General features: G+C 67.9%; 113 protein-coding genes and 1 riboswitch (1 of these 114 cut by a window edge). Of the genes, 54 read left to right on the top strand and 59 right to left on the bottom strand.

Going from position 1 to position 111227, the window contains the following annotated elements; translation table 11 throughout:
• A protein-coding gene (pip, locus tag ACI3KU_RS01330) for a prolyl aminopeptidase (protein ID WP_404920475.1) crosses the window boundary here: on the top strand, window positions 1-448 show its final stretch. The gene continues 485 nt to the left of window position 1, outside the view; 448 of the gene's 933 nt are visible here — the last part of the coding sequence; the start codon falls outside the window, past its left edge; its stop codon occupies window positions 446-448.
• Between the two features lie 32 nt (window positions 449-480).
• Here pip and ACI3KU_RS01325 read toward each other — a convergent pair whose 3' ends face one another.
• The gene (locus ACI3KU_RS01325) at window positions 481-852 is read right to left on the bottom strand and encodes a hypothetical protein (protein ID WP_404920474.1); all 372 of its coding nucleotides are present in this window, start codon (window positions 850-852) and stop codon (window positions 481-483) included.
• 148 nt (window positions 853-1000) lie between these two features.
• Between ACI3KU_RS01325 and ACI3KU_RS01320 the strand changes: the two genes are divergently transcribed.
• From ACI3KU_RS01320 to ACI3KU_RS01295, 6 genes are all read left to right on the top strand, one after another.
• Window positions 1001-2038, top strand: coding sequence for an iron-siderophore ABC transporter substrate-binding protein (locus ACI3KU_RS01320; protein WP_404920473.1), 1038 nt, complete (start codon window positions 1001-1003; stop codon window positions 2036-2038).
• A gap of 64 nt (window positions 2039-2102) precedes the next feature.
• A complete protein-coding gene (locus ACI3KU_RS01315; RefSeq protein ID WP_404920495.1) occupies window positions 2103-3092 on the top strand; it encodes a FecCD family ABC transporter permease in 990 nt (329 codons plus the stop codon).
• Window positions 3089-4156 carry a FecCD family ABC transporter permease gene (locus tag ACI3KU_RS01310; protein ID WP_404920472.1) on the top strand — a complete coding sequence of 356 codons (1068 nt, stop codon included), beginning with the start codon at window positions 3089-3091 and terminating at the stop codon, window positions 4154-4156. The genes ACI3KU_RS01315 and ACI3KU_RS01310 overlap by 4 nt, the downstream gene beginning before the upstream one ends.
• The gene (locus tag ACI3KU_RS01305; RefSeq protein ID WP_404920471.1) at window positions 4153-4953 is read left to right on the top strand and encodes an ABC transporter ATP-binding protein; all 801 of its coding nucleotides are present in this window, start codon (window positions 4153-4155) and stop codon (window positions 4951-4953) included. Before ACI3KU_RS01310 ends, ACI3KU_RS01305 begins: the two co-directional genes overlap by 4 nt.
• A complete protein-coding gene (locus tag ACI3KU_RS01300; RefSeq protein WP_404920470.1) occupies window positions 4943-5875 on the top strand; it encodes a siderophore-interacting protein in 933 nt (310 codons plus the stop codon). The genes ACI3KU_RS01305 and ACI3KU_RS01300 overlap by 11 nt, the downstream gene beginning before the upstream one ends.
• 30 nt (window positions 5876-5905) lie before the next feature.
• Complete coding sequence (locus ACI3KU_RS01295) at window positions 5906-6097, top strand: hypothetical protein (protein ID WP_404920469.1); 192 nt, start codon at window positions 5906-5908, stop codon at window positions 6095-6097.
• 17 nt (window positions 6098-6114) lie between these two features.
• Here the strand turns inward: ACI3KU_RS01295 and ACI3KU_RS01290 are convergent, their stop codons facing one another.
• The 6 genes from ACI3KU_RS01290 to ACI3KU_RS01265 form a co-directional block, all read right to left on the bottom strand.
• Entirely contained in the window at window positions 6115-7041 is a 927-nt protein-coding gene (locus tag ACI3KU_RS01290) for a carbohydrate ABC transporter permease (RefSeq protein ID WP_404920468.1), read from the bottom strand.
• Window positions 7031-7954 (bottom strand): carbohydrate ABC transporter permease, encoded by a 924-nt coding sequence (locus ACI3KU_RS01285; RefSeq protein ID WP_404920467.1) that lies wholly within the window; start codon window positions 7952-7954, stop codon window positions 7031-7033. The genes ACI3KU_RS01290 and ACI3KU_RS01285 overlap by 11 nt, the downstream gene beginning before the upstream one ends.
• 10 nt (window positions 7955-7964) lie before the next feature.
• Entirely contained in the window at window positions 7965-9275 is a 1311-nt protein-coding gene (locus tag ACI3KU_RS01280; protein ID WP_404920466.1) for an ABC transporter substrate-binding protein, read from the bottom strand.
• A gap of 68 nt (window positions 9276-9343) precedes the next feature.
• Window positions 9344-10345 carry a Gfo/Idh/MocA family protein gene (locus tag ACI3KU_RS01275; protein ID WP_404920465.1) on the bottom strand — a complete coding sequence of 334 codons (1002 nt, stop codon included), beginning with the start codon at window positions 10343-10345 and terminating at the stop codon, window positions 9344-9346.
• Window positions 10342-11337 carry a Gfo/Idh/MocA family protein gene (locus tag ACI3KU_RS01270; RefSeq protein ID WP_404920464.1) on the bottom strand — a complete coding sequence of 332 codons (996 nt, stop codon included), beginning with the start codon at window positions 11335-11337 and terminating at the stop codon, window positions 10342-10344. Before ACI3KU_RS01270 ends, ACI3KU_RS01275 begins: the two co-directional genes overlap by 4 nt.
• Window positions 11338-11369: 32 nt before the next feature.
• Window positions 11370-12380, bottom strand: a complete 1011-nt coding sequence (locus tag ACI3KU_RS01265) for a LacI family DNA-binding transcriptional regulator (RefSeq protein ID WP_404920463.1) — start codon at window positions 12378-12380, stop codon at window positions 11370-11372.
• 71 nt (window positions 12381-12451) lie between these two features.
• Between ACI3KU_RS01265 and ACI3KU_RS01260 the strand changes: the two genes are divergently transcribed.
• Both ACI3KU_RS01260 and ACI3KU_RS01255 read left to right on the top strand, forming a co-directional pair.
• Window positions 12452-13210: a 6-phosphogluconolactonase gene (locus ACI3KU_RS01260; protein WP_404920462.1), complete on the top strand. Its 759-nt coding sequence runs from the start codon at window positions 12452-12454 to the stop codon at window positions 13208-13210.
• Entirely contained in the window at window positions 13207-14358 is a 1152-nt protein-coding gene (locus ACI3KU_RS01255; RefSeq protein WP_404920461.1) for an N-acetylglucosamine-6-phosphate deacetylase, read from the top strand. Before ACI3KU_RS01260 ends, ACI3KU_RS01255 begins: the two co-directional genes overlap by 4 nt.
• A 311-nt stretch (window positions 14359-14669) precedes the next feature.
• On the opposite strand, the gene ACI3KU_RS01250 is transcribed toward ACI3KU_RS01255, so the two are convergent.
• Together ACI3KU_RS01250 and ACI3KU_RS01245 are read right to left on the bottom strand one after the other, a co-directional pair.
• Window positions 14670-15497, bottom strand: coding sequence for a class I SAM-dependent methyltransferase (locus tag ACI3KU_RS01250; RefSeq protein WP_404920460.1), 828 nt, complete (start codon window positions 15495-15497; stop codon window positions 14670-14672).
• Between the two features lie 233 nt (window positions 15498-15730).
• Window positions 15731-17335: a DUF222 domain-containing protein gene (locus tag ACI3KU_RS01245; protein ID WP_404920459.1), complete on the bottom strand. Its 1605-nt coding sequence runs from the start codon at window positions 17333-17335 to the stop codon at window positions 15731-15733.
• Window positions 17336-17507: 172 nt separating this feature from the next.
• Between ACI3KU_RS01245 and ACI3KU_RS01240 the strand changes: the two genes are divergently transcribed.
• From ACI3KU_RS01240 to ACI3KU_RS01210, 7 genes are all read left to right on the top strand, one after another.
• Window positions 17508-18971 carry a DUF3375 domain-containing protein gene (locus tag ACI3KU_RS01240; protein WP_404920458.1) on the top strand — a complete coding sequence of 488 codons (1464 nt, stop codon included), beginning with the start codon at window positions 17508-17510 and terminating at the stop codon, window positions 18969-18971.
• Window positions 18968-19603 carry a DUF4194 domain-containing protein gene (locus ACI3KU_RS01235; protein WP_404920457.1) on the top strand — a complete coding sequence of 212 codons (636 nt, stop codon included), beginning with the start codon at window positions 18968-18970 and terminating at the stop codon, window positions 19601-19603. The genes ACI3KU_RS01240 and ACI3KU_RS01235 overlap by 4 nt, the downstream gene beginning before the upstream one ends.
• Window positions 19600-22905 (top strand): ATP-binding protein, encoded by a 3306-nt coding sequence (locus ACI3KU_RS01230; RefSeq protein ID WP_404920456.1) that lies wholly within the window; start codon window positions 19600-19602, stop codon window positions 22903-22905. Before ACI3KU_RS01235 ends, ACI3KU_RS01230 begins: the two co-directional genes overlap by 4 nt.
• Window positions 22905-24101 (top strand): Wadjet anti-phage system protein JetD domain-containing protein, encoded by a 1197-nt coding sequence (locus tag ACI3KU_RS01225; RefSeq protein WP_404920455.1) that lies wholly within the window; start codon window positions 22905-22907, stop codon window positions 24099-24101. Before ACI3KU_RS01230 ends, ACI3KU_RS01225 begins: the two co-directional genes overlap by 1 nt.
• A gap of 43 nt (window positions 24102-24144) precedes the next feature.
• Window positions 24145-26469 (top strand): phosphoribosylformylglycinamidine synthase subunit PurL, encoded by a 2325-nt coding sequence (purL, locus tag ACI3KU_RS01220; RefSeq protein ID WP_404920454.1) that lies wholly within the window; start codon window positions 24145-24147, stop codon window positions 26467-26469.
• On the top strand, window positions 26469-26636 hold the full coding sequence (locus ACI3KU_RS01215) for a hypothetical protein (RefSeq protein ID WP_404920453.1): 168 nt from the start codon (window positions 26469-26471) through the stop codon (window positions 26634-26636). The genes purL and ACI3KU_RS01215 overlap by 1 nt, the downstream gene beginning before the upstream one ends.
• Window positions 26637-26707: 71 nt before the next feature.
• On the top strand, window positions 26708-27511 hold the full coding sequence (locus tag ACI3KU_RS01210; protein WP_404920452.1) for an alpha/beta fold hydrolase: 804 nt from the start codon (window positions 26708-26710) through the stop codon (window positions 27509-27511).
• Between the two features lie 67 nt (window positions 27512-27578).
• On the opposite strand, the gene ACI3KU_RS01205 is transcribed toward ACI3KU_RS01210, so the two are convergent.
• A complete protein-coding gene (locus ACI3KU_RS01205) occupies window positions 27579-28187 on the bottom strand; it encodes an RBBP9/YdeN family alpha/beta hydrolase (RefSeq protein WP_404920494.1) in 609 nt (202 codons plus the stop codon).
• A gap of 63 nt (window positions 28188-28250) precedes the next feature.
• On the opposite strand from ACI3KU_RS01205, the gene ACI3KU_RS01200 reads away from it, so the two are divergent.
• From ACI3KU_RS01200 to ACI3KU_RS01175, 6 genes are all read left to right on the top strand, one after another.
• Entirely contained in the window at window positions 28251-28703 is a 453-nt protein-coding gene (locus ACI3KU_RS01200; protein WP_404920451.1) for an Lrp/AsnC family transcriptional regulator, read from the top strand.
• A gap of 457 nt (window positions 28704-29160) precedes the next feature.
• Window positions 29161-30258 (top strand): ROK family protein, encoded by a 1098-nt coding sequence (locus ACI3KU_RS01195; protein WP_404920450.1) that lies wholly within the window; start codon window positions 29161-29163, stop codon window positions 30256-30258.
• Between the two features lie 202 nt (window positions 30259-30460).
• Entirely contained in the window at window positions 30461-30853 is a 393-nt protein-coding gene (locus ACI3KU_RS01190) for a GntR family transcriptional regulator (protein ID WP_404920493.1), read from the top strand.
• Window positions 30850-31728 carry an ABC transporter ATP-binding protein gene (locus ACI3KU_RS01185; protein WP_404920449.1) on the top strand — a complete coding sequence of 293 codons (879 nt, stop codon included), beginning with the start codon at window positions 30850-30852 and terminating at the stop codon, window positions 31726-31728. Before ACI3KU_RS01190 ends, ACI3KU_RS01185 begins: the two co-directional genes overlap by 4 nt.
• A complete protein-coding gene (locus ACI3KU_RS01180) occupies window positions 31728-32426 on the top strand; it encodes a hypothetical protein (RefSeq protein WP_404920448.1) in 699 nt (232 codons plus the stop codon). Before ACI3KU_RS01185 ends, ACI3KU_RS01180 begins: the two co-directional genes overlap by 1 nt.
• A 60-nt stretch (window positions 32427-32486) precedes the next feature.
• Window positions 32487-33266, top strand: coding sequence for a hypothetical protein (locus tag ACI3KU_RS01175; protein WP_404920447.1), 780 nt, complete (start codon window positions 32487-32489; stop codon window positions 33264-33266).
• 60 nt (window positions 33267-33326) lie between these two features.
• Here ACI3KU_RS01175 and ACI3KU_RS01170 read toward each other — a convergent pair whose 3' ends face one another.
• Together ACI3KU_RS01170 and ACI3KU_RS01165 are read right to left on the bottom strand one after the other, a co-directional pair.
• Window positions 33327-34742 (bottom strand): dicarboxylate/amino acid:cation symporter, encoded by a 1416-nt coding sequence (locus ACI3KU_RS01170; protein WP_404920446.1) that lies wholly within the window; start codon window positions 34740-34742, stop codon window positions 33327-33329.
• Window positions 34743-34877: 135 nt separating this feature from the next.
• Window positions 34878-35531: a TetR/AcrR family transcriptional regulator gene (locus ACI3KU_RS01165; RefSeq protein ID WP_404920445.1), complete on the bottom strand. Its 654-nt coding sequence runs from the start codon at window positions 35529-35531 to the stop codon at window positions 34878-34880.
• Window positions 35532-35639: 108 nt separating this feature from the next.
• Between ACI3KU_RS01165 and ACI3KU_RS01160 the strand changes: the two genes are divergently transcribed.
• Together ACI3KU_RS01160 and ACI3KU_RS01155 are read left to right on the top strand one after the other, a co-directional pair.
• Window positions 35640-36509, top strand: a complete 870-nt coding sequence (locus ACI3KU_RS01160; RefSeq protein ID WP_404920444.1) for a DUF1266 domain-containing protein — start codon at window positions 35640-35642, stop codon at window positions 36507-36509.
• Window positions 36497-37543: a hypothetical protein gene (locus ACI3KU_RS01155; protein WP_404920443.1), complete on the top strand. Its 1047-nt coding sequence runs from the start codon at window positions 36497-36499 to the stop codon at window positions 37541-37543. The genes ACI3KU_RS01160 and ACI3KU_RS01155 overlap by 13 nt, the downstream gene beginning before the upstream one ends.
• An 11-nt stretch (window positions 37544-37554) precedes the next feature.
• On the opposite strand, the gene ACI3KU_RS01150 is transcribed toward ACI3KU_RS01155, so the two are convergent.
• The 15 genes from ACI3KU_RS01150 to ACI3KU_RS01080 form a co-directional block, all read right to left on the bottom strand.
• Entirely contained in the window at window positions 37555-38361 is an 807-nt protein-coding gene (locus tag ACI3KU_RS01150; RefSeq protein ID WP_404920442.1) for a hypothetical protein, read from the bottom strand.
• Window positions 38362-38548: 187 nt separating this feature from the next.
• Window positions 38549-38854: a 30S ribosomal protein S14 gene (gene rpsN, locus ACI3KU_RS01145; RefSeq protein ID WP_231092838.1), complete on the bottom strand. Its 306-nt coding sequence runs from the start codon at window positions 38852-38854 to the stop codon at window positions 38549-38551.
• A 3-nt stretch (window positions 38855-38857) separates the two neighbouring features.
• Window positions 38858-39028, bottom strand: coding sequence for a 50S ribosomal protein L33 (rpmG, locus tag ACI3KU_RS01140; RefSeq protein ID WP_005051772.1), 171 nt, complete (start codon window positions 39026-39028; stop codon window positions 38858-38860).
• Complete coding sequence (gene rpmB, locus ACI3KU_RS01135; protein WP_055987914.1) at window positions 39028-39264, bottom strand: 50S ribosomal protein L28; 237 nt, start codon at window positions 39262-39264, stop codon at window positions 39028-39030. Before rpmB ends, rpmG begins: the two co-directional genes overlap by 1 nt.
• Before the next feature lie 228 nt (window positions 39265-39492).
• The gene (locus ACI3KU_RS01130) at window positions 39493-41766 is read right to left on the bottom strand and encodes a bifunctional metallophosphatase/5'-nucleotidase (protein ID WP_404920441.1); all 2274 of its coding nucleotides are present in this window, start codon (window positions 41764-41766) and stop codon (window positions 39493-39495) included.
• A gap of 104 nt (window positions 41767-41870) precedes the next feature.
• On the bottom strand, window positions 41871-42578 hold the full coding sequence (locus ACI3KU_RS01125; protein ID WP_404920440.1) for a DNA-3-methyladenine glycosylase: 708 nt from the start codon (window positions 42576-42578) through the stop codon (window positions 41871-41873).
• Window positions 42562-42999, bottom strand: a complete 438-nt coding sequence (locus ACI3KU_RS01120; protein WP_404920439.1) for a Fur family transcriptional regulator — start codon at window positions 42997-42999, stop codon at window positions 42562-42564. The genes ACI3KU_RS01125 and ACI3KU_RS01120 overlap by 17 nt, the downstream gene beginning before the upstream one ends.
• Window positions 43000-43157: 158 nt before the next feature.
• Window positions 43158-44531, bottom strand: coding sequence for a hypothetical protein (locus ACI3KU_RS01115; RefSeq protein WP_404920438.1), 1374 nt, complete (start codon window positions 44529-44531; stop codon window positions 43158-43160).
• On the bottom strand, window positions 44521-45435 hold the full coding sequence (locus ACI3KU_RS01110) for a TIGR03943 family putative permease subunit (RefSeq protein WP_404920437.1): 915 nt from the start codon (window positions 45433-45435) through the stop codon (window positions 44521-44523). Before ACI3KU_RS01110 ends, ACI3KU_RS01115 begins: the two co-directional genes overlap by 11 nt.
• Before the next feature lie 10 nt (window positions 45436-45445).
• Window positions 45446-46495 (bottom strand): permease, encoded by a 1050-nt coding sequence (locus ACI3KU_RS01105; RefSeq protein WP_404920436.1) that lies wholly within the window; start codon window positions 46493-46495, stop codon window positions 45446-45448.
• Window positions 46496-46504: 9 nt separating this feature from the next.
• Window positions 46505-47398, bottom strand: coding sequence for a metal ABC transporter permease (locus ACI3KU_RS01100; RefSeq protein ID WP_404920435.1), 894 nt, complete (start codon window positions 47396-47398; stop codon window positions 46505-46507).
• The gene (locus ACI3KU_RS01095) at window positions 47395-48168 is read right to left on the bottom strand and encodes a metal ABC transporter ATP-binding protein (RefSeq protein WP_404920492.1); all 774 of its coding nucleotides are present in this window, start codon (window positions 48166-48168) and stop codon (window positions 47395-47397) included. Before ACI3KU_RS01095 ends, ACI3KU_RS01100 begins: the two co-directional genes overlap by 4 nt.
• A 50-nt stretch (window positions 48169-48218) precedes the next feature.
• Entirely contained in the window at window positions 48219-49265 is a 1047-nt protein-coding gene (locus ACI3KU_RS01090) for a metal ABC transporter solute-binding protein, Zn/Mn family (RefSeq protein WP_404920434.1), read from the bottom strand.
• A 136-nt stretch (window positions 49266-49401) separates the two neighbouring features.
• Window positions 49402-51135, bottom strand: a complete 1734-nt coding sequence (locus ACI3KU_RS01085) for a dihydroxy-acid dehydratase (protein ID WP_404920433.1) — start codon at window positions 51133-51135, stop codon at window positions 49402-49404.
• On the bottom strand, window positions 51132-52580 hold the full coding sequence (locus ACI3KU_RS01080) for a hypothetical protein (RefSeq protein WP_404920432.1): 1449 nt from the start codon (window positions 52578-52580) through the stop codon (window positions 51132-51134). Before ACI3KU_RS01080 ends, ACI3KU_RS01085 begins: the two co-directional genes overlap by 4 nt.
• Before the next feature lie 175 nt (window positions 52581-52755).
• Here ACI3KU_RS01080 and ACI3KU_RS01075 point away from each other — a divergent pair, with 175 nt between their 5' ends.
• The 9 genes from ACI3KU_RS01075 to ACI3KU_RS01035 are packed head-to-tail and all read left to right on the top strand — an operon-like array spanning window position 52756 to window position 61738.
• Window positions 52756-53280: a GNAT family N-acetyltransferase gene (locus ACI3KU_RS01075; protein WP_404920431.1), complete on the top strand. Its 525-nt coding sequence runs from the start codon at window positions 52756-52758 to the stop codon at window positions 53278-53280.
• Between the two features lie 39 nt (window positions 53281-53319).
• A complete protein-coding gene (locus ACI3KU_RS01070) occupies window positions 53320-54459 on the top strand; it encodes a Gfo/Idh/MocA family protein (RefSeq protein WP_404920430.1) in 1140 nt (379 codons plus the stop codon).
• A 55-nt stretch (window positions 54460-54514) separates the two neighbouring features.
• Window positions 54515-55807 (top strand): ABC transporter substrate-binding protein, encoded by a 1293-nt coding sequence (locus ACI3KU_RS01065; RefSeq protein ID WP_404920429.1) that lies wholly within the window; start codon window positions 54515-54517, stop codon window positions 55805-55807.
• A gap of 10 nt (window positions 55808-55817) precedes the next feature.
• Window positions 55818-56783, top strand: a complete 966-nt coding sequence (locus tag ACI3KU_RS01060; protein WP_404920428.1) for a carbohydrate ABC transporter permease — start codon at window positions 55818-55820, stop codon at window positions 56781-56783.
• Window positions 56776-57630 (top strand): carbohydrate ABC transporter permease, encoded by an 855-nt coding sequence (locus ACI3KU_RS01055; RefSeq protein ID WP_404920427.1) that lies wholly within the window; start codon window positions 56776-56778, stop codon window positions 57628-57630. Before ACI3KU_RS01060 ends, ACI3KU_RS01055 begins: the two co-directional genes overlap by 8 nt.
• Window positions 57631-57637: 7 nt before the next feature.
• Window positions 57638-58435, top strand: coding sequence for an IclR family transcriptional regulator (locus ACI3KU_RS01050; protein ID WP_404920426.1), 798 nt, complete (start codon window positions 57638-57640; stop codon window positions 58433-58435).
• Window positions 58432-59295, top strand: coding sequence for an SDR family NAD(P)-dependent oxidoreductase (locus ACI3KU_RS01045; protein WP_404920425.1), 864 nt, complete (start codon window positions 58432-58434; stop codon window positions 59293-59295). The genes ACI3KU_RS01050 and ACI3KU_RS01045 overlap by 4 nt, the downstream gene beginning before the upstream one ends.
• The gene (locus tag ACI3KU_RS01040; protein ID WP_404920424.1) at window positions 59292-60179 is read left to right on the top strand and encodes a hypothetical protein; all 888 of its coding nucleotides are present in this window, start codon (window positions 59292-59294) and stop codon (window positions 60177-60179) included. The genes ACI3KU_RS01045 and ACI3KU_RS01040 overlap by 4 nt, the downstream gene beginning before the upstream one ends.
• Window positions 60176-61738, top strand: a complete 1563-nt coding sequence (locus ACI3KU_RS01035; protein WP_404920423.1) for an aldehyde dehydrogenase family protein — start codon at window positions 60176-60178, stop codon at window positions 61736-61738. The genes ACI3KU_RS01040 and ACI3KU_RS01035 overlap by 4 nt, the downstream gene beginning before the upstream one ends.
• Before the next feature lie 74 nt (window positions 61739-61812).
• Here ACI3KU_RS01035 and ACI3KU_RS01030 read toward each other — a convergent pair whose 3' ends face one another.
• The 4 genes from ACI3KU_RS01030 to ACI3KU_RS01015 are packed head-to-tail and all read right to left on the bottom strand — an operon-like array spanning window position 61813 to window position 65076.
• On the bottom strand, window positions 61813-62355 hold the full coding sequence (locus ACI3KU_RS01030; RefSeq protein ID WP_404920422.1) for a hypothetical protein: 543 nt from the start codon (window positions 62353-62355) through the stop codon (window positions 61813-61815).
• The gene (locus tag ACI3KU_RS01025) at window positions 62339-63139 is read right to left on the bottom strand and encodes a prolipoprotein diacylglyceryl transferase (protein WP_404920421.1); all 801 of its coding nucleotides are present in this window, start codon (window positions 63137-63139) and stop codon (window positions 62339-62341) included. Before ACI3KU_RS01025 ends, ACI3KU_RS01030 begins: the two co-directional genes overlap by 17 nt.
• A gap of 1 nt (window position 63140) precedes the next feature.
• Entirely contained in the window at window positions 63141-63458 is a 318-nt protein-coding gene (locus tag ACI3KU_RS01020) for a hypothetical protein (RefSeq protein WP_404920420.1), read from the bottom strand.
• Between the two features lies 1 nt (window position 63459).
• Entirely contained in the window at window positions 63460-65076 is a 1617-nt protein-coding gene (locus tag ACI3KU_RS01015; protein ID WP_404920419.1) for a radical SAM protein, read from the bottom strand.
• 130 nt (window positions 65077-65206) lie between these two features.
• On the opposite strand from ACI3KU_RS01015, the gene ACI3KU_RS01010 reads away from it, so the two are divergent.
• On the top strand, window positions 65207-65812 hold the full coding sequence (locus ACI3KU_RS01010) for a GrpB family protein (protein WP_404920418.1): 606 nt from the start codon (window positions 65207-65209) through the stop codon (window positions 65810-65812).
• 149 nt (window positions 65813-65961) lie between these two features.
• The gene (locus ACI3KU_RS01005) at window positions 65962-67233 is read left to right on the top strand and encodes an ATP-binding protein (protein ID WP_404920417.1); all 1272 of its coding nucleotides are present in this window, start codon (window positions 65962-65964) and stop codon (window positions 67231-67233) included.
• 22 nt (window positions 67234-67255) lie between these two features.
• On the opposite strand, the gene ACI3KU_RS01000 is transcribed toward ACI3KU_RS01005, so the two are convergent.
• From ACI3KU_RS01000 to ACI3KU_RS00980, 5 genes are all read right to left on the bottom strand, one after another.
• Complete coding sequence (locus tag ACI3KU_RS01000) at window positions 67256-67639, bottom strand: DUF2255 family protein (RefSeq protein ID WP_404920416.1); 384 nt, start codon at window positions 67637-67639, stop codon at window positions 67256-67258.
• Window positions 67640-67775: 136 nt separating this feature from the next.
• Window positions 67776-69083: a dihydrolipoamide acetyltransferase family protein gene (locus ACI3KU_RS00995; protein WP_404920415.1), complete on the bottom strand. Its 1308-nt coding sequence runs from the start codon at window positions 69081-69083 to the stop codon at window positions 67776-67778.
• Window positions 69084-69097: 14 nt separating this feature from the next.
• Complete coding sequence (locus ACI3KU_RS00990; RefSeq protein ID WP_404920414.1) at window positions 69098-70081, bottom strand: alpha-ketoacid dehydrogenase subunit beta; 984 nt, start codon at window positions 70079-70081, stop codon at window positions 69098-69100.
• Complete coding sequence (locus ACI3KU_RS00985; RefSeq protein WP_404920491.1) at window positions 70078-71205, bottom strand: thiamine pyrophosphate-dependent dehydrogenase E1 component subunit alpha; 1128 nt, start codon at window positions 71203-71205, stop codon at window positions 70078-70080. The genes ACI3KU_RS00990 and ACI3KU_RS00985 overlap by 4 nt, the downstream gene beginning before the upstream one ends.
• 157 nt (window positions 71206-71362) lie before the next feature.
• Entirely contained in the window at window positions 71363-72454 is a 1092-nt protein-coding gene (locus tag ACI3KU_RS00980) for a histidinol-phosphate transaminase (protein ID WP_404920413.1), read from the bottom strand.
• A 70-nt stretch (window positions 72455-72524) separates the two neighbouring features.
• Here ACI3KU_RS00980 and ACI3KU_RS00975 point away from each other — a divergent pair, with 70 nt between their 5' ends.
• On the top strand, window positions 72525-72923 hold the full coding sequence (locus tag ACI3KU_RS00975) for a phage holin family protein (RefSeq protein ID WP_404920412.1): 399 nt from the start codon (window positions 72525-72527) through the stop codon (window positions 72921-72923).
• 14 nt (window positions 72924-72937) lie between these two features.
• Here the strand turns inward: ACI3KU_RS00975 and ACI3KU_RS00970 are convergent, their stop codons facing one another.
• Window positions 72938-74224: a hypothetical protein gene (locus ACI3KU_RS00970; protein ID WP_404920411.1), complete on the bottom strand. Its 1287-nt coding sequence runs from the start codon at window positions 74222-74224 to the stop codon at window positions 72938-72940.
• On the bottom strand, window positions 74221-74496 hold the full coding sequence (locus ACI3KU_RS00965; protein WP_404920410.1) for a hypothetical protein: 276 nt from the start codon (window positions 74494-74496) through the stop codon (window positions 74221-74223). Before ACI3KU_RS00965 ends, ACI3KU_RS00970 begins: the two co-directional genes overlap by 4 nt.
• Window positions 74497-74615: 119 nt before the next feature.
• Between ACI3KU_RS00965 and ACI3KU_RS00960 the strand changes: the two genes are divergently transcribed.
• From ACI3KU_RS00960 to pnuC, 4 genes are all read left to right on the top strand, one after another.
• Window positions 74616-75149: a low molecular weight protein-tyrosine-phosphatase gene (locus ACI3KU_RS00960; RefSeq protein WP_404920409.1), complete on the top strand. Its 534-nt coding sequence runs from the start codon at window positions 74616-74618 to the stop codon at window positions 75147-75149.
• Window positions 75150-75201: 52 nt separating this feature from the next.
• Complete coding sequence (gene purB, locus ACI3KU_RS00955) at window positions 75202-76581, top strand: adenylosuccinate lyase (protein WP_404920408.1); 1380 nt, start codon at window positions 75202-75204, stop codon at window positions 76579-76581.
• Entirely contained in the window at window positions 76581-77411 is an 831-nt protein-coding gene (locus ACI3KU_RS00950) for a phosphotransferase (protein WP_404920407.1), read from the top strand. The genes purB and ACI3KU_RS00950 overlap by 1 nt, the downstream gene beginning before the upstream one ends.
• A 70-nt stretch (window positions 77412-77481) precedes the next feature.
• Window positions 77482-77610, top strand: a riboswitch (FMN riboswitch).
• Window positions 77611-77684: 74 nt separating this feature from the next.
• The gene (gene pnuC, locus ACI3KU_RS00945; RefSeq protein ID WP_404920406.1) at window positions 77685-78359 is read left to right on the top strand and encodes a nicotinamide riboside transporter PnuC; all 675 of its coding nucleotides are present in this window, start codon (window positions 77685-77687) and stop codon (window positions 78357-78359) included.
• 54 nt (window positions 78360-78413) lie between these two features.
• On the opposite strand, the gene ACI3KU_RS00940 is transcribed toward pnuC, so the two are convergent.
• Entirely contained in the window at window positions 78414-78812 is a 399-nt protein-coding gene (locus ACI3KU_RS00940; protein WP_404920405.1) for an amino acid transporter, read from the bottom strand.
• Window positions 78805-79452, bottom strand: a complete 648-nt coding sequence (locus ACI3KU_RS00935) for an acyl-CoA synthetase (protein ID WP_404920404.1) — start codon at window positions 79450-79452, stop codon at window positions 78805-78807. Before ACI3KU_RS00935 ends, ACI3KU_RS00940 begins: the two co-directional genes overlap by 8 nt.
• Before the next feature lie 157 nt (window positions 79453-79609).
• Here ACI3KU_RS00935 and gnd point away from each other — a divergent pair, with 157 nt between their 5' ends.
• On the top strand, window positions 79610-80668 hold the full coding sequence (gene gnd / locus ACI3KU_RS00930) for a phosphogluconate dehydrogenase (NAD(+)-dependent, decarboxylating) (RefSeq protein WP_404920403.1): 1059 nt from the start codon (window positions 79610-79612) through the stop codon (window positions 80666-80668).
• Window positions 80669-81047: 379 nt separating this feature from the next.
• Here gnd and ACI3KU_RS00925 read toward each other — a convergent pair whose 3' ends face one another.
• Window positions 81048-81284 carry a hypothetical protein gene (locus tag ACI3KU_RS00925; protein ID WP_404920402.1) on the bottom strand — a complete coding sequence of 79 codons (237 nt, stop codon included), beginning with the start codon at window positions 81282-81284 and terminating at the stop codon, window positions 81048-81050.
• 17 nt (window positions 81285-81301) lie between these two features.
• Complete coding sequence (locus tag ACI3KU_RS00920; RefSeq protein ID WP_404920401.1) at window positions 81302-82468, bottom strand: hypothetical protein; 1167 nt, start codon at window positions 82466-82468, stop codon at window positions 81302-81304.
• Between the two features lie 80 nt (window positions 82469-82548).
• Between ACI3KU_RS00920 and ACI3KU_RS00915 the strand changes: the two genes are divergently transcribed.
• Window positions 82549-83172 (top strand): TetR/AcrR family transcriptional regulator, encoded by a 624-nt coding sequence (locus ACI3KU_RS00915; RefSeq protein WP_404920400.1) that lies wholly within the window; start codon window positions 82549-82551, stop codon window positions 83170-83172.
• On the opposite strand, the gene ACI3KU_RS00910 is transcribed toward ACI3KU_RS00915, so the two are convergent.
• The 8 genes from ACI3KU_RS00910 to ACI3KU_RS00875 all read right to left on the bottom strand — a co-directional run bounded on the left by ACI3KU_RS00910 (window position 83160) and on the right by ACI3KU_RS00875 (window position 91206).
• Complete coding sequence (locus ACI3KU_RS00910) at window positions 83160-83996, bottom strand: suppressor of fused domain protein (RefSeq protein WP_404920399.1); 837 nt, start codon at window positions 83994-83996, stop codon at window positions 83160-83162. The genes ACI3KU_RS00915 and ACI3KU_RS00910 overlap by 13 nt on opposite strands.
• Window positions 83993-84802, bottom strand: coding sequence for an acyl-CoA thioesterase (locus ACI3KU_RS00905; protein ID WP_404920398.1), 810 nt, complete (start codon window positions 84800-84802; stop codon window positions 83993-83995). Before ACI3KU_RS00905 ends, ACI3KU_RS00910 begins: the two co-directional genes overlap by 4 nt.
• A 9-nt stretch (window positions 84803-84811) precedes the next feature.
• Window positions 84812-85555, bottom strand: coding sequence for an SDR family oxidoreductase (locus ACI3KU_RS00900; RefSeq protein WP_404920397.1), 744 nt, complete (start codon window positions 85553-85555; stop codon window positions 84812-84814).
• 1 nt (window position 85556) lies between these two features.
• The gene (locus ACI3KU_RS00895; RefSeq protein ID WP_404920396.1) at window positions 85557-86735 is read right to left on the bottom strand and encodes a trans-sulfuration enzyme family protein; all 1179 of its coding nucleotides are present in this window, start codon (window positions 86733-86735) and stop codon (window positions 85557-85559) included.
• A 25-nt stretch (window positions 86736-86760) separates the two neighbouring features.
• Window positions 86761-88026 carry an MFS transporter gene (locus tag ACI3KU_RS00890; RefSeq protein WP_404920395.1) on the bottom strand — a complete coding sequence of 422 codons (1266 nt, stop codon included), beginning with the start codon at window positions 88024-88026 and terminating at the stop codon, window positions 86761-86763.
• Window positions 88023-88487 (bottom strand): winged helix-turn-helix transcriptional regulator, encoded by a 465-nt coding sequence (locus tag ACI3KU_RS00885; RefSeq protein ID WP_404920394.1) that lies wholly within the window; start codon window positions 88485-88487, stop codon window positions 88023-88025. The genes ACI3KU_RS00890 and ACI3KU_RS00885 overlap by 4 nt, the downstream gene beginning before the upstream one ends.
• A gap of 61 nt (window positions 88488-88548) precedes the next feature.
• The gene (locus tag ACI3KU_RS00880) at window positions 88549-89277 is read right to left on the bottom strand and encodes a hypothetical protein (protein WP_404920393.1); all 729 of its coding nucleotides are present in this window, start codon (window positions 89275-89277) and stop codon (window positions 88549-88551) included.
• 180 nt (window positions 89278-89457) lie between these two features.
• The gene (locus ACI3KU_RS00875) at window positions 89458-91206 is read right to left on the bottom strand and encodes an L-aspartate oxidase (RefSeq protein WP_404920392.1); all 1749 of its coding nucleotides are present in this window, start codon (window positions 91204-91206) and stop codon (window positions 89458-89460) included.
• Window positions 91207-91277: 71 nt separating this feature from the next.
• Between ACI3KU_RS00875 and ACI3KU_RS00870 the strand changes: the two genes are divergently transcribed.
• Together ACI3KU_RS00870 and ACI3KU_RS00865 are read left to right on the top strand one after the other, a co-directional pair.
• The gene (locus ACI3KU_RS00870; RefSeq protein ID WP_404920391.1) at window positions 91278-92198 is read left to right on the top strand and encodes a LysR family transcriptional regulator; all 921 of its coding nucleotides are present in this window, start codon (window positions 91278-91280) and stop codon (window positions 92196-92198) included.
• An 85-nt stretch (window positions 92199-92283) separates the two neighbouring features.
• The gene (locus tag ACI3KU_RS00865; protein ID WP_404920390.1) at window positions 92284-93231 is read left to right on the top strand and encodes a DUF4349 domain-containing protein; all 948 of its coding nucleotides are present in this window, start codon (window positions 92284-92286) and stop codon (window positions 93229-93231) included.
• Window positions 93232-93396: 165 nt separating this feature from the next.
• Here ACI3KU_RS00865 and ACI3KU_RS00860 read toward each other — a convergent pair whose 3' ends face one another.
• Window positions 93397-93633 carry a PLDc N-terminal domain-containing protein gene (locus ACI3KU_RS00860; protein WP_404920389.1) on the bottom strand — a complete coding sequence of 79 codons (237 nt, stop codon included), beginning with the start codon at window positions 93631-93633 and terminating at the stop codon, window positions 93397-93399.
• A gap of 308 nt (window positions 93634-93941) precedes the next feature.
• Here ACI3KU_RS00860 and ACI3KU_RS00855 point away from each other — a divergent pair, with 308 nt between their 5' ends.
• The 3 genes from ACI3KU_RS00855 to ACI3KU_RS00845 all read left to right on the top strand — a co-directional run bounded on the left by ACI3KU_RS00855 (window position 93942) and on the right by ACI3KU_RS00845 (window position 97181).
• Entirely contained in the window at window positions 93942-95669 is a 1728-nt protein-coding gene (locus ACI3KU_RS00855) for an acyl-CoA dehydrogenase (protein WP_404920388.1), read from the top strand.
• Window positions 95670-95709: 40 nt separating this feature from the next.
• The gene (locus ACI3KU_RS00850; protein WP_404920387.1) at window positions 95710-96411 is read left to right on the top strand and encodes an SGNH/GDSL hydrolase family protein; all 702 of its coding nucleotides are present in this window, start codon (window positions 95710-95712) and stop codon (window positions 96409-96411) included.
• A 122-nt stretch (window positions 96412-96533) separates the two neighbouring features.
• Window positions 96534-97181: a hypothetical protein gene (locus ACI3KU_RS00845; RefSeq protein ID WP_404920386.1), complete on the top strand. Its 648-nt coding sequence runs from the start codon at window positions 96534-96536 to the stop codon at window positions 97179-97181.
• Window positions 97182-97237: 56 nt separating this feature from the next.
• On the opposite strand, the gene ACI3KU_RS00840 is transcribed toward ACI3KU_RS00845, so the two are convergent.
• Window positions 97238-97765 carry an Lrp/AsnC family transcriptional regulator gene (locus tag ACI3KU_RS00840; RefSeq protein WP_404920385.1) on the bottom strand — a complete coding sequence of 176 codons (528 nt, stop codon included), beginning with the start codon at window positions 97763-97765 and terminating at the stop codon, window positions 97238-97240.
• A gap of 156 nt (window positions 97766-97921) precedes the next feature.
• Between ACI3KU_RS00840 and ACI3KU_RS00835 the strand changes: the two genes are divergently transcribed.
• The 5 genes from ACI3KU_RS00835 to ACI3KU_RS00815 are packed head-to-tail and all read left to right on the top strand — an operon-like array spanning window position 97922 to window position 103704.
• On the top strand, window positions 97922-98839 hold the full coding sequence (locus ACI3KU_RS00835) for an ABC transporter permease (RefSeq protein WP_404920384.1): 918 nt from the start codon (window positions 97922-97924) through the stop codon (window positions 98837-98839).
• A 25-nt stretch (window positions 98840-98864) separates the two neighbouring features.
• Window positions 98865-100037: an ABC transporter permease gene (locus ACI3KU_RS00830; protein WP_404920383.1), complete on the top strand. Its 1173-nt coding sequence runs from the start codon at window positions 98865-98867 to the stop codon at window positions 100035-100037.
• A 5-nt stretch (window positions 100038-100042) separates the two neighbouring features.
• Window positions 100043-101065 (top strand): ABC transporter ATP-binding protein, encoded by a 1023-nt coding sequence (locus ACI3KU_RS00825; RefSeq protein WP_404920382.1) that lies wholly within the window; start codon window positions 100043-100045, stop codon window positions 101063-101065.
• Window positions 101058-102011 (top strand): ABC transporter ATP-binding protein, encoded by a 954-nt coding sequence (locus ACI3KU_RS00820; RefSeq protein ID WP_404920381.1) that lies wholly within the window; start codon window positions 101058-101060, stop codon window positions 102009-102011. Before ACI3KU_RS00825 ends, ACI3KU_RS00820 begins: the two co-directional genes overlap by 8 nt.
• A 49-nt stretch (window positions 102012-102060) precedes the next feature.
• On the top strand, window positions 102061-103704 hold the full coding sequence (locus ACI3KU_RS00815) for a peptide ABC transporter substrate-binding protein (protein ID WP_404920380.1): 1644 nt from the start codon (window positions 102061-102063) through the stop codon (window positions 103702-103704).
• Window positions 103705-103764: 60 nt separating this feature from the next.
• Here ACI3KU_RS00815 and ACI3KU_RS00810 read toward each other — a convergent pair whose 3' ends face one another.
• The 6 genes from ACI3KU_RS00810 to ACI3KU_RS00785 are packed head-to-tail and all read right to left on the bottom strand — an operon-like array spanning window position 103765 to window position 110161.
• Window positions 103765-104391, bottom strand: coding sequence for an alkylhydroperoxidase domain protein (locus tag ACI3KU_RS00810; RefSeq protein ID WP_404920379.1), 627 nt, complete (start codon window positions 104389-104391; stop codon window positions 103765-103767).
• Window positions 104388-104975 carry a CMD domain protein gene (locus ACI3KU_RS00805; RefSeq protein WP_404920378.1) on the bottom strand — a complete coding sequence of 196 codons (588 nt, stop codon included), beginning with the start codon at window positions 104973-104975 and terminating at the stop codon, window positions 104388-104390. The genes ACI3KU_RS00810 and ACI3KU_RS00805 overlap by 4 nt, the downstream gene beginning before the upstream one ends.
• A gap of 40 nt (window positions 104976-105015) precedes the next feature.
• A complete protein-coding gene (locus ACI3KU_RS00800) occupies window positions 105016-106626 on the bottom strand; it encodes an ABC transporter ATP-binding protein (RefSeq protein WP_404920377.1) in 1611 nt (536 codons plus the stop codon).
• Window positions 106623-107489 (bottom strand): ABC transporter permease, encoded by an 867-nt coding sequence (locus ACI3KU_RS00795; protein WP_404920376.1) that lies wholly within the window; start codon window positions 107487-107489, stop codon window positions 106623-106625. The genes ACI3KU_RS00800 and ACI3KU_RS00795 overlap by 4 nt, the downstream gene beginning before the upstream one ends.
• A complete protein-coding gene (locus tag ACI3KU_RS00790) occupies window positions 107486-108466 on the bottom strand; it encodes an ABC transporter permease (protein ID WP_404920375.1) in 981 nt (326 codons plus the stop codon). The genes ACI3KU_RS00795 and ACI3KU_RS00790 overlap by 4 nt, the downstream gene beginning before the upstream one ends.
• A gap of 33 nt (window positions 108467-108499) precedes the next feature.
• Window positions 108500-110161, bottom strand: a complete 1662-nt coding sequence (locus ACI3KU_RS00785; protein WP_404920374.1) for a TIGR04028 family ABC transporter substrate-binding protein — start codon at window positions 110159-110161, stop codon at window positions 108500-108502.
• Window positions 110162-110358: 197 nt separating this feature from the next.
• Between ACI3KU_RS00785 and ACI3KU_RS00780 the strand changes: the two genes are divergently transcribed.
• Together ACI3KU_RS00780 and ACI3KU_RS00775 are read left to right on the top strand one after the other, a co-directional pair.
• The gene (locus tag ACI3KU_RS00780) at window positions 110359-110649 is read left to right on the top strand and encodes a hypothetical protein (RefSeq protein ID WP_404920373.1); all 291 of its coding nucleotides are present in this window, start codon (window positions 110359-110361) and stop codon (window positions 110647-110649) included.
• Complete coding sequence (locus tag ACI3KU_RS00775) at window positions 110615-110800, top strand: hypothetical protein (protein ID WP_404920372.1); 186 nt, start codon at window positions 110615-110617, stop codon at window positions 110798-110800. Before ACI3KU_RS00780 ends, ACI3KU_RS00775 begins: the two co-directional genes overlap by 35 nt.
• On the opposite strand, the gene ACI3KU_RS00770 is transcribed toward ACI3KU_RS00775, so the two are convergent.
• Window positions 110797-111192, bottom strand: a complete 396-nt coding sequence (locus ACI3KU_RS00770) for a hypothetical protein (RefSeq protein ID WP_404920371.1) — start codon at window positions 111190-111192, stop codon at window positions 110797-110799. The genes ACI3KU_RS00775 and ACI3KU_RS00770 overlap by 4 nt on opposite strands.
• Window positions 111193-111227 lie beyond the last annotated feature (35 nt).

Genomic DNA, 111227 nt, shown 5'->3' with positions numbered 1-111227 from the left:
CGCCTTCGCGAGCGGAGTGCCGATGGGAGGACGCGTCGTCGAACACTACGCAGCACTCCTGCGCTCACCCGACCCCGAGGTGCGAGCCGCCGCGGCGGATCGATGGGACGAGTGGGAGAGCACGCACATCTCGCTCGACCCGGCGTGGCAGTCGGGTCCGCTGCACGCGGACCCCCGCCAGCGCCAGAACTTCGCGACACTCGTCACCCACTACTGGGCGCACGACTGCTTTCTGCCGAGCGAGATCCTCTCCCGTGCGCACGAGCTCAGCGACATACCCGGCGTCCTCATTCACGGCCGCCACGACGTCAGCGGGCCCGCGATCACCCCGTGGTTGCTGCACCGCGCGTGGCCGGGCAGCCGGCTGGAGATCGTCGAGTCAGAGGGGCACGGTGGCGCCGTCGAGATGATGATGACCGCCCACGCCATCGACGACTTCGCCCGCTGACCTGCGACGAGCGCCCGCGAGAGGCAGGGCGTTCAGGACGCGGAGCAGGAGAGGGTGGAGCCGTTGTCGAGGGTGTGCACACCGGGTCCGTATTCCGCGCACGCGGACAGCAGCGGGATGGCGACCACGAACACGAGGAAGAGAATCAGGGCGATCCACAGCAGCGTGACGATCGCGCCGATCACGATGGCCAGCACGGCCGGGACATTGCGCGCACCGCGGCGCCGCGAGATCACAGTCCCGACGATGCCCATCACCAGTCCGACGGGCGCGATCACCACGCTCAGCACCAGCGCGATGATCCCGAGGATCGTGCCGGAATCGCTGGTGGTCTGCGGGGTGGAATGACCCGCGTCGCCGACGAACGGAAAGTCCGGAGACTCGGTGCCGTCCGGCAAGGTCATGAGCGCCTCCTCACCAGGTGAATCCTGCCGCCCAGTATGTCGCACGGTGACCGCCTCGCTCTCGCGGGCCCCGACCGATCCATGCTAATTTAGGCAAGCCTCACCTACATCATATGAAGGCATTCCCTCACACTGCGAAGGATTCATCGTGCGTCTGTCACGTCTACTCGGCCTCACCGCCACCGCAGCGCTGCTCACCGCGAGCCTCGCGGCCTGCTCCACCTCCGCCGCCGCGCCGTCCGATGACTCGTCGGCCGGTGATTCCGCGAGCGCGGACACGTTCCCGGTCACGATCGGGCATGTCTACGGCACCACCACGATCGAGAAGAAGCCCGAGCGCGTGGCGACCGTCGCGTGGGGCAACGCGGAAGTGCCGCTGGCGCTCGGCGTGGTTCCGGTGGGCATGGCAAAGGTCACCTGGGGTGACGACGACAAGGACGGCGTGCTGCCCTGGGTGGAGGACAAGCTCACCGAGCTCGGCGCCGAGACTCCGGTGCTGTGGGATGAGACCGACGGCATCGACTTCGAGGCCGTCGCAGACACCCAGCCCGACGTGATCCTGGCCGCCTACTCGGGTCTGACGCAGGAGGACTACGACACCCTGTCGAAGATCGCACCCGTGGTCGCGTACCCCGAGGTCGCCTGGGGCACCTCCTACCAGGACATGATCCGGCTGGATTCCAAGGCACTCGGTCTGGCCACCGAGGGCGACGCCCTCATCGCCGACCTCGAGCAGCAGGTGCAGACGTCGCTCGATGCTCACGCGGAGCTGCGCGATAAGAAGGTCCTCTTCAGCTACATCGACGCCGCTGACATGAGCCAGATCGGCTACTACACGAAGCTCGACACCCGTCCCGGCTTCCTCTCCGACCTCGGCCTTCCGGTGCCGAGCATCGTGGAGGAGACCGCAGACAGCGACCAGTTCTACCTCACCGTCAGCTCCGAGCAGGCGCAGAAGTTCGACGACATCGACCTCTTCGTGACCTACGGTGCCGCCGGATCCGACTTCGTGGCGCAGCTGCAGGCCGACCCGCTCATCGGCAAGATCCCCGCGGTGGCCGCGGGCGCGGTCGCGGTGCTGGAGAGCGACACCCCGCTCGCCGCCTCCGCGAACCCCTCGCCGCTGTCGATTCCGTGGGGCATCGACGAGTACTTCACGCTGCTCGCGGGCGCGCTGAAGAAGTAGTCACCTGCTCGTGATCTCCACGCTGACCCCACCCGCATCGGTCGCCGACGTGCTCCGGCGACCGATGCGGGTGCGTCTGCTCGCGCTCGGCGGCGGAGTCGTGCTGCTGGTGCTGCTGTGCGTGGCGTCGGTGGCCTTCGGCGCAGCCGACGTGACGCTGGACGACATCATCGGGGCACTGTCGGGCCAATCGGACACCCTCGCGCAGGCCGCGGTGGTCAAGCGCATGCCGCGGACGGTACTCGCGATCCTCGTCGGGGCGGCGCTCGCCATCTCGGGCACCGGAATGCAGGCCGTCACCCGAAACCCGGTCGCGGATCCCGGAATCCTCGGCGTCACGAGCGGCGCAGCCCTTGCTGTCGTGTGCGGCATCGCATTCGCCGGGATGACCGATCCGATCGCGTTCATCGTCCTGGCCGTCATCGGCGCCGCCCTCGCCGCGGCCTTCGTCTACACGGTGGGCTCACTCGGTCGCGGCGGTGCGACCCCGCTCAAGCTCGCGCTGGCCGGAGCCGCGACCACCGCCGCCCTCACGTCACTGGTGAGCGCCATCCTGCTTCCGCGCGTCGACATCCTGCAGGCCGTGCAGTCCTGGCAGATCGGCGGCGTGGGAGGTGCGACGTGGGATCGGATCTCGATCCTGACCCCCGTCCTCGCGGTCGGCGCCCTCATCTGCCTGGCCAGCTCCCGCGGAATGAACTCCCTCGCACTCGGCGACGATCTGGCCACCGGTCTCGGTGTGCGTGTCGCCCGCGCACGCCTCATCACAACCATCGGGGCCGTGATCCTCGCGGGTGCCGCGACCGCCATCGCCGGCCCGATCGCGTTCGTCGGTCTGGTCATCCCCCACGTCTGCCGCATGCTCGTGGGCACGGATCACCGCTGGCTCGTCCCTTTCTCCGGTCTCGCCGGCGCGTGTCTGCTTCTCGCGGGTGATGTGCTGGGGCGCGTCATCGCGCGCCCGGATGAGGTCCAGGTGGGCGTGGTCACCGCCGTGATCGGCGCACCGTTCTTCATCTGGATCGTGCGACGCCAGAAGGTGCGTGAACTGTGACCGCCGTGCAGAGCTCTCCGCGCACGTCGTCCGCGGCGACGGCCCGCGCCGCGATCATCGCGGGTCGGCGTTCCCGCTCCCGTCGGCGCACCCTCGTGATCAGCGCCCTGGCACTCGCGCTCTTCGTCGCCGTGGCCGCGAGCCTGATGATCGGGCAGACCTTCTACTCCCCCATCCAGGTCCTCCGCGTGATCCTCGGCGAGACCGTGCCGGGCGCGTCCTTCACCGTCGGCGAGCTGCGACTCCCCCGCACCGTGACCGCTGTGCTGGCCGGGACCGCCTTCGGCCTGGCCGGCGCGACGTTCCAGACGATGCTGCGCAATCCGCTCGCGTCCCCCGACATCATCGGCATCTCGTCGGGTGCGAGCGCTGCCGCGGTGATCGCCATCGTGGTGCTCGGCTTGAGCGACACCGGCGTCTCGCTGTTCGCCCTCGGCGGCGCCCTGCTGACCGCCCTGGCGATCTATCTGCTCTCCCATCGCGGCGGCTTCTCCGGCACGCGACTGATCCTCATCGGCATCGGCCTGGCGGCGATGCTGAACGCGGTGGTGTCATACGTGCTCTCCCGAGCCGCATCGTGGGACATCCAGACCGCGATGCAGTGGCTCACCGGCAGCCTCAACGGCGCCTCGTGGGAACGCGTCATCCCCCTGCTGATCGCGTGGCTCGTGCTGGCGCCGATGATGCTGGCAACGGGTCGCTCGCTGCGCATCCTGCAGCTCGGCGATGATTCCGCGGCCGGCCTCGGGGTCCGCGTGCAGCCCACGCGCATCATCCTGATCCTCGGCGCGGTAGCGCTGCTGGCCTTCGCGACTGCCGCCGTCGGTCCGGTCGCGTTCGTGGCGTTCATGGCAGGGCCGATCGCCGCCCGCCTGGTACCGGCCGGAGGTTCTCCGCTGCTGCCCAGCGCGCTGGTGGGCGCGGTCCTGGTGATCGTCGCGGACCTGATCGGCCAGTTCGCCTTCGGCACCCGCTACCCCGTGGGCGTGGTGACCGGGGTTCTCGGCGCGCCGTATCTGATCCTGCTCCTCATCCGCACCAATCGCGCCGGAGGCTCGCTATGACCGTCGCCCACTCGCTGTCCGCAGATGCGCTGACCCTCTCGTACGGGAGTCGCACGATCGTCGACGGCCTGGATCTGCAGATCGCCCCGGGACGGGTGACCTCCATCGTCGGTGCCAACGGCTGTGGGAAGTCCACGCTGCTGCGCGCGCTCTCCCGCCTGCTCTCCCCCGTCAGCGGCCAGGTGGTGCTCGACGGCTCAGCACTGCACACGCGCTCCACCCGCGAGGTGGCGCAGGTACTGGGGCTGCTGCCGCAGAGCCCCACCGCTCCGGAGGGGATCGCGGTGGCGGACCTGGTCGGTCGTGGCAGGCACCCGCACCAGCGAGCGCTGGCCCGGTGGAGCGCGCACGACTACGACGTGGTGGCCGACGCGCTGGAAGCGACGCGCACGACGGATCTCGCGGATCGGTCGGTAGACGAACTCTCCGGCGGTCAGCGTCAGCGCGTCTGGATCGCGATGGCGCTGGCGCAGGAGACCGACATCCTGCTGCTCGACGAGCCGACCACCTACCTCGATGTGGCGCACCAGGTGGAGGTGCTGGACCTGCTGACCGATCTGTCCGTGGAGCGCGGCACCACGATCGTGATGGTGCTGCACGACCTGAATCTCGCGGCGCGCTACTCGGACGAACTGGTCGCGATCCGCAACGGTCGCGTGCACGCCGCCGGCGCACCCTCCGACATCCTCACCTCCGAACTCGTCGAGGACGTGTTCGGGCTGCCCAATCAGATCACCATCGACCCCGTCTCGGGCAAGCCGATGGTCACGCCCATCGGGAGGCACCATGTCCGTTGAGACCACCACCGAGGCGACGCCGTTCGTCGTGATCCGCGCCGAGGTGCGCCGGGTTCAGCGGGTTTCGCCGAACTTCGTCCGCGTGACCTTCGGCGGCGACGCCCTGGACGACTTCGCCACCCCCGGCGCCGTCTTCGATCTGCGGATCAAACTGATCTTCCCGCCCGCGTCGGGTGTCCTTCCCGAGTTCGATGGACGCGACGGCTGGTACCAGGGCTGGCTGGCCATCGACGAGGCCGAGCGGGGCTCCATGCGCACCTACTCGATCCGCGATCTGCGGGTGACGGATGCCGGCACGGAGATGGACATCGACTTCGTACTGCACCTCGCCCCCGGGCTCACGGGCCCCGCGTCGTCCTGGGCGAACCAGGCGTCGGAGGGCGATGAGCTGATCATCGCGGGCCCCCGCCGCGGCCACGACTGGGGTGGCATCGAGTATGCCCCCGGCGACGCCACGTCGGTGCTGCTCGCCGGCGACGAGACCGCGGCTCCGGCCATCGCGCGCGTCCTGGAGGATGCCCCCGCCGATCTGCGCGGCATCGCGTTCATCGAGGTCTCCGATGCGGCGGACGCCCTGGAGATTGCGGCGCCCGCGGGAGTGCAGGTGCGCTGGCTACCGCGCGGTGACGCCCCGCACGGAACGCTGCTGCTGCACACGGTGCTGGAGCATCTCGGTGCCGCCCCCGCCGCCGAAGTGCGTGACGTGGAGACCGAGAGCACGGTGTGGGAGACGCCCACCTTCTCGGGGCTCGGCGAGGAGCTCGACTCGACGGCGCCGCACGCGGATCGCTACTTCTGGATCGCGGGCGAGAGCGGTGTGGTCACCACCCTGCGTCGTCACCTCGTGAAGGACGTGGGCATCGATCGGACCCAGGTGGCGTTCATGGGCTACTGGCGCCGCGGCGTCGCGATGAAGGGCTGAACCCTCCTCGCGAGGGCGCAGACTGTGTGCATGGGAATGTTCACGCAGAAGCCGGAAGAGCCCACCGAGTGGGCGGGGCTCCCCTCGGAGCCGATCCGTCGCGACAACACGGATCTCGAGCCCGTGGTCGGCGACGAACTGCTGCTGGATGGGGCCGCGAGCTCCCTGAGCGTCGACCTCACCGCGTACACGGTGCAGATCGAGGCGGGCGACGCGGAGTAGCGCCGCCCGCCTCGGTCTCACTTGAGGCCGGTGGTGGCGACGCCGCGCACCAGGTATTTCTGGCCGAAGAGGAACGCCAGGAAGACCGGCAGGATCGAGATGATCGACATCGCGAACAGCGGGCCCCACGAGCTCTGCCCCTGTGAGTCGATGAAGGCCCGGAGCGCGGGCTGGACCGTATAGGCCTCCGGCGACGTCAGATAGATGACCTGGCTGAAGAAATCGTTCCAGGTCCAGATGAACGTGAAGATCGCGGTGGTCGCCAGCGCCGGCGTCATCAGCGGCAGGATGATCTGCGTGAACGTGCGGAAGTGGCCGCAGCCGTCGATGCGTGCCGCCTCATCCAACTCCTTCGGCAGGCTCCGGATGAACTGGATCATCAGGAAGATGAAGAAGCCATCCGTTGCGAAGAACTTCGGCACGATGAGCGGCAGCACCGTGTTCACCCAGCCGACCGAGTTGAACATGATGTACTGCGGCACGATGATCACCTGCAGCGGCAGCATGATCGTCAGCAGCATCAGCCCGAACATCCACTTGCTGCCACGGAAGGTGAGCCGCGCGAACGCATAGGCCGCCAGAGAGCACGACACCAGGTTTCCGATGATCGCGCCGAGGACGACGAGGGCGGAGTTCAGCAGATACCGCCCAAACGGCTGCGAGAGCGCATCCCACCCGAGGGTGTAGTTCTCCAGCGTCATGCCTTCCAGCGACAGGCCGGGCGTGAACACGTCCTCGCTCGGCCGGAAGGACGCCAGGAGCATCCAGACCAGCGGATACAGCATGAGCAGCGCAAGCAGCGCCAGCCCCACGTGCTTGAGCACCGAGCGCACCCGGCCAGCCGGGGAAGCGCTGCCACGCGAGCGGCGCGGTGCGGGACGCCCGGTGACGATCGCCTCGGTGACCGAGGAGTCAGCGGTCTTGTCGACGACGTCAGTCCTCATAGAACACCCACCATTTCGAGAGCCAGAAGTTGAGCGCGGTGACGGCCGCGATGATGATCAGCAGCAGCCACGCCATTGCTGAGGCGTACCCCATCTGGAAGCCCGGGAAGGCCTTCTGGTACAGGTACAGGGTGAAGAAGAGCGTCGCGTCGGACGGGCCCCCGGTGCCGTTGGAGACGACGAAGGCCTGGGTGAACGTCTGGAATGCCCCGATGACCTGTAGCACGAGGTTGAAGAAGATGATCGGCGAGAGCAGCGGCAGGGTGATCGAGAGGAATCGGCGTACCGGTCCGGCACCGTCCACCTGCGCCGCCTCGTAGTACATCCGCGGGATGTTGCGCAGCCCCGCGAGGAAGATCACCAGTGGCGACCCGAAGGTCCACACGTGCAGTAGGACCAGCGTGCCGAGCGCCGTATCCGGATCGGCGATCCAGCTGGCGCCTTCGAGCCCGAACATCGCCAGCACCTGGTTGACGAGGCCGTCGGCGCCGAACATCTGGCGCCACAGCACGGCGATCGCCACCGACGAGCCGAGCATCGAGGGCAGGTAGAACGCAGAGCGGTAGAAGGACATCCCCCGCATGCCGCGATCCAGCAGCATCGCGAGGCCCAGCGCCACCACCAGCTGGAACGGCACGGCCGCCACCACGTAGGTCACCGTGACGCCGAGCGCGTGCTGCAGCCGCTCGTCGGTGAGCATCTTCTCGTAGTTCTGGGTGCCGATCCAGGTGGGCGGTTGGAGCAGGTTGTACTTCGTGAAGGATAAGAAGAAGGACGCCACGACCGGCCCGAGGGTGAAGGCGAGCATGCCGATCATCCAGGGCGCGAGGAAGCCGTAAGCGGCGAGGGATTCCCGGATCCCCTTCCGCCCACGCGGGCGAGAGGGGATCCGAGTCAGGGTCGGAGCGGTCACGGTGCGCCTCTCAGCCGGCTGCGGCCAGCAGATCGGTGAGTTCCTGATGGACGTTCGCCGATGCGGTCGCCGGGTCAGCCTTGCCGAAGAGCACATCGGAGACCCCGCGCTGGATCACCTGGTCGTAGGTTCCGCCGCCCACGGCGGGCACCGGCGGCGCCGCCCCGAATGCGTCGGCGTTGTCAGTGGTGAAGGCGATGAGTCGCTGCTCCGGCTCGCTCACCTTGTCGGCGATCCCCACGCGGATCTCGGTGTTCAGCGGAAGTCCGCGCTCGGCCAGCAGCGCATCGCCCGCGGCGGGGTCGTTGAGCAGGAAGTCCACCAGCTTGGCGGCTTCGGCGGGGTGCTTCGAGGTGCTCGCGACCGAGTAGTACATCGCGCCGCGCAGGTATTCTCCGGTGGCTTTCGCGTCGGTGTCGGCGGGCAGACGCAACAGGGTCAGCGGGGAGCCGAGGGCGCCCTCGATCGTGGTGAGCAGGTTCGACCAGGCGAAGCCCATGGCGCTCTTGCCTGTGGCGATTCCCCACTGGTCGGGTGAGAGCACCATCTGCTCCGTGATCACGGATGCGGCTGGAGCGGCACCGGACGTGCTGAGATCGGAGACCAGCTGGAAGTAGCCGGTGAGGTCCCCCTTGCTGAAGCCAACCTTGCCGTCAGCGGTGAAGAGGGACTTGCCCTGCTGCGCGAGCCACGCGTTGGTCACCGGGTCTCCGATGATCGAGTCGGTTCCCACCGCGCCGACGCCGGCCTTGCTGAGCTTCTCGGCGGTGGCCAGGTAGTCATCCCAGGTCCAGGTCTTGTCGTCCGGCATCTCGATCCCCGCCGCCTCGAACAGCGCGGGGTTCGCGAGCACGGCGGGGTAGTTCGCGCCCGCCTGCAGCGCGTACAGCGTGCCGTCGACCTCGCCGGCCGCCACGCCACCCGTATCCAAGTTCGACTGGTCGATCTCCGACTGATCGCCCAGCGGCAGGAGGACACCGCGCCCTGCATACTCGGCGAGGTAGGCATCGCTCATCTGCATGACGTCGGGGGTGTTTCCTCCCGCCGTCTGCGTCGCCAGGCGGTCCCAGTAGCCGGCCCAGTCGCCGAACTCCGCTTCGACGGTGATGCCGGGGTTGGCGGCTTCGAAGGCATCGATGGCGGCCTGGGTGTTCTTCTGCCGAGCGTCAGAGCCCCACCAGGCGAAGCGGATGGTGACATCTTCGCCCGAGGCTGCACCGTCGCCGCCGGCGGGTGCACCGGCGGGCGAGCAGGCCGAGAGGGCGATGGCGCTGACGGTCGCGGCGGCGAGGGCCGCGGCGAGTCGAGTGGTGCGATTCATGGACTACCTCCGTTGGTAGCCGCGCTGCCGAGGTCGGCGGCACGGATCGGTGTGTGCAATGGGGTGGATCAGGGGAGCGTGATGGTGCGTGCGGTACGTGCGGATTCGTAGATGCCGAGCACGGCGGCCAACGCGCGGTGGCCGTCGTCCAAGCCGATCGCGGGGGCACGACCGGCGTCGCGGGCGTCGAGAAGGTCGGCGTACTGGGCGCGATGGGCCCAGTCGATGCTGGTCCATCCCTCCGGTGCGCTGTCATCGACGATCTCCTCACCGTCCGCGAATCGCATGGTGAGGCGGCCGTCGGCGATGGTGGCCGAGCCCGAGGTTCCGAAGACCGACAGTCGAACGCCACTCTCGGGGAACGCCGCGGTCGAGGCGAACACCGTGCCGACAGCACCCGAGGTGAACCCGATGGCAGCGCCGACGACGTCCTCCACCTCGATGCGCTCGTGTGCGACGCAGGATGCCGCGGCCGTGACGGTGGCGGCTTCGCCGAGGAACCAGAGGAGCAGATCGAGGGCGTGGATTCCCTGGTTCATCAGTGCGCCGCCCCCGTCCCGATCCCGGGTTCCGCGCCAATCGCCGGAGTCGTAGTAGGACTGCGGACGGAAGAACGGGGATTCCACGGTGCCGCCGGTGAGCCGGCCGAGTCGGCCGGCGTCGATGGCCTGGCGAAGCGCGACGGAGGTGTCGAGGAATCGCCGTTGGCTCACCACCCCCACCATCCGCCCGCTGTGCTTGGCCGCCTCCGTGAGGCGTGCCGCGGCGACGAGAGTGATGTCGATCGGCTTCTCGACCAGGACATCGCAACCGAGTTCGAGTGCGTGAACGGCCAGGTCAGCATGGCCGGCACTCACCGTGCAGATGCTGACGATGTCCGGAAGATGGTGCCCCTCCGCCAGGTCGTCAAGAGAGGCGGCGACCCGCGCTCCTCGCGGCTCGGCGAGCAGTGCGGCCCGGTTGACGTCGGTATCGATGACGGCGCTCACACGGGCGCCGTCGAGTGAGTCGATCAGTCGGGCGTGCACGCCGCCGATGAAACCGGCCCCGATGATGGCGATGTCGGTCATGCGGATGCCTTCCAGGAGAGTTCGATGCCACCCTGACGCGCGCTCTCCTCGGCGAGGAGGGCGATGCGGGTGACCAGGAGTGCGTCGGCGGTGGCGCGCGCCGCATCGGATGCGCCCGCCAACAGCGCGTTCAGCGCGTCCTCGGCGGGTCGTCGTCCGGACGTCAGTCCGACGGCGTGACGAGGCGCGTCCGCGGTCGTGAGTTCGAGCAGGCCGCGACCCCAATACAGTTCCGCCGTGCCCTCCGTGCCGACCACGCGCATCCGGTAGTCGCCGTGGATCTCGGAGCCGGTCGGCGTCAGCCAGTCGACCTCGGCGGTGAGCACAGCGGATGTTCCCGGGGTGTTCAGGGTGACCACCGCGCCGCCGTTGAGCGCGAAGCCGCTCTCCAGCTCGGCGCCAGTCCATCCCCGCACCGAGCCGCTCGTGGCACCCGTGAGAGTGAGGGCGATATCCACGTCATGCACGAGCAGGTCCGCGAGGATGCCGCCGTAGGTGGCAGGGTCGAGGAACCAGGGCGCGCGCACGTCGCGCAGCAGTTTGTGCGGCGCCCACGACGCCAGCGCCACCGGACGACCAAGATCTTCGGCCGCTACGACGACGGCCAACGTCTCGGGGTAGGTGCGCTTCTCAAGCATCAGCGAGATGTTCCGCCCGGTGTCGACCTGTGCCGTCGCGATGCGCTCGAGCTGGTCAAGGGTGATGCAGAGCGGCTTGTCGCAGACGACGTCTGCACCGGCCCGCAGCGCGGCGACGATGATGTCGGCGCGCCCGGCGTAGACGCCGGCGCAGGCGACGATCTCCGCGCTGAGTCCGAGGAGGTCATCCAGCGAGTCGAATACGGGGGCGTCGAACTCCGCGGCGATGCGCCGAGCGGCCTCAGCGTCGGGGTCGAACACACCCCGCAGCTCGATATCGGCTCGCTCGCGGATCTCCGCGGTCACGTAGTCGACATGGGAGTGCGCCACGCCGGCGATCACAATGCCTGTCATGTGGGCATTGAATCATGCAACCGCTTGCAGTGTCAACGGTGACGTGAGCGAACCGGCGCGACACTGGCCCGGTGGACCAGGTGGCCGGCAATAGCAGTCCGCTCGTCCACCTGGTCGGCATCGCCACGGATCAGCGCGAGCAGCGCATCCAGCGCGACCGCGCCACTGGCGGCGCTGCCACCCGCGATGGTGGTGAGAGCGGGCAGAGTCGTGGCAGCCAGCACGTCATCGCAGCCGATCACGCTGAAATCGGCGGGAACCTCGAGTCCGACGAGCGTGAAACCCGCGAGCACCCCGTGCGCCACCACATCATCGAAGGCGACCGCTGCGGTGGCCCCGGTGGCAATCAGCGACCCCACGCACTCGCGTCCCGCCTCATAGCTCGGCCGCCCGAGTTCCAGCACGGAAACGCTCAATCCCGCGGCGTCAGCCGCGGCGAGCACCGCACCGCGGCGCTGCGCGTCCGCCCAGGTGGTCGGCGGTCCGGCCAGGTAGGCGATAGCCGAATGTCCCATCGCGGCAAGCAGCTCGACCGCCTCCCGGGCGCCGGTGGCTGCGTCCACCAGCACCCGCCGCACACCGGGAACATCCCGGTTGATCAGCACAGTCGGCGTGTGTTCGGCGAGCTCGAGGATCCGCGTGTCGGAGAGTCGTGATGACGCGAGGATGAACCCATCGACCTGCGGCTCCAGCCGGTCGATGAGCACGCCTTCGCGCTCGGCCCGCTCGTCGGAGTCGCCGAGAAACACGGCAAACTCCGCCTGTTCAGCGCCGTTTTCCACGGCGCGCACGAGCGGCGGGAAGAAGGGGTTCGCAATGTCCGGAACGATCAGGGCGATGTTCGACGTGCGCCCCGTGGATAGGGCGCGTGCGTGCGGATCCACCGAGTAGCCGAGCTCGGCGGCGATGCGCCGGATTCGATCGACGTTGTCGGCCTTGATCAGTTCGGGTCGGGTGAACGCCCGCGAGGCGGTCGACTCTGACACGCCCGCGGCCTGCGCGACGTCAGCAAGCGTCACGCGGCCCTTTCGCTTCGAGGTCATGGCTCAACGATACCGGCGACCGCGGGAACCTCGGCTTGACTTTGCAAGCGGTTGCATTAATCTTGCTCGACATGAGCATGCCCTCGTTCTCCCTGCATACCCATCCCGATCGGATCGCCATGGGTGCGGCCGCAGCAGCCTCCGCCGCGGAGACCCTGCGCACCGCCATCGCCGACCGTGGGTCCGCCCGCATGATCGCCGCGGCCGCACCGAGTCAGCTGGACGTGTATCGCGCCCTCGCCGCGGAGCCGGGCATCGACTGGAGCGCGGTGACGATCCTGCACATGGACGAGTACGTGGCGCTGGACCCGGAGGCACCGCAGCGCTTCAGCGTGTGGCTGCGCGCCCATTTCGTCGATGCCGTCGGGGACGCTCGCTTCCTGCCACTGCGGCCGGAGCTGGGCGTGACGGAGGCCATCGAGAGCTACAGCGCTCTCCTCGCGGACGGCCCCATCGACCTGGTCTGCCTCGGCATCGGGGTCAACGGACACATCGCGTTCAATGATCCGCCCGAGGCGCGTTTCGACGACCCGGCGGCCGTGCGCTCCGTGCGTCTCGACGAGGCCAGCCGCATCCAGCAGGTCGACGACGAGTGCTTCGATAGCCTGAGCGATGTGCCGACCCACGCACTCACGCTGACCATCCCCGCGCTCCTCGCGGGCGCCCACCTCGTGTGCGCTGTTCCCGACCGTCGCAAGGCCGAGGCCGTTCGCGCGCTGATGGAGGAGCCGGTGGATCCGGCATGGCCCTGCACCGTGCTGCGCCGCCACTCGCGCTGCGAGGTCCATGTCGACGCTGATGCCGCGGCGCTCCTTCCGGTGGCGGGATGAGCTCCCTGATCCTGCACGGCCGCGATCCGCGAGACGGCGCCGGAGTGGAGGTTGTCCTGTCCGACGACCGCATCGCCTCTTTCGCCGCGTGGGATGCGGCACCGGACGCTCCGTGGATCAGCCCCGGCCTCGTGGATCTGCAGGTCAACGGCCACGGGGAGGGCGATGTCAATGCGTCCGATCCCGATCCGGCGCACATCATCGCAATGGCGCGCAGCCTCGCCGCCGTCGGAGTGACGCGCTTCCTTCCGACGATCATCACCGCATCGCCGGCCGACATGCTGGCGCGGATTCGCGCGGTCGTGGAAGCGTGCGCCGATCCGCTCGCCGCCGCCATGGTGGCGGGCATCCATCTGGAAGGGCCGAGCCTCTCCCCCGAAGACGGGCCGCGCGGGGTCCACCCGATGGAGCACATCCGTCCGCCGGCGATCGATGAGCTGCAGGAGTGGCTGGAGGCCGGTGCGGGTCTCATCCGCATCGTGACGCTCTCGCCGCACCACGAGGGTGCCGAGGCTGCGACCCGTTTCCTGGTCTCGCGCGATGTACGCGTGGCGATCGGGCACACGCATGCCGACGACGATCAGATCCGCGCGGTGGTCGACGCGGGTGCGTCACTGTCGACGCATCTCGGCAACGGCGCGCACGCGGTACTGCCGCGTCACCCCAACTATCTCTGGAGCCAGTTGGCCGAGCCTCGCCTGGCGGCAGGGCTCATCGCCGACGGACATCACCTCCCCGACGCGACGCTGCGCACGATGATCGCGGCGAAGCGCCCGGGCCCGAACGGTGATCACGGCGCGTTCTTGGTGAGTGACGCCGTCGCCACTCCCGCCGCTCTGCGGGAGGGTGGTGTGTCCACGGTGGGCGGTGGCGTCGAGATCGCCGCGGACGGTGCGCTGCGTCATCGCGCGACCGGGTTCCTTGCCGGCTCCATCCAGACACTCGACGTGGGAGTGGCGACCATCGCGCGCCTCACCGGCTCACTGGCGACCGGTATGGAACTCGGCGCGATCGCCCCGGCCCGGGTGCTCGATGGTGAGACGCCCTGGCGCGTGGGCGCGCGTGCGGACATCCTGCGCTTCGCGTGGGCACCCGGCGATGCACGCATTCGACCGGTGTCGGTGCACGTCGCAGGCCACGAGATCTGACCCACGGCGAAGGGGTGTCCGCCCGGCGCGGGGAGACGTCCGACCCACGGGCGGCACGTCTACTTCGCGGCTACACGCCCGACCCGCGGGTGCGTCCTATACGCACCCGGACCGACACGTGCGACTGGGACCAACACATCCGACTCGGACCGACACGTGCGACCCGTGGACCGACACGTGCGACCCCGAACCGCCGCGCCCGACCCCAGACCGCCGCGCCCGACCCCGGACCGACACGTGCGACCCGTGGACCGACGCGTGCAACTCGCGCGACCCGCGGAGCGAGAACCTCGATCGCGCCCCGTGGCTCGTCACGCCCGTGTCGCGCGCAGGGTGTAGCTGAGCGGCATGCGCTCCGGACGGTCCGCGAGCACGAACTCGCCGTTGCCGCGTTCAACCATTTGACCCGGCAGCGCCTCCCACGGCACGCTGTCGTGCTCGACGAGGAGATCGATGCGCATGCCTGCTTGAATGAGCGCCGTCACGATCTCGCCCATCGAGTGATTCCACTCGTAGGTGCGAGCATGTTCGATCGGCGCGGTGACGTCGACGTAGGTGGTGGCGTCGTCGAAGACGAGCGGCTCGTCGTGCTCCCAGTACGAATATTGCAGGTGCACGTCATCGGCGCGGGTCTCGTCCACGGTGAAGAGCACAGGATGCCCCTCACGGATGAAGAGGAACCCGCCCGGCTTGAGCACAGAGGCCACGACACGAGCCCAGCCCCGCACGTCGGGGAGCCATCCCAGCGCACCGATTCCGGTGAACACGAAGTCGAATGTCTCGCCGTCCAGGATCGTGGCGGCGTCGTAGACGTTGCCCTGCACGTAGCGGACCTCGTCTCCCGTCTCCGCCACCAGCAACCGGGCCGCTGCTACGGCCTCGCCGGAGAAGTCCAGCCCCGTCATGCGCGCACCACGGCGGGCGAGCGAGAGCGTGTCGGTGCCGATGTGACACTGCAGGTGCACGCCGCGCAGTCCCTCGACGTCCGGCAGCAGCGGGATGTCGAACTGCACGACATCGCTCAGCAGCGCGCGGTCCTCGATGAAGCGGCCCACGCCGTATCCACTGCCGTCGCGTGCTGCGTGCAGCACGGCACGGTCGTCCCAATTGGCGCGATTGGCGTCGAAATGCTCGTTCATGTGCGTCCTTCCGCCCGGCGCACGCCGAGCCGATCAGGCTATCAGCAGGGAATCGGGTGGCACGTCGCGGCGACGAGTCGGCAGCAAGAGTCCTCCTGGGCTCCCTCGTCGTCGGCGGGCCACCTCGTGGCCGGTGGCGGTGAGCGTCATCGCGCGGTCGGCGATGCGTCACCACGGCAGTCGTCCACGAGGTTGCACCATCACGGTTCACCATGGCGGCGCACCATCGCTGTTCACCATGGCGGCGCACCATCGTTGGAGATGCCCGCATCGCTGTTGCTGTCGCTGCCACAGCCGTCGGATTGGAGAGGCATGGTGAAGGTGACGGTGTGGGGTTCGGGGTCTTCGGTGTAGTGGTAGCCGGCTGGGGTGATGTATTCGACGACACCGCCGGGGTGTGGGGTGATCTTCCAGCCGGCGCTGGTCTTCAACGTGTGATGCCGGCGACACAGCGGGGCAAGGTTGCTGATGTCGGTCTTTCCACCATTGGCCCAGTCCTGGTTGTGGTCGATGTCGGTGTAGCGGATCGGGACACGGCATCCGGGGTGTCGGCAGTGTTGGTCGCGGTGGGTGAGGAAGCGTTTCATCTCCGCCGTCGGCCGGTATCGGTCGGTGGCGAGGACACCACCGGTGATCGGATGCGTGAGCACACGGTCCCAGCCGGGCGCACCTCCCGCGAGGAGGCGGGCGGTGTCCGCATCAATCGGGACAGCACCGTCAAGTTCCGCACCATCGTCCTCACGCCCGATGAGCGTGAGAACCGGGACCGTGACCGCGACCGTCGCGCGGATAGAACCGATCGCGGTGTCCACACTGCTGGGGGTGTTCGTCAGGAGCAGGTCGGCGAGGATATCGGCGCGGATCTGATCCACCGTCCGCGAATCACAGCACGCAGCGGCATCCGTACCCGCGCCCGTACCCGTGGCTGATTGATCGTCGCTGGCGCTGCCTGCCTCCGCATCCGTGACTGACTGGCTATCGCGTGCGATGCCTGCCTCTGCGCCCGTGACCGACTGGCTATTGGTGGTGGTGCCCGTGGGGGTGCCCTCACCGGTGCTCGCGCCAGGGCCGGTTCGTGCGGTGTCCTTGTTCGCGGCGCGCAGCGCGTGCGCCATCTGATCCAACCGATCCTTCACGCCATGAGCGAGCACCGACGGCAGGAAGGCGTGCAGCGTAGACATGCCGTCCAGGTCGTCCGTGACCCACACGGCCCGGGCGCGGCGCGCCTCGCGATGACGTTCCGTGATCCCGATGTCGCGCACCTCCTCGGCCACGCGTGCGAGCATGCCCTTCAACCGATTCTGGGACTGGGCTCGAGCAAGTGGGAGCGCGCGCTCCACATACTCATCACGCGCAGGGCCGGCCTCGATCGGGAGGCCATGCTCCAAGATCACGCGAACATGCCCCCTACTGATCTCACCCGACGACAACGCCGCATGCACCGCCGGGAAATCATGAACCAGCTGATACGCATCCGACATCCAACGCTGAACCGTCCGATCACTCACCCGAATCGCAGCACCCACCTCCGCCGCGAGAGACCGCAACTCCAGATCTGACTCGGACGACGCCCCCGACGCGCCCGACAGTGCGACAAGATCCGCGAACAACGCCACCTCCAACGCATCCGTCGCAGCCCGCGACCGCGTCACCGCCGCAATCGCATCCACATACGCCCGCACCACCGCGACGTTAGGTCCGTCGAGCGACAGGCCGCCGCGCGGAATCAACGCGTGCGAGGGGTTCGCCGCGCCTCGGCGGCGAGAAACGGCATGTGGAGGATCAGATTCGGCCCTCGCGGGCGGGTCCTTCGCCGGAACTTTATGTGCGAACTTCATACTCCCATTTTTGCGCAGTGAATAGAACAAATATCCGAGCAATGAAGATGTGTGGACAACTCCTGCGGCGATCGGAATGCCCCGGAGGATCACAGAGTCAGCGCCAGGTGATTGGGCGGATGTCGGTGGCCTCAGCCATCATGGAGGCGTCACAACACAGGGAAGGAGCACGATGGCGGCATTCGATGACGCGCTCGCACGGTCCCTCGCGCTGCGGCGCCTTCAGAAGGAGGACACCTCCTGGAAGCTGATGCGTGCGGAGCTGGCTCCCGTGATCCTCGGCATCCTCGGCACGCACCTCGGCGGCGAAGTGCGCCGAATGCCTGTCACCGAACTGGTCGAGGCGGTCGATGCGGACCTCGACGGCCTCCGCGACCTCGGCTTCGACCTTCCTCTCGTCGCACAGGCGTACTGCAGCGCCTGGCGAGCTGACGGCTACCTCATCCGACGTCCGTCCGACGACTCTCGCGGCGAGACCTACGAGCTCTCTGCTGCGGCGCTGGGCGCCCTCCGCACGCTGACGGCCCTGGCCGACCCGCGCCCCGCCATCACCGAATCCCGGCTCACGAGCATCGCGCATCAGCTCTCGTCGCTCGCGACCGATACCGACCCGGACCAGACCCGCCGGCTCTCCTCCCTGCTCGCGCAGCGCGACGCTCTTGATGCCGAGATCAGTCGCGTCCGCGCCGGCGACATCACGGTTCTGGACGATGCCCGAGCCACCGAACGCACCCGCGAGATCCTCAAGCAGATCACCGAACTCCCGGGCGACTTCGCGCAGGTTCGAACGCGATTCGAGGGCCTCAATCGCCTGCTCCACGAGCGGCTCATCGAATCTGAAGACAGCCAGCGCAAGGTCCTCGGCGACGTCTTCCGCGGCGTCGACCTCATCGCCGACAGCGACGCGGGACGCAGTTTCAGTCACTTCCTGCGACTCGTGCTCGATCCGGAGCTGGGAGCCGAGTTCGATCGAGACATCGATCGTGTGCTCGATCGTGACTTCGTCGACCGCCTCGAGCCGGCGGAACGACGCGCGCTGCGCCGACTCCTGCCCACGCTCAAGCGCGAGGGAAGCGACATCCACAGTGTGATCACCGCATTCGCGCGGGGGCTGCGACGCTACGTGCAGTCCCAGCAATACCAACGCGATCGAGCGCTGCGCGGCACCATCCGCGAGGCGCTCGCTGCGGCGCTGCGAGCAGCACCGCACACAAAGCCCTATCGGCCGACGCAGATCGACATCGAGCTCAGCGGCGTCTCGATCAGCTCCGTCGGCGCGCTGCGCCCCCACGACCCCTCGGACTTCCAGGTCACGAGTACGGTGAGCCCGAATGCTGCTGTCGATGTGGACTGGCAGCAGTTGCGCGACGCCGCCCGCGACACGGAGATCGACTTCGACGAGCTGACCGCCAACATCCGCGCGATGATCGACGAGCTGGGCGAGCCCACGATTGCCCAGGTCCTGGAACGCTATCCCGCCACCCAGGGGGTCGGCTCGGTCATCGGGCTCCTTGCTCTCGCCGACGAGTCGGCGGTGGCGGAGGCTGGCGACGAGAACATCAGCTGGGTGGGCGCAGACGGCATCGATCGCACCGCTCCCATTCCCCGCCACCGATTCCTGAGGACTCCCGCATGACCGACACGGCTACTCACGACGCCGCCGACGCTCCCCCCGCGACGGGCCTCTGGACCGGGGACCGCGGCTCTCTCGCGGAGAACTCACGACGCGTTCTCCTGGCGCTCATCAAGGGTCCCTACGTGTCCAGCGACAAGGGAAACCTCTGGGCCGCGCTGCTTGCCGATCAATCGGCCATCGAGGAGCGCCTCAACGATCTCTTCCTCGAGCTCGTCATCGATCCGATCCTCGGATTCGCCTTCGTCCGCAACGTGCGCACAGATGAGCTCGCCATCCCGACCGCGGTGCGGGCGGAGACGCTGACCTTCCTCGACACCGCCATGCTGCTCGTCCTCCGGCAAATCCTGCTACACAGTGAGGGTGAACGGCGGGTCATCGTCGGGCGCGACGAAGTCTTCGAGCAGCTCGCGGTGTATCGCGGGGCGGATCGCGACGAGACGGACTTCGGCAAGCGACTGAACGCGTCCTGGCGCAAGATGCGAGATTCGCTGCGTATCGTGCACGCGACGGATACCGAGGATCGGGTCGAGATCTCCCCTGTGCTTGCGCTCATCGTCACCGCAGACACCGTGCGGCAGCTGAGCGCGGAATACGAGCGGATCGCCGCCAGCAGCGAGGAGGAGGACGCGTGAGCATCGCAACCGGGCAATGGCGCCTCTCGCGGATCGAACTCGTCAACTGGGGCACGTTCGCGGGCCACACAGTGATCGACGTCGCACGGCGAGGCCACCTCTTCACGGGGCCGAGCGGGTCGGGCAAGTCGTCTCTGCTGGATGGCATCGCGACGGTGCTCACTCCCCGCGTATGGGTGCGCTACAACGCGGCCGCGCAGGATCAATCCGCCCGCGCAGACGATCGCAGCCTCGTGAGCTACATCCGCGGGGCGTGGGCAAAGCAGGCGGACGAGCTGGAGGACCGCGCCGTCAGCACCTATCTGCGCACCGGTGCCACGTGGAGCGGGCTCCTGCTGCGCTTCGAAGACGGAGCAACGGACCCCGTCACCCTGGTGCGGCTGTTTCACCTTCGCGGTGGTGGGGCCGATGCCGCGGACGTGAGGGACGTGGGCTTCATCGACCGCTCATCTCCTGACCTGCTCGCATTCGAGTCATTTGCCACCTCTGGGTTGGACGCCCGCGGGATCAAACGAGCATTCCCGGATGCGCTCGTCACGACCAGCGGCGCTCACAAGACGTACTTCTCCCGCCTCACGCGGCTGCTGGGTATCGGCTCCACCGGCGCACTGCAGCTGCTGCACAAGACACAGTCCGCGAAGAACCTCGGCAGCCTCGATCGGCTGTTCCGCGAGTTCATGCTCGACCAGCCACGCACGTTCGAACGCGCTAAGGAAGCCGTCGCGCAGTTTCAGGACCTCAACGAGGCGCACAAACTGGTGGTTCGCGCGCGCGAGCAGGTTGAACAGCTTCGTGACCTCGAACCGAGCGCCACCGCATATGAGAGTGCAGCGCGCGACCTCGACGAAGCGCGACGCCTTCAGGCACTGTTGCCCACATTCCAGACCCGGCTCCTCCTCCAGGAGACGCGCAGTGGTCGTGACACCACACGTGTGGCGCTCGCTGCCGCGCAATCGGCGGAACTCGCCGCCTCGGAACGTCGCGATGCCGCGGACGCGAGCTTCGCTGCCGCTGACGCGGCCGTCCGTGATGTCGGTGGTGATCATGCGGATCGGGCGCGAGAGCGGCTCGACGACGCAAAGCGCCATGTCGCAGAGGTCTCCGCACGCGCTGGGCGTACCGCCGAAGCACTCCGCGCCGTCGATGTGGATGTACCGACCGACGCCGAAAGCTATGCGGCGCTGCGCGATGCGGCCGAGCGCGAGCTCGCCGAGAGCGCCGATGATCCTCGCCTCCACGAACACGACGCCAACCGCGCGTACATCGAGGCGCGCAACGAGGTACGTCGCCTGGACGAGGAGATCCTCGAACTGCGGCGGCGCCCGACCAACATCCCCGCCAACCTGTTGCGAGCGCGAACGCTCATCGCGGAGAAGCTGCGGATGAACGAATCGGTGCTGCCTTTCGCCGGCGAGCTGATGGATGTGCGCCCGGAGCACGTCGCGTGGACCGGTGCCATCGAACGCGTGCTGCGGCCGCTGTCGACGACGCTCGTCGTGCGTGCCGACCTGCTCCCTGCGGTGCGGCGCACAGCCGATGCGCTCTCGCTCGGTGCGCGGGTGGTGTTCGAGGCCGTTCCGGCAAGCGCCGATGACCCGCGGCGAGTGGAATCCGAAACCTCCCTCGTCTATCGCGTGCGCGTGGCGGACGGCCCGTTCCATACCTGGCTGAACGGCCGACTCGCCGAGCAGTACGACTATGCGTGTGTGGACTCCCCGGACGACCTGGACGGTGTGCCCCGCGGCGTCACGATTCGCGGACAAGTCAAGACATCGGCTCGCCGTTATGTGAAGGACGACCGCTTTCGCGTGGACGACCGAGAACAATGGGTCATGGGCACGGACAATGAGGCGAAGGTCGATGAGCTCGTCGCCCGACGGCAGCGCGCCGAGGCGGATCAACATGAGGCGGACGCACTCCTGCAACGTGCGCAGCAGGAACAGGCCCGGATCGTCCGTCGGCGCGAGGTCCTGCTCGCCGTGCTTCGGCAGCCGTGGCACGAGCTGGACCTGGCGTCGGCGAACCATCAGGTCGACGAACGCGCTCGCGAGCTGCGTGCGCTGACAGACGGCAATGCGCAGCTCTCTGATGCCGTGGCACGAGCCGACACTGCGCGGCAAGCTCGTGACAACGCCCGCGATGCCGCAGCAGAAGCGATCGCACGCGTGCGGCAGCTGGAGGCCGAGCTCGTGTCGCTCCGCGCCGATGAGGTCAGACTGCGTGATGAGCTCACCGCGCTCCCGCCGCTGGACACGAGCGACGCTCAGATCCTGGCTGCTCGATTCCAAGGCGTCCAGCGCCAGATCAACCGCACCAATGTCAGCGCGATCGGCTTCACCGTCCAGGCGAGCCTCCGAGCGCAGGCTGACGAGGCATCGATCACGCTCGCTCGCTCTCGGTCGGAGTTCGAACGGCGTGCACGCGACTTCGTCGGCATGTTCTCCGAGACGGCGGCGCGGGTGGAGCCCTCGATCGACGATCGGTCTGGCTTCGCCGCGCTGCGTGCCGAGATCGAGTCGGTGGGACTGCCGCAGCACGAGGCCGCCTTCTTCCGGCTGCTGCGCGAGAAGTCGCGGGACGCGGTCGGACTGTTGCTGGACGATCTGAGAAGCGCTCCTAAGGAGGTGCGCGATCGCATCGACCCGGTGAACCAGTCTCTCAGCCGGTCACCGTTCGATCGGGATCGCACCCTCTCGATCCGCGTCAGGGACAATCGTTCCGCCGAGGTCAACACCTTCATCGCGGAGCTGCGCTCTATCGTGGACGGCAGCTGGGATCGCAATGAGGCGGAGACGGCCGAAGCACGATTCGCCGTGCTCGCCGACGTGATGAACAGATTGGCCTCATCGGAGCGCGATCACGTGCAGTGGCGTGCTCGATGCCTGGACACGCGCGAGCACGTCACGTTCCAAGCCCGGGAGCTGAACGCCACCGGAGACGTGGTCGCCGTTCACGACTCCAGCGCGGGGCTCTCCGGTGGGCAGCGACAGAAGCTCGTCATCTTCTGTCTGGCCGCCGCGCTGCGCTACCAGCTGACCCAGGATGAGGCCGATCTGCCGCGATACGGGACCATCGTGCTGGACGAGGCCTTCGACAAGGCGGATTCCGCGTACACCCGGATGGCGATGGACATCTTCGAGGAGTTCGGCTTCCACATGATTCTGGCCACGCCTCAGAAGCTGCTGACCACCCTGGAGCCGTACGTGGGTGCCGTCACTGCCATCTCCAATCCCACGCGCGCCGAATCCCGCGTCGCTCACGTGGCCTGGCATGACGGTGACGGCCCGACGGCGAGGACCTGATGCCCGCCCCGGTCAGTGTCTCCACCGCGCGCGAGCGGGCGCGAGTTCGGGTCGGTCGCTCGCTCGCGGAATGGATCGCGCACGGAGGCACCGACGCCGAGTTCTCCCTCCCGCTGCACCCGCCGACCGAGCGAGCCGTACTGCGCGATGGTCAGGACTCCGCCCGCCGGTGGAAGGAATCGTGGGAGGGCATTCCGGGCGTCATCCTCGCCACGCGATCATGGGCATCCGTGGGCACGCAGACGGTGCCGGAACGACTCGAACTGCACGGCGCCGATGCCATCGCGACATTCGCCGGCCGCTCCTCAGTCGGGACGTGGGGCCGGGCCTGGAGGGCAGCTGAGGCTGTCCGCGGGGCGCTCAACACGGGTTCGAACGCTGTCACCTCCGAGGCGGTGTCGGCGGCTCTCGCCTCCCACGCACGGCGCCTGAGCGATCTCGAGGAGCCGACCGCGACCACGATCGGGGGTGCTGTGCGGTGGCTCGCTGACCATCCTGCCGCCGGTCTCCGCATTCGACAGGTCCCGATTCCCGGAGTGGACACCAAGTGGCTCGCCCAGCACCGCGCCCTGGTCAGCGCACTGTACGGCGCTCTCACCGGCCGTCCCGGGCTCGATCTCGCGGCGACACCGGAGCTGGTGCGGATGCGAATACTCGATGAGCGGCTCTGGCCTGCCGGTCCGCGACACCTCGCGGCGCCGTCGGCCGAGTGGAATCGTGTGGATCTGCGCCCGCGCACGGTGCTCGTCGTAGAGAACCTGGAGACGCTGCTGGCTCTGCCCGATCTTCCCGGGACCGTCGCGGTGCATGGACACGGCTACGGCACGGGTGCGCGGCTGGTCGGCATCGGGTGGCTCGAAGCCGCGCCGCGCCTGCTGTACTGGGGTGATCTGGACTCGGACGGATTCGGGATCCTCAACCAGCTGCGCGCCGCGCTCCCTCGTTTTGAGTCGATCCTGATGGACGAGCAGACGCTTCGCGATCATGAGGAGTTGTGGACCGTGGATCCGACGAAACCAGCGTCGTTGGAGCTGACGAACCTGGCACCCGCCGACCTCGCGGTCCGTACACTGCTGGCGGAGCGGCGCGAGATCGGGGAGCCGCGACTCGAACAGGAGCGCATCCTCTGGCCCTACGTCCTGCAGCGCCTGCACGACGTGATCGGGCCGTCCGACGGGGCGGGACACGCCAGATAGACTGAACCTGCTCGCCCACCCTCGAAATCTGGAGTGCAGCCGCGTGACTTCCGCCGCAGAATCCACCACCCGCCCCGTCGCAGACACCGTCGAGAACGCCATCGCGACGCCGGAGAAGGAGCAACCGTACGCGGCGCTCGGGCTGAAGCCCGATGAGTACGCCCAGATCCGCGAAATTCTCGGCCGCCGCCCCACATCGGGTGAGTTGGCCATGTACTCGGTGATGTGGTCGGAGCACTGCTCCTACAAGAGCTCCAAGATCTACCTGAAGAAGTTCGGTCAGAAGGTCACGCCGGAGATGACGGAACGTCTCATGGTGGGCATGGGACAGAACGCCGGCGTGGTGGACATCGGCGAGGGCTGGGCCGTCACCTTCAAGGTTGAGTCGCACAACCACCCCTCCTACATCGAGCCGTTCCAGGGTGCCGCGACGGGCGTCGGCGGTATCGTCCGCGACATCATCTCCATGGGCGCACGTCCGGTCGCTGTGATGGACCAGCTGCGCTTCGGCGCCATCGACCACCCCGACACGGCACGCGTCGTACACGGCGTGGTGTCCGGCATCTCCTTCTACGGCAACTGCCTGGGTCTGCCGAACATCGGCGGCGAGACCGTCTTCGACGCCGTCTACCAGGGAAACCCGCTGGTCAACGCGCTCGCTGTTGGTGTGCTGCGCCACGAGGACCTCAAGCTCGCGAACGCCACCGGAACCGGCAACAAGGTAGTGCTGTTCGGTGCCCGTACGGGTGGTGACGGCATCGGCGGGGCGTCGATCCTCGCCTCCGACACCTTCGCCGACGGCGGACCCACGAAGCGGCCCGCGGTTCAGGTGGGCGACCCGTTCGCCGAGAAGGTGCTGATCGAGGCCTGCCTCGAGCTGTACCAGGGCGAGCTGGTCGAGGCCATCCAGGACCTCGGCGCTGCCGGCATCTCCTGCGCCACGAGTGAGCTGGCCGCCAATGGCGGCTCCGGCATGCGCGTGGACCTCGACGATGTGCTGCTGCGCGACTCCTCCCTCACGCCGGAGGAGATCCTGATGTCGGAGTCGCAGGAGCGCATGATGGCGATCGTCGACCCGGCGAAGCTCGACGCGTTCATCGCAGTGCTCGACAAGTGGAACGTCGAGTACTCGGTGCTCGGCGAGGTGACCGGCGACGGACGCCTGCAGATCTTCTGGCACGGTGAGGAGATCGTGAACGTCGATCCGTCCACGGTCGCCGTCGACGGTCCGGTGTACGAGCGTCCGGTGGCGTACCCCACGTGGATCGACGCCCTGCAGGCCGACTCGGCATCCGCGCTTCCCCGCGACAACGCCCCCGAGGCGATCCGCGAGCAGATTCTGAAGGTCACCTCGGCTCCGAACCTGGCCGACCCGAGCTGGATCACCAACCAGTACGACTACTACGTGCTGGGCAATACCGCCCTGAGCTTCCCCGACGATGCCGGCATGATCCGCGTGGACGAGGAGTCGGGCCTCGGCTTCGCCATCGCGACCGATGCCAACGGCCGCTACTGCCAGCTGGACCCGTACCAGGGCGCGAAGCTCGCGCTCGCCGAGGCCTTCCGTAACGTGGCCGTCACCGGGGCGATCCCGGCTGCCGTCACCGACTGCCTGAACTTCGGCTCCCCGGAGAATCCCGAGGTGATGTGGCAGTTCGGTCAGGCTACCGACGGTCTCGCCGACGGCTGCGTGGAGCTGGGCATCCCCGTCACCGGCGGCAACGTCTCGTTCTACAACCAGACCGGCGACACCCCCATCTTCCCGACCCCCGTGGTCGGCGTGATGGGCATCATCGACGACGTCGCCCGCCGCATCCCGTCGGGGTGGCAGGACGCCGGCGAGAACCTCTACCTCCTCGGAGTGACCAGCGACGAGCTGTCCGGCTCCGAGTGGGCGGCCACCATCCACCGCCACCTCGGCGGTCGCCCGCCGGCCGTGGACCTCGCGGGTGAGAAGCGCCTGGCCGAGACGTTGCGCGCCGGTGCCGAGCAGGGTCTGGTCTCCTCCGCACACGACCTCTCGGAGGGCGGTCTCGCGCAGGCTCTCATCGACGCGGTCACGCGCTTCGGCGTTGGTGCCCGCGTCTGGCTGGGTGAGATCACGGAGCGCGAAGGCGTCGACGCCGTCACGGCGCTGTTCTCCGAGTCCACCGGTCGCGTGATCGTCTCCGTTCCCCGCGAGGAGGACGTGAAGTTCCGCGGCCTCTGCGAGGGTCGCGGCTACCCGGTGCTGCGCATCGGCGTGACCGACACCGAGGCGACCCTGGAGATCCAGGACATCGCCACTTTCTCCGTCGACGAGCTGCGCTCCGCCAACGGCAGCACGCTGCCGAACGCATTCGGTGCGGTCATCCCGCAGGGCGTCTGATGACGAACAACGCCATCCCGCCGGAGCTGGAGTTCGCCGATGACGGCGACGACATGCGCCAGCACGACCGTCGGCTCAACCGCACGCGGCTAGTGGCGTGGATCGTGATCGGCGCGCTGATCCTCACGGGCGGCGGCGCCACGGTGCTGGCGCTCATCTTCGGCTGACATCCGCGTCAACGGTGGGTTGGGACTCGTCCCAGCCCACCATTTCGCATTCGCGGGTGGAGGATGGAAGGGTGACAACTCCCGCACCGCTCACGCCCATGCCCGCACCTCAGTACGTGATGAGCGCGGAGGGTCATCGCATCGCCACCTACGCGTGGGGCGAGGACACGAGTCCCACGGTGCTGGCGGTGCACGGGTTCGCGTCGTCGATCCGCGATACCTGGGTGGACACCGGATGGGTACGAGAGCTCCTGCGACGCGGATTCCGCGTGATCGGGGTCGACCTGCGCGGACACGGCGCCAGCGACAAGCCGCGCGACGCCGATCAGTACACCATGTCGGCGCTGGTGGCGGATCTGTTCGTCGCCCTCGACACGTACCTCGTGGACGAGGCGGCATACCTCGGGTACTCGCTCGGCGGGCGCGTGGGCTGGCAGTTCATGACCGCCCACGCCGAGATGATCACGCACGGCGTACTGGGAGGAATCCCGGACGGACGACCGCTCGGACGCCTGCAGCTGGACGAGGCCCGCGCGCACGTGGACAGCGGATCGCCGATCCCGGACGACATCACCCGACGCTACGTCACCCTCGCGCAGCGACTGCCGAGCAACGGCATCCGCGCCCTGCTGGCGCTGGCGGAGGGCCTGCGCCTGCACGAGGACGTCCCGCCGATGGATCGCCCACCGCAGCAGCCCACCCTCATCGCCACCGGCACGGATGACCCGATCCTGGACGACTCGCGCACCCTCGCCGGTGTGCTGCCGCAGGGGTCGTTCCTGGAGATCCCGGACCGCGACCACGTCCACGCCCCCGGTGCGCGGGTGTTCCGTACGGAGGGCGCGGCTTTCCTCGCTTCACGCTCGGGGCTCTGACCCGCCTCGAGGGTGGAACACGCACCGCAGACGCGCCTCTCCGGTGCACTTTCCCTCTTCCACCGGATCACGCGAAGAGCAGCGATTCCAGCACCTCTCGTCCCTGCAACCAGTCACCGAGATCGCTCGCCGAGTTGATGTGCCCGAGCGCCCCGACCACCCGCAGATCGCTTCCCCACGCGGACGCGAGGCTCTGGGCTACGTCCAGTCGGCAGTACGGGTCGTTGGTGCTCGCGACGACCACGCTGGGGCAGGGCATTGCCTGTCGAGGAGCGCCGACGAACGTCGATGCGTCTGCAGTGGGGAAAGCGTCGGCGGAGGGATCCGGAGGGGCCACAAGGAGGGCCCCTCGAACGGCCGGGCGCGCAGATTCGGACAACCAGGTCGATGCCGCCCAGCAGCCGAGGCTGTGGGCAATCAAGACGACATCGCTCGTGCGCGTCTCGATATCCGCGACGGCACGATCGATCGCCGCGACCCAGTCCGCCAGGTCCGGCTGAGTCCAGGAGCCCGGCGCGATCCGAACCGCCGCACTGCCCCACTGGCGCTCCCACGCCGTCTGCCAGTGCGTATCGTCGGATCCCCTGATACCGGGGATAATCACAAAGTCAACCACGCTGCAGCTCTCCTTTCTTCGCTGGCCGCGACCAACCGCGGCGATCTCACGATCGAGCATGATGGAAGCGCTCGACGGGCGCACTCGGCGCAAGTGATAACGAAGCAAGAGGGGCAGAACTCGATGGAAACACTGGATCGGATCGACCGGCAGATCATCGAGCTGCTGCAACGCGAAGGCAGGCTGACCGGTGCTGAAGTCGGTCGCCGTGTGGGGCTGTCCCAACCGGCGGCCAGCGCTCGAATCCTGCGCCTAGAGAAGTCACGAGTCATCGCCAGCTACCGCGCTGTCATCGATCCGGCCGCCATCGGCTTGAACATTCACGCCGTCGTTCGTCTGCGCACCACCCACGCGCAGCTTGGCCCCGCTCTCGAGCTCGCGTCTCGAACGGGCGAGATCACTTCGACACTCCGAGTCACGGGGGAGGACTGCCTCATCTTCGACGTGAACTGCCGAGACGCGGCCCAGCTCGAACGGACCGTCGACTCGCTGGCACGCTTCGGCCCGGTCACAACCGCCCTCGTGCTTCGTGAGTACCCGTCAGCACCGCTCCTGCCGCCGCCGTCCGGGGAGTAGCGTCCGCGCCGGATGGATTTCGCACCGCGCCGGCCCCGCCGTCCGCGGTCTCAGAAAGCGCTGGCGCCCCGACCCAAAGCAAACATCTTCTGAGACCGGTCGGGGAACTGGTCTCAGAAGATGCAGTGAGCGACGGCCGAAACGGCGGCAAGTGAGACCGCCGACGGTCGGGTCGCCTCAGGGACCGACGCGGGCCGAGCGCGGGCGAAAGAAATGCGGGGCCGGGAGTTCATCCCCGGCCCCGCATCATTCCCCCGGGGCTCTCGCGCCCTACCCCCACCGGGTGTGACGGTCGCTCCCCTTCGGACGGGCGGCTGCGCGGCCGCCCGTTGCTGATTGCTCAGCGGCTTTCTTTGTTAAACAACGAAAGTCTGCGCCCTACGATAGACAGGTCGACCGATCCGCGCAAGCTGGCGCCGGAGGTGAAGCGATCATCGGACACTCCAACCACGAGGAGATGCGGCGCGCCAACACGCGCCGCCTCTTCCAGCTTATCGCTGACGGTGCCGGCCACGAGACCCGTGCGAGCCTGTCCCGCCGAAGCGGTCTGACGGCAGCGACGGTGTCTTCGATCGTCGCGGACCTCATCGTCACGGGCTTCGTGCGCGAGGCGGGACGGGCCGAGAGCACGGGCGGCAAACCCGCGATGCGACTGGCTCTGGACGGCGAACAGCACCGCGTCGCCTCGGTGGTGCTGACCCGGCACGCGTCGCGTTTCGTGCTCAGCAACCTCATCGGCGAGACGCTCACGGAGCCGGTCTCGCTGCCCGCCGTCGGGTCACCCGACGATCTGCGGACCGTGCTCGCCGAGGTCGACGCGCACGGAGGCAGGGGGCTCCTCGCCATCGGCATCGAGGTTCCCGGTGCCGTGGACAACGATCGCATTCTGCAGTGCGTACAGCTCAGCTTGGAAGATGTCGATGTTCGCGCACTCGCCGCCGACGTGACGACGGCACCGGTGTATCTCATCAATGACGCGGACGCCGACGCCCTGCGCGAGTTCGCCTTCCGCAGCACCGACGCGCCCAATGTGCTGTGCCTGAACGTGGGCGACGGCGTGGGCGCGGGCATGGTGATCGACGGCGCGCTGTACCGCGGCGAGCACGCTCGCGCCGGAGAGCTGGGGCACGTGCGCGTGGACTTCGGCGATGACGCGCTGCCATGCCCCTGCGGTCAGGTGGGGTGCCTGGAGCGATACGTCGGACTGCGGTTCGTGTTCGACCTGCCCCTGGAGGAAGATCTCGATGCGGTCGATCTGGAAGGGCTCGCGTCCGATCCCGCGCACGCCTCGTCCGTGGATCGTATGGCTCTGCGCCTCGCGAACAACGTGCGACTGCTGTCCGCCGTGCTGGATATCGAGACGGTGGTCCTCGGCGGCGCGCTCCCGCGCCTCGGCGATGCCGCGCTGGAGAAGGTCCGACGCGCCGCGGAGTCGCTGAGCCCCGTGGGCGCGACGACCATCGCGCTGGACTACGCGCGCATCAGCGCGGAGGACCGCTTCCGCGGCGCCGCACAGCACGCGGTGCGCGAGCGCCTCGGCATCGTCCGCAGCTGAGATCCCGCACGCCGAACGGCTACCGGTTGCCAGCGCGACGAAGTGCCGGAGAACCCACGCATGCCCCTTCGTCTCGTTACGCGGTCGCTCAGGCACCGAAGCGAGACGAAGCACGCTCAGCCGAATCCGACGTCGGGAGTTGACACCCACCCGCTTCCATGGTTCATTAGTCGAGTAACTAACCAACGCACCGGAGGTGGATGTGATCGACGACGGGAAGCCGATCTTCGTGCAGATCGCCGAGATGGTCGAGGACTCGATCGTCGAGGGCAGTCTGCCCGAAGGCAGTCAGGCACCGTCGACGAACGAACTCGCCGCCTTCCACCGCATCAATCCGGCCACGGCCGCCAAAGGAGTGAACATGCTCGTCGACAAGGGTGTCCTCCTCAAGCGCCGCGGTGTCGGGATGTTCGTGGCCGAGGGCGCTCGCGACGTCCTCCTCACCGAACGCCGCACCGCGTTCGCCGATCGTTTCATCGGCCCCCTGCTGGCTGAGGCCGACAAGCTCGGCCTCACCGCGGCAGATGTGGCCGCACTCATCCGTTCCCGCGCCGGGGAGAGCATCCCCGGCACAGACGAAAGGACCGCCCGATGACCGCCGTCATCGAGACCCGGGGCCTCGGCAAGACCTACCGCGAGACCGTCGCGCTGGCCGATGTCACCCTCTCTCTTGAGAAGGACACCATCTACGGACTGCTCGGCCGCAACGGCGCGGGCAAGTCCACGCTCATGTCGATCATCACCGCACAGAACTTCGCCAGCACCGGCGACGTGCTTGTGTACGGCGAAGACCCCTATGAGAACGCTGCGGTTCTCGGACGGATGTGCTTCGTCCGCGAGAGCCAGAAGTACCCGGACGACTTCAAGCCCGGTCAGGCGTTCGCCGCGGCCCGCATGTTCTTCCCGAACTGGGATCAGGCGCTCGCCGACGACCTCGTGACGTCCTTCCGACTGCCGATGAACCGCCGCATCAAGAAGCTCTCCCGCGGTCAGCTCTCGGCCGTCGGCGTCATCATCGGGCTCGCCGCCCGCGCGGAGATCACCTTCTTCGACGAGCCCTACCTCGGCCTGGACGCCGTCGCCCGTCAGATCTTCTACGACCGCCTGCTCGAGGACTACGCCGAGCATCCCCGCACGATCGTGCTGTCCAGCCACCTGATCGACGAGGTCGCGAACCTCCTCGAACACGTGATCGTGCTGGACCAGGGGCGCGTGCTGATCGACGCCTCCGCCGACGATCTGCGCGGCCGTGCCGTCACCGTCGTGGGCGATGCCTCCGCGGTGGCCGATTTCACCAGCGGTCGCGAGGTGCTGCACACCGAGAGCCTCGGACGCGTCACCTCCGCCACCGTGCTCGGTGCGCTCGCTACCGCCGAACGCGACCGTCTCATCGCTGCCGGTCTCGACATCGCTCCGGTGTCGCTGCAGCAGCTCATCGTCCGCCTCACGCAGAAGGAGGAGGTGCGCTGATGGACCGCATCCTCAAGGTCGTGCGCCTGCAGAACCTCAACAAGATGACCTTCATCGGCATCCCGCTGATAATCCTCGTCGGCTGCTTCGTGCTGTCGCTCGGGATCTTCGCGCTCATCCCCGTCACGCCCGCGCTCGGCTACAAGTTCGCCGGCGGTGCACCCGTCGCTCCGATGTGGTATTTCATGGGTGCCGGCATCTACGCCCTCACTCTGACCTTCCCGTTCTCACAGGCGATGAGCGTCACCCGCCGGGACTTCTACCTCGGCACGATGGTGATCGCCGTGCTCTCCAGCATCGGCATGTCGCTGATCTTCACCGTGGGCGGCTTCATCGAGGAGGCGTTCAACGGATGGGGTCTGGACGGCCGCTTCTTCCGGATCCCGGGGCTATGGGATGCGGGCCCCTGGCTGCAGGCGCTCACCTACTTCACCGCGATGATGCTGCTGTTCACTCTCGGATTCGTGTTCACGGTCATCTATCGGCGGTGGGGGCGCACGATCATGCTGATCGTCCTGCTCGGCATCATCGCCGCCCTTCTGGTGCTCGGCTTCCTCGCCATCAAGTTCGGGTTCTGGGTGGCGATGTTCGAGACGATCGGGTCCATCGGCCTGTGGGGCTGGACGTTCATCGGCCTGGCGCTCACGGTGGTGCTGGCGGCGCTGTCGTACCTGCCGCTGCGCCGGATGATCGCCTGACGGTCGTGACATCCGTCACGACCTCTGATTTCCAACCCTCTTCAGACTTAGGGTGACGCCATGAGCTTCTTCGATTTCATCTCCGACAGCTGGTGGATGGTGTTCCCCCTCTTCGGGCTCGTCACCGCCGCCTACTACACGTTCGGCGGAGGTAAGAAGGTGGAGCGGGAGCGCCACGAGCGAAAGCTCGAGCTGATGGCGGCGAAGCGAGGCGAGTTCCCGCCCGGGTTCCTGGAATCGCGCGCCGCAACGTCGGCCACGAGCGGGGACGCCACTCGTGAGAACGTGCAGCGCCTCATCGACGAGCATGACGACATCACCGGGCGGTGGCTGGACTACGAGCTCGATGTGGCCAAGACCATCGCCTTCCCCGCAATGAGCGACGGACGGGAGCCGCTGACGGCGGCCTTCCTCCGAGCCAAGCGGGTGGCGGACCGACTCCGACCGGTGACGGCCGATGCCCGGATCACTCCCGAACAGTTCGCGGACTACCGCGAGGCCGTCACCGACTTCGCCGTGAAGTTCGACGTCGCAGAACAGAACGCTCGCCGCATTCGGGATACCGGCTTCACCGAGGAGGAACGCCGACGCCTCGAGCGCGCCCAGCAGCTCCTGAAGACCGCGGTGGACAAGTCGGCGACCGCGGCCGAGCGACAGGTTGCGTATCGCCGCGTCCGCGAGGAGCTCGACGGACTCCTGGTGCTCTCGGACGAGGCGGTCAGCATTCTGGAGACGCGGGTGGGCAAGGAGATCACTCGCGGTCCCGTGTCCGTCGCTGATGCTGACGCGACACCCAGCCGCGTTCCGCTGCAGCCACCAGCTGCACCCAGTTCGCCGTGATCAAGGGCAGATGAGGAAAGGCCGGGGCGTCTGCCCCGGCCTTTCCCCTATGAGTCGACGTCAGACGCGCGCGGGTTCGCCCTCCGCCGGCACCTCTGACTCCTCATCGGCGCTGTCGTCCGCAAACGGCAGTCCGTCGCGCTGGGCGTTGTACAGATCGACATCGAGGATGCCCTCGCGCTTCGCGACGATCGTGGGAACGAGCGCCTGGCCCGCGACGTTCACCGCCGTGCGGCCCATGTCGAGGATCGGGTCGATGGCCAGCAGCAGACCCACGCCATCCAGGGGGAGTCCCAGGGTCGAGAGAGTCAGCGTGAGCATCACGACAGCACCCGTCGTACCGGCCGTCGCGGCAGAGCCCACCACCGACACCAGGACGATCAGCAGGTACTGCACGAACGACAGCTCGATGCCGTAGAACTGGGCCACGAAGATCGCCGCGATTGCCGGGTAGATCGCCGCGCAGCCATCCATCTTCGTGGTGGCACCGAGCGGCACCGCGAACGACGCGTACGAGCTCGGCACACCCAGGTTGCGCTCGGTGACCCGCTCCGTGACCGGCAGCGTGCCGATCGACGAGCGAGAGAAGAACGCGACGGTGACCGCAGGCCACACACCCGTGAAGTACTGCTTGATGGAGAGCCCGTGCGTCTTGATCAGCACCGGGTAGACCACGAACAGCACGATGGCGAGACCCACGTAGATGGCGCCGGCGAACCAGGCGAGCGAGGTGAGCTTGTCCCAGCCGTACTGGATCACCGCGTTGCCGATGAGGCCGAAGGTCCCGATCGGTGCGATGCGGATGATCCACCACAGCACGCGCTGGATCACTTTGAGCAGCGATTCGGTGAAGGCGAGGAACGGCTCGGCGCGACGACCGACCTTGATCGCCGCGATTCCGACAGCCACGGCCACCACGATGATCTGCAGCACGTTGAAGCCGATGCTGGTGCTGGCGCGGCCGGCCTCCACGTCGAGCGAGGTGGAGGCTGTGAGACCGAGGAAGTTCTGCGGAACGAGGCCGGTGAGGAAGTTCCACCAGGTGCCGACGGCGTAGGGGTCAGACGGCGTGAGCCCCTCCCCCGCGCGGGCACCGGGCTGCACGGTGACGCCGAGCACGATGCCGATGATCACCGCGATGAAGGCGGTGATCGCGAACCACAGCAGCGTCTGGCCGGCGAGGCGCGCGGCATTCTGCACGCGTCGCAGGTTGGAGATGCTCGCGACGATCGCCGTGAACACCAGCGGGATCACGGCCGCCTTGAGCAGGGTGACGTAGGAGGAGCCGACCGTGGCCAGGGTGGCGGCCAGTCCGTTCGCGCTACCCGCCTCATCCGGTCCGAGCTGCTTGCCGATCAGCCCGGCGAGAACGCCGAGGATCAGGGCGACGAGGATCTGGAATCCGAACGACGTGAGGAGCTTGCGCACGGGCCCGCGGGTATCGGGCGCCTTCTGTCGAGCTGTTGTCTGGCTCATGGGGGAGGTCCTTCTCGGCTGGAGCTGACCGCAGAAGAGCGGCATCAGCCACGGTAGGAGCCCACGACCCCCACTCGCCTGCCGGGGTGCAACACGGCGTCACGGCACGTCATACCCGCCGAAACACGGGCGGGTTCAGTCGGCGGTCGTCGCGCGAGGCCGCAGTTCCGACGCGCGCGGGGGGAGGTTCAGCGGCAGCGGGGCTGCGGGTCCTGGGAGGTCGTAGAGGCGATGCAGCCAGCGCCGCGCGTCTTCGAGGGGATACGTGTCACCGAACACGGCGAACTTCACGAACACGCCCTCCAGCGTGCTGCGCAGCATCACCTCTTCCAGACTCGGATCCGCGGCGCCACGGGCACGGAAGACGGCACGTACGGCGTCTTCTGCCGCAGCAGCCCCGGCGGCATGACGCTCTTCCGACTCCGCGAACAGCCGCTGCGTGGTCGGCTGAAGCTGCATCGCCAGCACCGCACGCTGCAGCGGCACCGCGAACGCTGTGGCGAGAAGGGCGCCGTCGATCACCGCGGCGAGCGCCTCATCGGGCGTGCCCTCGACCTGGGAGAGGCCGATCACCGTCTCGAACCAGCGATCGATCACCGCGGAGATGAGCTGATCCTTGCCCCCGAAGTGATAGCTGACCAGGCCCTGCGCCACGCCGGCGCGGCGGGTGATCTCCGCGATGCTCGCCCCCGCGACACCGCGCTCGGCGAACAGCGCGATCGCGGCTTCGAGGAGGGCTTCCCGTGCGCGCTCCCGAGCCTGCCGGTTGTGCTCTTCGGAACGTGCCATGCGGCCACCTCCTCCTGCCACGCTATCGAGCTTTCCCCGCGAAGCTCTGCCGTATACATTAATCACTGAACGATCGTTCAAGCTATTTCTTTCCACCGGAGACAATTCATGCGCCTTGCCGCCCGCCTCGACCTCAACGATCTCGGCTCGCTCCTCGAATGGCTCATCGCCCAGTGGTGGGTCTGGGCGATCGTCGGTGCCGTCGTGCTGTTCTTCCTCGTGGTCTGGATCCTGCCGGCGTCCAAGGTCAAGGCGGACGAGCGGTTCTCCACGAACGATCGCGAAGCGAATGAGCTGGCGCTCGGTTTCCTGCAGATCGTGAACCTGCCCTCAGGTCATTGGAACGACCCCACCGCCTCCGCGCTGGGGGATCGTGAGAAGAAGGTGCTCGTCGAGCAGTGGAGTGTGTACACCCGCCAGGACTGGCTCGACAACATCGAGCGCCTGGTGACCGTGCGCCGACGCCGGGAGATGTGGGTGCTCTACCTCGCCGTACGCGCTCAACTCGGTGAGCGCCTCGGGCGAGCGCCCAAGGCAAAGGAATGGCTGAACGCGATCGTCACGGAAGGCGGCGACAAGCGCGACGCGCGCACCTTCGTCACCTCGATCGAGTACACGGAGGCGCAGATCCGCAAGCGCGTCGGCAAGGACATCGTGACTCCCGACCTGTATGTGAAGACGCTCGACGGCTACGCGTTCGGCCAGGCTGTGGGAATGACGACGTGGGGCGTGGCCCTCGGGCATGGCGACATCCCCGAGGCGCGTCAGATCATCCACCGCATCAACGAAGAGGCGCGTCCCGCGTTCTCGTCGTGGGCGGACTTCGGCCTGAGCTACAACGTCGGGCGTGTGATGCACTGGAGCGACGGCAACGTCGATGAGAAGGCATTCGAGAAGTTCGAGGGAAGCAACGACTTCCAGGCGGCGGCCACCGCGAAGCGCAACGGCCCGTGGACCACGCTCCCGTGGAGCCTGTAAGCGTCGACCTCGGGGCGCTCCGACGCAGCGCGGGGCTGCGGGACATCCTCACGTACGAGAGGATCTGTCGCACCCCGCTGTATCGCCGCTTCCTCGTGCTGCTCGTGGCGGTGCTGCTGTTCGCCGCCGCGATGCTCGTGGGTCTGTGGTGGCTTCTGAGCTCCGATTTCCTGACGGTGGCACCGATTCTCGGACTCTTCGTGATCGGCTACACGGTGCTCGCCGCGCTGTCGTTCGTCTGGCACGCGGTGCTGCTCGGTCGCCGCGTGAAGATCGCCGCCTTCGCCTGGAGCAACGGCTGGGCCTACGCCGACTCCCTGGAGGACAACCGTCGGCCGGGTGCTGCCTTCGCGCGCGTGGCGCACGGGCAGGAGCGGGCCGTCGTCGCCTGCGATGACCCGCGAATGCCGTTCGAGCTCGGCATGCACCACTCCGTAGCTCGCGGGCAGGGCACCGCGACGATCCAGCGGCCATTCGGCTTCATCGAACTGCCGTTGCCGACCTCGGTGCCGCATATCGTGCTGGCGAACCGTCGACGCAGCATCATCCCGACTCTGGGGCTCGGACGCGGTGCTGCGCGGATGGATCTCGAGGGAGACTTCGCGTCGGTGTTCCAGCTCATCGTGCCGGAGGGATATCAGCGTGACGCGCTCTACATCTTCACGCCCGATCTCATGGCGCGGGTGATCGACCTCGGATCCGGCGCGGAGATCGAGCTGGTCTCCGATCGCCTCTACGTCTATCTGCCGGCGAGCACCCGCTTCGATCGTGCGGACACGATGGCCGCGGCCGTCATGCTGGCCGAGGAGTTCCACCGCCGTTTCGCCGCACGCACCGAGCAGTACCGCGACGATCAGGCCGGCGAACTCGCGGCACGGGCGGGCGTCGCCGTCGGCCTGCGCGGTCAGCGCCTCGGCGGCAGTGGTGTGTCCGTGATGGCGATCGCTGCGACGGTCGGCGTGCTGCTGCTGTCGGCCGGTGTGATGGCGTTCTCGCTGTTCGGCGGCGACATCCTCCGCACCTTCACAGGCTGACGCGCGTCGACTCAGCCGCCGAGCGTCAGGCGAACGACCTGCTGCGGCGAGGCGTCAGTGAACGTGGCCGTGGTGCCCGTGCCGTCGACCGTCGCGACGAGCGAGCCGGGGTTTCCGCCGACATAGGTGCCGTGCGTCAGCGTCTGGCCGCGCTCCGCCGTGATGGTGCACTCGTGGAACGTGCGCTGCCACTGGAAGCTGACGCTGGCGGAGGCACCGTCCGGGACGGGATCGCCGGGGCCACTGCGCTGCTGCAGCAGGATCACGGTGTACGCACCCAGCGGTACACCCTCCAGACCCACGACGTCCTCACCGTCGGCGGGAATCTGCGCGGCCCAGCCGACACGTCCGGTCGCGGCGTCCACCAGAGCGATGGTGATGGGCTCCGGAGCCGAGTAGTCGGTCTGGCAGTTGGCGAGTGCGTCCTGCAGCGGCACATCCTGCTCGATGTTGCCGCTGTCCTCGATCAGCTTGATCTGGGTCGGCGCGGTGAGATACGCGTTGTAGAGGTCGTGGATGCTGCCGAGGTCCACGGCGAGCGTGCCGGTCGGGCCCACGGGCGTTGCGGACGCGGTCGGCTGGGTCGACGTGGCGGCTGACGGCGGACAGTCAGCAGCCATCGCGGGTGCCGGAGATGCGAACACGCTGGCGCTCGCGAGGAGGAGGACGCCGATCGCGAGTGTTCCTGCGCCGGCTCGGCGGCGCTTGGACACGATCCCGAGCACGACGCCGAGCACGATGATCACCGCGGCCCCTCCCACGAGGAGCGGAAAGGCCGGGTTGCTTGCGAACCCGGGAGGGCAGACAGCGATGATCATGGGTCCCCTTTCGCGCCGCCATCCCGATGCGACGCCGCCGATCCACCCTACGCGACCCGCGTGTACCGCACACGATTCCGGGACCGCAGTTGCTGAGCGCACTTCGTCTCGCTGACCCCCGCTCAGGAACCGGAGGAACGACGAAGGGCGAGTCCTTGCGGACTCGCCCTTCATGCGTTGCGGGTGCTTACCAGCTGGACTTGGTGACACCGGGCAGCTCGCCACGGTGTGCCATGTCGCGGAAGCGAACACGCGAGATGCCGAACTTCGACAGGTGGCCACGGGGGCGACCGTCGATGACATCGCGGTTGCGGACGCGCACCGGCGAAGCGTTGCGGGGCAGCTTCTGCAGACCCACGCGAGCGGCCTCGCGCTCTTCGTCGGTCGACGACGGCGACACGAGGGCCGCCTTCAGCGCCAGACGCTTCTCGTTGTAGCGAGCGACGATGACCTTACGCTGCTCGTTCTTCGCGATCATGCTCTTCTTAGCCATTGATCAACGCTCCTCTCGGAATTCGACGTGCTTGCGGATCACCGGGTCGTACTTCTTGAGAACGATACGGTCGGGGTTGTTGCGACGGTTCTTGCGGGTCACGTAGGTGTAACCCGTGCCAGCCGTCGAACGGAGCTTGATGATCGGACGTACGTCCTGTGCCTTCTTCGCCATTAGAGCTTCACACCCTTCGCGATGAGGTCCTTCACGACGGACTCGATGCCACGGGCGTCGATCACCTTGATGCCCTTGGCGGACACGTTGAGCGTGATCTTACGACCCAGCGACGGGACGAAGTACGTCTTCTTCTGCACGTTCGGGTCGAAGCGGCGCTTCGTCCGGCGGTGCGAGTGGCTGATGTTGTGACCGAAGCCGGGAACAGCTCCTGTCACCTGGCACACTGCGGCCATGGTGTCTCCTTCTGTACCGTGAAACCGGACGGCTTCACCCAAGATCCCTTGTCTGCTCCCACGCCGGCATCCGCCCGGATGAGCGGAGTGAAGTGTGGGAACGAGCTGCGTGCTGGAGTGCGCGCAGACAAAGAGCAATCCTAGCACGGCCCGAGTCGTCCACTGAATCGGCCCGAGAACAGCAACGCCGCGAGCCCTCCCCGGGCTCGCGGCGCTGCCGTTCTCAGATCAGGCGTCGGTCGATGAATCCGTCGAGTCGACATTCGCGCCGTCCGCTTCGCGGCGTGCACGACGCAGGCGGGCGATGATCAGCGCAGCCCCACCGGCCACGATCACGATGACCGCGATGATGCCGATCGTCAGGGCCTGCGATCCGTCGGAACCGGTAGCCGCCAGCGTGGGCTTGGGTGCCGGGGTGCTGGGAACGGCGGTCGGTGACGGGGTGGGAGCGACCGCGCAGTCCACCGTCACAGGCACCTGCACCGAGGTCTCGCTCGGACCGAAGACGAAGGTGATCCACGTGTCACCGGCGGGCCAGCTCGTCGGGACATTGAGCGAGAGGGTGACCGTGTTCGGTGCTGCGGCATCGACAGTGGCCGTGCCGATGATCTGCACGTTGTCGGAGGCCTTCGGCATCAGCATCGCCGTGACCTCGGAGTTCTGCACGTAGCCGAGCGAGGCGAGATCGAAACCGGAGAGTGTCACCTCGGTGGGCTGCTCGCACACCAACGGCGAGCCGGCCACCAGGCCGCGGAGCTCGACGCCGTTGCGCCTGTTGTCCGGTGTGATTGCAGTTCCTGTGTCACCTGAGACCATCCGGAACCAGGCAGGGAAGGCATCGGTGTCGATGATCCCGACGCTCTGGTTTCCCTCGTTGTCGAGCAGAGCACGGAAGTTGTCACCGCCAGCGGCGAGGAACGAGCTCATCGCCACCCGCCACGTCGCTCCCGGAGCCAATGCGGCTCCCTTCAGCCACATGCTGGTGATCCGGTCGCCCTCCGGCCTGGTGGAGTCGTACGTGTAGGTGAAGTCGTTCGACAGGCCCAGCTGCAGGTACGGACGTGAGGGGATCGAGCCGTCGACGTTGCGCTGCCACTGCTGCTCGAGCGTGGCCTTCAGCGTCTCCGTGGTGACGGTGACGACATTCAGGTCGTTCGCGAACGGAACCACCGTGGCGGCTTCCTTGTACGTGATCTTGCCGTCATCGTCGATCAGGTCCGCGCGCACACCACCCGGGTTCATGAGCGCGAGGTCCGCGTGCGCGTTGCCCCGGGCGTTGATGACCTCGACCATCGACTGGGCGACGAGGTCGCTGAGGTTCGACGCGTTGGCACGGTCGTCCGGAACGGACACGGTGCCGGACGTGACTCCCGTGGCCGGGTCAACCGTGATCGAGCCGTCCTCGTACTGCTTCGCGCGCGTGATGTCGCCCGTCTGCGTACCGACCACCTCGTTGCCGAGCACATCGGCCTTCGCGACAGCGTCGGCCACGATCTGCGCGACCTGCTGAACGCGCGGGTCCGACTTCAAGTCGTCGGGGATGGCGTCCGCCGCGAGCGTCGGCACCACTGAGGACGACGACGCGGTGACCTTCTTGTCGGTGTCGAGGGTCAGCACGACCTGACCGATGTAGCCGGCGTACGAGCCCGCCTGCACGACCGGGCGGGTACCGCTCTGGCCGGGGATCGGTGCGTCATAGGCGTAGGTCTGGTGGGTGTGCGCGGTGTAGATGGCCGCAACCGAGGCGTCGGTGTCGTTCACGATGTGCGCGAACACCGCGCTCTTCTCGTTCTCGTCGAGCGGCACGTTCGACTGCGGTCCGCCCTCGTGGTACGAGGCGATGAGGACGTCTGCCTCGCCGTTGCTCGGGTCACCGTCGGTGAGCTGCGCCGCGACGCGGTTGACGGCCTCGACCGGGTCGCCGAAGGTGAGTCCTGCCACCGAGTCGGGCGAGGACAGCGCCGGCGTCTCCTGGGTGACGGCGCCGATGATGGCCACCTTCGTGCCGTTGACGTCGAACACCGCGTACTCGTCGAACGGGTGCGCGCCGGTCGAGTCCGTGACGTTGGCCGCGAGGTCCGGGCCGTTCGTGGCGTTCTGGATGCGACCGATGGCGTCTTCGTAGCCGTGGTCGAACTCATGGTTGCCCACGGTGAAGCTGTCGACGCCGAGCGCGTTCAGCGCATCGATCGTGGGGGCGTCCTTCTGGATGGCCGACTCGAAGACCGAGGCGCTCACGGCATCACCGTTGGACACCACCAGCGAGTTGCTCTCGCCGAAGCCCTGCTGCGCCTGCAGCACGGTGGCGGCGAATCGCTCGGCATCCAGAATGCGGCCGTGGAAGTCGTTGAACCCGATCAGGTTGATCTGCGTGGCACCCGCCGTGGGGGTGATCAGCTCGGGGGTGTCGACGCTCGCCGATGCGGCCGCAGGCAGGGCGAGGGCGAGGGCAACCGCGGCTGACGCCGAGATCGCGGTCGCACGGACGATGGATTTCTTCACGGAAACTCCTCAGCAATCGCACGGACGGGTCCACTCTCGCAGATCCGCGACGATCGCGCACCCCGCCTGGCGAGCCTGTGCAGCGGTATCCACAGGGAGCGGGTTCACCCCGTTGCAGCGGCCTCCACGGCGCCCCGCCCAGCGCGGAACACCGACACGGTCGGGTCGCCCGCGAGGAAGAAACGCCAGGGATATGCCCCGGTGCCCGCGACCCCCGCCACACCGACCCGCGGACCCGTGCTGATGCCCGGCGCCAGGTCGTCGCGCAGGTACAGCGAGACAGGTCCGCCGCTCACGGCATCCACGCCGTCATCGGCCGGATGACGAAGCCCGATCGCCTGCCCGAAGCGACCGGGACCGCGGGCGAGATCGCGATCGGCGATGCTCGGAGCACATCGCACGACACCATCTGCGCCGGGCTTGCGCTGCTGACGTCGTCGTCGGGCCACGTCCGCCCCTTCGATCACCTCGCCGGCGCGCAGCAGCACACCACCGGCGATCCCCTCCGGTCCGCAGACCACGTTCACGCACGAGTGGATGCCGTGACTGAGATAGACGTAGAGGTGTCCGGGTTCGCCCCACATCGTCGCGTTGCGATCGGTGCGTCCCATCCGGGCGTGCGAGCCCGGGTCTGGAATCTCACCGGTGCCGCGGCCGTGATACGCCTCGACTTCGGTGATGCGGATCGCCACGGCGCCCTCGGGGGTGTCCACACGCAGGATTGCACCCAGGAGATGAGGGGCCACCGCGAGGGGCAGCCCGGACAGCTCATCGCGGGTGGCGAGGTGCAGGCCGTCAGCGACCGACGTCATCGGTCCCGTCAGGAGCCTCGTCGGCGGCCCGCGCGGCAGCCGCGCAGTCGGCGCACAGGCCGAAGATGTCGACGACATGCTCGGCCTGCTCGAATCCGTGCGAGGCGGCGACGTTCTTCGCCCATTGCTCCACATCGGTCGCCGCGATCTCCACGGTGAGCCCGCAGGAGCGGCAGATGAGGTGGTGATGGTGGCCGGAGGAAGAGCAGGCGCGATACAGCGACTCGCCCTCGGGACTCTGCAGCGAATCGGCGTCGCCCGCTTTGGCGAGACCGGCCAGTGTGCGATAGACGGTTGCCAGGCCGATGCCGGTGTTCTCGTCACGCAGCGTGGCGTGCAGGGTCTGAGCGCTGACGAACCCCCGCACATCGCCGAGGGCTTCGCGCACCCTCTCGCGCTGCCACGTGTTCCGCTGAGCCATGCTCAGATCCTATCTCCGCAGGCCGCTGCGCGGTCCGGGTTTCCCCCACGGCGCAATCCAGCGATGGCGCTGCGGTCGCCCGGTGGGAGATGGAATTCCCACCCCTGAGCGCGTTGGGGGATGCGATTGTCATCTTCCATGCCGACGCGCGGCTGCGATCAGAACGGACCGCGCTCGCACCACGACAGATCGAACCCGGGAAGGTTGCCGATGACCTCGCCGCTGGCCACGTCGATGATCACGGTACGCAGCGTGCTGGGCAGCGGACGATACGCGCCGTCGGACGGATTTCGCGCGTAGTCGGGCGCCACCAGGGCGGCCACCTGCGACCCGCTGGGTGACGCGCACGCCTGCAGGATCGGGTCGCCGGCCACCCGGCGGTACAGCTCGCGCAGCTGGCCGGACGCGTCCGACACCGAGATCACACCCGCGGTGGGCATGCCGGCCGCGTCGCGCTCCGTGTGGTGCCACAGCGTGGTGGTGGGCGTCAGCGGGAGAATGGCATCCACGGTGCCGGCGAGGTCGGGCAGCGTGAGCGGCTGCTCGGTGCCGGCCCGGAGGTCGAGCGCCACCCAGCCGTCCACCTTGTCTACGATGGCCTGAAACGTCCCCCGTGACAGTCCCTGCAGCTTGATCGCCGTGCCGAATCGGACCGGCTCCGATCGACCCGAGGGATCCACCAGCATCAGGTCGCCGCTGAAGGGCACCATCAGCACGGCGTCGGAATCGGGGACGAACGCCCAGTCGTCCACGCTGGGTGCTTCGCCGCCCGTGGATACGGCAGTGACAGTGTCGTCGGTGAGGGAGGTGAGAAACAGCTGGCTCTTGATGCCCGTGGTCTCGGTGAGCTCGCGATCGGAGTAGGTGAACCCGATGCGTCCGGAGCGCTCCGATACCTGCAGCTCGCCGAGATAGCCGATTCCCGGCAGGGTGATGCGGCGGGCGTCCCCGGTGGCGGGGTCCACCACGAGCAGCGCCGCTCGGTCGTTCTCCATCACCGATACGACCAGTTGACCATCCAGCTCGCGGAAGTCCTCGATCGCGGGGTGCAGGAAGACAATCTTCGCGTGCTCGCCGTCGATGTCGGATCGGGTGATCGTGTCGGCGCCCGTGGTGCGCTGCAGCACGTAGATCTGCGACTTCGGTGTGCTGATCGTGGTGTCGAGGGTGGCCGTGGGACCGCCGCCCATGCCTCGGATGTCGGTGATCGTGATGCGGTAGTCGGTGTCCTGATCCAGCGGCACGGTGAAGCGCACGCCGATGCTGCGACCCGACGTGTCCACGCTGAAGTCGGCGGCTGGCGACACGCTCACCTGCGCGGGGTCGACCGTGGCGAGCGCCTGATCGGTGGTGAAGATGACGCGAGCGCCGGCGGTGTCGATCGCGGCGGCGGGATCCGCGCTGACGGCGGTCTGTCGCGGGCCCTGTTGCAGAGCCACGACGGATCCCGCCCCCACGAGCACGGCCAGCAGCACCACGACGCCCGCGAACGCCGCGGAGAACCGGCCGCGCGACCTCCGCTCAGTACTCATACGGGTCCGTCGGCTGATCGATGGGGGTGACCGCGGTGGGTTGGATCAGGAGCACCCCGTTACCGCTCTGCTCCACCGTTCCGGTGACCTTCACCCACTGACCGGTGGACAGGTCGGTGTCGATGGTGGTTGTCGCCGCCTGCACCGACACGGTGACTGCGGCGGGTTGGGCGTCGATCACGCAGTGCGTGACCACGAGTCGTGTGAGCCGGATGTCATCGCTGCCGTCAGCGGCGGGGGCGACGAAGCCGACGAGGTTGACGGGGGTGCCGGCCAACACGGCCGGGTTGGAGGTCGCAGCGAAGGCGGCGGCCCAGTCACCCACCCCGAATTTCGCCGCGTCGGCGGTGGTGGCGAGCGCCACGACGTCGGCACCGCCGAACAGCGGTGGGGCGCCGAGGTCTCGTTCCATCGCGAGTTGGGCCGACAGCGCAGCGGGTGGGAGCAGGAGTGCAGGAACCATCACGGCCGTCGCCAGCACGCCGCCAGTCACGGCGGCCACACCCGACATCCGCCGGCGCAGGTTCGGCGATGCCGGAACGCTGCGAAGGGTGGCTGACGGCGCGGCGGGGGCGACAGGCTGTGACTGCGCCCGCAGCTGCGCGCGCGTCAGCGGTGCGGGTTCGGCAGGCGCGTGATGATGATCGGGCGTGTGATCGCCTTCGTGCGCGTGATCATGTCCATCACCGTGATCGTGACCGTGCTCCTGCTCCGCACCGAGCGGCAGCGCGAACGACCCCGCTGCGGCCAGGAGTCCGAGCACCGCCATCCCCACCGTGAACCACGCACCGTCGGGGTTCACGTACATCGCGAGCCGCCCCGTGACCGCCAACCCCACGGTGATCACGCAGACCAGCGACGCGAGTCCGACCCCCAGCCATCGAGAGTCGATCGCGTGCAGCACGTGGGATCGTTCAGCCGACAAGGTTCACCCCCAGGGCGATCGCGAAAGCGCTGAGGATGACGACCACGACGATTCCCGCGAGAGCGCGAACCGAGAAGGTCGTGCGCATCAGCGCGAGCATCTTCACGTCCACGATCGGGCCGACGAGCAGGAACGCGATGATCGATCCGGTGGAGAAGGTCGAGGCCATGGACAGCGCGAAGAACGCGTCCACGTTGGAGCACAGTGCCACCGTGAGGGCCAGCACGATCATCGTCACGATGGAGAGCACGGGATTGGAGCCGATGGCCACCAGCACGTCGCGGGGGATGAGCACCTGCACGGCACCGGCGATGGCCGATCCGATGACGAGGGCGGGCATCACCGCGCGCAGCTCGATCACCAGCTGCGCGAGCGAGCGGCGGCCACGGCTGCCCGTGACGGCGTCTTCGGCGCGCTGGTCGAGACGGAATCGCTCGGTGAGGAGCTTGTCGGGATCGTCCTGGCGCGAGTAGAGCCAGCCGATGAGGTTCGCGATGAGGAAGCCGCCGATCACGCGCACGGCCAGAATGCCGCCGTCCCACCCGAAGGCCGCGTGGGTGGTGATGATGACGATCGGATTGACGATCGGCGCCGCCACGAGGAACGTCAGCGTCTCGGCCGGCGCGAAGCCGCGACGCAGGAGTCCGCGCGCGAACGGCACGTTGCCGCACTCGCACACGGGGACGATCATCCCCAGCAGCGACAGCGCGAGTCGACGTGCCCAGGCGCGGCGCGGCAGGATGCGCTCCAGCGCCCCCGGCGGCAGCCACACCTGCACTCCGATGGAGAACAGCACGCCCAGCAGCACAAACGGCATCGACTCGATGAGCACGCTGAGCGAGAGCGTCAGTCCGTCCTGCAGGCGGCGTTCCACCGGGAAGGCCAGGAACTGCGGCACCAGCAGATTGACGATCACCAGCGCCGCGACCGCGCCGAGACCGATGATCAGCGCGTACCCGGCTCCCCCGCGCTTTTCGGGCGCACGACCATATCCCGCCCGATCCGAGGATCGCGCGGTGCCGGCGGGGGCGGACGTCATGAAACGAGCCTAGGCGGCCGCTCCGACAATCTCTCGGGAGTTCCCTTTGATTCGCGCTCGCCGCTCGGCGGGCCGACCGACGATCCTGCAGACCAGGTAGATGAGGAACGAGACGGTAGTGATGTACGGGCTCACCGGCAGGGTGCCGGCAACGGCGAGCAGAATGCCGCCCACTGCTGAGACCACACCGAAACTGGCGGCCAGCATCGGCACCAGGATGGGGCCGGTGGCCACACGCATCGCCGCCGCTGCCGGAGTGACCACGAGGGCCATCACCAGAAGTGCCCCGATGATGTGCACACTGACCGCGACGATCAGTCCGAGCAACAGCATGAACACCAGCGAAACCGCGGTGGTCGGGACCCCGCGAGCCGCGGCGGACTGCGGGTCGAGCGAATCGAAACGCAGCGGTCGCCAGATCAGCACGAGACCGATCAGGACGACGAGGGCGATGGCGGACAGCCACACCACCTGCCCCTGATCGACCGACACGATCTGGCCGGTGAGCAGGCTGAACCGAGTGGCGCTTCGACCGTTGTAGAGGGAGAGGAACAGGATGCCGAGGCCGAGGCCGAACGGCATGAGCACACCGATGATCGAGTTGCGATCACGGGCTTTCGAGCCGAGCAGGCCGATGATGGCGGCGGCGACCACCGAGCCGATGATCGATCCGGTGACGACGTCGGCCCCGATGAGGAGAGCGGCCGCGGCGCCCGCGAACGACAGCTCGCTGATGCCGTGGACCGCGAAGGCCATGTCACGCTGCATCACGAAGATGCCGATCAGCCCGCCCACGAGTCCCAGGATCGCGCCGGCCCAGAGGGAGTTGCCCACGAGTCCGAGGATCTCCCCATAGAAGGGCAGTCCGCCCCAGAGGGCCTCGCTGATGTCGTCCCAGTTCATTCGTGGTCCTCGTGATGATGATGCGCGGCCTCGGCAGCGTCAGGCGCACCGAGAACCACCAGTCGGCCATCCGAGTTCAGCACCGTGACGGGGGCGCCGTACAGATCCGACAGCGTCTGCGAGGTGAGCACCTCGGACGGCTTGCCCAGCACGAAGCCGCCGTGAGTCAGGTACAGGATGCGATCGACGTGCTCGAGCACCGGATTGATGTCGTGCGTGACCAGCAGCACGCCGGCCTGATGCTCGCGTCGATACGTGTCGATCAGCGACACGACGGCCTGCTGGTTGGCGAGGTCGAGGCTGGTGAGCGGTTCGTCACAGAGCAGGAGGCCCGGATCATCCGCGAGCGCTTGACCGGCGCGGAGTCGCTGCTGCTCGCCGCCGGAGAGCAGGCCCACGGGACGATCGGCGAAGGAAGTGGCGCCCACCGCCGCGATCAGTCGGTCGACGCGCTCCCGATCGGTCCGGCGCGGAAGCGGGATGCCGAAGCGATGCCCGTTGACGCCGAGCGCGACCAGGTCGCGGCCACGCAACGAGGTGTCTGCGGGCAGCGGTCGCTGCTGGGGGATGTAGCCGACCTTCCGATTGCCGTGGCGGAGCACCCGCTCCCCCAGCACCTCCACGGTCCCGCGACTCAGGGAGTCCAGACCGAGAACGGCCCGCAGCAGGCTGGTCTTGCCAGCACCGCTCGGCCCGAGGACGGCGACCAGCTCACCGGGCGCGACCGTGAGGTCCAAACCCGACCACAGCTCGCGATCGGCGCGGTGCATCGCGCCGCCGGTGATCCGCAGCGGTGTCGTGGTCAGTGGTGATGCAGCGCTCACGCGCCGCGTGCCAGGTCGGTGGTGAGGGCGGTGATGTTGGCCCTCATCCAGGTGAGGTAGCTCTGCCCCTCGGGCAGCAGCTCGGCGAACTCCACCACGGGGACGCCCTCCTTCTCGGCTTCCTGCGACACCTGGGTGGTCTCGGATCCGCCGGTCTGCGCGTTCACGATAACAGCGCTCAGCTCGCCGGACTGGATGATCTTGAGCGAGGCGAGCAGCGTGGCGGGCGGGACGTCCTGCCCCTCCTCGACGGCCTCGGAGAAGGCGCCGGGCGTCTCGTTGACGAGACCCATGCGGTCCGTGAGGCGCAGCGGCACGGGCTCGGTGACGAAGATGCTCTTGCCGGCATACTGCGTCTTCGCATCGGCGAGCTGGGTGTCGAGCGCGTCGATGCCGGCACCGAACTCCGCGGCCCGCTGGGTGAAGTCGGAGGCGTGCGTCGGGTCGAGCTTGCCAAGTTCGGTGGCGATCTGGTCGGCGACCGCGCGCATGATGTCCGGGTCGTACCAGACGTGCTCGTTGAACGCGGTCTCGTGGTCGTCCGCCGACTCGGAGGCGTCTTCCGTCGCGTGGTCGTGGTCGTGGTCGTGGTCGTCCGCCGACTCAGTGGCGTGAGCGTCCTCGTCAGCGTGATCCGAGTGGTCGTGCTCGTTCTCCAGCTCCTCGGGAGCATCCGACGCGGATTCGGCCGCCACGATCACGGGCGCACCCTCCGGGATGAGGCCCGGCATGTACGAGTCGTACCCGCCGCCATTCATCACGAACAGGTCTGCATGGCTGGCCAGCAGCTTGTCGCCGACGGCGACCTCATACTCGTGGGGATCTTGGGCTGCCTTGGTGATGATCGCGTCGACCACCACGTCGCCCCCGCCGACCGCCGAGGCGATATCGGCGTAGACGTTCGTGGTGGCCAACACGTGGGGACGCGGGTCGTTCGTCGCGTCATCCGTGGACACCGCTGATCCGGCAGCCGTCGAGCAGCCCGCGAGGGCCACCAGCGAGAGGGCGAGAGGAGCGATGAGGAGGACGCGACGGGAGGTCATGCCTTCACACTATCGCTAATGAGAATCGTTCTCAAATCATGGACCTATTCGGAGATGGAAAGCGCATCCGCCGCGACGCTCGCGGATGCGCGTTCCATCTTCCACCCGGCCGCGGTCAGGAGGGGCCCGGCGGCGGTCAGGAGCGCCCGATCACGGGATCGATACGCACGCGATGCGCGGGGGTCGGAGCGGTCAGGAAGTCGAGGTCGGCTCCCCGGTCGGCCTGCTCAACATGTCGCACGTAGAGCAGTGGCCAGCCGCGAAGATGCGGCGACACCGGCGGCGTCCACTCGCTGCGGCGACGTTCGATCTCGTCCGGCGAGACCTCCCAGTCGATCGTTCCGGCCTCGACGTCCACACTGATCATGTCCCCGTCGCGGACGAGCCCGATCGGTCCGCCGACAGCGCCCTCGGGAGAGGTGTGCAGGAAGACCGTGCCGAAGCTCGTTCCGCTCATGCGTGCGTCGCTGATGCGCACCATGTCGGTAATGCCCTCGTTCAGCAGGCGACGAGGGATCGGGATCATCCCCCACTCGGGCATGCCCGGGACGCCGACGGGGCCGCAGCCGGTGAGCACCAGCACGTGATCTGCCGTGACGTCGAGGTCGAGGTCTTCGGTGCGCGTGCGCATGTCGTCGTAGCCGTGGAACACGAGCGCGGGGCCGCGATGCCGCCACAGTCGCGGATCGGAGGCGGAGGCCTTGATCACCGCCGATCCGGGCGCGAGGGTGCCCGATACGGCACGGATGGCGGGACCGGCGACGACGGGATCATCGAGCTGTCGAACGGTACGGCTCGACGCGTTGGGGGCGAGAGGGGCGCGCGCGGAGCCGCGGAGGCTGTCACCGGTACAGGTGATCGGCTCGGCCTCGATCAGCTCGCCAAGCTCGAACAGGAGTGCCGGCACACCGCCGGCACTATCGAGCTCCCGCATGAGGCCACGCCCGCTCGGCTGCACATCGGCGATGACCGAGACACCCTCGCCGGCCGCGGTGACCTCGGCCGGGCCGAACGTGATGCCGGCGCGTCCGGCGATCGCGGCCAGGTGGATCACGGCGTTCGTCGACCCGCCCACCGCGTGAAGCACACGCGCGGCATTGCGCAACGATGCCTCCGTCAGGATGCGCGACGGCGTGAGGTTCTCGTCGACCATCTCCACGATCCGCCTTCCGCTGGCGTAGGAGAGGTCCTGGCTCCGATCCTGCCCCGACTGCACCGTGGCCGCCCCCGGAAGCATGAACCCGAGTGCCTCGACGATCATCGCCATCGACGACGCGGTGCCGACGGTGTTGCACGAGCCGGTGCCGCAGGAATAGCAGGCCTCGAAACGTCGCCACTCGGCGCGGTCGATCTCCCCGCTGCGATAGCGATCCATCGCGCGCCAGAGAGCGGTGCCGGTGCCCACCTCGCGCCCATCGAAGATCGCGGCCGGACGATTGCCGCCCACGATCTGAATCGTCGGGAGGTCTGCGCTGACGGCCCCCATGAGGGCGCCCGGGGTCGTCTTATCGCAGTTCGTGAGCAGCACGACGCCATCGACGGGGTTCGCTCGGAGGAGTTCCTCGACCTCCATTGACAGCAGATTTCGATAGAGCATCGCGCTCGGCTTCATGAGCTCTTCACCCAGCGACATCGCGGGCATCACCATCGCGGTGCCGCCGGCATCGGTGACGCCTCGACGCACGTGCTCCGCCAGCTCGCGCAACGGCAGGTTGCACGGGTTGGCGTCACTGCTGGTGTCGATCACGGCGATGGTCGGGCGGCGCTCGTTCTGCTCGATCACACCACCCGCAGCACGCACGGTCGCCCGGTGCGCAAGGGCCACTTCATCATCGCCGTCGAACCATGCTGACGATCGCAGATCGCTCACGAGGCCACCTCATCCCGCTCGAGGCCCAGGTTGATGATCGCGCTCTCGGCAGCTTCGATAAGGTGCTCGAGCGAGCCCGCCGCCACGATGGTCTGCCAGGCCTGATAGCGATTCGCCCGATAGGAGTCCTCGGTGGGCAGATACACCCACCCGGGACCGTTCGTGAGGTTCATGACGATCACCGCCACGCCGGGAAACCGCCTGCGGAGCGTGGACTGCAGCGCGGAATACGCCTCGCCCGGATGCGCGACGAACACCGCGCCACCGAAGCGCCACACCCAGAGCGGATGCACGGGCTTGTCCATATCCGTGTAGGTGCGACGAAGGCGCTCGGCGCGTCGCACCCGCTCCGCCCGACTGCGGGGATCGATCGTCGCCCACTCGAGTTCCAGCTCGGCGATCGAGGGGAGCTCCTTGAGCAGCACGGGAACCTCCCGCATCTCCGTCGACACGGTGCGGTCGCTCAAGGTGGGCGTCGCGCTCCAGATCGCCAGCGGCGCACCCGACTGGATGACATCGTCGAGCACCAGTGCTCGCCCCGGGGCCGGCATGGTGAGCAGGACGCCGATCGCGGCGTGACCCAGGGACGCGCCGTGACGGTCGGCGAGACCCAGATCATCGCTGTACTGCTCGCGCGGTCCCAGCTCGCCGCTCGCACCCTGAAGGAACAGGCAGGGCGCCGCCGTGTACGACTCGACGACGTCACGCATCGGGCCGACGAAGTCCGTCGACAGCTGGCTGTTGGCGTAGCCGAGGGTGGTCGGGTGGCAGGCGTAGTTCACAACCGTGGCGCGAACGGCACCGTTCGGGGCGGTGAGTCGTCCGACCACGAGCGTCTGATCGGGCTCCTGCGCCGGGTCGAACCCGAGCAGCGCCTGCCCCTCCAACGAGACGTCACGGACGGCGGCGAGCCCGTGCATGCCGGAGGCCCAGACGAGATCGGCGGGGCCGAGATCGTCGATCGCGGCGACGGCCGCCCGTGCCGCTGCCGCGGCGAGCGCATCCAGATACTCCGGCACCAGCTCGCCGCCGGGGAGGTCGACGTCTTCCCGACAGATTGACGGGCCGGCGTGCGTGTGGGTGAGATGCAGGAGCAGCCGGGCGTCCGTGAGTCCCGTGGCCGCGAGGATGGCGCGTCGCACCTGCTGCTCGTCTTCGGTCGTCCGCCACCAGCCGAGGTCAGCGGTGATGATCAGTGAGATCTCGTGCGGCGCTGCCGCGGCATCACCCGACGCCGGAGCCATCGCGAGCGCCGTCAGGGTCAGCGGGGAGTGGACGCCCGTGCTGATGTCGGCGTCCCCATAGCCCCAGTTGCGCATCCGGATGCCGACGGGGGCAGTGATGTCGCTGCGCGCCACACCGGCGAGCCCGGACCACCCCGGAAGCGCATAGCGGGGCAGGCCGTGGGGCTCGGGGACAAGGGGAGACGTGGCAATCGGCGGCACGGATCTGAGGATAGGGAGTAGTTTCCCAACGGCGAAATGTGTTCGCGTGAGCCGAACGCCTCCGGAGTACCCATGACAGTGGTTCGGTAGAGCAGAACGGCGTTGTTCCCTGCCGATCACGTTCATACACTCAACCTCACCGCGAACGCGGAGATCACCCCAGAGGAGTTCGTAGATGACGCAGCTGTTCATGACGCATCCGGGTCCGTTGTCGGCCCTGCAGCTGCCGCCGCTGGCCGAGGGCCTGGAGCTGCGCGCCGCGGGACCCGACGACGAATCGGCGATCGCAGACGTGCTTGCCGAGAGCTTCGAAGAGGAGTGGGATGTCGCCCGGGTCCAGGCGCAGCTCACCGAAGCGTCCGATGTGGCGGTGACGTGGGTCGTCGTGCGAGACGGCGCGATCCTCGGAGTCGCCTCGGAGCGGCTCATGCCCGAGACCTACGCGGACGCGGGCTATGTCCACTACGTGGGCGTCGCCCGCAGCGCTCGCGGGTTGCGCCTCGGTGCCGTGCTGACCGCACGGTGCGTACTGGGGTTCCACGAGCGCGGACTGGCGACAGCCGTGCTCGAGACCGACGACTTCCGCGTGCCCGCCGTCATCACCTACCTGCGGCTGGGATTCATTCCGACCTACCGATCCTCCGATGAGCAGGTCGCCTGGTCGGCGCTGCTACCCACTCTCTTCGCGACGAAGCCCTGACGTCGCGCCCTCCCTTCGCCCGAAAGGTCTGACACCACCATGTCCGAATCAACCAAGCTCCGCGTCGGCATCGTCGGCGCCGTCCGCGGCGGCGGGTTCATCGCCGGGCTCCGCGAGGAGAGCGAGCGCGCCGACCTCGTCGCCGTCTACGACCCGATCCCCGCGTCACGCGAGGCGTTCGCCACGACCAATGAGGTCGAGATCATCTGCGAGAGCTTCGAGCAGCTGCTCGACCACGTCGATCTGGTGATCCTGGCCTCCCCGCAGCAGCACCACACGCCACAAGCGATCGCGGCGCTCGAGCGTGGAATCCACGTGCTCAGCGAGGTGCCCGCCGCGGTGAGTCTGGATCAGGCTCAGGCCCTCGTCGGTGCCGTACGACACTCCAGCGCGATGTACATGATGTCGGAGAACTACGGCTACATCCGCGAGAACCTGATCGTGCGCGAGATGGTGCGCGAGGGCCTGTTCGGATCGCTGTACTACGGCGAGGGGGAGTACCTCCACGAGATGAAGTCGTGGCACACGCTCCCCGATGGCAACCCGACCTGGCGTCACTTCTGGCAGGTGGGCCGCGACGGCATCACCTACCCGACGCACAGTCTCGGCCCTCTGCTGCAGTGGTTCGACGACCGTGTGGTTTCGGTGAGCTGCGTGGGCACCGGACGCCACACCGACATCGAGCACGAGCTGCAGGACACCACGATCCTGCTCGCCCGCACGCTGAAGGGACGTCTTCTCCGCCTGCGCTTCGACCTCCTGTCCAACCGTCCGGAGCTCTACGCGTACTACTCGCTGCAGGGCACCGAGGGCGCCTACGAGGCGGCGCGGACCACCCGTTCGGAGGCGGTCGTCCACCTCCATGGCCGTTCGCCCGAGAACGAGTGGGAGCCGCTGGAGAAGTACGCCGACCGCTTCCTGCCCGCTCGCTATCGTCTCGGTGCCGCGGCGGAGACGCACTGGGGTTCTGACTCCTGGCCCATCCGCGACTTCATCGAGGCGATCGTGAGCGGCACCACGCCCGAGATCGACATCTACGCCGCGCTCGACATGACGCTCCCGGGCATCCTGTCGGAGGCCTCGATCGCCCAGAACGGCGCCTGGGTGCACGTCCCCAACCCCCGTTTCTTCACCGCCGGCATCGGCGTCGAACCGTCCCGCGAGGCGCCGCTCGCCTGAGCGTCTCCCCCACCCGCCGATCCCCTCTCACCCCTTTCGCACCCGAGGAAAAAAGATGACACTCAGATTCACCGCCGCATCCGTTGTCGCCGTCACCGCCGCCCTGGCGTTGGCCGGCTGCTCGTCACCCGGCGCGGGCCCCGCAGATGAGGGCAAGATCGCCGGCGAGGTCACGCTCTGGAGTTACGGCAAGGTCCAGCCGAGCATGACCGACCTCATCACCGGCTTCGAGAAGGCCAACCCGGGGACCACCGTCAAGGTCGTCGAGGAGCCGGGAGATCAGTACTTCGCCCTCCTTCGCGCGGCCCTCACATCAGGGCACGGGCCCGACATCTTCCAGATGTTCCCCGGCGGCTACCAGCAGCAGTTCGCGGACTACTCCCTCGACCTCAGCACCTCGATCGATCGAGCCGAGTTCGAAGCCGTTCAGGGGCAGTTCTTCGCGAAGGACTCCAACCTCGACAATCCTGTGTATGGCGTGCCTCTGGTGAGCAACATGTACTACACGCTCTACAACAAGGAGATCCTCGACAAGGCCGGGGTGACCGAGTTCCCCACCGATTGGGCTGAGACCCAAGCGGCCTGCGACAAGATCACGGCCGCCGGGTTCCTCTGCATCGGTTACGGCAGCGACACGGGCTCGGGCGGTTTCGACGCTTACCAGGACTTCAGCTACATGTCTGGTGCGGCGGTCGGCCTGGCCGGCTGGGACGGGCTCATCGACGGCACGAAGAAGTGGGCGAGCCCGGAGCTGATCGATCAGGTCACGAAGTGGGGCGAACTGCGCACCCAGGGCTTCACGAACGAAGACGTGCTCACCTGGCGCGACGTCCGTACCGATTTCCTGGCCGGCAAGACCGCCATGTACATGACCGGAAGCTGGGATGCCAGTTGGGCAGCCGACGGTCTGGGAGACAAGGTGCACGCCGCCCCGACGCCCTTCAGCGACGACCCGCAGCACGTGCTCATCCGCCTGCAGGACTCGGGCCTGTCCGTCTCGGCAGACAGCAAGAACAAGGCGACGGCGTCCGCATTCGCGGCATACGCCATCTCACCCGAGGGCCAGAAGATCATCGCCGCCGCCGGAGGAGTTCCGGCCCGCACCGGCGTCGAGACTGAGAGCACGATCAACCAGGAGATCATCAGCGCTTCGGAAGCCGGCAAGTGGACGGTGATGCCGATGATGGACAACTTCCTCGACGCATCGGTCACGACCGCCCTGCGGTCTTCGCTCAACCAGGTGATGGCCGGGCAGCTCACGGCCGAGGAGGCACTCACGAAGGTGGATCAGGCGACCGCGGCCGTCCCCGAGAGCGAGCGCGTCACGTACAACCTCTCGGGCAAGTAGGCCTTCGACCATGACCGTCGACCTCGGCCCCGCGCCGGTCGCGACCCCCGCCGTTCGGCGGGGGTCGCGAGGCGGCACCCCTACCCCACGCCCCGCTGCGTCGGGGGTTGCTCGACAGCGCCGCCGCTGGGGCATGCTCTTCGTGCTTCCCGCCGCCGTCCTGGTTCTGCTCCTCATCGTCGTTCCCAGCGTCCAGGGCCTGTACTACTCCTTCACCGACTGGAACGGCCGAACGGCGCAGTGGGTGGGCCTGGACAACTACGTCTCGGGGATCTTCCTCTCGCCCGACTTCGCGCGGATCGCCATCAACAGCCTGTGTGTCGTGCTGTCGGTGCCGTTCGGGGTGGGATTGTCACTCATCGTGGCCAACCTGCTGGCCAACAGCACGTGGGGACGGACCTGGTTCCGGGCGATCTACTTCCTGCCGATCGCGCTGTCATGGGTCGTGATCGGCATCACGTTCGCCTATCTGCTCTCCGGCCGCGGACCGATCAACGCGCTCCTCTCGGCCGTCGGGCTCGGACTGTTCAGCCAGGATTGGCTGGGCGGCGAGACCTCGGCCCTGGTCAGCATCATTCTGGTGTTCAACTGGTCGTACTTCGGCATCAACGTGGTGCTCCTCTTCACCGGTATGACTACGGCCGACGCATCGATCACCGAGGCGGCACGTCTGGACGGCGCGCACGGCATCAAGATGTTCGTGCACATCGTCATCCCTCAGGTGCGTCGCTACATCGAGCTGTCGCTGATCATGACGATGACCGCCGCGATCACGCAGATCTTCGCCCTCATCTACACCATGACCTCGGGCGGTCCGGGGGTGGCGACAACCACCCTGGAGTACGCGCTCTACACGCGATCCTTCAGCCTCGGCCACTTCTCCCAGGGCGCCGCCTTCGGCATCCTCCTGTTCCTCGTCTCGCTCGTGTTCGCCGTCGTGCGCCTTCGTGCCGGAGTGAAAGCTGATGATGACTGACTACGCCCCCCGCCTCGCGGTTCGTCCCTCCGAGCGCAGACGCCTCGACCGGATGCGGTCGTTCTTCTCCACCGGAGCGACCCGCGCGGTCCTTCTTCTCCTGGCCGCCGGCACGCTGGCGCCGGCCGGGTTCATGGTCGTGAAGTCCTTCACTGCGCAGGACGGCAGCAATGCCATCTCCTTTCAGGCCTGGGCTGCCGTGCTCAGCGGCCAGCTGCCGCAGGCGGGTCTCATCTCACTGTCGGTGAGCGTCATCGCGATCGCGGTGATCCTGAGCGTCGGCACGATCGCGGCTTTCGGCTTCGCAAAGCTCCGCTTCCGCGGCTCACAGCCGATCATGGCGGTCATCGTCGTGCTCATGCTGGTGCCCGGCCAGACCTTCCTCATCACGGAGTACTTCAACTTCAGCCAGTTGGGTCTCATCGGCAACATCCCCGCGGTCGGGGTGCTCTACGGCGCGACGCAGCTGCCCTTCGCCATCTTCATTTTCACGAACTACTTCCGTGCCGTTCCCGACGAGCTGGTCGAGGCCGCCGTCATCGACGGAGCCTCGTACCCGCGAGCGTTCTGGAGCATCTTCGTCCCCTTGGCACGCCCCGCGATGGTCACGGTGGGCGTGCTCACCTTCATCGGCGTCTGGAACGATCTGCTCATTGCTCTGCTGTTCCTGCCGACGCCGGGACAGCGGACCCTCAGCGTCGTGATGGCGGGAGCGCAGGACACCCGGGTCTTCGATGTGAGCCAGGTGATGGCGGGCGCGCTCCTCAGCGCGATCCCGTGCATCATCGTCTATCTCATCTTCCAGCGACAGATCGCCGTCGGACTGACGGCCGGAACAGGGAAGTAGGACGCCGATGACCTCTCCGAACACTTCCGACCCCGCGGGGCGGTACACGCTGCGCAGCATCTCGCGCGCGATCGACGTCCTGGAGATCCTCGCCGCATCAGACGCCGCACTCGGAGCGAGCGACGTGGCCAGGGAACTGGGTTCATCCAAGAGCACCGCCTTCGCGATCCTGCAGACCCTGGAGGAGCGCAATCTCGTGAGCTCCTCCGGTGAGGGGTTCCAGCGGCGCTACGCACTGGGTCTCGGCCTCGCCCGCCTCGGCCATCGTGCGGTGAGTCGCATGTCGCTATTGGATGCCGCCATGCCGCATCTCGAACAGCTGACGAAGACCACGAAACTGTCGTCTCGCGTCGCGACGATGTCCCAGGGCATCGCGGTGGTGCTCGGCCAGGTCGACGGGCCGAACCTCATCCGCTTCGACCTGAACATGGGCGGCCGGGAACGCCTGCACTGTACGGGGATCGGAAAGGCGATCCTCGGGCAGTACACCGACGCGGAGATCGTCGATCTGGCCGAGCAGACGGGCCTGCCTCGCCGCACCGTGCACACGATCACCTCCATCGACGCCCTCTTGCACGACATCGCCACCGTGCGTGCGCGAGGCTTCTCCGTCGATGACGAGGAGGACGCCGAGGGCGTCCTCTGCATCGGCGCCCCGCTCGTCGATCACACCGGCGCCTGTGCGGGAGGGATCAGCATCACCGGGTTGAAGATGGGCCAGTCGCGTGAGCGGGTGCTGCGCCTCGGCGACCTCGTGATGGCCACCGCCACCGCCATTTCACGACAGATGGGAGCAGCAGTATGAGCGCATCACTGTTCGACCTCACCGCGAAGCGCGTGCTTCTCACGGGTGCGGCAGGAGGCATCGGTTCAGCTCTGGCGATCGGCCTCGCCGAAGCGGGAGCCAACCTCGTCCTCACCGAACGCCCCGGCATCGAGCCGTCCGCGCAGCTCGTCGATGCGCTGGAGCGCACCGGACGCACCGTGACCTGGCGCTTCCAAGACCTCACGCGCGCCGAGGAGCTCCCCGGCTTCGTCGACGAGGTCTGGGCGGATGGACCCATCGACGTGCTCATCAACAACGCGGGCTTCGCGACGATGGATCACTTCAACCGGCTGGACTTCGCCGCCTGGCGGGCCACCATGGCTGTCGACCTCGACGCGCCGTTCCTGCTGAGTCAACGCGTGGCAGAGCACATGATCCACGACGGCATCGCCGGCCGGATCATCATGATCTCGTCGAAGAACGGCTTGCAGGCGGAGCCTGGCCTCGCGCACTACAACGCGGCCAAGGGCGGGCTCGAGCTGCTGGCGCGCAGCCTCGCCGTCGAGCTCGGTCCGCACGGCATCACGGTGAACACCGTCTGCCCGGGGATGGTCGAGACCAACCTCGGCGGCGAGTTCCCGCTGGACTGGGATGCCTTCGTGGCGTACTACCGCGAGCACATCCCGCTGCGCGGGCGTTTCGCTGATCCCGCCGAGATGGTGGGGCCGGTGCTGTTTCTGGCCTCCGAGGCCGGATCGTACGTGACCGGACATGCGCTGGTCGTCGATGGCGGCGTCCTCGCCAATCAAGTGCCGCGCCTCGCATTCATGACCCCTTTCCGCGATGGCATCACCGACGCCGTCGCACCCTCCACCACTGACGAGGAGCTCCCCCGATGAAGGCACAGCAGTATCTGACGTCCCTGGGCCTGCCCGGCGGCGACGACTTCTCGCTGCCCACCAGCACGCTGCGTTTCGCCGACGGCACGCCATTCCATATCGAGATCCCCTCCGTCGAGGGCCCGCGCGCAATGGAAGCCGTGATCGACGAAGCAGCCCAGCGCGGCCTCACCGTCCACCGAGTGAGCCAGGGCAGCGGCATCTGGATGCTCACGGACGAGGAGATCATCCGCATGGTGGATCTCGGCCGAGCGCACGACATCGAGGTGTGCCTGTTCGTCGGGCCCCGGGCGGGATGGGACACCGGTGCCCAGGCATCCAGCCCCGGTGGATCGGTTGTCGCCGGGTCGCTGCGCGGCGGGGATCAGCTGGCGTACGGCATCCAGGAGGTCGTGCGTGGATGCGAGCTGGGCCTGCGCTCGGTGCTCGTCGCCGATCTCGGACAGCTCGCCGTGCTGGGCAAACTGAAGCGGCGTGGCGACCTGCCGAGCGATCTCGTGCTGAAGGTGTCGGCATCGCTCCCGGTCTCGAACCCCGCCGGCGCTCAGCTGCTCGAGGAACTCGGCGCCACGAGCCTGAACGTCGCCGTCGATCTCAGCCTGCCGACGCTCGCCGCCATCCGCTCGGCGGTGTCGATCCCGCTCGATCTGTACATCGAGAGCTCGGACGATTTCGGCGGTGTGATGCGGTACTACGAGATTCCGGAGATCGTGCGCGTGGCCGCGCCGGTGCACCTGAAGTTCGCGGTCCGCAACTCGCCGTCGTTGTACCCGATGGCCGGGCACCTGGCCGAGGTTCTCGACGCGACCGCTCGCGAGCGGGTGCGGCGCGCATCGCTCGGGCTCGGAGTCCTCGCACGCACCCTCGCGGAAGCGGGCGCGTGACCACGGGCGAGCTCGGCCCCGACGCGGCCGACGCCGGCATCGTCGCGGGTCGAGCCGCGGTGGGCGAGGCTGGCACCGAGTTCTCAAGTCGCACCGTGCGAACCGGACGGCCCCGAGCGATGATGTTCGCCGATGCCACGGAGGCGGAGGCGGAGGCCGCAGCAGATGCGGCCGCCGCGGCGTTCCTCCACGTGCAGACGCAGGACGAGGGCCGCAGCCCGAGTGCGCTCCTGCGCTCCATCGCCGCGGCGGTGGAAGATCGACGGGCTGATCTCGTGCGGATCGCCGCCGATGAGACCGGCCTCGCCCCGACGCGGCTCGAAGGCGAACTCACCCGCACCACCGCCCAGCTCGAGCTGCTCGCGGCAGAAGCCGCGGCGCGCAGCGGCCGCGCACTCGATGTGGACCCCGGCACGGACGTGGCACCCGAGCTGGTCCTCGGCCAGGTGCCCCTGGGGCCCGTGGCGGTGTTCGGCGCCAGCAACTTCCCGTTCGCGTTCGGAGTGCTCGGTGGCGACACCGCTGCAGCCCTTGCCGCCGGCTGCCCCGTGGTGGCGAAAGGGCACCCCGCGCACCCCGAGACGAGTCAGCTCTTCGGGGAGATCGTGACGCAGACACTCGAGCGCGAAGGGTGGCCCGCGGGCTGGTTCTCGCTGCTCCACGGTCGGGGCACTCGCATCGGCCAGGCGCTCGTGACCGCAGACGGGATCGCGGCGGCGGCGTTCACGGGATCGACGCGGGGCGGCCTCGCGCTCGCCGCGGCCGCCGCGCGACGCCGTGTGCCGATCCCCGTGTTCGCCGAGCTGGGCGGCATCAACGCGCTGTATCTGCTGCCGCACGCAGCGAGCGATGCCGCGGCCGACGCGGCGTCCGCCTTCATCGACGGGCTCACGCGCTCGGTGACCGGTGACGGCGGCCAGTTCTGCACCAAGCCCGGACTGCTCGTCCTCGTGGATGACGAAGCGTCACGTCGTGTGGTCGACGGGCTCACGCGGGCACTCGCGCAGGTGAGCTCTTCACCTCTGCTCACGCCCGGCATCCATGCGGCGCTGGTGACAGGGCAAGACCGTTTGAGCTCACATGCGGGAGTCACCGTTCTTCACGAGGGGCCTTCCGCCGATCAGTCGTCGACCGCGCCTGTTGCCAGCTTTCTCGCCGCCGTGTCGAGTCACGCGCTGCGCTCTGACCCGACGATCGCCGAGGAGCTCTTCGGCCCGGCACTGGTCGTCGTCCGCTGCAAGAGCGTGGCAGATCTCGTCGACCTCGTCGGCGCGATCCCCCCGGGCCTCACCGCTACCGTGCACGCGGGCGCCGATGATGCGTCCACGGCGGCAGCGCTGCTGCGCCGACTGCGTCTGCGCGCCGGACGAGTGCTGTTCGGTGGCTTTCCCACGGGTGTGCGTGTGGGACGGGCGACGACGCACGGCGGGCCGTTCCCCGCGACGACGGCTCCCGGGACCACGTCTGTCGGCGCGCGCGCGATCGATCGCTTCGTGCGGCCCGTCACCTACCAGGACCTCCCCGCCGACCTTCGCGAGCGCGCACTGACCTGGACGTGACGACTGCCGCGATGAGAGATCGAAAACCCACCCGCCACGTAGCTGGCCGGTGAGTTTTCGGTCTCTCACGCTGCCTACGGCATGAACAGCGCGAAGCACGGGCCGATCAACGTGACCCAGAACCCGCCCCCGATGATCACCATTCCGAGCCCGATCGATCGCGTGGCTCGTCCGATCGTGAGCAGGCAGCCGACGATCGGCAGAATGCCCGTCACGACGAGGCGGATCGGCCCGCTCCCGCCCGGAATGTCGTGGATCAGGAAGGCGATGATGATCACCAGCACGGAGATCCCGACGCCGATGAAGACTCCTCCGGTGGTGATCGACGACTTCTGCGGGCCATACTGCGGCGTGAACGGCGTGTTCTGGATGTAGGGGTTCGGGCCCGCGGCAGGCGGCACGTAAGAGCCGGGCGCGGGGACACCCTGCTGCGGCGCATACCCCTGCGGCGGATACCCCGGCGGCGGATTCCCCTGCGGCGGATACTGCTGCGGTGGGTACTGCTGCTGCGGATATGCCGGCGGCGGGGGCGGGCCCGGCGGGGTGACGGCGTCCGGAGGCCGAACGTCAGGATCCGGCTGCTGAAACGGGTCGGGCTGATCAGACGGTGACGACATCACGCACCTCCGTGGTTGCGAACAGGCGCCCGCGGCGGGCGAGCCACACGACGCGCGCCACGAACAGGGGAATGGTGAACAGCAGGAATAGCTGCGGACGGGTGAGGCCCGCGAACGCCACGTCGTTTCCCCGGACGAACTCGACGAAGAAGCGGAACACGGCGTAGGAGCCGATATACACGGTGAGCATCTCGCCCGGCGCCAGCACGTCGCGGCGGAGCCAGAACCACAGCACCGCGAAGGCGATGAGGTGGAACGCGATCTCGTACAGGAAGCTCGGGTGCAGTCCGACGCCCGCGGGTGATCCGAGTCGCGCCGCCGTCTCGGCATCCAGCACGATGCCCCACTCACCCCCGGTCGGCGTGCCAGGGCGCTCGGTGAAGAAGCAGCCGAAGCGTCCGATCACCAGAGCGAGCGCCACAGCCGGCGCGAAGAGGTCCCCGGTGCGGTGGGGGTAGCGCACGAGCCGTTTCGCGATGTGCACGCCGAGCCAGGCACCCACGAGCGACGACAGGATCGACGCGTTGCCACGTATCAGCTGCTCGACGAGGCTGAGATTCTGCGACGGATCCAGATGCTGTGCCCAGGTCCCCAATCGTGACAGGACAGCGGCTCCCATCATCGCGCCCGCGACGAGGGCCCAGATCCGCGGGTCGCGAACACCGTGCCGCCGCAGTTGCAACAGGAACACGCCCCCACCGACGAGCATGCCGATACCCTCGAAGAACACGTGCGTGTCGATCGCGGGGCCGAAGCCGAGAAGCTGGTCGAGGGTAGGGAACATGTCAGCTGCCGACCATCGATCGGATCACCGTGACCCAGCCCCAGATCCAGAACGGGGTGGCGGCGACAGCCAGCACGGCGACGGCGATGAGATATGCGAGCACCACGCGGGTGTCTCCCAGCTTGCACCGCGAGCGCGTGAGTCCCGCGCGTCTGGCGCGGTCGTAGCCGCGAATCGCGACAACAGCGAACACCAGCAGCGAGATCGGCCCGAACACGCACGTCAGCAGCGCGATGGTGGTGAAGACGCAGAGTCGAAGCGGGTCGAACGGGAGTCCGACCTTCTCGTCGTACTGACGAAGCGGCGGCGAGGCATGCATGTCAGGCCACCGGAGCGCCCACGGGAATCACCGGGCCGAGTCCGACAGGGGCGGCGTTGCGGGCGGTCGCCGTCGAGATACGCTGACGCGACAGCGGGGCCCACGCCTGCAGGGCGCAGAACGGGGCGCACTGATGCGCGCGCGTCTCGTCGTTGACCGTGGCCACATGCACGCAGCACTGGGTGAGGCGCTCCTCGATCATGGTGTTGATGTCCATGAACGGCTTCACCGTGATGCGCAGCACCCGCTCGGCGAGCATCTTTCGCAGCCGCTTGTGCTGGCCGGGGAGCACCGAGACGGTGAGCTGCGTGAGGGTGCCGATGCCGATGTCGCAGTTCATGCAGATGTCGCGCCAGATGTTCGCCATCGACGGGTGGGTGAGGCTGGATTGCTCGCTGAACAGGTCGAGCAGCGAGTTCTTCACCGCATCCTTCATCTTCACGTTGATCTCGCTGTCGGCGATGCGGTTGGCCAGCATGTCGGGATTGAGGTCGAGGAAGGCCTTCAGCTTGTCGTGTCCCATGATTCCGGTGAGCGACTTCCACTGCTGCGAATCGTCGCGCAGGAAGTAGCCGACCGAGCAGCAGTGCGGGTGTGAACAGGGCAGCGCGGTGAGATCGCGCCACGTGATGCGACCATCGGTCTGCGGCTCCAGGCGCCGCAGCACACCACCGTGCGTCAACCGGTCGTTGGGGTCGATGCCGGAGTTTCGACCCGAGCCGAACACGGGCTGAATCGTCACGCCGCCCACGTAGGGCGTGGCCATCGCGGTGGCGATCACCGCGCCGATCTCGTCGTCGTTGACGCCCTTGGCCGCGGTCATCGTGAGCGTCATGAAGACGCCGGCGGCACTCAGGCGCTCGACAGCGCGCTGCTTGAAGCGTCGGATGTCGGCCCCGCGATGGAACTTGGAGGACTCCGGCTTCTCGCCGTCGTACTGCAGGTAGACCTCCACCCGCTCGCGATGCTTCTTCAGGAAAGCGACGAACTCGTCGTCGTTCGCGATGCGCAGGCCGTTGGAGTTGAGCAGCACCCGGACGATGGGGCGCGCCACCAGCTGCTCGATGAGCTGCTCCAGCCAGGGGTAGAGCGTCGGCTCGCCACCGGAGAGCATCAGCACGTCGATGCGTCCGTTCTCCTTGGCGAGGCGGTCATCGACGGAGGCGAGCACGTCCTCTAGCGGCGCGGTCGCCGTGGCGGCGGGACCGGATTCGGCGAAGCAGGTGGGGCAGCGCAGGTTGCAGTGATCGGTGAGGTCCTCCAGCAGGATGCAGGTGTGTTGCGTCTGCATCGCGGGCATGCCGTCGAGGTACGCGCTCGGCACCGGTTTGAAGTTCGCCGTGGTGTCGGGCGCGTGCCACTTGGTGGGGGCGGTCCACTGCTCGAGGTAGGTGAGCATCTCCGCCGACTCGTCGTACAGCGTCCGCACCAGGCCGTGCACCTCACAGCCGCGCTCGAGCCAGACGGAGTCGTCTTCGTAGGCGGCGAGCCAGCCGGTGAGGCGCTTGACCTCTGCGAGGTCGCGGTCGGGATCCTCCTCGTGGCAGAGCGGGCAGAACGCGTTGACGTAGCGGTGGATCCGGTAGTTGCGCAGCTGACCGGCGACCTGTTCCGTCATCGATGACCCCCTCGACTCGAGGCGCGACATCGCCCCTGCGAGCACGCTATCAGCGGGTCGGCGACGAGGCCATGGGCCGTGCGGGGGTGGGGATCGTTGTCCACACAGGGATGAGACCTAGCCTGGGCGCATGGCTGACCAGACGAATCCCGCCGAACTCGTCGAGTACCGCGGCGAGTGGGCGCGACGGGCGACGCAGCTGCTCGACGAGGTCGCCACGGCGATCGTCGATCTCCCGGGGCAAGACGGCGCGAAGCTCGATCACATCGGCTCGACGGCAGTGCCCGGCCTCGCCGCGAAGCCGTTCGTGGACCTGCAGCTTCGGATCTCACCCCTGCCGGCCGAGCACGATCTCGTCCCGCTGCTTGAGCCGCTCGGGTTCATACGCGCTCGTGGATCGCGTCCGGATTCGCCCGGGGTGGATCGGGATCTTCCCCGAGGCGCGCTGCCCGCGGATCCTCAGGTGTGGCACAAGCTGCTCTTCTGGAACGAGGAGGCCCAGGCCATCCTTCATGTCCGACGTGTGGACTCTCCGTGGGGGCTGTACACGGTGTGGTTCCGCGACTGGCTTCGTGCGGATCCCGAGGCACGGTCTCGCTATGCGGCGGTCAAGCGGACCCTCAGCGCCGAGCAGATCGGCAAAGCGGACTATGACGACTACACGCAGGGCAAGACGCAGTTCTTCGATGAGGTCCAGGCCGAGTTCGAAGCGTGGGCTGCGCGCAAAGCCGGCTGAGTGCGCAGACGCTCCGATCCCGCGTCGGCATCGTCCGCAGAAAAGCGCCCGTTCTTCTCGACCCATTGGTCACGCTCGTCGGTGAGCGGCAGTTAGCGTTGCTGCACGCGATGCGAATCGCCCTGCAGCGCTGCATGAAGGAGGAGGCCATGTCCCGCACCCATATCCGTGACTTCCACGGTGACGATCTCGATCAGCTCGTTCGCCTGTGGGGTGCGGTGACCGACGACGCACAGGCTCCGATCTACTCGCTCGCCGAGGTGATCGCGTCCTGCCAGGCGGATCACGCCATCGTGGCGATGCGCGATCAGGAGCTCGTCGGAGCTGCGGTCGGTCGCGCGGCGCACGCGCAGGGATGGATCGTCTTCTTCGGTCTGGCCGTCCCCGACCCGGACGGCGCGCTGGCCGCCGGCCTGCTCGACGCGCTGGAGCGGCGGATGGCCGCGCTGGGGCTGGCGAAGCTGTCGGCGCTGGTGCCCGAATCGCAGGGCCTCGGACCGTTCACCGACAACGCGTTCTCCGTGCATCGTTCGGTGCGCTATCTGGAGCGCGCGATGCCCGTTCAGCGACGCGAACTGGACACGCTCAAGGAGGTGGGCGGGCGGATCCTGCCGCGCAACCTGTGGCGCAAGGTCGCCGGGATGACGCAGGAGAAGACCCTTCTCGAAGAACGTCTGGTCACACCGCTGGCGCGCCCGGATCTTGCAGAGCGCTTCGGCGTGGTCCCGCCGCGTGCGGTGATGCTGTTCGGCCCTCCGGGCACCGGCAAGACCACCTTCGCTCGTGCCGTCGCCTCGCGCCTGGACTGGCCGTTCGTCGAGCTCTTCCCCTCCCGTCTGGCGGACGGCGGAGGACTGGCGGGCGCGCTGCGGTCAAGCTTCGAGGCGATCGCCGATCTGGAGCACGCGGTCGTGTTTATCGACGAAGTGGAGGAGATCGCCGCGCACCGGGGCGGCACTCCCCCATCGCCCACGCAGGGTGTCACCAACGAGCTAATCAAGCAGGTGGCCGAGTTTCGTGAGCACGATGGCAAGCTGCTGATCTGCGCGACGAACTTCGTGCGCGCCCTCGATGCCGCGTTCCTGCGCCACGGTCGCTTCGACTATGTGCTGCCAATCGGCCTGCCCGACGCGGATGCGCGTCGGGCGATCTGGAGCCGTTACATCCCGGCGGAGGCGGTCACTCGCGTCGATGTCGATCTGCTGGTCGAGGAGAGCGACGGCCTCACGCCGGCGGATATCGAGTACGCAGCCCGTCGGGCATCGCAGGACGCTCTAGCGCGCTCGCTGCGCGAGGACGGGGCGGACTCGGTGCTCGGAACGACCGACTACACGCGCGCGCTGGCGGGCACCCGCGCCACGGTGTCTCCGGAGGCGATCGCCGAGTTCACCGCCGACATCGAGACTCTGGCCCGCCTCTGAGTCGCGGTCGGGATCAGCCGCGTCAGTCGACCGGAGTCGCCCGCAGTGTGACGAGAGCCGCGCTCGGGCCGACGACCGCGCCCACGATCGCGGCGCCGTAACGGTCGTACTTGCGGTGATAGGTCGCGTCGATGTCAGCGTTCACCGGATCGGACGCGGAAACCTGCTCGAAGCTGACGTCCTGCACCACACCGCGAGCGCTCAGCGTTCCGGCGAACGTGCGGAGGGCGCGGCGATACCAGAGTCCTTCGGGGCCGCGCGCGGAGCGGACGTAGAAGTCGGTTCCCACGCGCACACCCCAGATGATCACCGGATCATGTCGCGTGCCATCGGTGCGGGCGATCTCGATGTCCAGCTCATCGCCGTCGTCCAGGGCGGTCAGCGCCGCCTCGTTCCATGCCGCCATGCGCGCCTCCGATCGATTCGCCTCCGACGCTAACTGCGGCGGTGCCGGTGAACCAGGCCCTGGCGGTACCTGTCACGGTGCGGTAGCCGCAAAAACGACGAAGGGAGGGGAATTGTCCCTCCCTTCGTCTCGGATCTCAGTCCAGCAGAAGGGCCGGCTCCTCGAGGATCGACGCGACGTCGGCGATGAAGCGGCTCATGCCGTCGCCGTCGATGACGCGGTGGTCGAAGCTGCCCGACACCGTGGTGACCCAGCGCGGGCGCACCTCGCCGTCCACCACCCACGGCTTCTGCGTGATCGAGCCGAGGGCGACGATCCCCGCCTCACCAGGGTTGATGATGGGCGTTCCCGCGTCCATCCCGAACACGCCGATGTTCGTGATGGTGATCGTGCCGTTCTGCTGATCGGCGGGCGCGGTCTTGCCCTCACGCGCGGTGAGCGTGAGCTTCTCCAGCGCCTTGGCGAGCTCACGCATCGACAGGCTCTGCGCGTCCTTGATGTTGGGGACGATCAGGCCGCGGGGGGTCGCGGCGGCGATGCCGAGATTGACGTAGTTGCGCACCAGGATCGAGGCGCCGTCGTCGCCGTCGACCCAGGCGGCGTTGACCATCGGGGTACGGCGAGCAGCCCAGATCACGGCGCGCGCCATGATCAGCAGCGGCGACACCCTGGTGTCGGCGAAGTCGGGCGATGCCTTGAGCCGCTTGACGAGCTCCATCGTGCGACTGGCGTCGACGTCCTTCCACACGGTGACGTGCGGGGCGGAGTAGGCGGATCGGACCATGGCAGCGGACGTGACTTTGCGGACGCCGCGCACCGGAATGGCCTCTTCGCGGTCGCCGACCACAAGGGGAGCCGGTGCCGGGGCGGCGGGAGGGGCGACCGGGATGGTCTCCTCGCGCTGCTCCCCCCATTCGGGTGTCTGGATGTTGCGGAACACGCTCGCCTGCTCGGCGTGACCGATGACATCCGCGCGCGTCACCTCTCCCGCCTCGCCGCTGCCGCGCAGTTCGGCGAGGTTCACGCCGAGATCGCGGGCGAGCTTGCGGATCGGAGGCTTCGCGATGACGCCGACCGACTGCGTCACCGGTGCCTGTGCCGGCTTGCGACGCCGCGAGCGCACTTCACCGCCGGTGCCGTAGCCCACCAGCACCGATCCGCCGGCTTCGTCCTTCGCCGGCGACGCCGGGGCAGGTGCCGCGGGCGCGGATCCGTCGTCGACCGTGATGATGGGTGTGCCCACGTCGATCGTGGTCCCCTCGCCCACCAGCAGGTCACCGACCGTGCCGGCGAACGGCGACGGGAGCTCCACGAGGGATTTGGCGGTCTCGATCTCGCACAGCACGTCGTTGACGGCCACGGTGTCGCCGGGGGCGACACGCCACTGCACGATCTCGGCCTCGGTGAGGCCCTCGCCGACGTCGGGAAGGTTGAAGGTCTGCATGTCAGGCTCCGGGATCAGTACGCGAGTGAGCGGTCGACGGCTTCGAGGATGCGATCGGCATCCGGGAGGTAGAGGCCCTCCAGCTTGGCGGGCGGGAACGGGGTGTCGAATCCGCTCACCCGCAGCACGGGAGCCTCCAGGGAGAAGAAGGCCCGTTCCATCACGGTGGCGGCCACCTCGCTTCCCACGCTGACGTTGCCGGGCGCTTCCTGACCGTAGACCATGCGGCCGGTCTTGCGCACCGAGTCCAGCACCGGCTGGTAGTCGATGGGAGACAGCGAACGCAGATCGATGACCTCACAGCTGATGCCCTCGGACTCGGCCTGCGCGGCAGCCTGCAGCAGCACGGTCACCATGGCACCGTGGCCGACGAGGGTCACATCCGTCCCCGAGCGCGCCACGCGCGCCTGGTACGGGGTCGCGGCGGCGGGCTCATCGAGGTCGACCTCACCCTTCGGCCAGTAGCGGCTCTTCGGCTCCAGGAAGATGACCGGGTCGTTGCCGGCGATGGCCTGCTGGATCATCCAGTAGGCGTCGTTGGGCGTGGACGGGGAGATCACTCGCAGGCCGGGAGTGTGCGCGAAGTACGCCTCCGGGCTCTCCTGGTGGTGCTCCACCGCGCCGATGTGGCCGCCGTAGGGGATGCGGATCACAACCGGGAACGGCTGCCTGCCGTCATGCCGGTTGGTGAGCTTCGCGAGCTGGGTGGTGATCTGATCGAAGGCGGGGAAGACGAACCCGTCGAACTGGATCTCCACGACGGGACGGAACCCGGTCATCGCGAGACCGATCGCGGTGCCCACGATGCCCGACTCCGCCAGCGGGGTGTCGAGCACCCGGTTCTCACTGAACTCCTCCTGGAGGCCCTCGGTGATGCGGAACACGCCGCCGAGCGGACCGATGTCCTCGCCCATGAGCAGCACGCGCGAGTCATTCGCCATCGCGCGACGCAGGCCCGCGTTGAGAGCCTTGCCGAACGTCATCGTCTCCACGGTCATGCTCGACCCTCCTCGAAGGATGCCTCGTAGCCGGCCAGCCAAGCGCGCTGTTCGGCCATCAGGGGGTGCGCGTCGGTATAGACGTGCGTGAACATGCTCTCCGCAGTGGGGGCGGCGAGCTGGGTGGTGCGCTGGCGGACATCGTCCGCGGTCGCGGCAGCCTCCTCGTCCACATCGGCGAAGAATGCCGACTCGGCCCCCCGGCTCTCCAGGTACGCCCGCATGCGGACGATCGGATCGCGCTCGGCCCAGGCCGTCTCTTCATCACGGGTGCGGTACTTGGTGGGATCGTCGCTGGTGGTGTGCGCGCCGCGGCGATACGTGACCGCCTCGATTGCGCGGGGTCCGTCACCGGCACGCGCCTCGTCGAGCGCACGCCGAGTGACGGCGAAGCTTGCGAGGACATCGTTGCCGTCGACCTGCACCGAGGGCATGTATCCGGCGGCCCGCTGGTACAGCGGCGTGCGCGACTGGCGCGAGACCGGAACGGAGATGGCCCACTGGTTGTTCTGCATGAAGAACACCTCGGGGGTGCGATAGCTCGCCGCGAAGACCATCGCCTCGTGCACATCGCCCTGACTGGAGGCGCCGTCACCGTAGTACACCAGCACGGCTTCGTCGCGCTCGATGTCGCCGCTCGCGGCACGACCGTCGAGGTTCAGCCCCATCGCATAGCCGGTGGCGTGCAGCGTCTGGCTGCCGAGCACCAGCGTGTAGATGTGTGTGTTGCCGTTCTTCGGGTCCTTCGGGTCCCAGCCGCCGTGGCTGAGTCCGCGCATCAGTTTGATGATGTCGATCGGATCGACACCGCGGATCGTCGTCACGATGTGCTCGCGATACGACGGGAAGATGTGGTCCTGCGCCCGGGACGCATGAGCGGAGCCGACCTGCGCGGCCTCCTGCCCGAACGACGGCGGCCACAGGGCGAGTTGACCCTGTCGCTGCAGGTTGGTGGCCTGCTGGTCGAAGACACGGCTGATCACCATGTCTCGATAGAACTGCTCGAGATCGAACTCGGTCAGTGCGTCGATGAGAGGCAGGTACTGCTCCGCCGCGGCGGTGGGAGCGATCGTCCCGTCCGGGTTCAGGATGCGCACCACGTCGGGCGAATCGGCCGGAACCATTCCTGCCTGGTTGGGGGTGTCCAGGATGTCAGTCACGTCGTCAGCCTACGAGCCCCCGTATGCGTTCTGGCGCATCATTCGGCACCCGAAAAAGATGCTTTCACGTCCATCTATCGGGTGTTGTGGACGCGTGCCCGCGAGAGATCTGCCGTGCTGCTCAGCTCTCGAGGAGCGGGAGGGCACGTGCGGCGAGGTCGATGACGCGGTCGATCGACTCCTCCTCGCCCACCGAAATTCGCACACCCTCCCCCGCGAACGGGCGGGTGATGATCCCGCCCTCGGCGAAGAGCTCCGCTACCGCGAGCGCGGCGGAGCCGGCGGGCAGCCAGAGGAAGTTCGCCTCGGTGTCGGGCACGGTCCAACCGGTGGCGCGAATGCCGGCGACCAGACGCTCGCGTCGATCCACCAGCACGGCGACGCGCTCGAGCAACTCGTCTTCCGCATCGAGGCTGGCGAGGGCCGCGGACTCCGCCTGCGCCGTGACCGAAAGCGGGATGGCGGTGGAACGTGCGGCGTCGAGAACCCGCGGGTGGCCCACGGCGTAGCCGACGCGGAGCCCGGCGAGGCCGTACGCCTTGGAGAAAGTGCGAAGCATGACGACGTTGGGGTGCGCCGCGAGGAATCCGGCGTCGCGACCGTTCACCGCATCGGGAGAAGTCACGAACTCCGCGTAGGCCTCGTCGAGGATGACGAGCACATCGGAGGGCACAGCGGCGAGGAACCCGTCCACCTCGGTGCGCGTGAGGACGCCGCCGGTGGGGTTGTTCGGGCTGCAGACGATGATCGCGCGCGTTCGGTCGGTGGTGGCGGCGGCCATCGCCGGCAGGTTGTGCCGGAAGTCCGCGGTGAGCGGGACCTGAACGCTGGTCGCCCCCGTCACCAGTGCGAGTCCGGGATATGCCTCGAACGAGCGCCAGGCGTAGATGACCTCATCGCCGGGTGCCGCAACGGCCAGCAGGAGCTGGGCGATGATCGCCACCGAGCCCGAAGCGACGTGGACGCCGTCCGGGGTGGTGTCGTACCGCTCGGCGATGCGCGCCCGCAGCCGCGCCGCTGTGGCGTCCGGGTAGCGGTTGATCGTCGTCTCGGCCTGGAGTGCGGCGACCACCGACGGCAGCGGAGGGAACGGGTTCTCATTGCTGGACAGCTTGAAGGCGTCCGCACCGGCCGGCTTGCCCTGCTTGTAGGGCGGGAGCGAGGCGATCTCGGGACGGATCTTCACAGGAGCGGGGGCTGCAGCATCGGTCACGTGATCACTCTACGACGCGCGTCACGCGGCCCCCTGCCGTCGCTCATGTGGACATGCCACACTTCCTCGTATGCGCTTCATCATCCGAGTCGTCGTCAACGCCTTCGCGCTGTGGGTCGTGACCCTCATCCCCGTTCTCACGGTGACGATCACGGCATTCGCCCCCGGTGAAGACCTGCAGAAGGTGCTCACTCTGCTGGCCGTGGGCGCCGTCTTCGCCCTGGTGAACTCCGTGATCGGCACCGTCATCCGCGTGGTCGCCTTCCCGCTGTACGTGCTCACGCTCGGTCTCATCTCGTTTGTCGTGAACGGCCTGCTGCTGTGGATCACAGCCTGGATCACGAGCTTCTGGGGGTGGGGCCTCGGTGTCGGCGAGTTCTGGTGGGGCGTGGTCGCCGCCATCGTGATCTCGCTGATCAACTGGTTCTTCGGCATCCTGTTGCGCCCCCAGAGGAAGAAGCGCAGCTGAGATCGATCTGAGCCTCATGGCCGGGTCTCCCGCTCGGCTCCGAACTCGTACGCCGTGACCCGCTTCGCGTCGGCAAGCCCAGCTAGCTGCTCGCGCACCGCATTCATGCGCGGATCCTCCGACCCGTCCGCCCATCGCGTGGTCTGCAGGTAGCGCTCGAGCGAGTGGCCGGGGATGTTCGCGTCTTCCGGAGTGACGTCGGGGTGCGCGGTGTCTCGGATCACCATGCTGTCGCCCCTGCCGTTTTGCCCGGGCAGGCCGCCGTCGGCGAGGAGCACGATCGGATCGTCGTCGTGTCGGACGGCCACGTGCAGCGTGTCGGGCCCCATCTCGCCTTCGACGGGACCGCCCAGCGTGTATTGGCCCTCCACCTGGTAACGCGGGTCCATGGCGAGGTGCTCGGTGATCATCGCGCCCTGCGAGTAGCCGTAGTTGATGATCGAGTCGCCGGGCTGCACACCCGCCTGCCGCATCGCCTCGGTGACGGCGGCGGAAGAGGCCGCCTGGTTGCCGAAGTAGAGCTGCAGGTTGGAGTCGCCGTCGAACGCCTCCGTCGGCGAGTCCTCACGAGTGCCCGTGACATAGACGACGAACGTGTTCTCACCCCCGGCCATCTCGTACTTCTCGATCCGGATACGGGCCTCGTCGGCGGAGTTCGGGATCCGTGAGAACGCGTCGGTGAGCGACACCGGCGCTTTCACCGGCTCCGGCGGCTGCGTCTGGGTGACCGTGACAGCGGGAAGCGGCCCGTTCAGCGTCGTTCCCGCGGCGATCCGGCCGCGTGCGGTGGCGTGGACGATGCCCTGCAGCGCCCACAGGCCCGCGACCGCGGTCACACCAAACGGGCCGGCCCCACGAAACACCTGACCGATCAGACTTCGTGAGTCCCGTCCGCGCCACTGCGCGATGATCGCGTCGGACTGCAGCGCGCCCAGGTAGGACGTCGCCGAGAAGCCGGCGAACAGATGGCGAATGCGCTTCTGAATCGCCTCGGCATCCGCGCCGGGCTGCTGCAGCGCCAGTCGCAGTTCGGTGATCTCGTAGATGATCGCCGCGTTGCGCAGATCGGTCGCGAGGGTGTGTCCCTCGTCGATGGCGCGACGGGCGCGCACCGCGAGATCCGCGCCGTCGGACGCGATACCGACGATGCACGCGGAATCGATGATGCCTGCCGCATGCAACAGGGCGTCCGCGGCATCGGTCATCAGGTCCGTCGCCGCATCAGCGCGTTGGGCAGCTGCGCGGAGCTCGTCCGGGTCGACCGTGATGGCACCGCCCGAGGCGATGCTGGGCCCGCTCACGGCGCACACCCGTCGGTCACCTGCGACTCGGCCCACGCGAGTTGCTGCTCGTGCACCTGGGTGAGTCCGACCAGTGACGCCGCCTCCCCCAGCCGGTCTTGAGCACGATCGTGATAGCCCCGTGACGCGGGTGACTCCCACGACGTGATCCTCACGAGCGAGCTCCATGCGGCACTGGCCTGTTGCAGAAGCAGGGACGCATGGTGCACCTGCGCGCGGGCGGCTCTGATGCGGGAACGGGTCTCTTCGGCGGTGAGGGTCGGTGTGCTCATGCCTCGATCGTCGAAGAGCGGCCACCGCGGTGGAGTGTGAAGACCCCGATCTTGAATAGTGGACGTCGCTTTCCGGTCTGGGGAGGAGCAATTGCGGGGATCTTCGGCAGAATGTGCACATGGCCGATGCATCCGCACCGTTTCGCCTCGTGTTCGTATGCACGGGCAACATCTGCCGCTCCCCCATGGCCGATGTGGTGATGCGCTCACTCGCGCAGCGCGCCGGATTGGGCGAGCGGGTCTCCTCCACGAGCGCCGGCACCGGCGACTGGCACGTTGGTGAGCGCGCCGATCGTCGAACGCTCGATGCCCTGGAGCGGCGCGGTTACGACGGCAGCGCCCATCGCGCGAAGCAGTTCACCGCAGCGGCGTTCCAGGCGAATGACCTGGTGGTGGCGCTGGATCGTTCGCACGAGCGGATCCTGCAGAACTGGGCCGCAGACGAGGATCAGGCCGAGAAGATCGCCCTGCTGCTCTCGTTCGACGCCGCCGCCACGGGCCAGGACGTCCCAGACCCGTACTACGCGGGAGACGAGATGTTCGACGAGGTCCTGGAGATGATCGAATCCTCCGTCCGCGCCCTCTTCCACCAGCTCGAGCCCGCGCTGCGCACGCCAACCGCCCAACTGAGGCGCATCGACGGATCGGTATGATCGAGGGGTCGCATTCGCGGCGTGTCCCGCCTCTTCATCAGGAGAAACTGCCGTGGCCGCTCTTCCGATCCAGCCCCTCAGCCCGCTCGACGGGCGCTATCGTGCAGCCGTCGCTCCGCTGTCTGAATTCCTCTCCGAAGCAGGCCTGAACCGCGCCCGCGTCGAGGTGGAGGTGGAGTGGATCATCGCTCTCACCGACCGCTCGATGTTCGGCACCTCGCCGCTGAGCGATGAGCACAAGAGCGCCCTGCGCGCCGCGTACGAGGACTTCGATCAGGCCTCCATCGACTGGCTCGGCGAGAAGGAGGCGGTCACCCGCCACGACGTGAAGGCGGTCGAGTACTTCGTCCGTGACCGACTGTCGCAGCTCGGGCTCGACGACATCACTGAGCTCACCCACTTCGGCTGCACCAGCGAGGACGTCAACTCCCTCTCCTATGCCCTGGTCGTCCAGCGCGCCACCCTGCAGGTGTGGCTGCCGGCGCTGCGCACCGTGATCGAGGCGCTCCGCACCTTCGCGCACGCCAACGCCGACGCCGCGATGCTGTCGCACACGCACGGTCAGCCCGCGACGCCCTCCACCATGGGCAAGGAGCTCGGGGTGTTCGCCTGGCGGCTGGAGCGGATCGCGAAGCAGATCGAGCAGAACGAGTTCCTCGGCAAGTTCTCCGGTGCCACCGGCACCTGGTCGGCCCATGTCGTGGCCTCCCCGGAGACCGAATGGCCCACCGTGGCGCGCGAGTTCGTCGAGTCGCTGGGGCTCGGGTTCAACCTGATCACCACGCAGATCGAGTCGCACGACTGGCAGGTGGAGCTGTACGACAAGATCCGCCACGCCGGCGGCGTGCTCCACAACCTGGCCACCGACATGTGGACCTACATCTCCATGGCCTACTTCGCGCAGATCCCGGTCGCGGGAGCCACCGGCTCCTCCACCATGCCGCACAAGATCAACCCGATCCGCTTCGAGAACGCCGAGGCGAACCTGGAGATCGCGGGTGCGCTGCTGAACTCGCTGTCGACCACGCTGGTCACCAGCCGCATGCAGCGTGACCTCACGGACTCCTCCACGCAGCGCAATATCGGCGTCGCGTTCGGGCACTCGCTGCTGGCGATCGACAACCTCACCCGTGGTCTCACGGAGGTCTCGCTGTCGCAGCACGTGCTCGACGCAGACCTCGACAACAACTGGGAGATCCTCGGCGAGGCCATCCAGACCGTCGTGCGCGCCGAGGTCGTCGCCGGGCGCTCCACGATCCGCGACCCCTACGCCCTGCTCAAGGAGCTGACCCGCGGCCACAAGGTGGGTGCCGCGGAGATGCGCGCATTCGTCGAGGGTCTCGAGATCGGCGATGAGGCCAAGCAGCGGCTGCTGGCGCTCACCCCGGGCACCTACATCGGCGTCGCTGCGGAACTCGCCCGCGGGATCTGATGCCCCTGACACCCACGCAGGCTTCGCTGGTCCACACGTGGATCGGCGACGCCTCGCTCGTGGCGGACATGTCGTGGAATCTCGACACCGTGGTGCTGCACGTGCGGACCGCGGCGGGCGATCGGATCGTGAAGGCGGCGGGACCGCAAGCGCATCACCACCTGCGGCGGGAGATCGCCGCACACGAGGGGGCGACCCGGCCGCTCCTCGAGGCAGGAAAGACCGGGCAGATGCTTCACGCGGATGCCGACGCCGGGGTGATTCTGCTGGAGTACCAGGAGGGAATCCTCGTGGAGGGCTCACCCGCCGAGTACGCGGCGGACACGTATCGGCAGGCTGGCGAGCTGCTGCGGCTGCTCCACGGCCAGGGCTCTCGCCTCGATGACGACCTCGAGGCCCAGGAGAACGCGAAGACGCTCGCCTGGCTGGAGCGTCCCCACCGCGTGCCGTCGACCGTCGCTGACGAGGCCCGCCGGATTCTGAACGCGGCACCCGCGCGACCCGTGCGCATCGTTCCGACCCACGGCGACTGGCAGCCGCGCAACTGGCTCATCGACCGCGGAACTGTGCGGGTGATCGACTTCGGTCGCTTCGGCTGGCGTCCGCCGCAGACCGATCTCGCGCGGATGGACGCGCGACAGTGGCTGATCGCTCCGGGGCTGGAGGCCGCCTTCCTCGACGGCTACGGCGACGATCCGCGCGACGAAACCTGGAACCTCGAGAAGCTGCGGCAGGCGATCGCCACCGCGGTATGGGCCCACCAGGTTGGAGACGAGGCCTTCGAGGCTCAGGGACACCGCATGCTGACGGCGGCGCTCACGGCCTTCTGAGCGCCAGGTTGCTGCGGAACACGTGGGAGCGGCGGCGAGTTGCAAGTGATGCCACAATGGCAACGACACACACGTGCTCCGGGGTCGGTGAAATTCCGAGCCGGCGGTCAAAGTCCGCGACCCGATGCCTCTCGAGGCACCGGTTGACCTGGTGGGATTCCAGGACCGACAGTCACAGTCTGGATGGGAGAAGCACGGATGTGACGTGACGGACGCGCACCCGCGCCCCGCGCGTCCATCTCCCCCGGAGCCGCCGCAACGGAAGGGAGAACAATGGACATCCTGCGGTGGCTCATCGACGCGTTCAACGCGCACATCGACTTCGGCAACGGACAGACCCTCGTGGTTCGCGAGGTGGTGGGCAACATCTTCGGCCTCGCCTCGGCTCTCGGTGGCATGAGGCGCAAACTTTGGGCCTGGCCCGTGGGCATCATCGGCAACGCCCTGCTGCTCACAGTGTTCCTCGGCTCGATCCTGGATCCCGCCTCCACACTGCCGCACCTGCTGGGCCAAGCGGGGCGTCAGGTGATGTTCATCGCCGTCTCCATCTATGGCTGGGTGCGCTGGCGCCAGACGAAGGGGCAGACCGGCGAGGCCGTGGAGCCGCGGTGGGCGAGCTGGCCCACGCGCATCGGACTGGCCGTCGTGATGGTGGCCGGAACCGCCGCCCTCACCCCACTGTTCGGCGCGCTCGGTTCCTACGACCCCGTGTGGGCCGATGCCTGGACCTTCGTCGGATCGCTGCTGGCCACGTACGGCATGGCGCGCGGATGGACGGAGTTCTGGCTCATCTGGGTGGCCGTCGACATCGTGGGCGTGCCCCTGCTGTTCTCCGCCGGCTACTACGCCTCCGGCCTCATGTACCTGTTCTACGGCTTCTTCACGCTGGTCGGCTTCTTCGTCTGGTGGCGTCGGAGTCGGCAGATCGCGAACACGCTTCAGGCCTGAACGAGCGAACGCCCCGGCAGACTGCCGGGGCGTTCGTGTCAGCGGGGACCCGCTTCAGCCGTGATGCCGGTCGTCGGGTCCCGGCTCGACACCCGTCGTTCCCGCAGCGGACGCGGGAGCCTCACCGGGCTTCGAGTCGTACAGCACCGGGCGATCGATGGTGCGCGTGACGTCGGCGGGCTTCACGGCCAGCAGCAGCAGCGAGATGCTGAGCAGCACCACGATGAACGCGATACCTGCGGCGACGAGCCCGCCGATGGCCGCGTGGGACACGATCTCCTGGTGCACCTCGGCGCGTCGCGCATCCGACCAGCCGGGCTTGGTGGGGTTCTGCAGCAGGCCCATGGACAGCGCGGTCACCACGCCGGCGAAGACCGCGCAGATCGCGGCGAGACCCAGCATCTGCGCGGGGCGCATGAGGTCCTTGCGGGTGGTGGGCTGGTGGTCAGTCATTGTCTGCCTTCCCGGTCACGGCGGCCGCCGCGGGCTCGGTCGAGGATGCGGGCCGCGCGGGCGAGAATCCGAGGATCGCCTGGTGCACCGCGACAATCGCCGCGTAGCCGCCGAAGACGCCCACGAGGATGGTGACGCCGGTGAGCGTGAACTCCTGGTCCGCGTCCTTGATGTAGTACGGCAGCTCGAAGCCGACGTTGATGAACAGCGCGGAGACTCCCAGCACCAGCGTGATCACGCCGAGCGTGATCTCGTCGCGTGCGTTGCCGCGCCGCTCCGGCACGCGCCGATCCCGCAGTCCCCAGACCAGCTCGATGATGCCCGAGATCAGCGCCCACGAGATGATGAGCACGCTCAGCAGCACGGGGCCGCGGAACACCGTGCCGGCCGCGATGCCGGCGATGACACTGACCACGGCGAGCAGGATCGCGGGGATGCGCTGCCCGCTCGGGTAGACCAGCCAGGCCGCCAGCGCCCAGACGAGACCGGTCGCGACGGCGAACCCGCTGAAGACGGAGAGACCGATGGCCGCGGAGTGATCACCGGTGAAGGTGATCATCACGGCAGCGAGCGCAGCGATGGCGGCGCGCGCGAGAGCGACATGACGTTCGGTGAACGCCGGGGTGCTTGCGGAGGACATAGGCCTTCTCGATCAGGGCGAAACGGAAGCCCCGCCAGTCTAGCTTCCGAACATCTGAACAAGGGTTGGGAGGCGGGGGCTCGAGAACGGAGCGCGCGGGGCGGAACCGGAGTTAGATGGATGACGCGGGGGTGGATCACTCGCGGAAAGAGGAGAAATGCAGATCGGAATGGTCGGCCTCGGCCGGATGGGCGCGAACATCGTGCGCCGCCTCATGCGCGACGGTCACGAGTGCGTGGTCTACGACGTCAACCCGGATTCGGTCGACGCACTCGCGGCGGAGGGCGCGACCGGCGCGAAGACACCGGAGGAGTTCGTCGCCGCGCTGCAGACTCCGCGCGTCGCCTGGTTCATGATCCCCGCCGGCATCACCGGCAAGGTCGTCGACCAGTTCGCCGGCCTGATGGACTCCGGCGACATCATCATCGATGGCGGAAACTCCAACTACAAGGACGACGTCCGCCGTGCCGCGAAGTACGCGCCGCGCGGCCTCCACTACATCGACATCGGCACGTCCGGTGGCGTGTTCGGCCTGGAGCGCGGATACTGCCTGATGGTCGGCGGGCCCGATGAGGCCGTTGCACACATCGACCCGATCCTGCGCACGATCGCTCCGGGCACCGGTGAGGTGGAGCGCACGCCGGGTCGTTCGGGCGAGCTGTCCGCCGAGGAGATGGGTTACCTGCACTGCGGTCAGACCGGATCGGGTCACTTCGTGAAGATGGTGCACAACGGCATCGAATACGGCATCATGGCCGCGTTCGCCGAAGGCCTGAACATCCTCCAGCACGCCGACGCGGGCAAGGACGAAGCAGAGCACTCCGCTGAGGTCGCTCCACTCGAGGAGCCCCAGTTCTACCAGTTCGACATTCCGGTGCCGAAGGTTGCCGAGCTCTGGCGTCGCGGATCGGTGATCTCCTCCTGGCTGCTGGATCTGACCGCGGCCGCTCTGCAGCAGAACCCGCAGCTGGACGGCCTTGCCGGCCGCGTGTCCGACTCGGGCGAGGGCCGCTGGACCGTCAAGGCGGCCGTCGACGTGGGGGTTCCCGCCCCCGTCCTCTCGTCTGCGCTGTTCGGGCGCTTCGCCTCGCGCGACGAAGACCACTTCGCGAACCAGATCCTCTCCGCCATGCGCCAGCAGTTCGGCGGCCACCAGGAACTGCCCGCCGGCGACGTTCTGGAGGCCGGCGGAAAGAAGTCGGACGCCCAGTCCTGAGCTGTTTTTGGAAGAGGCGCACGACACGTCGTGCGCCTCTTCCGTTTTTTCGAACCGGGGCGTACATTGGAGCAACTTCACCGGCGAAGGGAGTGCTTATGGCACCGGATGATATGAAGACGGGCGACGTCTGATGGCGAACCCGCACCCGAGAACACACGGCTGAAAACTCGAAGAACCGACGCGAGAGATCGTGAATCGGAGCGAAAAGACGACTCGCACACTCTAGGGCCGTCCGCTCCCGCGGAAACGAGGATCAGCCTCCACATTCAGAAGGGGCACCGGATTCCGGTGCCCCTTCCTCACGTCTCCCCGCTGGTTCGAGGTGGAAGATGAAAATCGCATCCCCGACGCCCGGCGGGGATGCGATTTCGGTCTCTCAGCCCGCCTGTCGATGCTCGATGTAGGCGCGGACGAGGTCATCGACCACCGACTGCGGCAGCTGGCCCTGGCTGAGCGTCACGAGGTGCTGGATCGGGATCGCGTGCACCGGAGCGAGGAAGGTCTCATCCCGACTGATGTGGCGCAGCAGGTCGCGGACGAGGTACCCGCCGATCGGATCGTCCAGCCACTCGGCGACGGTCGACTGCGCGCTGAGGATGATCTCGTCTGCCACGGCACCGAGCCTACGACTCACGCCACAGCGACAGCCGGGACCGCGGCGAGGGCGCGGCGATGCTCACGGAAGATCGCGACGACGGTGGCGAGCAGACCGCCGACGAACCAGAGCAGCAGCACCGTCCACGGCCCCGAGACATCGGCGTCGGGGAAGTAGGACAGATCGCGCAGGAGAGTGCCGGCAGCTCCCGGAGGGAACGCCTGCCCGATCGCGCCCCACGGTCGCAGCAGGAACTCCACCGGCATGGTCGCCGCGGACAGCGGGTTGGCGAAGAGCATCATGACCACGGCGCCCACCGGGATTCCCGGCGTGCCGAGCAGTCCGTACAGGCCGGTGACGGTGGCGGAGATCGCCCCCACGGCGAGACTCAGGGCGAGTGCGTTCAGCCCGTACGAGCCCTGCAGCACGCCGAACCATCCCTGCAGCACACCGGCCAGCACGAGTCCCGCGGCGGCGGAGTAGATGACAACGGCGAACAGGCGGCGGGCGGCGCCCTTGATCAGAATCGACAGCAGCACGCCGCCGAGGAGCCCGCCCAGCACGAGCGGGAAGGCGGCGATGGCGAGTCCGGCGCCGCGTTCATCGGTGTCGGCGAGCGGCACCACGTCGGTCACCTTCACTGTGACGGTCGGGACGGCGAAGGGCGTGGCAGCATCCGCGGCGGGCAGCTGCGGCGCCTGCCCTGCCTGAACGGCCGCGAGCGCCTGCTGCATCTGGGTCACCGCCTGCTGTTGCGCTGCGGCGACGCCGGCCTCCACCTGTGATCGGATCTGCGCGTCGATCCCGGCCTGGAGCTGCGTCGCCACCCCCTGCAGCAGCTGAGCCACCGCGGTGTTCGCGGCGGACGCGGTCAGCACCTCGGGTGCGGTGGTCGCGTCAGCGCCGAGCACGATGGCGCCGTATGCCTCGCGGCGCTCGATGGCGGCGACCGCGGCCGCGCGATCACCGTACGCCGTGAGCTTCACGGCGCCGTCAGCCCTGTCGCTCACCTGCTCCTCGATCGTGGTCAGCTGGTCGCCGGATCCGACCACACCGACCGGGATGTCCCTCGGCGAGGCCGTGATCGCGGGCCACGCGAATGCGAGGAGGATCACTCCGATCCCGACGGACAGCGCGACACCGATGCCGGCGGCGCGCAGCAGCGGGGTGTGGAAGCGCGGATTGTGCGCAGTGGCGTTCATGCTTGCCTCTCGAAACAAAAACGAATGTTCGTTCTGTATAGTGCTCCTCAGCGATAGTGTTGTCAACACGGGAGGTGCCGATGCCGAAAGTCAGCGACGAACACCGCGCAGCACGGCGCGGTGCGATCATCGATGCCGCCATGCGGGTGTTCCTACGCAACGGTTACTCGCGCACCTCGATGGCCGACATCATCACGGAATCCGGGCTGTCGGCGGGCGCGATCTACGGCTACTTCGACGGGAAGCAGGCGCTGGTTCACGCCGTCGCCGAGCGGGTCCTGGGAGCGCGCATCGCCGAGGTCCGGGAACTGTCAGGAATGGACGTCCCCCACCCTTCCGCCGTCATGCGCGCCGTGCTCGAGGGCGTTCGCAACGAACCGTTCAGCGGTGTGGTCGTGCAACTCTGGGCGGAGGCGGCGGCCGACGATCACCTCCGCGCCGGCCTCACCCGCGTCTTCTCGGAGCTGCGGGCCACGCTCGTCGCCGTGGTCACCGCGTGGGGTGAGGCGCACCCGGAGGTGATCCCCTCGGGCGTCGAGGACTGGTCGCGACGCGTGGGCATGGTGATCGCGGGGCTCGGCCCCGGCTTCCTGCTGTTCCGCTCCCTGCTGGAGGACTTCGACGAGGAGGCGTACCTGTCGGGGATCTCCCTAGCCCTCGGGATCGAGCCCGTCACGCTCGCTGACGAGCCTCAGTCGTCGTAGACGAAGTCGCCGGACGCATCGCTGAATCTCGCCGTCTGACCGACCTCCGCGATCCGCAGGAAGCGCTCCACCCACGGGAAGCGGGAGACGTAGGTCGACAGCGCCCAGATCTCGAAGTTGGCGGCGTCGTCCATGTACTCGGGCGACTCGAGTCCGGTCACCGATCGGAACTCCCGCGGCGCGGCCGTGAGCCAGCGCGGCGGGTACTGCTCGTGCAGTCGCGAGACGATCACCGGGGCGTCCGGCCGATATCCCGGTGCGTCCTCAGGGGATACGGCACCGGTGCGCGTCACGTCGAGCAGATCGTCGATGGAACCGGCGCGCGTGGCGAGCCCGTCCCACCCGGCATGAGCCGCGAACCGCGCCTCATCATCCGTGAGCAGGCGCAGCGTGCGCATGTGGCCCACCGTGCGTCGGCCATCACGGACATCGTCGAATCGGGTTCCCCAGCGTGACCCCGTCGCCAGGATGGCCGAGATCCGCGTGCCGGTGAGGAACGGCACATCGTTGCGCCACGGGACCTCCAGCGGCGGGACCCGACGGTTCTGCGCGATGTCATCGCAGACGATCGAGAACGCGACGAATGCCGCGCCCTGCTGGTCCGGCAGCACCTCGATCGCGAGCTCGACCCGCTCCCCCGAGTCCGTCGCCAGACGGGAGACTCCCGAGGTCATCAGCGTGATCGGACCGTTCTTCGGCCGCTTCTCCACCACCTGGATCGCGCCGCCGATCCGCTCCTCGAACGGCAGCGGAGGCGTGTCGAGAGCGTCGAAGACATGACGGGGGAACGCGTCGTCGCCGGACTGGAGCGGCAGATCCGTCATGCTCGCGGCTCGGAGAAGTACACGAGCTGGTAGGTCGTGGCCAGCAGCGCACCGGCCTCACTCCAGATCTCGCCACGCTGCTCGAACAGTCCGCGTCCGTATCGCGATGCACCGGCCTGCAGCAGCAGATTCGGACCGGCGGCCGCGAGTTCGGTGGCGGACGCGTGCAGATACGTCGTGAGGGTGATGGTGCTGGCGCGCACCGTCGGTCCGCGACGACGGAAGACGCGGGGGTAGAACGCATCACTCGCGGCGATGAGGGCGGGCGCATCCCAGGGCCGCACCTCGGCGTGACGAAGCCAGAACATCGCGTTGGCATCATCGGCCAGCGGGGCCGGCGGTATCGGGATCTCGCCCGCGATGAAGCGCATGCGGTAGTTCTCCAGCCACTTCAACGGGAACGGGATCCGGGTCTCGGCATACGCGTCGGGAGCGTCGACCTCGGGCATCACGGCTTCGGTGTCCGCCCAGGTGTCGCGGTCCACGCCCGTGACGGCGGTGGCGGTCGCCACGACGTCCTCGCCCTGGCGAGCGGTGATCGTCCAGTGCTGGCTGGTGCGATTGGTGCGCACCGGCTCGGCGGCGATAGTCCACTCACCTGCCGCGAGGGGAGCCGCGAAGTTCACCGTGATCGCAACGACCTCCCCCTGCACCTCAGGATGGGAGAGGACCGCGGAAGCGACCGTGGCTGCCGTGATCCCGCCGAACGGGCCCACCATGTTCTCCCACTGCGGATGGGTTCGGGCAGTCACGACCTCCGCATCGGCTCGGGTGACGGCGATCGCTTCATCGAGAACATGCACCATGTCCCGACCCTATGCCGCCGAGCTCGTCGCCAGCCAGTCGTCGAAGGTCGGCCCGAGCAGATCCGCGTCGGGGCCGGGAAGGATTCGACCGTCGCGGATCGCGGCGCCCCACGCTCCCGGCAGCGGCACCTCGACGATCCGTCGGCGCTCGTCGTGGTGCGCTGCCCATCGTCGTGACAGGTCGGCCATCCGCTCCTCGCGTGGACCGGCGATCTCGCGGGCGATGCCCTGCGGGCCTGCCTCGAGCAGGTCCACGACCCGGCCGGCCACGACCGACGCGGCGAGCGGCTGCGAACGCATCTTCGGGACCAGGGACACGCCGCCGATCCGAGCCGCGTCCAGCACCTGGCCCGCGAACTCGTGGAACTGGGTCGCCCGCAGGATCGTCCATGGCACCGGACCACCCCGCACGACTCGCTCCTGCGCGGCTTTGCCCGCGTAGTAGCCGAACGGCGCTTCGGGAACGCCGACGACCGACAGGGCCAGGTGATGCTTCACGCCCGCGGTGGCCTCAGCGTCCAGCAGCGTTCGCGACACCGTCCGAAAGAAGCGGATCGCGGCGTCGGCGGCTGTTGCGGACACGGAGGAGACGTCGGCCACGGCGTCGACGCCGCGCAGATCCAGCCCCGTGCCGGTGAGGAGGTCGACACCCTCACCACGTGACAGCGAGAGCACCTCGTGCCCTCGGCGGCGGGCCTCGGCCACGATGAGCCGACCCACCGCGCCGGTGCCGCCGGCCACCGCGAGCCGCATGTCAGTCGCCCGCCACCGCGTCGAGCGCGCTCTCTAGGTCGGCGATAAGGTCGCGGACGTCCTCGAGGCCGATCGACAGGCGCAGCACGTTGGCGGCGGGACGCGCTTCGGGCGGCACCGGCCGATGCGTGAGCGCAGCGGGGTGCTGAATCAGGGAGTCGACGCCACCCAGCGAAACGGCGTGCGTGAACAGCTTCACGTGCTCCGTGACTCGGCCCGCTGCCGCGTATCCGCCGACCAGCTCCAGCGCGATCATCGCGCCGGGGCCCCGCTGCTGACGGGCGAGGATGCCCTGCGGATCGCCGTCCAGGCCGGGATAGTGCACCCGAGCCACCGCAGGATGGTCCGCGAGGCGCTGCGCGATGATCTCGGCCGATGCCTGCTGGGCGCGGATCCGCAGCGGCAGCGTCGGCAGTCCGCGGTGCAGGAGATAGGCGGCAAGCGGATGCAGCAGGGCGCCAGTGACGGCACGAACCTGGCGCAGCTTCACGGCCGTCGCCTCATCCGTGGCGATGATGCCGCCGATCACATCGCCGTGTCCACCGAGGTACTTCGTCGCACTGTGCAGCGAGAGGGTGGCGCCGAGATCCAGGGGGTTCTGCAGCACCGGCGTGGCGAACGTGTTGTCCACGAGCACCGGCACATCTCCGGCAGCCTCGACCACTGCCGCGATGTCGACCAGCTCAAGGGTGGGGTTGGCGGGCGACTCGATTACGACGAGCGCGGTGTCCTCGCGCACGGAGGCAGCCACCTCCTCGGCGGTGCAGAAGGTGACTTCGGTGGCGAGCAGAGCCGTGCCGAGCAGGTGGTCGGTGCCACCGTAAACCGGACGAACGGCCACCACATGCCGACCGCCGCCGGCCGTGAGCGCCAGGATCGCGGCGGTCATCGCCGCCATTCCGGATCCGAAGGCCACACCAGCCTCGGCATGCTCGAGCTTCGCCAGCGCTTCCTCGAAGCGCGCGACCGTCGGGTTCCACAGGCGCTGGTAGACCATGCCGCCGGCGGGGTCGGGATGGCCTCCCGTGGCCATCGACTCATAGGAGTCGCCGCCGTGTTCGATATCCGGCAGCGGGTTGGTGCTGGACAGATCGATAGGCAGGGCGTGCACGCCGAGGGCTGCGAGATCGTCGCGTCCCGCGTGGACCGCCAGGGTGTCGAGGTGGAGTTCTTCGGTCATACCCCGATCCTGCCCGATCGCCGCCTCAGCGTCCGGAGGTCGGCTCAGACAGCGGAGCGCGTCGGCGCGCGATGGTGCCGCTGATCAGCGCCGCGACCAGGCACAGCACGGCAGCGGTGATCCACGCGACGGTGTACTGGCCCGTCTGGTCGCGCACGATGCCGGCCAGCGTGGCCGCGAACGCCGCGCCCACCTGGTGCGCCGCGAACACCCATCCGAACACCAGGGGGCCGCGATCTCCGAACAGCTCACGACAGAGGGCGATGGTAGGAGGCACGGTGGCGACCCAGTCCAGGCCGTAGATCACGATGAAGATCACGAGGCTCGGCTGCACGGTCGCCGAGAGCAGCGTCGGCAGCAGGAACAGGCCGACACCGCGCAGCGCGTAGTACGCCACCAGGAGGATGCGCGGATTGACGCGGTCGGTGAGCCATCCCGACAGCACCGTGCCCGCGATGTCGAAGATTCCCACCACGGCGAGCAGTCCGGCTGCGGTGGTCTGCGGCATGCCGTGATCGTGAGCGCTGGGGATGAAGTGTGTTCCGACGAGCCCGTTGGTCGTGGCACCGCAGATGGCGAAGCCGATGGCCAGCGCCCAGAACGCGCGGCTGCGGCTGGCCTCGCGCAGCGCTCCGAGGGCGAGGCGCACGGCATTCTCGCGCGGAGCGGCGGGGGCGGCAGGACCCTCGGCACCGTACGCCCACACCCCGAGGTCCGACGGACGATTCCGAAGCAGTAGAACGACCACCGGGACCACGAGGAGCGCACCTCCCGCGATGATGAGCGACGCGATCCGCCAGCCGAGTCCTTCGGCTGTCGTGGCGATCACGGGCAGGAAGATCAGCTGACCGGCGGCGCCGCCCGCGGTGAGAATGCCGGACACCAGTCCGCGGCGCTTCACGAACCAGGTGTCGGTGACGGTCGCGGCGAACACCAGCGCCATGGATCCGGTGCCGAGACCGATGAGCAGTCCCCAGGTCAACAGCAGCTGCCACGGAGCGTCGACGAACACGGTGAGCGCGGAGCCGGCCGCGATCACCAGGAGCGCGACGGTGGTGACCCTGCGGAGCCCGAAGCGCTGCATCAGCCCCGCGGCGAACGGTGCCGTCAGGCCGTAGAGCAGGAGGTTCACGGTGACGGCGAGGCTCATCTCCGTCATGGACCAGCCGAATTCCTCGTGCAGCGGCATCATCAGCACGCCCGGAGCGGCACGGAATCCGGCCGCGCCGATGAGGGCCACCAGCGCCGCGCCGGCGACGAACCAGGCCGGGTGAATCCGACGTGGGCTCACCGCGCGCTCCCCACCGTCACGCGGAACGGCTCGCCCATGCTGGGGCGCATCCACGTGGTCGACTCGGCGTCCAGCGGCGCCGCGCACCTGGGGCACCAGTCCGCGGACACCGCTTCCGCTGCGCATCGCGCGCAGCTGATCCGCAGCCCGCCGTCGTTCGGCGGCTCGACCGCGCGAGTGAAACCTGCGTAGGCGTGCAGGATCGGAAGGGTGAGCTCCCCGGTCGCCGTCAGCGTGTACCCGCCGCTCGCGTGACGTTCGACAAGACCCGCCTCCGTCATCGTCCGCAGCCGACGAGCGAGAACGCTGTCTGCGGCGCTCGTCGCATCCCGAAGCTCGTCGAAGCGATGGCGTCCGCTGAACAGCTCCCGCAGGGTGACCAGCACCCACGGGTCGGCGAGGACATCGGCGGCGCGAGCGATGATGCACCCGGCATCGGACCAGTCGGAGCGAAGAGGCATGGGGCTACTTTCTTGAAGAAAGCAGCCCCATGTCAAGTTCTCCGAGTCAGGCGCAGATGAATCAGATCTGGATCTGACCCGCCACCTGGGTCAGCTTGTGGCGAGCGAGGGCGAGGTTGGCCCGCGAGCGATCGAGCACGAGGTAGACGAACAGGCCCTCGTTTCCCGCGCTGTGGAGCACGTTGATCAGGTGATACTGCTGATCCAGCGTGATGAGGATGTCGTCGATCGTGGCGCTCAGGCCCAGATCGCGCACGGTCTGCAGCTTGGCGCGGACCACGTTGGAGTTGCCCGCGGCGGCGATGCCGAGGTCGAAACCGGGGTGGCCGCCCTCCGCGAGCGCCATCCCCGACGCGGAATCGGCGATCGCGGCGCCCGTGGCTCCGTCGATCGACAGGAGGTCCTGTACTGACTGCTCCAGATTTGCCATTCTTGCTCTCTCTTCTTCGGTGCCGATACGGCTGGGCGACGACTCTCGCCCACGGTTATCCGGCGGGGCCGGGTCGGACTCGAGAGGGACGGGATCGGCGATCTGATCGAGCTCAGCGCGGGTGGGCAGCTCATCGGCGAGCACCGGAACTCCGATGCCCGATTCGAGCGCGACGTGCGCCGCCGCCCGCCGAGCGGGTTCGGCGAGCACCGCCAGCGTCGACGGGAGCGCGGAGGGCGCGACGGGCGACGCGAACAGCGCCTCGATCATGCTGAGCGAGTCGTCGGTCGCAACTTCCGCCAGCGCGCCGCTGCTCGCCTGCTCGTCGTCGTCGCGCCGACGTCGGTTGAATAGCGCCATCAGGCTCCCCTTCACCCACCACACGCACCCATCGTCGCGAATCGCGACGAGTTCCCCAGATGCCGATCGAGTATCCCCGACTCGATCGAGCCGACTCTAGCCCCCGCGCAGCGACGGCGTTCTGGGCCTGTGGATAGGTGGAAGACAGGGAGCCCGCGGAGGCAAGCTCCCTGTCCGGTATCACTCGACGAGCTTGCCCGCGACGTCCGAGGATGTCTGCGCCAGAGCCAGCTCACGGAAGGAGTCCGGAGCCTCCGGCAGCGCCTCGAACACGACGCCGCCGACGGGAGTCCAGACCATGTTCCCCTGCAGCGCGGGATCGGTGTCGGGGAAGTCGGCTCGGTTGTGGCAGCCCCGCGTCTCCCGCCTCTCCACGGCGCACTCGAGTGTGGCGCGCGCCGCCAGGAGCGAGCCCAGCAGATCGTAGGCGTGGGCGAGGTCGTCATACCCGGCGATGTCGGGGTGAGCAGAGACGTGGGATGCGCGCTCCTCCACCTCCGCCAAGCGCCGCAGCCCCTCGCGAAGACTCCCTTCGGTACGCACCACACCGGCGTGCTCGGTCATGATGTCGCGGATCGCGCGCTGCAGCACCCGTGCGCTCTCCCCGCCGGTGGGATCCAACAGACGGGTCATCTCCTCCCGCGCCTCCGCGACAGCCTCGGTCGAGCGATGGATGCGGGTGCGCGAACGCGCGTACTCGGCCGCCGCCTCGCCGGTGATGCGTCCGTAGACCATGAGCTCGATGAGCGAGTTCCCGCCCAGTCGGTTCGCGCCATGCAGTCCGCTGGACGCCTCACCGATGGCGTACAGCCCGTCCACGCCGGTGCTGTGATCGGCCGCATCCACCCACACGCCACCCATCGAATAGTGCGCGGTGGGCGCCACTTCCATCGGCTGCTCGGTGATATCCACCATCTGCAGGTCGATCATGGTGCGATACAGCCGCGGCAGCTTGGCCATGATCGTCTCGCGGGGCAGGTGCGAGACATCGAGCCACACGCCGCCGTTCGCCGTCCCGCGCCCCTCTGCGATCTCGGTGTAGTTGGCCAGTGCCACCCGGTCACGGGTGGACAGCTCCATCCGCTCCGCGTCATACCGGGCCATGAACCGCTCGCCCTGCGCGTTGGTGAGGATCCCGCCTTCACCGCGCGCGGCCTCCGACACCAGGGTGCCCGCCATCTCCACCGGCTCGAGGATGCCGGACGGGTGGAACTGCACGAGCTCCGCGTCGCGGATGCGGGCGCCCGCGAGCGCGGCGAGTCGGAACGAATCTCCGGTGTTCTCGTCGCGACGCGAGGACGTGTAGCGCCAGATCCGGTTGTGCCCGCCGGCGGCGATGATGACGGCGTCGGCGTGGATGATCACCGGGGTGCCGTCGACCACGTCGAACCCGTACGCGCCGAAGACCTGGCCGTCGGCCACGAGGAGCCGGGTCACGTAGATGGTGTCGATGATCGGGACGTCCAGCTCGGCGGCGCGACGCAGGAGCGTGCGCTGGATCTCGAGTCCGGTGTAGTCGCCCGCATATGCCGTACGTCGGTAGGTGTGGGCGCCGAAGAAGCGCTGACTGATGCGGCCGTCCTCCTCCCGCGCGAACGGCATGCCCCACCGCTCCAGGTCTTCGATACCGCGGGCCGCGTTGCGGGTGACGACCTCGACGATGCCCGGATCCGCGAGGAAGTACGACTCACGCAGGGTGTCGGCCGCGTGCTGCTGCCAGCTGTCCTCGGGATCCATCGTGGACAACGCGGCGTTGATGCCGCCCGCGGCCAGCGTGGTGTGCGCGTCGTGCTTGCGACGCTTGCCGACAGCCAGCACATCGATCCCGCGCTCGGCCAGCTCGATTGCGGCGCGAAGCCCCGCGCCACCGGTGCCGATGACGAGGACGGAGGTGGTCAGTTGCCGCTCGGCGTGAAGAGTTGTGCTCATGCCCTCGACGCTAGGAGTGCGCGACGAATTACTCCAATGCATAGTTTTGCTCGTTGCCATACGCTTTGTGCATGCAACTCGCCCACCTCCTCGCGTTCGAGGCGGTCGCCCGCAACGGACACTTCACTCACGCCGCGGATGAGCTCTTCCTGTCGCAGCCCTCACTGTCGCGTCAGGTCGCCGCGCTGGAGGCGGAACTCGGCGTGACCCTCTTCACGCGCGGACGCACCGGAGCGACACCCACCACGGAGGGCGAGGCGCTGCTGCCGATCGCGCGACGCATGCTCGCGGACGCGGAGGCGGCACGTCAGGAGATGGACGAGTTCGCCCAGCTGCGGCGCGGTCGGGTGCGACTGGGTGCGCCACCGACGCTGTGCGTGTCGATCGTGGCTGATGCACTCGCGCTCTTCCGGCGTGCGCATCCGGGAGTGGACGTGATCATTCGCGAGGCGGGATCTCGCGAGCTGGTGGAGGATCTCGCCGGCGGCGCGCTGGATCTGGCGCTGACGGTGACGCGGCCCAGCGTGCCCGACGATCCGTCAGTCGTCTCGGAGCCCGTGTTCACCGAGGAGCTGGTGCTGGCATCGCCTGCCGCACGCGAGCCTGGCGGGTCGACGCCGATCACGCTGTCGGAGCTGGCCACGATGCCCCTGGTGATGTTCCACCGCGGCTACGACCTGCGCCTGGCCACGGATGCCGCGTTCGCGTCCGCGGGACTGGTGCCCACGATCGCCGTCGAGGGTGCCGAGATGGATGCGGTGCTGCGATTCGTCGAGCGGGAGGTGGGTGTCGCCGTGGTGCCGCAGACGGTGCTCTCCGGTCGTCCTGCCCTCCGAGGCGATCGCCTCGCCGCCGACCTCCGCCGCACCGTGAACCTCTCCCGCCGAGTAGGTGTTCCGCTTGCCGCGGCCCCCGCCGCCATGGAACGTTTCCTGCGTGCGGCGGTCCCCCCGGATTCGGATCTCACCGGCCGTTATCCCCCCGTCACCTGAGCGTGGCCGAGCCGTGATCGGACGGAAATCCGATCGTGATCGCAGGCCGTAGCCCTGGAGCCGGGAGGCGATCTAGCGTGGCGGCATGACGATCACGCAACGACGCCGATCGCTTGCCGCAGCACTTCTCACGGCCGCGATCCTGCTTACCGGATGCTCTGCATCGAGTGCGGATTCGGCCGGTTCAGCGGCCCGGCCCGCGGCCGTCCAGCCCGCGGACGCACAGCCGGCGGCTGCCGATGCCCCGGCCGATGCCACGGAGATCATCACGGGCACGATCTGGCTCACGGCAGCGGACCCGATCGGTGCGGCGCGAACGGTGACGGAGATCATCGTGGCCGCGGGCGGACGCATCGAGGATCGGGATGAATCCGCGTCGCCGGAGCTCACCGAAGCGCACGCCACGCTCACCGCCCGCATCCCGGTGGCGAAGATCGACGACGTGCGCGAGAAGCTGACCACCATCGGGACGGTCACCCAGACGCAGCTTGCGTCGGAGGATGTCGGCACCGCGCAGCGCGACCTCGAAGCCCGCGCGAGCTCGCTGCGCACCTCGGTCGAGCGCTACGAATCCTGGCTCGCCGCTGCCACCACGCCCAAAGATCTTGCCGAGCTGGAAGAGTCGTTGAGTGACCGGCAGACCAAGCTGGAGAGCATCGAATCCGAGATTCGCACGATGGCCGACAAAGTCGCCATGAGCACGATCACCCTGGTCATCGGCGGGAATGGAGGGCCCGACTCGACGCAACCGCAGACGATCGGCGACGCCCTCGCGGTCGGATGGCACGGATTCGTCGGGTTCTGGTCGGACACCCTGCTGAACGTGAGCGTGGGCCTCCCCTGGCTGGTGCTGCTGGCACTCGCCGGTGCGGTGACCTTCGTCATCATGCGCAGACGGCAGGCACGTGCCCGCACGGCCGAGGCCGCACGGCCCCCGGCGCGTGTCGACCCCGCCTTCGTCGCCGCGGCGACACCCCTGCCACCCCAGCCGGCCGCGCCGCCGAAGAAGACGCCGCCGACTTCCGGGGCGTGACGGATCGATTCGCATCCGCGCACGCGTCACCCCGGAGGGACGTGGTTCTTCGCGCACTCAACAAGAACATCGCCGATCATCTTCCACCCTCGATCCCTCGTGACCTTCCGCGCGTGCAGACGGGGTAGGCACCATGGCGTGCTGCCTACCCCGTCCGTTTTGAAGTCAGCCGATTCGAGAGCCCTTCACAGCAGACATGCCCGCGAGGGACCAAAGCAGCCATGCGATCGATCCCATGATCGGAAAGGCCACGATGGCGACGATCCAGATGATCCGAGCCAAGGGCTTCGTCTCACGGTACGCCGCATTGATTTGCCGGATAGCCATCACGATCAAGAAGATCCACAGCACCACGAAAACAGCAACGAAGACTGTGACGACAATTGCATCGGTAGGGTTCATGCGAAGCTCCGAACAAGTGGGGAGGTGGAGGTTAACCGACGGTAGCGCCGAATCCAGAGATGGTTCCGTTGGCCTTGAGGTTTGCCGTCATGCTCACGCCATAGCTCAGCGGAGCAATCCCTACCGTCCACTGCGACCGCAGGCCGCGCCGAGCGATCGACGCGGGACCAGGCGTGGTTCGCGGATAGCCCGGTCCTCATCACCACGCGGGAGGCTGTGACCACAGCCCAGGTGCGAATCATTGTCCTGAGACGGCGTGTCACGTACACTGAACCTCAGTCTCATCTTTCGCCCCTGAGGAGCACGCCGTGGCCGACGCATCCGAGTACCGCGCACCCATTGAGGACTACGCGTTCCTGCTGAACGAGCTGTTCGGCGAGGACATCGTCCACCGTGCCACCGACGGTGCGCTGTCCGCCGAAGATGGCGTCGAGGTGCTCACCGGTGCCGGCGACTTCGCGAGTGCAGTGCTCGCCCCGCTGGAGACCGTGGGCGACCGTGAGGGTGCGCGGTTCGAGAACGGTCAGGTGCACCTGCCCGAGGGCTTCGCCGCCGCGTACCGGCAGTTCGTCGACGCGGGTTGGATCAGTGCGGAGGCCCCGGAGTCCGCGGGTGGCGATGGCCTGCCTGGCGCACTCCGCGCCGCTCTCGGCGAGATCTGGAACGGCTCCAACGCCGCGTTCGCGCTGTGCTGGCTGCTCACGGCCGGCCAGATCCACGCCCTCGACGCGCACGCATCGGATGAGCTGCGTGAGATGTACCTCACCCGCCTGGTGTCGGGAGAGTGGACCGGAACCATGAACCTCACCGAGCCCGAGGCGGGCACGGATCTCGGCGCCATCCGCACCCTGGCGACGCCCCGCGGCGACGGCAGCTGGGGCATCTCCGGCCAGAAGATCTTCATCACGTGGGGCGACCACGACGTGGCCGACAACATCGTGCACCTCGTACTCGCGCGCACGCCCGATGCCCCCGCCGGAGCCAAGGGCCTGTCGCTGTTCGTGGCACCCAAGTTCCTGCCGAACCCCGACGGCTCCCTCGGTGCCCGCAACGCTGTCACCACCGTGTCGATCGAGCACAAGCTCGGTATCCACGGCTCCCCCACCTGCGTGCTCTCGTACGAGGGCGCCACCGGATACCTCGTCGGCGAGGTCGGCGGCGGCCTGGCCGGCATGTTCATCATGATGAACTCCGCACGCGCGGGCATGGGATTCCAGGCCACCGGCATCGCCGATCGCGCGCAGCAGCTGTCGCGCTCCTACGCCGCCATGCGGGTGCAGGGACCGGTGCTGGATCGCCCCGCGGGCGCGACCATCGCCGAGCACCCCGACGTGCGTCGCCTCCTGCTGTCCACATCCAGCGAGATCTTCGCGATGCGCGCGCTCGGCGTCTACTCCGCCGACCTCCTGGACCGCAGCGAGCACGACGCGACGCTGCGTACGATGGCGGAGTTCTTCGTCCCGATCCTCAAGGGCTGGACCACCGAGGAGGCGCTGCGCCTCACCAGCGACGCGATCCAGGTATTCGGCGGCATGGGTTACATCGAGGAGACCGGTGCCGCCCAGCATTACCGCGACGCGCGCATCACCCCCATCTACGAGGGCACCACGGCCATCCAGTCGAACGACCTGGTCGGCCGCAAGACCATCCGCGACGGCGGCGTCACCGCCGCCGCGCTGCTCGCGTCGATCGAGAACACGATCGCCGAGCTCGGCGCGCTGTCCAATCCGGTCGCCACGCGCACCGCGCGCCGGCTGGAGCGTGCTGTCGAGGCGGCTCGCCGGGCGACGACGGATCTGCTCGGCTTCGCCGCCTCGCCTCGTGACGCCGCAGCCGTGAGCGTTCCGTACCTGATGCTGCTGGGTACACTCGCGGGCGGGTGGATGCACGCGCTGGCCGTCATCGCGGTGTCGCGTCACGAGTCGCCCGCAGCCGGGGACGCCGATCGCCTCACCGCCGCGGACTTCTACGGCGCTCACCACCTCCCCCGCGTCGCGGCGTACGCCGAAGCCGTCGCGGCGGGCGAGATCGCCTGACGCCACACACTCTTCGCCGCGAGGCGGAAGACTGGTGTGCATGTGGAACACCGACGCTCGGCGCCTGCGGGCGCTGCTGTCCGCCGCCGATCCGATCACGTGGGTGCTCACCGGCGACTCCATCACGCACGGCCTCGTTCACACGCAGGGCGCCCGCAACTACGTCGATCACCTGCATGAGCTGGTGCGCGGGGACCTCGGCCGTTCTCGCGATGCGATGATCAACACGGCGATCAGCGGATGGCGCACCGCGCAGCTGCTCGCCGACTTCGATCATCGGGTCGCCCGATGGCAGCCGCAGATCGTGACGCTGATGATCGGCACCAACGACTGCTCCTCCTCGGGAAAGGTGCCGCTGATCTCCGCCGACGAGTACGCCGCGTCGCTGGAGGACTTCGTCACCCGCGTCAGACGGCTGGACGCGATCCCGGTGCTGCTCACCCCACCGCCGGTTGACGAGCGTCATGCGCCGGAGCGCGCTCGCGTGCCCGAGTTCGCCCACGCGATGCGCACGGTGGCCCGCGCACATCGAGTGGTCCTGGTCGACGTCTTCACGCGATTTCAGGAGCGCGGCCGGGATCGCATCGACGGCGTCCCGTGGCAGCTTCTCGCCGATCCGTTCCACCCCAACGCCACCGGACATGCCCTCATCGCCCGAGAGCTGGCCACTGCCCTCGGACTGGCCCGCAGGGACTCGGAGACCGTCACCCGCCTGCGCGGCATCGTCGGCGCTCGGCGCTGATCAGGCCGACGTCAACCCGGGAGCACGCCGACGAAGCACCCACGCCCCGTCTGCCGACGTGCCTATACTGACTGCTCGCCCGCGAGTCATCGGGGCTCGCGATAACCGATTCAGGGGGAATCATGAAGCGAACATCACTGCTGCTCGCCGGCCTGCTCACCGCAGGTGCCATCGCTCTCAGCGGATGCAGCGCACCCGCGTCCGACAGCGGCGACACCTCGCCGAGTACGCCGGCAGCCGAGCCGACGGCAAAGGACACGCCGATCGCGGAGGAGCCGAGCGCTTCGCCGACCGAGGACGCTCCCGCGGCCTCCGGCGAGATCGAGAAGATCACGGTCACCTCGCCGACCGTCACCGATCCCGCACGCGAGGACACCGCAACCGCCACGGCCATCGCTTTCGGCTTCACGGGTTCGGGAGACTGGGCCACCGCGCCCGGCGGTGCCACCTATGTCGCCGTGGAGTACACGGTCACGCGTGGTGCGAAGTACTACGGCGGCGTGAGCTGCACCTCGCTGCAGCTGGCCACCTCCGACATGAACGTACCGACATCGGACATCACCACCTCCGTGAAGGAGGACATGGCCGCACAGGGCCTCACGCCGCTGGACGACGTCGAGAGCGGTGCGACCGGGACCGGCTGGTGCATGTACTACGTGCAGAACCCGACCAAGGACAACCTGACCGTCAGCTACACGCGCCTCGCGGCGAAGGACGGCGACAAGGAGATTCCGGCGCTCGATGAGAAGATGCCGCTCACCGCGGGTTGATGCGGTGATTCGAATGCCGGCGTGGAGTGATCCGCGCCGGCATTCTTCGTCTGCGCTCAGCGCGGGCGCGAGCGCACGAAGCGCGTCTTCCCAGCCGCCTGACCGTCGAACACCTCGGCGGGGGCACGGCCCTTGCCCACCGGCAGAGCCGCGAGCGCTCGTTCCTCGTCCATCAGGAACACCGTCTCCGTCGACTTGATCGAGGGCCACTGCGCGAGCTGCACCGAGACGAGCAGGTGGATGTCTGTCACGTCGGTGGCACGCACGAGCAGCATCGCGTCGTGCTCGCCGGTGATCACGGCGAAGTGCTCCAGCTCCTGGATCTCTCCGAGCGATGCCCGAAACTCAGCCCAGCGACTCTGCTCGATCGTGACGAAGACGAGCGCCGACACCCCCAGCCCGACCGCCCGCGCGTCCACTTCGGCGGTGAAGCGCGTGATCACGCCCGACTCCACCAATCGCTCGAAACGCTGATACGCGTTCGATCGCGAGATGCCCAACTCGGCCGCCAGCGCGTTGACCGACATCCGCCCATCCACCCGCAGCAGGTCGATCATGGCGCGATGCGTCTCATCGAGCTTCATTCTGTCCTCCCGGGGAACATCGAAGTAGGCAAAATCTGGACGAATTGTCGGATTCGGCGGGCGATGCAGAAACGTTACGCCGATTCTATGGACTCAGTTGGTACGAAACGGTGAGATTGCAGAATAATCACAGATACCAGACGACGGGAGGTGGCCGTGGCTAAGTACGTGATGAAGCGGATCGCCTTCATGCTCGTCGCACTGTGGATCATCGCGACGCTGACCTTCTTCATGATGCACGCGATCCCGGGGGGCCCGTTCACCTCCGATCGCAACCTGCCGCCCGCGGTGGAGGCGGCACTGCAGGCGAAGTACCACCTAAACGATCCGATCATGGTGCAGTACGGCAACTACATGCTGGGGCTGCTGCGCCTGGACCTCGGCCCCTCGTTCAAGTACGAGGGCATGCAGGTGAACGAGCTGATCGGCTCCGGTTTCCCGATCTCCGCACAACTCGGCGTGCTCACCGTGGCGTTCGCGCTGCTCATCGCGCTCCCCCTCGGGATCATCGCCGCCGTCCGCAATGGACGATGGCAGGACTTCGTCACCATGGTGCTCGCCACCATCGGCGTCGCGCTCCCCTCGTTCGTCATCGCGACCCTGTTGATGTACCTGTTCTCGCTGAAGCTCGGCGTGCTGCCCGCGTTCGGACTCGACAGTCCGGCGGCGTACATCATGCCGATCGTCGCCGGCAGCGGTTTCGCGCTGGCGTTCATCACACGACTCGTTCGAGCAAGCCTGCTGGAGGAGCTCGGCCGCGACTACATCCGCACCGCGAAGGCGAAGGGTCTGCGTCCCAGCGCCATCGTGTTGCGCCACGCCCTGCGCAACGCGATGATCCCGGTGCTGGCCGTGCTGGGCCCGATTCTGGCGGGCCTCATCACCGGTTCGTTCGTGATCGAGAAGATCTTCGCCATCCCGGGCCTGGGCCAGCATTACGTGAACTCGATCTCGAACCGCGACTACACGGCCATCATGGGCGTCACCGTCTTCTATGCCGCGATCCTCATCGCGATGATGTTCCTGGTCGATATCCTCTACAGCCTCATCGATCCGCGGATCCGGCTGAAATGAGCGAGCGCAGGATGGAGTTCGACTCATGACCTCGACGACCACCGCCCCCGTTGATCCGTGGGCACCGGCCACACGCACTCCGCGAGACGCGGAGCAGTTGCGCCGCCCCAGCGAGTCCTTCGCACGCCGCGCGATCACCGGCTTCCTGCGTCGCCCGTCCGCCGTGACCGGCGTGGTGGTCGTCATCATCATGGCGCTATTCGCGCTGATCGGCCCGGCGCTGTCGCCCTACTCCTACGACGAGCAGAACCTCGACCACGTCAGCCTCCCGCCGGTGATGCAGGCCACCGACGTGGACGGACGGTTCTTCGTCGCGACCCAGAACCTCACGCTCGTGGAGCTCGACGGAGGCGGTCACCTCGTGGGCACCTTCGGCGGCGGCGAGGATGATCCGGTCGCCAAGCGGATGACGTTCGATGTGGGTGGCGGCGAAGAGCTCACCATCAACTACCGCGTGAAGCCGCCGACCCTCATGCAGGACGGCAAGACCATCTCGAACTCCACCACCATGTGGAACACCGATCACGTGCTGGGCACCGATGGCCTCGGCCGGGACATGCTCACCCGGCTCATGTTCGGCCTGCGCATCTCCCTGCTGATCGCCCTGATCGCCATGGCCGTGAACCTCGTGATCGGGGTGATCTACGGCGGCATCTCGGGCTACATCGGCGGAAACGTGGATGCCGTGATGATGCGCGTCGTCGACATCGTCAGCACCATCCCGCTCATCCTCTATGTCGTTCTCATCCAGGTGCTGATGGCCGGCTCCAGCGGGTTCCTCAGCATCGTGATCGCGCTGTCGACCGTGTACTGGGTCGATATGGCTCGCGTGGTGCGCGGACAGGTGCTCACCATCCGCCAGCGCGAGTTCGTCGCCGCCGCGAAGATCATGGGAACGAGCGACGCGCGCATCCTCGGCCAGCACATCATTCCGCACGTGACCGGCTCCATCGTCGTGACCGCGACCATGCTGATTCCCTCTGCCATCTTCATCGAGGCGTTCATGAGCTTCATCGGTCTGGGGGTCGCCCCGCCCATGGCGAGCCTGGGAACCATGTCCAACGATGCCCTCGCGACGCTGCGCTCGGCGCCGTTCCAGCTGTTCATCCCGGCCGGCGCGATCTGCATCCTGATGTTCGCCTTCAACTTCATCGGCGACGGTCTTCGCGACGCCCTCGACCCCCGGCAGAACAGGTGAATGCCATGAGCGCGAACGTCCTCGAGGTCGACAACCTGCAGACGTCCTTCTTCACCCGCAAGGGCGAGGTCAAGGCGGTACGCGGCGTGAGCTTCGATCTGGCACCGGGTGAGATCCTCGGCATCGTCGGCGAATCGGGCAGCGGCAAGAGCGTCACGGCGATGTCGATCATGCAGCTGCTCGCGCACGGCGGGAAGATCGTCGGCGGATCAGTCCGCTTCGACGGCAAGGACCTCGCGACGCTCCCCGACGCGCAGCTGCGTGCGATTCGGGGCAAGCGCATCTCGATGGTGTTCCAGGACCCGATGTCGAGTCTCAACCCGCTGATCCCGGTCGGTAAGCAGGTGCGCGAACTCCTGGACACGCACGAGAAGATGTCGAAGGCGGAGGCCAAGGAACGGGTTCTCGAGCTCTTCCGCATGGTGCGCATCCCGGAACCGGAGCGGCGGTACTCGTCGTATCCCCATGAGTTCTCCGGCGGAATGCGCCAGCGCGTGATGATCGCGATGGCACTCGCGTGCAAGCCCGAGGTCCTCATCGCCGACGAGCCGACGACGGCGCTGGATGTGACCATCCAGGACCAGATCCTCCGCATCCTGCGGCGTCTGCAGGCCGAACTCGGTATGAGCGTCATCTTCATCACGCACGACCTCGGCGTCGTCGCGGAGGTGTGCTCGCGCGTGGCGGTGATGTACGGCGGGACGATCGTGGAGGAGGGCACGCTGGATGAGATCTTCTCCCACACCGCCCACCCCTACACGCTCGGTCTGCTCGCCTCCGTTCCCCGCATCGACGGTGACCGCGATGAGCGGCTGGAGTCGATCCCGGGATCGCCACCCGATCTGATGTTCCCGCCGCAGGGGTGCGCGTTCGCCGATCGCTGCGCGTACGCGCGGCAGATCTGCCAGACCACTCCCCCACCGGCCACGCGGCTCTCCGACACTCACGTCTCGCACTGTCACCTGCTCTCGCCCGAGGCGCCGGCAGAGAACAATCCGTTGACCGAGGTGAGGAGCGCTCATGCTTGAGGTGGAGGGTCTGGTCAAGCACTTCCCGGTGAGCGGCAAGCGTGGCTCCGTCGTGCACGCCGTGGACGGGGTCAGCTTCTCGGTGGGTGCGGGCGAGACGCTCGGCCTCGTCGGCGAATCGGGCTGCGGCAAGTCGACCGTTGCGCGCACCGTCATCCGGATGTACGAGCCCACCGCCGGAAGCATCCGGCTGGAGGGCGTCGAGATCGCGCACATGAAGGATCGTGAGCTGCGCCCCATCCGTCCGAAGATCCAGATGATCTTCCAGGATCCGGCATCGTCGTTGAACGACAGGATGACCGTGGGCGAGATCATCGCCGAGCCCCTCATCGCACAGCGTGTCGTGCGCAATGCGCGTGCGGCCCGAGACCTCGTGGGCGACATGCTGGAGGCCGTCGGCCTGTCCGGACAGCACATCTCCCGGTATCCCCACGAGTTCTCCGGCGGTCAGCGCCAGCGCATCGGCATCGCACGGGCGCTCATCCTCAACCCGCGCGTGATCATCGCCGACGAGGCGATCTCCGCGCTGGATGTCTCCGTGCAGGCGCAGGTGATCAACCTGCTGCGCGATTTCCAGGAGGAACGCGGGATCACGTACCTCTTCATCGCGCACGACCTCGCGATGGTGCGCCATGTCTCCGACCGCGTGGGCGTGATGTACCTCGGTCAGCTCGTGGAGCTCTGCGAGAGCGAGGAGATCTACCGCAACCCGCTGCACCCGTACACGCAGGGCCTGTTGAAGGCGGTCCCGATCGCCGATCCCTCCGCATCCAGCCGGCGCGTCGAAGCGTCGATCGACGGTGATCTGCCCAGTCCCATCACCCCGCCGAGCGGTTGCCGTTTCCGCACCCGGTGCCCGCTGGCACAGGACATCTGCGCGAATGTCGTGCCGGAGATGCGCGACGTCGGCGACGGGCATCAGGTCGCCTGCCACATGGTCTCGTGACGGGTTCACGCCCGTCGCACAGCAACACCACTATCGAAGGAGTAACGCAATGAAGAAGCTCGCTCTGGGCGCCACGGCGCTCGTGGCGGTCGCGGCCCTGCTGCTCAGCGGCTGCTCCGCCGGGGACACCGGCGGCGGAGGCGATGGCACATCCGCGGCCGACCAGAAGATCGTGTTCGCCGTCAACGAGGAGGCGGACAGCCTCGATCCGGGAGTCACGAGCAACAGCTTCGCGTCGCCCGTGATCATGAACACGTTCGAGCCCCTGGTGACCTATGACGCCAAGAACGAACTGGTCGGCGGCCTCGCCGAGAAGTGGGACGTGAGCGCCGACGGTCTCGAGTACACGTTCCACCTGCGTCCGGATCTGAAGTGGTCCGACGGCAGCCCCCTCACCTCCGAGGACTTCCTGTACTCGTGGTTCCGCGTGCTGGATCAGAACCTGGCCGGTCAGTACGCGAACCTGCTGACCGACTACATCGTGGGTGCAGCGGAGTTCTACGCGGGCACCGGCGACAAGGCCGCGGTGGGCATCTCGGCTCCCGACGCGAGCACCTTCGTGGTGAAGCTGAAGACCCCCACCCCGTTCTTCCTGCCGATGCTGAACATGTACCCGTTCAACGCCGTCAAGAAGGATGTCGTCGAGGGCAACGCCGACACCTGGGCGAAGAAGGCCGACACCTACGTCAGCAACGGCGCCTTCATGGTCAGCGACATGACGTTCGGCAAGAGCATCACGCTGGTGAAGAACCCCAACTACTGGAACGCCGACACGGTGAGCCTCGAGGAGATCACCCTGCGCGTGATCCCCGACCAGGCCACCGCGCTCACGGCGTTCGAGTCGAGTCAGGTCGACGGAATCTCCGCGGTTCCCACCGACGATCTCCCGCGCCTGAAGACCGACAGCGAGGACCTCTACACGGTTCCGCAGTTCGGCACGAGCTACTTCATCATGAACCTCACGAAGGCCCCCTTCGACAACCCGAAGGTGCGCCAGGCCCTCAGCCTCGCGATCGACCGTCAGGCGCTGATCGACAAGGTGCTGCAGTCCACCGACAAGCCGGCCACCGGCATCGTCGCGCCCGGCTACGTGCTGGACGGCAAGGACTTCACCGAGGACCGTCCGGACTGGGGCATCAAGCCCGCCGGCGACATCGAGGCGGCTCAGAAGCTGCTCGCCGAGGCCGGCTACCCCAACGGTGAGGGTCTGCCGCCCATCGAGCTGTCGTACTACACGGATGACACCGTGAAGAAGGTCACCGAGGCGCTGCAGCAGATGTGGAAGAAGAACCTCGGCATCGACATGACCATCACCACCCAGGAGTGGAAGGTCTACTACGACGGCGTCAAGGCCGGCAACTTCGACATCGCGGCGATGGGCTGGGGCGGCGACTACCTGCACCCCATGACCTTCCTCGCCGGATGGGCCACTGGCTCCGAGCTGAACAACGCGAAGTACTCCAACCCGGAGTTTGACGCGCTGCTCACGCAGATCAACTCGGAGACCGACGCCGCGAAGGGCGCTGAGCTCATGCACCAGGCCGAGGACATCCTCATCGGCCAGGACAGCGCCCTGATCAACACCTACTACCGCGCGCGTAACGTGATGTTCGCCCCCACGGTGGAGGGCTGGACGCTCACTCCGCTCAGCACGCTCTACTTCAAGGGCGCGCAGGAGGTCGCCGCGAAGTAAGCGGACGACGACACAGCGGGGCGAGGATCACGGATCCCCGCCCCGCTGTCGTTTCCGTTGTCAGGACGGGTCGATCTCCACACCCGGCTTCACGGCGCGACCGAGCGTGAGCATCAGTCGGTTCGCGTTGTTGAAGAACGACGCTCCCTGCAGTACGTCCAGGATCGACAGCGCGTCGAATCCTTCGGCCTGCAGCGCCTCGACGTGCGCGGTGGTGAGCGCGATCGGCGTCTGCGTCAGCGCGATCGCCGCGTCCTTCACGGCGTTCCAGCGCGGACCGAGATCCGCGTCGACGCCCTCTTCCAGAAGGCGGGCGATGTCCTCCTCGCGGCGGGAGAGCTTGCCGGAGAAGCGGGCGTGCACGGAGGCACAGAACACACAGCCGTTGACGCGCGAGGCCACCGCCGCCGCGAGCTCGCGATCGGCACGGGGAGCGCCGGCGTCCTCGTTGTAGAAGATGCCCTTGTCGGTGCGCGTGCGGTTGTAGAGCAGCTCCGGGTCCCGCGCCAGCAGTCGGAAGTACGGGCTGGCCGCCCGTCGCTCGTCGTCCAGGCCGTCGAGCTGACGCTGGGTGAGCTCGTCACGCGCGGGCGGCTCCAGCCACGGCACCCAGCCCACCTGCTCGGTGGTGAACACATCCGGGTGAGGCAGCTCGTAGGTGAGGGCCGCAGTCTCGACAACGCTCATGCTGCCACCGCCTTCAGCACGGTGAGCGCGGCGATGACGCGCTGCTGGAAGGCGAGGAAGGCGAACACCTGCGAGAGCGTGACGATGCCGTCGATGCTCCATCCCGCGTTCAGGAGCAGATCGTGCGAGGTGCCATCGGTCTCTCGCAGCCGGTAGGTCACGAGGTGAGCATGGGCCAGACCCGCGGCGAGGCGGGGCTCGATGTCCACCAGGTCCTCCGCCTGCAGGCGCAGACCATCGGTGTTCTCTCCGGCGAGCCCCGGCTCGGCATAGTGGCCGAACGGCCCCGACGTAACCCAGCGCTCTGCCGCAGCGAGCACGGCCTCGGCCTGCTCGGGAGCGTTGCGACGAGCCTCGGCCGCGTAGTACGCGGCCGTCGCGTCGTCGGCCGTCAGCCGCGTGACGAACGCAGCCAGCAGCCAGCGGTCGCTGACGGCGAGCTGCGAGTCGTCGATCGGCTCGAAGATCGACTCGAAGTACTTCTGCGCGTACTCGCGCGTATCGGGCCGACGACGACGCACGGCGTCGAGGTCGGCGGGCACGGACGCGATCTGATCGATCACGTCCACGGGCAGCGATGACATGGATTCTCCCAGGGGTTGTTTTGTCGGCGGATTGGGGGGATCAGATCTCGAACAGGTCGAGCACGACGCGCGGGATCGCGTCCAGCAGAGCCCGCGTGTACTCGTGCTGCGGGTCCTCGAACACGGAGCGCACGGGACCCTGCTCCACGGCCTCGCCCTGCCGCAGCACCGTGACGGTGTCGGAGAGGCGACGCACCACGGCGAGGTCGTGGGAGATGAAGACGTAGGTGAGGCCGCGTTCGCGCTGCAGCTCCTCGAGCAGGTCGAGGATCTGCGCCTGGACGGTGACATCGAGCGCGGATACCGGCTCGTCGAGGATGACGACCCGCGGATCCGGGGCGAGTGCTCGGGCTATCGCGACCCGCTGACGCTGGCCTCCGGAGAGCTCGCGCGGACGCCGGTCGTGATAGCGCTCATCGAGCGCCACTCGGTGCAGCAGCTCCGCCGCCTGCACGCGCGCGGCGCGACGATCGGCGATGCCGAAGCGGATCAGCGGCTCCGCCACGATGTCGAGCACGCTCATCGTGGGATCCAGCGACGCATAGGGGCTCTGATACACGTACTGCGCGTGGCGCCAGAACTCTTTCCGACCGCCGCGGGGAAGCGTGGTGGCATCGCGCCCCGAAACGACGGCCGAACCGCTCGTGGCCGACTCGAACCCCATCAGGATGCGCGCGATGGTCGACTTCCCCGATCCGGACTGCCCCACGATCGCGTGCGTGGTGCCCCGAGCCACCGTGAAGGACACGTCGTTGACGGCGGCGACCGCATCCTTCCCGCGCTGCGCGCCGAAGCGCTTGACCAGGCCGTTCACCACGATCTCGGGCTCCGCGTCGGTGTGCAGCAGCGGATCACGGAACGGCGGAGTGTTCAGCGCGGGCGCGTTCGCGACGAGGGTTCGGGTGTACTCCCCCGCGCGCCCGCCGAGGATGACGTCGATGGGTCCGTCATCCTCCACCACGCCGTGGCGCAGCACGATGATGCGATCGGCGCGCTCGGCGGCGACACCCAGATCGTGCGTGACCAGGAGCACACCGCTGCGGTCCTCGCGACGGATCTCATCGATGAGATCAAGCACGCGCCGCTGCACGGTGACATCGAGGGCGCTGGTCGATTCGTCGGCCACGATGAGCGCGGGCCGCAGGGCGACGGCTCCCGCGATGAGCGCGCGCTGGCGCTGACCGCCCGACAGCTCGTGCGGGTAGGACTGTGCGATGCGCTTCGCGTCGGTGAGTCCCACGCGCTCCAGCAGCACGTGCACCTCCTCCTCGATGCGCTCCCGCGAGCGCTCACCGTGGATGCGCAGCACCTCGCCGATCTGCCAGCCGATGGGCTTGAGCGGGTCGAGCGAGGCGGTCGGGTCCTGCGGGATCAGACCGACTTCCTTACCCAGCAGGCGCTCGAGTCGCTTACCCCGCAGTCGCGTGATGTCGGTGCGACCGAGCGTCACGGATCCTCGCAGCAGCTTCGCTCCCTGCGGCAGCAGGCCGATCGATGCGAGCGCCGCGGTGGTCTTGCCGGAGCCGGTCTCCCCCACCAGCGCGACGGTCTCGCCGGGCTGGATCGTGATGTCGATGCCGTCGACGGCGATCACGCGGCCGCGCCGGGTCTCGTATCCGACCACCAGATCGCGAACTTCCAAGGCGCTCATCGGCGCACCCCCAGGGACTGACTGATGCGGTTGGACGACAGCACGACGAGCAGGATCACCAGGCCCGGGAAGGCGGTCACCCACGGCGCGGAGCTCAGCAGGTTGCGGCCCTGCGCGATGATCATTCCCCACTCCGGATCCGGTGGCTGGACGCCATAGCCGAGGAAGCCGAGCGTGGACAGCGCGAGGATGGCACCGCCGAACTGCAGCGCGAACAGGGCGAGCACGGGCAGCAGAGAATTCGGCAGGATGTGGCGGAACAGCACGGTGAAGAACGATCCACCGGAGCTGTACGCCGCCTCCACGTACTCGGTCTCACGCACCGTGACGACTTCGCTGCGCACCAGCCGGGCGAATCCGGCGATGGATCCGATGCCCACGGCGATGGCGGTGTTGATCGTCCCGGTGCCGAGCAGCGCGACCAGGGTGAGGGCGAGCAGCAGGCCCGGAACGGCGAGCAGCACGTCGACGATGCGCATGATGGTCGTGTCGACGACGCCACCCACGGAACCGGAGATCGCGCCGAGCAGCACGCCGAGACCGAGGCCGATGGTCACCGCGATACCGGCACCCAGCAGCGACTCGCGAGCTCCGAAGATCACGCGCGCGAGCTGATCGCGACCCACCTGGTCGGTGCCGAAGGGGTGCGCGGCGCTCGGGCCGGTGAGTCCGCCTGACACCGGATCGTAGGGTCCGGACGGCGCGAGCCACCAGGGGGCGACGGCCCAGACGACCACCACGGCGATGACGAGCCAGGCGAGGATGAGCGTGAGGGACGGCAGCGCGATGCGACGCTTCTCGATGCGATGGGCGACCCGCACCGCCTCGGTGCCGGCCGCTCGCAGGGTCACGGCGGCGGTCATGCCACCACCTCCTGTCGGGTGTTGAGGGAACGGGACTCCGGCGCGGTCCACTGGCGCCGCAGTCGCGGGTCGAGGATCGGATAGAGCAGATCCACCAGCAGGTTGACGGTGACGAACAGGGCGGCGGCGATGATCACCACGGCCTGGATCACGGGCAGATCCTGGGAGGCGACGGCGTCGGACATCAGGCGACCGATGCCGGGCCGGCCGAACACGGTCTCCACCACGACGGAGCCCGCCAGGATGTCGGCGAAGATCAGGCCCGCCATCGTGAGCGTCGGAAGCAGCGCGTTCTTCGCGGTGTGGCGCGAGAGCACCCACCACCGACCGGCGCCCTTCGCATGAACCACCTGCACGAACGGCCGGCTCTGCGCGTCTTCGAGGCTGCGCAGGAAGATCTGCGCGAGCGGGGCGGAGATCGGAATCGCGAGCGTGATGATCGGCAGAACCAGCGCCTGCACCGGGTTGGGATTGATCATCGGCACCCAGCCGAGCTGGAACGAGAACACCTGGATCAGCAGCAGCCCCACCCAGAAGGAGGGCAGCGACATCAGCAGCGACGGAATCGACTGGATGAATCGGCGCAGCCAGGCGAATCGGGCGAACCCGGCCAGCAGCGCGAAGACGCCGGCGAGGACCACGGCCAGTACGAAGGCCGGAATCGCGACCGAGAGGGTCTGCGGCACCGCGGTGGCCAGGCGCTCGCGCACGGGGACGGCGTTCTGGATCGAGTAGCCGAGGTCCCCCTGCAGCGTGCCGATCACCGCGTTGAGGTACTGGATGAGGGTGGGGTCATCCACGTGGTAGTACTGGCGGATCGCTTCGATCTCCACCGTCGAGAGCCCCATCTCCGGGCTCTCGAACTTGATCATGATCCCGTCGCCGGGCAGCACGGAGAGCAGGAAGAAGGTGGCTGTGTAGGCGATCCACAACACCAGCAGCGCCTGCAGCACCCGTCCGATCAGATAACGTGCCATCGTCTCTTCTCCTTCCTGCTCTCCGTCGGTGACTTACTGCTGGACCCAGACGTCGGTCAGATCGACGCGACCGACCGCCTCCCAGCTGAGGCCGTGCACCTTGCTCTGCGCGGCGTAGGTCTGTGGCAGCTCGTAGAGCGGAATCACGTAGGCCTGGTCGATGAGGTACTCCTGCGCCTCGGCAGCCTTCGCGTAGCGCTCGTCCGTGGTGGGCAGGCGCGTGATGTCGGTGAGCAGGGCGTCCAGCGTGGCGTCAGCGGTTTGGGGGGTGAAGCCGAGGGCGTTGCGGTTGGACTTCGAGCCGAAGTTCGACCAGATCACATCGGGGTCGACACGGCCCACGTGTGTGATCGCAACGGGCTGCTGCAGCGGGTCCTTGGACCCGGCCGTGGCGGTGGCCTGATCGGGGGTGACGATGTTCAGCTGCACGCCGGCGAGCTTCCACTGCTCCGCGATCAGCTCATCCAGCTGCTGGTTGAGCGGGAACACGGCGCCGGGCCAGGTGGTGAGTTCCAGCTTCACGCCGTCCTTCGCGCGGATGCCGTCGGTGCCCTCGACCCAACCGGCCTCGTCGAGGAGCTTCTTGGCACCCTCGAGGTCGTAGCCGAACTTGTCGGAGAGGTCTTCGTAACCGGTCGCGCCGTGGCTCAGCACGGAGGACGCGACGTCGAACTTGCCGAGATAGATCGTCTTCACGGCGGTCTCGACGTCGGTCGCCTTCTGCAGCGCCTGACGCACCTGGATGTCGGCGAGGATCGGGTTGCCCGGACGCAGCGCGAACTGCGGGTTCACGCCGTTGGTCGGCGCGTAGTACACGGTGCTGCCCGCGGCTTCGATGTTGGCGACGTCGTACACCTGAACGGCGCGGATCGCGTCGGCCTGACCGGACGTCAGGGCACCGATGCGGACGTTGTCCTCGGGGGTGACGATCACGCTGATCGCGTCGAGGTAGGCGCGGCCCTGGTGCTCGTCTTCGGCGGGAGCCCAGTCATAGTCGTCGCGGGCGGCGAGGTCGTACTGCTGTTCGGGCACCACGTTGGAGACCGTGAACGGGCCGGAGGCCACGTAGTTGTCGATCTGGCACTGCTCTTCGTAGGGCAGCTCGGCCGTGGATTTGGCCACGATCGTGGATCCCACGACGCTCGTCGCCTGCAGGAAGCCGGGGCTCGGGGCGCTGAAGGTGAACTTCACGGTGTGCTCGTCCACGACCTCGCTGCCGACGTAGTTGGAGACGAACTCCTGCTTCGACAGGCCGAGCGCCTCGTCGCCCAGACCGAAGTGGTCGAAGTTGAGAGCCACGACCTCCGCCGTCAGCGGGGATCCGTCGGAGAACGTGACGTCATCGCGGAGGTGGAAGACGTACTCGGTGGCGTCGGCGTTCACCTCCCACTCGGTGGCGAGCCACGGGGTGATCTCCCGCGTCTCGGGGTCCTGGTAGGTGAGCTTGTCGCCGAGCTGATTGATCAGCGTGGCGTTCGGGTAGAACCCGCCACCGCCGGCGTAGAGGCAGGTGGGGATCTGGGATTCCAGGAACGTGAGCGTGCCACCCGTGACGGGTGATGCGCTACTGCTGCTCGCGCTGGATTGTTCGCCGGACCCGCTGCTCACCGCGCCGGCGGGGGCACAGGCGGACAGCAGAAGGGCGGCACCGAGCAGGGCGATGCCCGGTGGGGTGAGGCGGCGGATCGCGGACATGTGTTGGCTCCTTGCAGGGGGAAGACTTGGTAGTCACCGACCCTAGAAATCGCCACTGCCCCCGGTTCGCCGATGTCGTCGCATGCCGCCGCAATGTGAAATAGCGCGACTTGTTGCGCAATTCCGCGCCACGGCCGGAGCTACATGTGCATGTGCCACGCCTGCGATGATGTGTGGAGGGGTTGACGGGAGCACGAATGAACAACTTCGATAACGCACCGGTGCTGGTGACGGAACTGGATCGTCTCGCCGCCGACTCCAGCGATGACGCGGGTCAGATCGCCGTATGGCAGGCGGCCGCGCGACTCGGACTCTGGTTCTTCGTCAACCGGGGCGCGCCCGACTCCCCCACCCCGTATGCCGTGCAGCCGCCTGGGATGGGGCCCGTCATCTGCGTCTACAGCTGCCGCGATCGCGCTGGAGGCCGCGACGCAGCTCGGCCAGGACGCGTCGGTGGTGCTGTCACTGCCCACGCCGCAGGCGATTGACTACCTGGAGTCGCTGGGACAGCATGGCGTCGCCGGCATCGTGCTGGACAAGGAGCACATCGGCCTCTGGTCTCCGCTGGGAAATCTGCCGCGCATGCGGGACTGGGTGGTGCCGCAGACGATCATCGGCCGGGCCCCGCGCGGCGATTAATACGCTGTGCGCTGGCGCTCGGCGCCGATGAGGGACTGAAGATAGGCGACCCGGTTGAAGAGGTCATGACGCTGGAAGTCATTGCCGACGGGGATGTTGTCGGTGAAGGACTGACCGTTGGCCGCCGTGACCGTCACCGCCACCGTTCCCGTCACGCGGCGCTCGCGAGCGAGGAGGAACAGCAGGCTCAGCAGGAAGAACCAGATCAGCACCACTGTCAGGACGATGGCCCACCCCGGCGTGTGTGTCGTGGTGGAGGTCTGGTCCCGCGTGGTCACATTCACCTGCGCCAGCGGCCAGCTGCCCGCGGGCGTGATGACCGTGTCAGCAGTCGCATGGATCTGCCCGAGAGAAACCAGGGGCTGTGGGGAGTCGGGAAACGAAAGTGACATGAGTGCCCTCTCACTCGAAGCGGTGGTGAGGAATG

Source organism: Microbacterium sp. ZW T5_56, assembly GCF_044987425.1.
In the GTDB taxonomy this organism is placed as follows: Bacteria; Actinomycetota; Actinomycetes; order Actinomycetales; family Microbacteriaceae; genus Microbacterium.
The sequence above is the reverse complement of the archived record's forward strand: the minus strand, read 5'-3'. Positions and strand labels throughout refer to the sequence as shown.

What these genes read in the sequence shown, in the direction of transcription:
- ACI3KU_RS01325 (WP_404920474.1), bottom strand. Translation starts at nt 852, where the DNA reads ATGACCTTGCCGGACGGCACCGAGTCTCCGGACTTTCCGTTCGTCGGC.
- ACI3KU_RS01315 (WP_404920495.1), top strand. Translation starts at nt 2,103, where the DNA reads ATGCGGGTGCGTCTGCTCGCGCTCGGCGGCGGAGTCGTGCTGCTGGTG.
- ACI3KU_RS01305 (WP_404920471.1), top strand. Translation starts at nt 4,153, where the DNA reads ATGACCGTCGCCCACTCGCTGTCCGCAGATGCGCTGACCCTCTCGTAC.
- ACI3KU_RS01300 (WP_404920470.1), top strand. Translation starts at nt 4,943, where the DNA reads ATGTCCGTTGAGACCACCACCGAGGCGACGCCGTTCGTCGTGATCCGC.
- ACI3KU_RS01295 (WP_404920469.1), top strand. Translation starts at nt 5,906, where the DNA reads ATGGGAATGTTCACGCAGAAGCCGGAAGAGCCCACCGAGTGGGCGGGG.
- ACI3KU_RS01290 (WP_404920468.1), bottom strand. Translation starts at nt 7,041, where the DNA reads ATGAGGACTGACGTCGTCGACAAGACCGCTGACTCCTCGGTCACCGAG.
- ACI3KU_RS01280 (WP_404920466.1), bottom strand. Translation starts at nt 9,275, where the DNA reads ATGAATCGCACCACTCGACTCGCCGCGGCCCTCGCCGCCGCGACCGTC.
- ACI3KU_RS01275 (WP_404920465.1), bottom strand. Translation starts at nt 10,345, where the DNA reads ATGACCGACATCGCCATCATCGGGGCCGGTTTCATCGGCGGCGTGCAC.
- ACI3KU_RS01270 (WP_404920464.1), bottom strand. Translation starts at nt 11,337, where the DNA reads ATGACAGGCATTGTGATCGCCGGCGTGGCGCACTCCCATGTCGACTAC.
- ACI3KU_RS01265 (WP_404920463.1), bottom strand. Translation starts at nt 12,380, where the DNA reads ATGACCTCGAAGCGAAAGGGCCGCGTGACGCTTGCTGACGTCGCGCAG.
- ACI3KU_RS01260 (WP_404920462.1), top strand. Translation starts at nt 12,452, where the DNA reads ATGAGCATGCCCTCGTTCTCCCTGCATACCCATCCCGATCGGATCGCC.
- ACI3KU_RS01255 (WP_404920461.1), top strand. Translation starts at nt 13,207, where the DNA reads ATGAGCTCCCTGATCCTGCACGGCCGCGATCCGCGAGACGGCGCCGGA.
- ACI3KU_RS01250 (WP_404920460.1), bottom strand. Translation starts at nt 15,497, where the DNA reads ATGAACGAGCATTTCGACGCCAATCGCGCCAATTGGGACGACCGTGCC.
- ACI3KU_RS01245 (WP_404920459.1), bottom strand. Translation starts at nt 17,335, where the DNA reads ATGAAGTTCGCACATAAAGTTCCGGCGAAGGACCCGCCCGCGAGGGCC.
- ACI3KU_RS01240 (WP_404920458.1), top strand. Translation starts at nt 17,508, where the DNA reads ATGGCGGCATTCGATGACGCGCTCGCACGGTCCCTCGCGCTGCGGCGC.
- ACI3KU_RS01235 (WP_404920457.1), top strand. Translation starts at nt 18,968, where the DNA reads ATGACCGACACGGCTACTCACGACGCCGCCGACGCTCCCCCCGCGACG.
- ACI3KU_RS01225 (WP_404920455.1), top strand. Translation starts at nt 22,905, where the DNA reads ATGCCCGCCCCGGTCAGTGTCTCCACCGCGCGCGAGCGGGCGCGAGTT.
- ACI3KU_RS01215 (WP_404920453.1), top strand. Translation starts at nt 26,469, where the DNA reads ATGACGAACAACGCCATCCCGCCGGAGCTGGAGTTCGCCGATGACGGC.
- ACI3KU_RS01205 (WP_404920494.1), bottom strand. Translation starts at nt 28,187, where the DNA reads ATGCTCGATCGTGAGATCGCCGCGGTTGGTCGCGGCCAGCGAAGAAAG.
- ACI3KU_RS01200 (WP_404920451.1), top strand. Translation starts at nt 28,251, where the DNA reads ATGGAAACACTGGATCGGATCGACCGGCAGATCATCGAGCTGCTGCAA.
- ACI3KU_RS01195 (WP_404920450.1), top strand. Translation starts at nt 29,161, where the DNA reads ATGCGGCGCGCCAACACGCGCCGCCTCTTCCAGCTTATCGCTGACGGT.
- ACI3KU_RS01185 (WP_404920449.1), top strand. Translation starts at nt 30,850, where the DNA reads ATGACCGCCGTCATCGAGACCCGGGGCCTCGGCAAGACCTACCGCGAG.
- ACI3KU_RS01180 (WP_404920448.1), top strand. Translation starts at nt 31,728, where the DNA reads ATGGACCGCATCCTCAAGGTCGTGCGCCTGCAGAACCTCAACAAGATG.
- ACI3KU_RS01175 (WP_404920447.1), top strand. Translation starts at nt 32,487, where the DNA reads ATGAGCTTCTTCGATTTCATCTCCGACAGCTGGTGGATGGTGTTCCCC.
- ACI3KU_RS01170 (WP_404920446.1), bottom strand. Translation starts at nt 34,742, where the DNA reads ATGAGCCAGACAACAGCTCGACAGAAGGCGCCCGATACCCGCGGGCCC.
- ACI3KU_RS01165 (WP_404920445.1), bottom strand. Translation starts at nt 35,531, where the DNA reads ATGGCACGTTCCGAAGAGCACAACCGGCAGGCTCGGGAGCGCGCACGG.
- ACI3KU_RS01160 (WP_404920444.1), top strand. Translation starts at nt 35,640, where the DNA reads ATGCGCCTTGCCGCCCGCCTCGACCTCAACGATCTCGGCTCGCTCCTC.
- ACI3KU_RS01150 (WP_404920442.1), bottom strand. Translation starts at nt 38,361, where the DNA reads ATGATCATCGCTGTCTGCCCTCCCGGGTTCGCAAGCAACCCGGCCTTT.
- rpsN (WP_231092838.1), bottom strand. Translation starts at nt 38,854, where the DNA reads ATGGCTAAGAAGAGCATGATCGCGAAGAACGAGCAGCGTAAGGTCATC.
- rpmG (WP_005051772.1), bottom strand. Translation starts at nt 39,028, where the DNA reads ATGGCGAAGAAGGCACAGGACGTACGTCCGATCATCAAGCTCCGTTCG.
- rpmB (WP_055987914.1), bottom strand. Translation starts at nt 39,264, where the DNA reads ATGGCCGCAGTGTGCCAGGTGACAGGAGCTGTTCCCGGCTTCGGTCAC.
- ACI3KU_RS01125 (WP_404920440.1), bottom strand. Translation starts at nt 42,578, where the DNA reads ATGACGTCGGTCGCTGACGGCCTGCACCTCGCCACCCGCGATGAGCTG.
- ACI3KU_RS01120 (WP_404920439.1), bottom strand. Translation starts at nt 42,999, where the DNA reads ATGGCTCAGCGGAACACGTGGCAGCGCGAGAGGGTGCGCGAAGCCCTC.
- ACI3KU_RS01115 (WP_404920438.1), bottom strand. Translation starts at nt 44,531, where the DNA reads ATGAGTACTGAGCGGAGGTCGCGCGGCCGGTTCTCCGCGGCGTTCGCG.
- ACI3KU_RS01105 (WP_404920436.1), bottom strand. Translation starts at nt 46,495, where the DNA reads ATGACGTCCGCCCCCGCCGGCACCGCGCGATCCTCGGATCGGGCGGGA.
- ACI3KU_RS01100 (WP_404920435.1), bottom strand. Translation starts at nt 47,398, where the DNA reads ATGAACTGGGACGACATCAGCGAGGCCCTCTGGGGCGGACTGCCCTTC.
- ACI3KU_RS01095 (WP_404920492.1), bottom strand. Translation starts at nt 48,168, where the DNA reads ATGCACCGCGCCGATCGCGAGCTGTGGTCGGGTTTGGACCTCACGGTC.
- ACI3KU_RS01090 (WP_404920434.1), bottom strand. Translation starts at nt 49,265, where the DNA reads ATGACCTCCCGTCGCGTCCTCCTCATCGCTCCTCTCGCCCTCTCGCTG.
- ACI3KU_RS01075 (WP_404920431.1), top strand. Translation starts at nt 52,756, where the DNA reads ATGACGCAGCTGTTCATGACGCATCCGGGTCCGTTGTCGGCCCTGCAG.
- ACI3KU_RS01070 (WP_404920430.1), top strand. Translation starts at nt 53,320, where the DNA reads ATGTCCGAATCAACCAAGCTCCGCGTCGGCATCGTCGGCGCCGTCCGC.
- ACI3KU_RS01065 (WP_404920429.1), top strand. Translation starts at nt 54,515, where the DNA reads ATGACACTCAGATTCACCGCCGCATCCGTTGTCGCCGTCACCGCCGCC.
- ACI3KU_RS01060 (WP_404920428.1), top strand. Translation starts at nt 55,818, where the DNA reads ATGACCGTCGACCTCGGCCCCGCGCCGGTCGCGACCCCCGCCGTTCGG.
- ACI3KU_RS01055 (WP_404920427.1), top strand. Translation starts at nt 56,776, where the DNA reads ATGACTGACTACGCCCCCCGCCTCGCGGTTCGTCCCTCCGAGCGCAGA.
- ACI3KU_RS01050 (WP_404920426.1), top strand. Translation starts at nt 57,638, where the DNA reads ATGACCTCTCCGAACACTTCCGACCCCGCGGGGCGGTACACGCTGCGC.
- ACI3KU_RS01045 (WP_404920425.1), top strand. Translation starts at nt 58,432, where the DNA reads ATGAGCGCATCACTGTTCGACCTCACCGCGAAGCGCGTGCTTCTCACG.
- ACI3KU_RS01040 (WP_404920424.1), top strand. Translation starts at nt 59,292, where the DNA reads ATGAAGGCACAGCAGTATCTGACGTCCCTGGGCCTGCCCGGCGGCGAC.
- ACI3KU_RS01030 (WP_404920422.1), bottom strand. Translation starts at nt 62,355, where the DNA reads ATGTCGTCACCGTCTGATCAGCCCGACCCGTTTCAGCAGCCGGATCCT.
- ACI3KU_RS01025 (WP_404920421.1), bottom strand. Translation starts at nt 63,139, where the DNA reads ATGTTCCCTACCCTCGACCAGCTTCTCGGCTTCGGCCCCGCGATCGAC.
- ACI3KU_RS01020 (WP_404920420.1), bottom strand. Translation starts at nt 63,458, where the DNA reads ATGCATGCCTCGCCGCCGCTTCGTCAGTACGACGAGAAGGTCGGACTC.
- ACI3KU_RS01015 (WP_404920419.1), bottom strand. Translation starts at nt 65,076, where the DNA reads ATGACGGAACAGGTCGCCGGTCAGCTGCGCAACTACCGGATCCACCGC.
- ACI3KU_RS01010 (WP_404920418.1), top strand. Translation starts at nt 65,207, where the DNA reads ATGGCTGACCAGACGAATCCCGCCGAACTCGTCGAGTACCGCGGCGAG.
- ACI3KU_RS01005 (WP_404920417.1), top strand. Translation starts at nt 65,962, where the DNA reads ATGTCCCGCACCCATATCCGTGACTTCCACGGTGACGATCTCGATCAG.
- ACI3KU_RS01000 (WP_404920416.1), bottom strand. Translation starts at nt 67,639, where the DNA reads ATGGCGGCATGGAACGAGGCGGCGCTGACCGCCCTGGACGACGGCGAT.
- ACI3KU_RS00995 (WP_404920415.1), bottom strand. Translation starts at nt 69,083, where the DNA reads ATGCAGACCTTCAACCTTCCCGACGTCGGCGAGGGCCTCACCGAGGCC.
- ACI3KU_RS00990 (WP_404920414.1), bottom strand. Translation starts at nt 70,081, where the DNA reads ATGACCGTGGAGACGATGACGTTCGGCAAGGCTCTCAACGCGGGCCTG.
- ACI3KU_RS00985 (WP_404920491.1), bottom strand. Translation starts at nt 71,205, where the DNA reads ATGGTTCCGGCCGATTCGCCCGACGTGGTGCGCATCCTGAACCCGGAC.
- ACI3KU_RS00975 (WP_404920412.1), top strand. Translation starts at nt 72,525, where the DNA reads ATGCGCTTCATCATCCGAGTCGTCGTCAACGCCTTCGCGCTGTGGGTC.
- ACI3KU_RS00965 (WP_404920410.1), bottom strand. Translation starts at nt 74,496, where the DNA reads ATGAGCACACCGACCCTCACCGCCGAAGAGACCCGTTCCCGCATCAGA.
- ACI3KU_RS00960 (WP_404920409.1), top strand. Translation starts at nt 74,616, where the DNA reads ATGGCCGATGCATCCGCACCGTTTCGCCTCGTGTTCGTATGCACGGGC.
- ACI3KU_RS00950 (WP_404920407.1), top strand. Translation starts at nt 76,581, where the DNA reads ATGCCCCTGACACCCACGCAGGCTTCGCTGGTCCACACGTGGATCGGC.
- pnuC (WP_404920406.1), top strand. Translation starts at nt 77,685, where the DNA reads ATGGACATCCTGCGGTGGCTCATCGACGCGTTCAACGCGCACATCGAC.
- ACI3KU_RS00940 (WP_404920405.1), bottom strand. Translation starts at nt 78,812, where the DNA reads ATGACTGACCACCAGCCCACCACCCGCAAGGACCTCATGCGCCCCGCG.
- ACI3KU_RS00935 (WP_404920404.1), bottom strand. Translation starts at nt 79,452, where the DNA reads ATGTCCTCCGCAAGCACCCCGGCGTTCACCGAACGTCATGTCGCTCTC.
- gnd (WP_404920403.1), top strand. Translation starts at nt 79,610, where the DNA reads ATGCAGATCGGAATGGTCGGCCTCGGCCGGATGGGCGCGAACATCGTG.
- ACI3KU_RS00920 (WP_404920401.1), bottom strand. Translation starts at nt 82,468, where the DNA reads ATGAACGCCACTGCGCACAATCCGCGCTTCCACACCCCGCTGCTGCGC.
- ACI3KU_RS00915 (WP_404920400.1), top strand. Translation starts at nt 82,549, where the DNA reads ATGCCGAAAGTCAGCGACGAACACCGCGCAGCACGGCGCGGTGCGATC.
- ACI3KU_RS00910 (WP_404920399.1), bottom strand. Translation starts at nt 83,996, where the DNA reads ATGACGGATCTGCCGCTCCAGTCCGGCGACGACGCGTTCCCCCGTCAT.
- ACI3KU_RS00905 (WP_404920398.1), bottom strand. Translation starts at nt 84,802, where the DNA reads ATGGTGCATGTTCTCGATGAAGCGATCGCCGTCACCCGAGCCGATGCG.
- ACI3KU_RS00900 (WP_404920397.1), bottom strand. Translation starts at nt 85,555, where the DNA reads ATGCGGCTCGCGGTGGCCGGCGGCACCGGCGCGGTGGGTCGGCTCATC.
- ACI3KU_RS00895 (WP_404920396.1), bottom strand. Translation starts at nt 86,735, where the DNA reads ATGACCGAAGAACTCCACCTCGACACCCTGGCGGTCCACGCGGGACGC.
- ACI3KU_RS00885 (WP_404920394.1), bottom strand. Translation starts at nt 88,487, where the DNA reads ATGCCTCTTCGCTCCGACTGGTCCGATGCCGGGTGCATCATCGCTCGC.
- ACI3KU_RS00880 (WP_404920393.1), bottom strand. Translation starts at nt 89,277, where the DNA reads ATGGCGCTATTCAACCGACGTCGGCGCGACGACGACGAGCAGGCGAGC.
- ACI3KU_RS00875 (WP_404920392.1), bottom strand. Translation starts at nt 91,206, where the DNA reads ATGAGCACAACTCTTCACGCCGAGCGGCAACTGACCACCTCCGTCCTC.
- ACI3KU_RS00870 (WP_404920391.1), top strand. Translation starts at nt 91,278, where the DNA reads ATGCAACTCGCCCACCTCCTCGCGTTCGAGGCGGTCGCCCGCAACGGA.
- ACI3KU_RS00865 (WP_404920390.1), top strand. Translation starts at nt 92,284, where the DNA reads ATGACGATCACGCAACGACGCCGATCGCTTGCCGCAGCACTTCTCACG.
- ACI3KU_RS00860 (WP_404920389.1), bottom strand. Translation starts at nt 93,633, where the DNA reads ATGAACCCTACCGATGCAATTGTCGTCACAGTCTTCGTTGCTGTTTTC.
- ACI3KU_RS00850 (WP_404920387.1), top strand. Translation starts at nt 95,710, where the DNA reads ATGTGGAACACCGACGCTCGGCGCCTGCGGGCGCTGCTGTCCGCCGCC.
- ACI3KU_RS00845 (WP_404920386.1), top strand. Translation starts at nt 96,534, where the DNA reads ATGAAGCGAACATCACTGCTGCTCGCCGGCCTGCTCACCGCAGGTGCC.
- ACI3KU_RS00840 (WP_404920385.1), bottom strand. Translation starts at nt 97,765, where the DNA reads ATGAAGCTCGATGAGACGCATCGCGCCATGATCGACCTGCTGCGGGTG.
- ACI3KU_RS00830 (WP_404920383.1), top strand. Translation starts at nt 98,865, where the DNA reads ATGACCTCGACGACCACCGCCCCCGTTGATCCGTGGGCACCGGCCACA.
- ACI3KU_RS00825 (WP_404920382.1), top strand. Translation starts at nt 100,043, where the DNA reads ATGAGCGCGAACGTCCTCGAGGTCGACAACCTGCAGACGTCCTTCTTC.
- ACI3KU_RS00820 (WP_404920381.1), top strand. Translation starts at nt 101,058, where the DNA reads ATGCTTGAGGTGGAGGGTCTGGTCAAGCACTTCCCGGTGAGCGGCAAG.
- ACI3KU_RS00815 (WP_404920380.1), top strand. Translation starts at nt 102,061, where the DNA reads ATGAAGAAGCTCGCTCTGGGCGCCACGGCGCTCGTGGCGGTCGCGGCC.
- ACI3KU_RS00810 (WP_404920379.1), bottom strand. Translation starts at nt 104,391, where the DNA reads ATGAGCGTTGTCGAGACTGCGGCCCTCACCTACGAGCTGCCTCACCCG.
- ACI3KU_RS00805 (WP_404920378.1), bottom strand. Translation starts at nt 104,975, where the DNA reads ATGTCATCGCTGCCCGTGGACGTGATCGATCAGATCGCGTCCGTGCCC.
- ACI3KU_RS00800 (WP_404920377.1), bottom strand. Translation starts at nt 106,626, where the DNA reads ATGAGCGCCTTGGAAGTTCGCGATCTGGTGGTCGGATACGAGACCCGG.
- ACI3KU_RS00795 (WP_404920376.1), bottom strand. Translation starts at nt 107,489, where the DNA reads ATGACCGCCGCCGTGACCCTGCGAGCGGCCGGCACCGAGGCGGTGCGG.
- ACI3KU_RS00790 (WP_404920375.1), bottom strand. Translation starts at nt 108,466, where the DNA reads ATGGCACGTTATCTGATCGGACGGGTGCTGCAGGCGCTGCTGGTGTTG.
- ACI3KU_RS00785 (WP_404920374.1), bottom strand. Translation starts at nt 110,161, where the DNA reads ATGTCCGCGATCCGCCGCCTCACCCCACCGGGCATCGCCCTGCTCGGT.
- ACI3KU_RS00780 (WP_404920373.1), top strand. Translation starts at nt 110,359, where the DNA reads ATGAACAACTTCGATAACGCACCGGTGCTGGTGACGGAACTGGATCGT.
- ACI3KU_RS00770 (WP_404920371.1), bottom strand. Translation starts at nt 111,192, where the DNA reads ATGTCACTTTCGTTTCCCGACTCCCCACAGCCCCTGGTTTCTCTCGGG.